Below are 115,343 nucleotides of genomic sequence, written 5' to 3' on the forward strand. Positions count from 1 at the left end.
GTCGGTACCCCGGTATCGGGTACCTGCTCCACCTCCTACTGCCACAGCGACGGCAAAGGGACCATGAAGAGCGTAACCTGGACCGGTTCCACCGCGCTCGACTGTAAGTCCTGCCACGGCTCCGACGCCGCTCCGGCGTTTGCTTCCATCGCCGGCGAGCCGAACTACTCCAACGCCGGTGCCGACCAGCCGCGCGCCAACAGCCACGAGAACCACGTAGCTGCGGCCGCAGACTGCGCCAGCTGCCACGCCGACACCACCGTGAACGGCACCACCATCAAGGCGGGCGGCTTCCACACCAACAACACCCGCGACCTGAAAGCCGGCAACGGCAAGAGCTTCACCCTGGTCGGCAACTCCTGCTCCGCGGTATCCTGCCACAGCGGCAACGGTATCGTGGCCAACGTGCCCGACGTGAAATGGGGCGCGTCGCTTGGCTGCAACGGCTGCCACGGCGACTCCGAGACCCTGACCACCAACGCCCACGCCAAGCACGTGAACACCAAGGGCTATGCCTGCGACACCTGCCACGCTTCCACCGTTTCGGGCAGCTCCAGCTTCGCCAACAAGGCGCTGCACGGCGACGCGACCGTCGAGGTTGCCGGCGCCCAGGTCGTCACCTGGACCACCAACAACAAGACCTGCGCCACCTCCTGCCACCTCTCGGCAACCCCGCAGTGGAACAACACGGCATCCGGCGCCTGCGGTACCTGCCATACCGCGCTCTCCAACACCACCGGCGGCCTGATCAGCTCCAACGCGCACGCGCAGCACTTCAGCGCGGCGTACGGCCCGAAATTCAACTCGACCCTGGCCACCTCCTGCTCGAACTGCCACACCTCGAACACTGCGGTGACCCACGTCGACGGCACGCTGAACCTGGCTGCCGGCATGAACAAGATCGGCACCTGCTCCACCTGCCACAAGCAGAGCACCAACTGGACCACCGGGCGCGTCACCTGCGAAAGCTGCCATAGCACCGCGGGGGGCCAGCTCTCCGTCATCGGCGGCATCACCGCTCCTGACAAGACCAGCGCGGCCACCACGGGCCACGGCAAGGCCGGCATCGCCCAGGCCTGCGCCGCCTGCCACGACAACAGCTCCGCTCACATCAGCGGCGTCCTTGGCGACAACAAGCGTCTGCTCCCCGCCCTGGTCGGCGCCACCAACCTTGAGTGCGACTACTGCCACACCAACGCCGCCAAGGTCACCGGCAACAAGCTCAACGTGAAGGCCCACCAGGCTACCGGCCTGGGCGCCAAGTGCGCGGACTGCCACAACGCGCACGGTACCGCCAACAGCATGATGGTTAACACCACCATCAACGGCACCGCCGTCAGCTTCACCGGCAACAACACCTTCGCCAACGGCGCGCAGACCGGCGTCTGCCAGGTCTGCCACACCAGCACCAAGTACTTCACCAAGGCCGGCCAGCCGGCACAGGACCACGTAGCTTCCACCACGGACTGCACCACCTGCCACAAGCACAACCCGGCCACCGGTCTCGCGTTCGTGCCCAACGGCGGTTGCGACGCCTGCCACGGCTACCCGCCGGCACCGCGTCAGACCATCAGTGCCCTCAGCTTCGGCGTGCAGGGTAACTGGTCCTCGGCCCGTTTCGAAGACTACTCCGGCGGCGGCGGTGCCCACCTCCTCGTGGCGCACATCAAGAAAGACGCCAAGCCGTCCGAGGGTTGGGCTAACTGCCTCCCCTGCCACAAAGGGAGCGACGCTTCCCATGCCCGTGCCCTGCCCATCAGGACCCACGTGGAAAGCGTGACCGTCGAAATCGACCCGCAGTACCGCTTCTCCGACCAGGCCCTCGCCACCTACACCAGCGCTACGCTGGTTTCCGGCGGGACCAACAAGACCGGCAGCTGCTTCAACGTGAGCTGCCACTTCAGGCCGAGTCCGAAGTGGAGTATCGAAAGGTAGGTTGATCCAGACAGTTGAGCTGTAAAAGAAGCTTTACCAAGTAACAAGAAGCATGTTAAAAGTCCGGCGGGGGGTCTCCCCCCCCCGCCGGCAATTCGCTGTTTCAGGTATCGATCAGGGGTTATAGAAGGAGCTTAAAATGAAGAGCTACCGCAGACCTGGATATGGCAATCTCCGAGCCCTCCTCCCGCTTCTGTTGTTCGGAATTGTGATGTTCGCTGCTTCGCAGGCGCCGGCCGCGCCGCAATACAATCTGAAATGCGACGACTGCCACACCATGCCTCCGCTCGATTCCGCGACGGGAGAGCGTGAGCCGGTCAGCGGCGCGTTCCGCGGCAACCACCAGACGCATGCGGTGGCCTCGGCGACGAGCTGCACCAAGTGCCACGGTGCCCAGGTGACCACCACCGGACACCGCGACGGGATCATCCAGGTGCAGCAGAACTTGAACGGTGTCGCGGGCGCCAGCTACAGCAGGGGCTTCTTCAACCAGACCTCGGTTCCTCCCGCGGTCCTCGGTACCTGCTCCAACGTGAACTGCCATTTCGAGGCGACCACGCCCGAATGGGGGATCACGGCCCTCGATGTACCCAGTGCGACTACCTGCGGGGTCTGCCACTTGGCGGCACCCGACAGCTACGCCCATTCTAAGCACCTGGCGCTGTACGGCAGCGATCTCTCCGTCTGCGCCAAGTGTCATAGCGACCATACCCAGGAAGCGAAGCCGTTCCAGCACGCCACCAGCGCCGGGCGGAACATAGCCGTGACCGTCGGCTCCTACGCCGGGTCCAACTTCGCCTACCTGCCGAGCCAGAGCGCCTCGCGGGTACTTGGTAGCTGCTCCAACCTGTACTGCCACAGCTCCGGCCAGAGCGCGACCGGCGGCCCGCTGGGCGCCGGCGACTACGCCACGCCGAACTGGGGCAACCCCGCCTCCGGCGCCTGCGGCACCTGCCACAGGACCAGCACCCTCGCCTCGGGGAGCCACAGCCGTCACCTCTCCTCCAACGGCGACTGCAGCAACTGCCACGTGAACGCCCTGGTCACCTCGTACGTTGCCGACACCCATGTCAACGGCAGCATCGACGTCGGCCTCGGGAGCTACGACAAGGCGGGCGCACCCGGCAACGGCTACGGCCGCTGCTCGACCGCTTCCTGCCACGCGAGCCCCTACTCGACGGCATCCACCACCTCACCGGTCTGGGGCACCTCGGCCGGCTGCGCCGCCTGCCATAACGGCATCGGCCAGTTCGCCGGCAACGGCGCTCCCGCCACCGGCAGCCACGACTCGCACATGGCGCTGTCCGGCTCCAGCTGCGACAAGTGCCACGACGGCGCCGTCAAGAACGTAAGCGGCGGCCTGTCGCACGCCAACGGCACCGTCGAGGTCGCCAACGACTACACCGCGACGCCGGTTCAGAAGCATGCCCCCGGCACCTACACCGGGACCTGTCTGACTGCATCCTGCCATGCCGACCCGTACAGCCAGGGCGCTCTTGAATCCCCGGTCTGGGGGAGCGGCACCGGCTGCGCCTCCTGCCACAAGGGGACCGGCGCCTTCGCCGCCAACGGCGCGCCGGCCACCGGCAGCCACGCAAAACACCTGGCCCAGCCGGGTACCGGCTGCGACAAGTGCCACAACGGCGCGGCAAGCGGTGTATCGGGCGGCCTGACCCATGCCAACGGCACCGTCGAGGCGATCAACTACAGCGCCTCCCCGGTCACGAAGCACCCGATCGGCACCTACAACGGCACCTGCTACAACTCCTGCCACTCAAACGGCAACGGTGTACAGGCGCAGACCCCGACCTGGGGCGGCAACATGCCGGCCAACTGCTCCGGCTGCCACGGCGGCGCCGCAGGGCTTGATACCCCGGCAATGGCTACCGGCAAGCACCAGGCGCACATGAACAACTACACCACCATGGGGCGCGGCAACAACCTGATGTGCGCCGAGTGCCACGCGCTGACCGTTTCCCTGGCCAGCAACACCCTGGTGACCGGCACCGGCCACCTGGACAACTTCAAGGACTACTCCGGCGTCAAGGCGGGCGGCAGGTCGAGCTACAGCACGTCGACCGGCATCTGCTCCAACGCCTACTGCCACAGCTCCGGCCAGCAGGTTCCGGTCTTCGTCAGCATGACCGGTTCCAAAACCTGGGGCGGCAACGCGAAGCTCTCCTGCAACGGCTGCCACGGCCGCGCGGCAGGGGCTACCTGGCAGAGCGCCGCCGGCGCTCCGAACTACCCGAACAAGTACGACGGCACGCTGAAAACCGCCAACAGCCACGAAAAGCACACCGGCTCCATGGCTGACTCCCGCGGCTGCGCCAACTGCCACAGCACCACCGTGGACCAGGGGGTCGCCTTCAAGATGCGCGATTACTCCTCCAACCACGTGAACCGCGTCCGCGACGTCGACTTCGCCATGGGCGGCAGCTACGCACAGGACACCAAGACCTGCACCAACTACTGCCACAGCAACGTCCAGGCACCCGGCGGCAACGGCACCGCCACCACCTTCGGCAACCCGAGCTGGGGCGCCGCTTCCATGACCTGCGCTTCCTGCCACAAGGACATGGCGGCCCTGCAGGAAAACGCCAACGACCTGAACCTTGGCAGCCACAAGCGCCACACCGTCGATTCTGCCTACAGCTGCTCCATGTGCCACGGCACCGGCTACTCGGCGAGCACCACCGGTGCGCCGCATGCCGACGGGACCATCAACCTCGCCTTCACCGGCAAGGCTGACGGCACCACTTACTCGCAGCAGGTGGACAACACCCCCGGCGACGGCTACGGCACCTGCTCCACCAGCTCCTGCCACGGCCGCGCCACCCGCAACTGGGGCGTCTCGACCACGCTGCCGACCTGTGAGAAGTGCCACGGTTCGGCCAACACCGCCCAGACCTCCGGCACCTTCAAGGACACCGCGGGGAGCCCGGCGAGCCCCTACACCGGCACCCACGTCTCGCACCTGGCGGGGAGCCACAACTACTCCAACCCGATCACCTGCGACCAGTGCCACTCGGTACCGGCCACGGTTGACGCAGCGGGGCACATGGACGGCCTGCCGGCAACCCTCACCTGGGGGAGCCTGGCCACCCACCCGAGCATCGCGGGCGGGGTTGAGGGTGCCGCCATGGCGCCGAGCTACACCGCTTCCGGGCGGATCTGCAACAACACTTACTGCCACGCCGGCCTCAGAAAGGGTGACGGTTCCGCTCAGGGGAGCGGCTCGGCTCCGTCCTGGAACGACCCGGCCTACCTCGGCGGCACCGGCTGTGGCAAGTGCCACATGAACCCGCCGGCGTACCCGCACACGACGAGCACCAACTGCAGCGCCTGTCACAACCACGTCGCGCAGTCGAACGTCGCCTTCGTGGACAAGAGCAAGCACATGAACGGCTCCATCGAGGTGACCGTCGACGACTGCCTGGGCTGCCACTCCTCGGTCAACGCCTGCGCCCAGAACGATCCGACCTGCGTCAACAAGGAGCTGATCGGCGCGCACAAGGTGCATACCGACGCGGAACTGTTCCTCGCCGGGAAGAAGCTTTCCAATGGCGACTTCATCGACACCTCCTGGATCTACTCCATCGAGTACAAGGACGGCTTCCCGAAATACGGTTGCGGCTTCTGCCACCCGATGGATTCCGGCACGCATAAGAACTCCACCGTCGAGCTCGACCTCGACCCGAGCCACAGCCTGGCCGGCACCGTCAAGACCAAGAACAAGGCGGGCGGCCCATGGATCATCAGCTACACCATGGGTAGCAACGTAGTCTGCTCCAACGTGTACTGCCACTCCAACGGCTTCGTCTCCGAGACCACCAACCAGTACACGTTCCAGACCACCCCGAACTGGTACGCAACCGACCCGTGGGGCAGCGTCGACAAGTGCGCCCAGTGCCACGGCAACTCGCCGAACTCCGGCGGCAAGGAAGGCTCCGCAGCCCACGGCCGTCACGTGATCGGCAACCACTACGCCGACATCTTCGACGGTTACAGCGCGAGGATCCCGGTGGCCGGCGGGGTAGGCTCCGGCGCCGCACACGGCGACCCGAACACCTCGACCACCTTCAACTGCAACCTGTGCCACAACGCCACCGTCACCGTGTCGTACAACGACAAGGGTAACGCCTGCTCCAGCTGCCACGGCAGCTCCGCACCGCTCAAAGGTAGCCTGCAGGTACTGGCCACCAACCAGACCCACATCAACGGCGACGTCGACGTGGTATTCATGAGTCCGTTCAACATCAAGTCCAAGGCGCAGCTCAGGCCGGGTGTCGATGCCGTCCAGTCGGTCTACACCTCCTGGACTCGCGTGAACGGTTACAAAACCGCCGCTTCCTACGACCAGGCCCGGACTACCCCGAGCTACGTCGGCGGTACCTGCTCCACCGTCGCCTGCCACAACGGCACGCAGATGGAGTGGCGCACCAAGGGGCCGTTGGCCTGCGCAGCCTGCCACGTCGGGCTGCCGCAATAGGGGGGCATGAATGTGTATAACCAAGAAGTACGCAACCACGACACATCGAGTGCAAAGGCAGGTGAACTGACATGGGAAAAGTGATCGTTAAAAATATCAGGGGTATGGGGTGGGGCGCGAAAGCCTGCCTGATCGCCATGTTCACCATGTTGGCGACCGTGCTCCTCTTGCAGATGAAGCAGGCGAAGGACGCCCAGGCCGCGGTAGCGGTGCAGACCCAGTGGAGTATCCTCGGCACCGGCAGCACCTCGACATTCGGGACCATGTCCCTGGCCAAGGGCGCCGGTAGTAACCGCCTGCTGGTGGTCAAGGTGGTGGCAGAGTATGGCACTGCCATCACCACCTTTACCCCGACGGTCACCTACGGCGGGCAGACGCTGACCAAGATCGTGGCGACCGACACCAGCAGCCGTCAGAAGGTCTGGTTCGGCTACCTCAAGGAGTCAGGCATCGTAGCCGCGACCGGGACCACCCCGGCCATCACGGTCTCCTGGAACTCGACCCCGTCGGCTGGCGTCGGGCTTTCCGCTGCCTTCTACTCCAACGTGGACCAGACTACCCCGACCACCGGTTCGCGCGCCGTTGCGAGCGATACGTCCGCCACCACACCGACCTCGGGTACCTTCAACGTGACCAACGGCGGTACCGCCATCTACGGCACCAACGTTAACAGCACCTACACTTCGACATTTGCCTCGGGGTATACCGAGCATTTCGATACCGCGAACAGCACGCTGTACGTGGACGCAGTCGCCTCCAAGCCGATTACTGCGACCGGCACGGAAAACCCGCTGCCGACCTGGGGTACCGCCACGAGGTATGGCTTCGCTGCCATCGGCCTGAATCCTGCGGTAACGACCCTGGGTAACGGCACCATTGGCACCACGGCCAACGTGGCGCCGGGCGCTGCCAGCCAGAAAATCGACGGCTTCTCGCTGGTGACCGGTTCCGCCGGGACCACCGACTCGGTGACCGGGCTCACCGTAACCACGACCAACAACGCGGCCATCGCCTCCATGCAGATCTGGAACGAGGCCGGCACTACTCAGTATTTCAGCACCGTGAACAACCCGGGCTCCGATACATGGGCCTTCTCGGGTGGTACCGCGATCCCGGTGACCAACACCTCGGCAAGCTACAAGATCCTGGTCACCTACAAGACCCGTGCGGCCGGGGCCCCCTCCGGCAACACCGCCACCACGGCGCGCGTGACCGCACTGACCAGCGGCAACGTGATGGCCGGCAGCGACACCGCCGACACCACGCTGACGCTCATCAACACCCACAACGCCTCCACCTGGGGGACCAATACGGCGACGAGCACTACCATCACGCTCAACTGGACCTACGGTACCCCCGGGCAGAACGTGATCATCATCCGTTACGCTGGCGCCAAGACCGACACCACGAAGCCTGTGGACGGCACGACCTATGGCCTCGGCACGGCATTCGGCAGCGGCGGCACCGTTCGCTACGTGGGCAACGCCTCTACCGTCCCCGACAGCCTGGGACTGGTGGCCGGCACCACCTACTACTACAAGATTTTCGAATACGACAGCTACACCAACTACTACAACGCTACCGATGTCTGGACCGCGGGGCTCACGCCCTTGAGCTCCGACGCCGTGGCGCCGACCGTCAACGCTGGCTTCGCCGCCACCACCCCGGTGAATACCCTCACGGTGCCGATCACCTCCTTCGGCGCCACCGACAACGTCGGCGGCAGCGGCGTCTCCGGGTACATGATCACCACCAGCTCGACCGCTCCGCTTGCCACCGACGCGGCGTGGACCTCTACCGCGCCCACCAGCTACACGGTGGCCGCGGCCGGCACCTATACCCTCTATCCGTGGGCCAAGGACGGCGGCGGCAACGTCTCCCCGCTGTACGCCACCCCGGTCACGGTGGTGGTCGATATGACCGCTCCGACCGTCGCCACCTTTACCGTCAACACCCCGTCGGGCAGCCGCAACATCCCCATCGCGGCACTGACCGGCACCGATGTGGGCACCTCGGTGTCCCGCTACCTGATCACTACCACCAGCACCCAGCCCGCCGCCGGTGCGGCAGGGTGGAGCGCCACCGCACCGACCACCTACACCGTGGCCGCCGATGGCACCTATACTCTGTACCCCTGGGTGAAGGACGCTGCCGGGAACGTCTCCGCGCTCTCCGGGCTCACCCGCACGGTCCTGGTCGACGCCACTGCGCCGACCGGCCTCACCGCGGTATCGCCGGTGGACACCTCCACCGACCAGCCGCTCAACGTGGCGCTGCAGGCATCGACCGCAACCGATGCCGGCGTGGGTGGCGTCACCTACTACTTCACCATCACCGACGGCGTCGGCTTCAACTCCAACTCGGGGTGGATCGCCGCCAATAACTGGGCGCCCGCCGGCCTCGGCTACGGCACCACCTACACCTGGCAGGTCAGGGCCAAGGACAGCCTGGGCAACCAGACCGCGCTGACCACGCCGATGACCTTCACCACCGGTGCGGCCTGCGTGCGCAACGACCCGACGCTGACCCTGCTGACCCCGACCGGCGGCATCGCCTCCACCATTTCCACTGACGGTGGCACCTCGGTCTACAATCTGAAGGTGATCAACAACGACTACGGCGGGTGCGGCACCACGACCTTCAACCTCGGCGTTTCTGACACCGACGCACTCGACGTCTTCGATCCGCCGACCCTGGGCAACTCGGCCCTGACCCTGCCGCCGGGCGGCCAGGTCACCACCACCGTTACCGTCAAGGCGACCGTTGACCACGTGGGCGGCATGAGCAAGACCCGCGCCTTCACCGTGGCCGACGCGAACCACGCCGCGGTCACGACGGGCGACGTGCAGACCACCCTGAACGTGGTGGCGTGTACGCCGAAGACTCCGCTGCTGATCGTCGGTCCCGACTCCGGCTACCTGAACCGCGGCGGCACCATGAAGTACACCGTCACCGTGAAGAACACCGACTCCGGCGCCGGCTGCGGCGCGGTCACCTACAACCTGGCCATTCCGTCGGAGACCAACTCCACCGACTTCAACGCGTCGACCTTCAGCGCACCGAGCCTCTCGCTCGGTTCCGGCCAGCTCGGCTCGGTGACCCTCACCGTTTCAGCCAAGGCCACCGCTGCTAAGAACGTCATCAACAAGACGACGGTAGGCGTTTCCGCGGTATCGCACACGGCGCCGGCCAACAAGGTGGTCACCTCCACCGTGAACAACCCGATGCTGCACAACTCCGATAGCACCAGCTCCACCAAGTGGGCTGCCAACGGCGGCTGGGGTATCCCGGGCGCCCGCTACGGCGAGTTTGACTGCACCACCTGCCACGTGCAGGGCGGCGCCGCGACCCGCAACGCGAACCGCATCCGCGAGACCGTCACCGCACCCGACACCAGCAAGGGGCAGCTCCCGGGCGCCGGGCAGCCGATCAACTACAGAAGGACCGCCGGCACCAGCAAAACCCAGCCGGTTCCGGGCTGGGACGGCGGCGCGACGCCGCGGGCCAGCTCCGACAAGATCTGCGAGATCTGCCATACCTACGATGCAGCCGGCGCCAGCGGCACCAAGGCGCATCCGTACTCCACCGCAGCCACCCTGGGCAACCACTTCGGTACCGACGGCCGTGACTGCATCGACTGCCACAAGCACGGCAAGGGCTTCGGCGTGGCAGGGCTTGGCTGCACCGGCTGCCACGGCACCGAGACGGCTACCATCACCCCGGACAACCGTTACGTGGTGGCGCCGCCCAGAAACGCCAACGGCCTCACCGGCACCCTGGCCGGCATCGGCCAGGTCAGCAACGATCCCAAGGTCGGTGCGCACCAGGCCCACCTGCAGAGGCTGAACGGCTTCAGCAACTACTCGACGGTCGATTACACCTGCCAGTCGTGCCACGGGCCGCTGCCGACCGACTTCAGCCACATCAACTCCAACTCCCTCCCCGTGTTCCAGGGGATGGCGACGAAGAACGGTGCTATGTCCGCAACCTACACCGGCACCAAGTGCAACAATACCTACTGCCACAACCCGGCAGCCACCGGCGGCACGTTGCTCGCCGCCAACGCCGGTACTGCTGTGTTCCCGTCCTGGACCAGCGCGGGCTACGTGGTGAGCGGCGCCAAGTCTGTCGCCAACTGCCAGGTCTGCCACAAGGTCCCGGGCAATGCCGGGTTCGAACCGGCCGGCACCCACAACGGCATGAATACCGACACCACCGACTGCTCCGGCTGCCACGGCCATAACGGCGACGGCAGCGGAACCGTCGTCGGCCGCCGCCACATGGACGGTATCAAGTTCGGGGCCGGCAACTGCGACACCTGCCACGGCTACGACGTAGGCACCTGGTCCGCGTTCCCCGAGCGCTCCGGCGTCGTCACCGGCAAAGGCGCTCACGAGAAGCACATCGCGTACCTGAAGACCCGCTACGGCGTGACCCTCGCCGCCGGCACCGACGCCTTCGGCGCAGGTTCCTCGTGGACACAGGTCTGCGGCGTATGCCATAATGGCGCGGCCCACAACATGGGCGAAGCCATCCCTGGCACCGGGCGCACCATTTCCATCACTCCGGCCCGCCAGTTCGGCGGTTCGCTGCCGGTCTACAACGGTACCGTCGGGGTAGCGTCCTCGATCAAGCCGAAGACCTGTTCCAACGTCGATTGCCACTACAAAGAGACGCCGTCCTGGTAGTATCCAGCGGGGGGAGGCAGATATAATGCTGAACGTTTTTAGAGAGAAATTCGGAAAGATACTGCTGGTCGCAGGCGCCATCACGGCCTGCGCCGGCATCCCCGGCACGGCCCTCGCGCTCACCTGCGTGGACTGCCACGGCAACCCGCCGGTCGACAACGCGAGCCGCGTCGGTGGGACCACCGGCCAGTTCCCGGGTTCCCACGGCACCCACAGTGGCTCGGGCGCCGGGCAGTACGGCTACGCATGCACAAAGTGCCACGTGAACAACGCGGCGGCGAACCACGCCAACGGCAACATCGACATGGCAGTGCCCATCAACGGCAACACCGGCGCCTCCTACGGCAAGGGGACCAGCTTCCCGGTCAGCAACAGCGCCCTGGTAGGCAACGCCTGTTCCGCCACCTACTGCCACTCCGACGGCACCTCGGTGGCCACCGCAAAGGCTGCCACCGGCGCCTCGCCGAACTGGGGCGGGAGCACCACCTGCACCAGCTGCCATGGCAGCGGCGGCACCACCGGCGCACCGACATACGTGAACGTCAGGGCTTATCCGTCGGCGGCTCCCACTAGCACCGGCTGGACCACCCCGACCAACGCCTACGCCGATGACAACGTCTATGCGGTGTACAACACCACAACGCAGCAGCCGCTGGTGCTGACCACCTTCAACACGACCGCTGCTGGGCTCACCGCCGGTGACACCGTAACCGGCATCTCGGTCACCGTGCATGGTCTCGCCGCTTCAGGTCTCATCAACGTGGCCCTGACCAAGACCGGCAACACCACCGTCGCGGGTACCGCGAAGACCGCCACGCTCCCCACCACCGACGGCTCGGTCACGCTCAACACGACCCCGACCGACCTGTGGGGGACCACCTGGACCGTTGCCGAGCTTCAGTCGGCAAACTTCGGTGTAATCATCAAAGACAATGACACCACGGCCTCCAACATCCAGATCGACTCGGTCACCGTTGTGATTTACACTGCAGCCGAGCCCAAGATGAACAGCCACGCGTCGCACGCCTCCAAGACCTGCGATGTTTGTCACAACGCGACCACAACCGACGGCACCACCATCGCCACCACGGCGAATCATGCTGCCGGGAGCTATAGCGTGGTTGCCAAGACCGGTACTACCTTTACCTACGCCTACAACTCCGCTGGCAGTACCTGCTCGACTGTTTCCTGCCATGGTAACGCCATCTGGGGTGTGTCGGTCTTCAACTGCGTCACCTGCCATAACGGCGTCCTGAACACCTCTGCAGCCACCCAGGCACTGGGCGGACCGACCACCCGCAGGAACGTCGTCGCCGAGATGAAGAGCACCTGGAGCCACAAACGCTCCTCCAGCGGTGGAACCCCGGCCAATACTGTCGTCAAAGCAGCCGACTGCATCGTCTGCCACATGGAAGGCGACAAGACCACCGGCAAGACCACCGCAGTGCACGGCAACGGCTACATCAACCTGCGTGACCCGGATACCGGCAACAACATCAAGAACGTCACCTGGAACGGCGCGACCCCGGGAGCGTACGTGGAGGGGACCACAGACCTCCAATTCACCCAGTTCAGTCGCAATCTCGGCGTGCTTCTTGAGAACGATCCCAACTGGTTGGTCATTGCCGCCATCCAGCAGAATCACTGCCTGAAGTGCCACGATGCTAACGGGGCCCAGAGCGCCAACGCCCAGGTTACCAATAACGCGCTGCAACCTTTCGGCATAGCGATAACCGGCCATGTTGCTCCCTTCAACAGCAACGGTTCGGGTAACGTCGTCAACGTCGTGGCAGGCTTCACGACCACCAACGCGTCCTACCATCCGGTCATCGGCAAGCAGAACAACAGCTACGTGCAGGGCGCCCAGATGGTGGCCCCCTACAACGGTGTCACCAAGACCAACGGCAACAACACCCAGTACGGGCCGCTTATTTCCTGCTGGGACTGCCACGCGACCTTGGGCCAGACCGGCGTGCAGACGGCTACCGTCACCGCGCACGGCGGAGCGGTCACCATACGTGGTCCGATCAGGGCCGCAGGCACCACGGCGACCACCAACCTGTGCGTGAACTGCCATGCGACCAAGTACGCGACCACAGGTACGCAGCACGGTTCCGGTTCCGCCTTTACCGTCGGCAAGAGCAACATGGGCACCACGACCTTCAACAACTGCTCCTACTGCCACGGCTACGGCGTAGCCGGCGCAACGTACTCGGCTACCAGCGTCGCGCGTCCGGCGCGCATGGAAGAAGCACACGGCTTCAACGACAGGGTGAACGGTACAGTCGGTTCCAAGTGGACAAGCGGCTCCAGGCCCTACGCGTTCATCCGGAACACGTTGAGCAACTGGGCGCCCGCCTCGGCTGTCGGCGATACCATCACCAACCCGCATACCTGCTCCGGCAGCGGCGGCACCTGTGACAACAACATGAGCAACAGCTCCTTTGGTTTGGGGGGCGTGTACTAGCGGTACTTACGGCCCGGATATGTAAACCGGCACCCCGCCCGAAAGGGCGGGGTTTTTTCTTGAGGATCTTCCGGGTCATCGAGGCTGGACTTATTAACGGGAGTCGTGGCAGCACGTAACAAAACGGCAAGTTTCGCGCCGCCGGCAGAATTTTTTGCCAGTGGCAGATCGACAAGGATATCGGCATGAGCGGACGTACAAAGGCATTGTGTCTTGCGGGGGCAATCGCCATCTGCCTCTGGGGATGCAGTAAGGAAAAGGAAAAACCCAGGGAGCTAGGTTTGATTACTACCACTACGGTGGTGGGAGAAATCACGGGGCAGCAGGGACGTGGCGGCGCGTGGAACCCTGACCCGGTGCGGAACGTCACTCAAGTCAACTTCAATGCCACCGGCAGGGGAGCCTTTTACCTCGCTGAACAAGGTGGGAAGTTCCACGTGGTCCACAACGGCAAGGCCGGTTCCTCGTATACCAATATACTCACTCCCACCCTGAGTCCGGACGGGCAGCGCCTGGCCTACCAGGCGTACGTCGATGATAAAGTGCGCATGGTGGTCGACGGCAAGGAAGGGGATATCGCCGAGGAACTCGAGGTTCCCTATTTCAGTCCCGACAGCAAGCACGTCGTCTATCAGGCTAAATCCGGAGGCGCCTGGCACTTCGTGGTCGACGGCCGGAGCTTTCCCACAGGCAAGACCCAGCACAGCGAATTCGGCTTCAACGCCGACTCTTCCCGCATCGCCTATGTCGATAGCGTCGATGAAGGAGCGAAGCCGCGCCTGGTAGTCACCGATCTAAGCTTCAAGAAACAGACGGTCCGGGAAGGAACCGGGTCATTGATGGTCATCAGCGACGACAAGACAAGGATCGCCGCGGTCAGCGATGCAGGCGGCAAACAGAGGGTGGTCGAACTGAGTTTTGCCAAGCCCGATGCCGTCAAGGAAGGACCCCTGTATGACCGCATCAAAGACCTCGTCATCAGCCCCGACGGATCCTCGGTCGCCTACGTCGCACAGAAGGGAGGCACCCGTGTGCTGGTGTGGAACGACCAGGAAAAGCCGTTCCCCGCGGGCGAACTGGTAGGCTCCATCGCCATTCGCCCCGGCAACAAGGGGGTGGGTGTCCTGGTTGCACTTAACGGGAGCTGTGTCTTCCATGAGCCCTTCTCCGGCGCAGCGCCGCAGAAGCGGCCCTATGACGAGGTTGGAGAACTGGCTTACAGCAAGGACGGCAGCGGCTACGTTTACCTGGGGCGCAAAGTGACCCCCGGCGTAACAGGCAAAAGCATCTTCCTGGTGGTCAACGGCAAGGAAGGACCCAGGTACGACAAGATCATTCAGCCGACCTTCAGCCCCGACGGGCGAAGGGTCGTCTACCGGGCACGCCAGGACGGCAAGCGCTTCATGGTGGTGTCCGACCTCGACGGAAAGGTTGTCAGGCAGGATCCGGTGTACGAGATGGTGTTCCCTCCGGCCTTTTCTGCTGACGGTCAACTTCTGGCCTACGGAGTGAAGGACGGCGCCAAGCTGGTATGGAAGGTGGAGAAGCTGTAATGCCCGATGTGAAAAATGCCGATGTGAAAAATGCCGGCGCCTACAACGACGACGAGGATCTCCCGCTCGAACCGCAGTATCATCCCGTGAACAAGACGCTGCGCAAGATTTATGACTTCTTGGCCTCCGCCAAGCTGGCCATGGCGTTGCTGGTCGCCATTCTCGCCTGCTGTCTTATCGGCGTGACCTTGTTCCGTGGACCGCGCTCCGGCGAGATGATTTTCGACACCATGTGGTTCAACGGCCTCCTGGTTCTCCTGATCGTGAACGTCGCCTGCTGTTTCTTCGGCAGGATCTGGGGGCGCAGGGTCACTCTCATCTCGTTCGGGATGATCCTGTTCCACCTCAGCTTCGTGGCGATGTTCATCGGCATCATCTACAACAGCCTGTTCTTCTTTCGCGGTTCCATGAGGCTGACCGAAGGGGAGACGGTGCAAAACGGGGAGCGCAGCAGCTACGACGGCGTTGCGATGGGGCGCTTCTTCAACGTGATGTGGCTTAAGGGGGAGACCACCCTGAACGCGATGCACCTGGGCTATAAGCTCGACGGCGTCGATAAGAAAAAGGCCTACGACATCACGGTCGGTGAAGGGGAAGCGAAGAAGCAGGAAGTCATTTACCTCACCAAGAACCTCAATTACCGGGGATTCAAGTTTTTCCCGGACCAGGAAGGCTTCAGTATCCTGACGGTCCTCTATGACAAGCAAGATAAGGAACTGTACGGAGCCTACCTCCCGCTGCAGAGTCTCCAGCACGCGGACAAATCCTCATTTTTCACCACCGGCACCAGGAACGGCCCCGGCAGCATCGCATTCCCGTACGCACCGGAGAAGCCGCTTTTCGATCTCCAGGTCGCCTACCGCCCGGACCCGGCGCAGCCGAAGTCGGGTACGGCCCTGTTCCTGGTCAAGCCTCTTGGCACTCCCCTCAGCATGCCGGATCAGCAGACCTTCGAGAAGAGTCAGACCCCGATCGGGGCGATGTACGACGCGGGCGAATACCGCCTCTCTCCGCGGGAGGTCCGTTACTGGGTCAGCATGAGGGTGAGCTACGAACCGGGCCAGATCATCGTCCTCAGCAGCCTCTGGGTCGGACTGTTCGGCATGATCCTCACCACCCTGGGGCGGATTATGAAAGGGCGGCGGGATCGCCTGAAGGCATGACCGGACGCGGGACCCGGACCAGTGCGGCGGCCTCGATCTACTGCCGGAACAGTTTCGCGTCGGATTCGTCGAGCAGGTAGCGGTAGGGCGCGACAGGCACGTTCTTCGCGGTTGCCAGCGGATACAGGTACAGGTTCCAGGCCAGCATCGTCACCAGGACCAGGTGGTAAAGGCGGGCATTGACCCTTCCGGTCACCTCCGTGACCATGCAGCCGATGGCGGTGAAGGCGAACGGGAGCAGCGGCGCCGCCGAGTAGATGAAGGTGGGACGCTTGACCCCGATGAAGAGGGAGTAGGTACCGAAAAAGAGCAGCACCGGCAGGCCGAGTTCGACTGATTTTCGGCGCTGCGCCAGGACCGCCAGCATGACCATGGCCGGCAGGGTGGCGATCCAGACCGGCAGGCTGTTCATGTAGAGGATGAACTCGCCGCGGTCGGCACCGATGAAGGTTCCCTGGCCGACGGTGATGGAACGGATGAACCACTCCAGCGCGGAGCTGTGACTTAAGAAGACCATCTCCGGGTTGTAGTTCTCCGGCCGGTAAGTCTGCAGCGAAAAGTAGGCGTCCTGTATGAACTGGAGGAACTCGGGGAAGGCGTAACCGCGCATGAACCAGAAGTAGTAGGAGCCGATGAACACGCTGGCCGGAATGAAGAGGTAGGTCGCCGTGATGAAGAACGCGGTTCCGAGACTACGATAGTTGCGGTTCTCTCTCAGAAGCAACAGGTAGATCAGCAGCCAACAGGGGACGTAGTACCACTTGGTGGCCAGGGCGCATCCCATGAAAAAGGCGCTCGCCGCGATGAGCCAGCTTCGCCCGGCGTGTCTTTGATAGAGCACGATCGCCGCCAGGAAAAAGGCCCCGCCGTAGATCTCCTCGAAGGTGTAGCGGGACATGACGATGTGCAGGGGATCGGTGGCCAGCAAGACCCCCGCCAGCAGCGCGGCTTTTCTCCCCCCGCTCACGTTGCGCGCGAAGAGGTAGGTGAGCACGCAGGCGGCCGCTCCGAACAGGATGTTCCTCATGCGCCACCCGTACGGGTTGTCGCCGAAAAGCTGCAGGAAACCGTACATGAGGATGTGGCGTAGCGGCGGGTGCTCCCAGTTGTCGGGCTCGAACTGGCCGTTCAGCCAGTAGTTGGTTCCGGCGGGGACGTGGGCCATCTCATCGCCCCATTTGAAGTCGGGGTAGGAGATCTCGTAGAACCTCAGGCCGAAGGCGAGCAGGAACAGCAGGCAGATAATGATTATCTCGTTTCTCTTCATTGGCGGCTGCCCTGGTAGATGACGGTGATGTCGCTGGAGATGCCTTTGCGGGTGAGCAGATCCTGTGCCTGTTTGGCGTCGAACACGTCGCTGTTGATGTAGACCAGCACCTGTTCGGGGAGATGCGGCAGCGACGAGGGCGTGATCCCGATCATCGGCAGGCCGTTCAGGTCATACAGCGAGACCCCCCTCTCCAGCCCCGCAATGGGCTTTATGACCTTGGTCGTTGGTTGTTGCAGGAAGTCCTTCCAGTTTTCATCCGGGACGATGAAATAAAGCTTGCGGATGACATTCTGGAATATGGAGTACTCGACCAGGTTGGACCGTTCCAGTCGCGGTTCGCCCTGGTAATTGAAGCGCCCGTGCATGTGCGGGTAGCGGTCGAAAAGAACCAGTGTCCTCCCCTTGACCCCCTTGCGCCGCCATACATCGTAGGCCTTCTCGGGGGAGTCGACGGTTACCGTTTCTCTTCCCGGCGAGAAGCGCCTGTGACGGGTGCCGTGATCGTTTCCGACTGCGATGACTGCGATAAGCAAGGCGGTAGCCGCCAGTGACCAGGCTGTTTTGTGTCGGTACATGGTTGCGATCCCGGGAGTGGTTTGAGGTGGCATAGAAACGGCAGTCAGGTCCGGTCGAACAGGTTGTATTTGATGATGCAGCGCAGAGCCGAGATGCCATCCTTCCAGTTGATCTTCTTGCCCTCGGCATATTTCCTGCCGGAGTAGGAAACGCCGACCTCGTAGATGCGCAGGTCCATGCGGGCAACGCGTGCGGTGAATTCGGGCTCGAAGCCGAAACGGTTCTCCTTGAGGACCAGCCTTCGCGCCACCTCAGCGGTGAAGACCTTGTAGCCGGTCTCCATGTCGGTCAGGTTCAGGTTGGTCAGCATGTTGGAGAAAAAGGTGAGCAGCGTGTTGCCCAGCATGTGCCAGAAGAAGAGGACGCGATGCGGGCCTCCCCCGGCGAAGCGGGAGCCGTAGACCACGTCGGCCTTCCCCTCCAGGATCGGTTGCAGAAGCTCCCGGTAATCGCGCGGGTCATATTCGAGGTCGGCGTCCTGGATCAGGACCACGTCGCCCTGGACCTTCGGGAGGGCGGTGCGAATGGCGGCTCCCTTGCCCCGGTTCCGGTCATGCCTGAGGATAGTGATGCCTTCCACGGCAAGGAGCTTGTCTGCGGTAGCGTCGGTTGAGCCGTCGTCGACCACGATGATCTGGCAGGGATAGCCGCACTGCTTCACGTGCTCCAGCACCCGGGCGATGTACGCCGCCTCGTTGTACACGGGAACGATGACGGAGAGCGTCCGCATGGGTGCGATGTCATTGCCGGGCATGGAATTGGACCTGTCCTTGGTCGGAAGTTGATTTTTTTACTGAAGATGACTCACCACAGGCAAAAACGCCTCGTGGAGCGTTGCCACAATATGAATGAACACAACTATTTCGTCAAGGCGCAGGATGTCGTTACGTTCAGATATTGTGTGACGCAGGACCTGCTTCTCTCAGGTCTGCTTATGGCCACTAGCAGCCGGAGCGCACTGTGTGAGAAAGCTGGAACAGTGCGGGACGTATAAGGTTTGACAGGGCGGGACTGTGCATGTTTTAATGGGTGGTCCGGCGCTGCAGCCTGAGGGGCAGCCCTGTCGGAAACCTACTTCTGGAGGTGAATGGATGAAAGCCGAACTCTTGTTTTTCTGGACTGCGGTTGGACTGTATGGCTTGAGCACATTCTGTTACATCTTCGGTTTCATCGCGAACTACGACAAGCTGTTCCGCGCCGGCCTCTTCAGCGCGCTGGCCGGCTTCATCCCTCACGTGGTGGCGATCGCGATGCGCTGGGCGGCCTCCGGGGCGGGTGTTACTCCGTTCATCTCCATCTCCGAGTCCCTCAGCCTGGGCGTCTTCATGACCGTCCTCATTTTCCTCATTGCCGAGTTCAGCATCAAGAAGGTGCTCCCGCTGGGCGCGCTGGTCATGCCGGTGGCGTTCGTTCTTCTGGGGTGGGCCGGTACGCTGCTTAAGGAGGTTGCCGCCACCATCGCCCCCGCCCTGCAAAGCGGCTGGATCTGGGTGCACATCACCGGGGCCACCATCGGCTTCGCGTCGGTGCTCCTCGCGGCCGGCATGGGCTTTTTGTACCTCTTCAAGGAGAGAAACGACGCAGGGCTCGCGGCGAAGCTGCCGGAGCTGGCAACCATCGACCGGCTCTCCTACCGCTTCGTGGCCGGCGGCTTCATCATGTACGGCCTCATGATCATCTCCGGCGCCTACTGGTCCAACACCGTCAAGGGGAACTACTGGAACTGGGACCCCGTCGAGGTCTGGTCGCTCATCTCCTGGCTCATTTACGGGATCTATCTCCACCTGCGGGTCACCTTCGGCTGGCGCGGCACCAGGCTCGCTTGGTACTCGCTGATCGCCGTCGTGGTGATGATCGTCAGCTATTGGGGTATTCCCTTCGGCGTGGAAACCTTCCACGCGGGTTTCAGGATCCAGCACTGATTTCAAGTTCTTTCGTAGGAGATTCACCGTATGCGCATCATGCTTGTTCTCGCTTTACTGGCAGTCGTTTCCTTTTCGGGCGCCTACGCGTCGCCGTCCCCGGAAGTGATGATGAACCGGCCGTCCATGATCAGCCCGCACGGTGGCGGCACGGGCGGCCTCGGGCCCGCCAGGCCTATGGCCGACGTCATCAAGGATGCCACCCTACCGGGTTACCCCAACAAGAAGATCGGGGACGCCTTCGAGAAGTACGGTTACTTCAAGGAGAAGCACTGGTACGAGACCCGGGGCGCGGCCGGCAACTTCTACGTCGATTTCCGCGGCTCCAGCCCGACCGGGTGGTTCGATTTCAAGGGGCGCCGGGCCGGCATCGCCGAGAAGGGGGTGGTGCTGAAATTCGTCATCTACCCCAGCGGCGAATACGGCATCGTCATGGCGTCGAAGACCGTGCAGACCAAGGACGGCAAGACCACGGCCTATCCCATCCCCGACATCAAGGGCGTGGTGGACGCCATCTACGCCAACAAGAAGCTCGACCTGTAATCCCGGCGGGGCAACGCAAGCCAAGGTAATACATGAAACTTTGCATCATCTTTCCGCCGCTTCCCTTCGGTTGGACACCGGTCGCACCTCCCATCCTGGAATACCTGGCGGCGCTGACCCGCCAGGCGGACCCCTCCATCGAGATCCAGCTGATCAGCGGCAGCGCCACACCCGAGGCTTACAAGAGCGTCGAGTGCGACCTGGCCGCCATCAGCATCCTGACCCCGACCGCGGTGTCGGGCTACAACATCGCGGATTCCCTGCGCGCGCGCGGCATCAAGGTGGTCTTCGGCGGCATGCACGCCTCGGCCATGCCCGAGGAGGCCAAGGGGCACGGCGACGCCGTGGTGATAGGCGAGGCCGAGAGCTGCTGGCCGCAGGTCCTGAAGGACTTCCGCGCCGGGACGCTCCAGTCCTTCTACAAGGGGGAGCAACTGGAGTTGACCGGCATGCCCACGCCGCTCTACGGCATGCTCAAGAACAACCACCAGTTCCGCATCGTCAACACATCCCGCGGCTGCCCCTTCAACTGCACCTTCTGCTCGGTGAAACCCTTCTTCGGCGCCAAGATCCGCTTCCGTCCCATCGAGGACGTGGTGCGCGACGTGGCGGCCATCCCCGAGAAGATGTACGAGATCGGCGACGAGAACATCTGGTGGAGCAGCGAGACCAAGCGCGCGATCGAGCTCTTCACCGCCTTGAAGGGGAGCCCGAAGAAGTACATGGCCTTCGGGAGCCTCGGGCCCGTGCTGGCGCCGGAAGGTTCGCGCATGCTGAACGCGGCGCGCGAGAGCGGCCTGTTGTCGGTGTGGGTCGGGTGGGACGCCATCTCGGAAAAGAGCCTCAAGGCGTACAAGGCCAACGGCAAGATCGGCGTGGACCGCGAGCGCGCCGTGCGGACTTTGAAGGACCACGGCATCGACGTGTCGCTCTTCTACATGCTGGGGTCGCGCGAGGACACCTTCGACGACTTCAAGCGCGCCATCGAGGTGGCGGACCGGCTGGGCGTTTCCATGCACCCGTCGCTGGTGGTCCCCTACCCGGGTACGGTGCTCTCCCGCGAGTACGAGCCCTACATCTATCCCGAGCTGGGGTGGGAGTACTACAACGGCTCGTACGCGCTCTTCGATCATCCCGATCCGATGATGACCCCGGAGCTCCGCGAGGAGCATTTCTACATCAGCCTCCTGGAGCAGTTGAGCCTGCCGCGCGTACTCAGGCACATGATGAAGGTCCCCATGGCCGGCTTCCCGTACGCGCACATCCTGTCGCTCATGTCGCAGCTGCCGGTCAGAAAGGGCGTCAAGATCGCCTTCGAACAGTGGAAGGCGAATAGGGAGTCGGTGCGGGCCAAGAGGCAGAGGTAGAGAGGTAGAGGCAAGGAGGGAGAAACCTTCCCCCCTCCCAACCTCCCCCCTCCAGGGGGAGGAGAGTGGACAGCGGCCCCTGCGTCCCCCCCGGACAGGATCAGAGTTAGACGGTTGCTCTTGCGTCCCCGCCCCCGGAGGGGGAGGGACAGGGAGGGGGAAGCCTTCATGCCGTGGCGCCCCCCAAGATACAAAAAAAGCCCCCGCTGTACCTTTTGGTGCCTGCGGGGGCTCATGTTGCTCTCTTAAAATCAACCTACTTCGTCTTCTGCTCCGGCGCCGGCTTTTCCGACTTCAACCCGGCGGGGTGATCGACCAGCTTCTGCTTTTCGGCTTCGGCCACGAACCAGTCCAGCGGGCGCTCGGTCTGGTCCTTGAAGGCACCGAGCGACCGGTCACGCAGCTCGGCGGCTTCCTTGTCCGCCTGCGAAACGAGGATCTCGTCCACCACCTGCGGGCAGGAGGCGACCGAACCGGGACGCGCCTCGATCTCCTCGCGCACGCTCGGGGCGACCTTGGGGTCCTTGGCGAGCCGCATCTTCAGGTCGATGGAGAAGTTGGTGTAGGTCTCCAGCATGCGGAAGATGGCGGAGTCGCCCATGGGACCCATGGTGCGCTCCTCGTCGGGAAGCGGCGAAACCTTGCCGTTCTCGATCTTGGCGCGGCCGACCATCTCGCAGCTCCTGCCGTTGTCGGTGGTGTAGCCGAGATTGTCGGTGATGACCGCGAGGACGGTGGGGACGTTGGCCAGGTCCCAGTGGGCCAGAAGGCCCACCTCGCCGTCGGGAAGCGGCGAGAGGTCGTCGATGTCCATGGCCAGCACGCGGGACCAGGGCGGCACCGGGCGGGCCAGCTTCTTCTCGGGAAGCCCCTTGACGTGGCGGCGCAGCGCGTCGTCGAAGAGGTTGGTCGCAGTCTCCGCCTCACCCAGGACGTTGACGCAGTAGTGGCGCGGCACGTCGAGGATCTCCTGCACCATGTCGTAGTAGTCGTCGCGGGTCACCACGCCGAAGCGGCCGCGGTAGCCGCCGCCATCACAGACGCGGCTCCCGGCGGGAAGCTTGAAGGTGATCTTCTTGCGGCGGCAGGCCTGGAAGAAGTAGACGTAGGCGGCGGTAGCACCGATGAGCGCCACCGGGACGCCGCTCGCCTCGGACTCGCGCAGCGCCTTCAAAAGGTTCTTCACGTCGATGCCGGTCTTGCCGAGAAGAAACATGCTGTCCGGCGTGCCGAAGGCCTGGCGGGTCTGGTCCATGCCGATCGCCATCCCCATGGAGGGGGCCATCTCGGGGCTCGGGGCCAGGATCAGGATGCGGCAGCGCTTCCCTTCTTCGAAGTCCGGGAACAGGAAGGAGTTGGTCATCATCTTGTTGGCGCCGAAGACGAGCCTTTTCCCGTCCTCGTCGCGGAAGATGCGGCCGCGCTGGGTGAGGCTCGTGGTGCCGCCGGTCAGGCAGGCCATCACCGACTGCTCCAGCGGGAACGAAGCGACCAGGTGGGTCTTGAACACGTCGTTGTAGACCATGGGGACGTCCTGCCAGCGGCTGATGTCGCCGGGGCGGACCTTCTTCAGGTCGCAGAACTCGCGGAAGATGGCGTTGCTGTTGTACTGAAGCTCGAAGAGCTGCATGCAGTAGTCGTTGAACCTCTCCTCGCTGAGCTCGGCGTCCACCCCGGCTTCGATGATGGCGACGATCTCGTCCGTGAGACGATGGCTCAGGCTCTGTGTGTCGGACATGAATAACTCCTTCAAAAGAAGACTTTTGCGACTTAACTATACTAGCTATTGGTTGTATAGCAGTCAAGACTATTATTGTGACTATTAGTTAAGCAAATTTCCTTTTTGGAACTGGATTTTTGCGCACTTTTTAAGCATAACCACGTTCAGGTACTGTATCACCCAGGCCGGTTTGGTTGTGGCTGGTTCCGATTCAGTAACAGATATATTAAAGACATACGAGTTAGCCCTTTTCGTTTTGATTTTTTGATCACCTATGGCATATTGTAATTAAATAATAAGCAGAATTGGTTGTTGAATTATAGTTTTCACATAAACAAGGAACAGGTTATGAGCATAAAAAGAGTAGCCCTGGTCACGCCGCCGTACCATTCCGGTGTCGTGGAGTCGGCCGGGACCTGGCTCAACGTCGGTTTCGTCTATATCGCCGGCTCGCTGCGCGCGGCGGGGTACGAGGTCGACTACTACGACGCCATGAGCCTGTGGCACAAATGGCCGGAAATAGAGGAGCGGCTGCGCGCCTTCGCCCCCGACGTGGTCGCCACCACCTCCTTCACCGCTTCCATCGCGCACGCGCTGGAGTTGACCGCGCTGGCCAAGAAGATCAACCCGCAGGTGGTCACCGTGCACGGCAACGTACACGCCACCTTCTGCTACGACGAGATCCTCAAGGCCGAGCACGACACGGTCGATTTCGTGGTGCGCGGCGAGGGGGAGGTGACCCTGGTCAAGCTCCTCGACTGCCTGAATGCCGGCGGCGATCCCGCCACCGTGCCGGGGCTCTCCTTCTGGCGCGACGGCGCCGTGGTCGCGACCCCGAAGGCGGCGCCGATCGCCGACCTCGACGCGCTCCCCATGGCGTGGGACCTGGTCGAGTGGCCCATTTACCGCTACCGCGCCAAGAACAACGCGCGGCTCGCCATCGTCTCCTCCTCGCGCGGCTGCATGGAGAAGTGCTCGTTTTGTTCGCAGCAGCTCTTCTGGGAGCGCTCCTGGCGCGCGCGAAGCGCCGAGAACTTCGTGGCCGAGCTGGAGCTTCTGCGCGACAGCTACGGTGTCGAGGTCGCCATGCTCTCCGACGAGATCCCGACCTTCGATCGCGATCGCTGGGTGCGCATCCTGGACCTGATGATCGAAAGAAAGGTGGGCGTCAAGCTCCTCATGGAGACCCGGGTGGACGACATCCTGCGCGACGCGGACATCATGGACAAGTACCGCGAGGCGGGGGTCGAGCACATCTACGTCGGCGTCGAGGCGGGAGACCAGGAGACCCTGGACCTCTTCAACAAGAACACCAAGGTGGAGCAGTCCAAGGCCGCCATCGACATCATCAACAACGCGGACATCGTCTCGGAGACCTCGTTCGTCCTGGGGATGCCGGACGACACCCCGGAAAGCATCGCGAAGACCATCGAGCTCGCCAAGCATTACAACCCGGACATGGCCTTCTTCCTCGCCATCGCGCCCTGGCCGTACGCCGAACTCTACCCGGAGCTGGAGCCGTACGTGGCCACCCTGGACTACCGCAAGTACAACCTGGTCGAGCCGGTGATCAAGCCCAAGAACATGACCCTCGAGGAGCTCGAGCGCGAACTGGGGCGGGCCAGCCAGAAGTTCTTCATGCACAAGTTCCAGAACCTGCGCGAGCTTTCCCCCTGGAAGCAGGAGTTCATGCTGGCGGTGTTCGACATCCTGATCAACAACTCGTACCTTGCCGGCCAGATGCGGGCCATGATGAAAGAGGGGAAGCAGATGCCGCCCGAGGTGCAGGCGCTGGTCAAGACCGTGAAAGGGATGCAGCACGGCCACGATGACGGCCCGGCGCACCCGCACACCTTCGCGCCGATTCCCTGACGCGGCCGGAGGAATGAATGGATAGAGTGAAAAAGATCGCCGTGGTGCTAAACGGCTTCGTCCACGACTTCATGACCGGGTACTGGCTCTCCGCCCTCATCGCCGTCCGGCTCCTGCACGGTTTTCGGCTGGAGCAGCCGCTGGTCGCCGGTACGCTGGCGACCATCGAGCGCTTCTTCTTCTGGAACAGCGTGGCGGCGGCGGTGATCATCTTCGCCACCGGCGGGGTGCGCAGCTTCACCTACGTGGACAACTTCTACGGCACCGAGACCGAGGCGACCAGGCGCAAGATGCTGGTGATCAAGCACGTGCTGCTCTTCGTCGTGATAGGCGGGGGCATTTATTGGGGATACCGCACGGCGTTCTGTTGAGGGACGCGTCGGGCGAAAGCCTGGGAAAGGGCCTGGTATGAACTTCCTTATCATAGAGGATTCTGACAAAACAGCGGAACAGCTGCGCAAGGGGTTGGCGGAGGTCAGCATCAACGCCGACATCGCCGGTGACGGCCTGAAAGGGCTCGCCATGGCCAAGGAGAAGCAGTATGAGCTGATCATCCTCGACCTGATGCTCCCCGGCATTGACGGCTTCGAGGTGGTGAAGAGGCTGCGCCAGGCTGGGAAAAGCACGCCGGTGATCATGCTTACCGCGCGGGACGAGGTGCACGACCGGATCTGCGGGCTGCAGTCCGGCGCCGACGACTACCTGGTCAAGCCCTTCTCCTTCGGCGAGCTCTGTGCCCGGATCCAGGCGCTGTTGCGCCGGGGGCAGGTGCTGCAGCAGGACGAGGTGCAGGTGGCCGATCTCACCGTCAACTTTTTCGCCCGCAAGGCGACCCGCGCCGGCAAGCACCTGGAGCTCACCCCCAAGGAGTTCGCGCTTCTCTCCATGCTGATTCGCCGCGCCGGCGAGGTGCAGTCGCGCCTGCGCATCGCGGAGGCGGTCTGGAACCTCGGTTTCGACGCCAACCTGAAGATCGTGGACGTGAAGCTGGCCGGGCTGCGGGCCAAGGTGGACGGGCCGTTCGACAGGAAGCTGATCCACACGGTGCGCGGCGTCGGTTACGTGCTCGAGGATCGCGATGAGTGAGCCCGATTCCCGGGAAAGTGAAGGCCGGCGGCAGGTCCGCTCCATGGCCCACAACCTGGCCGTGCTGTACATCGTTTCCATCGTGATCGGCTTCGCCTTGTGCGCCCTGCTCCTGTACTTCAAGCTGGTGCAGCACATCCACGATTCCGGCACCGAGCAGTTGCAGGGGGAAATCAGCTCCGTGCGCGCCCTGCTGAGCACCCCCTCCGGCCTCCACGCCATCAGGCAGGTGATGCAGGCGGAAGCGCAGGGGGAAGACGCGACCAACTGCATACTGATGCGCATCGTGGACCGCGATGGGAACGTGATCGTCGATTGCCCCAACATGCGCGGCGTGCTACCCCCCGCCGCCTTTCCGCCGCCCGGAGACACCCGGTCGAAAAAGTACCACGCCCGCGGCGCCAACTACCTGCTGAGGACCGCGCGGCTCACCGATCCCGTCTCCGAGTCCCGTGACTGGCGCCTGCAGATAGGTCTCGACCTGACCGAGCACGATCAGCTGGTGGGGGTGTACCGTACCTACCTCCTGCTCTTTGGTCTGGGCGCCTTCTTCTTCGCCATTCCCAGCTCGTATATCGTCGTCAAGCGGGGCTTGCGGCCTCTGGACGAGTTCAGCGGCTCCATCAGGACCATCACCGGCAGCCGGCTCAACACCCGGCTCGAGCCGGCGCGCTTCCCGAGCGAGATGCACTCCGTGGTCGAGTCGGTGAACGCCATGATGGCCAGGCTGGAGAGCTCCTTCCAGAGGCTTTCGCACTACTCGGGGAACCTCGCCCACGAGCTGCGCACCCCGATCAACAACCTGATGCTGGAGGCCGAGATCGCCCTCTCGCAGCAGAGAAGCCCGCAGGAGTACCAGGAGATCATCTCCTCGAGCCTCACCGAGTACGAGCGGCTGGCCGCGGTGATCGACAAGCTGCTCTTTCTGGCCCGTGCCGACAACGAGAAGAACGACCTGATGTTCGAGAAGCTCGACGCCGGGACCGAGGTCGAGGAAGTGGTCGACTACTTCTCCGACGAGGCCGCCACGGCGGGGATTGCCCTGGTTTCGCGCGTCGACGCCTCGTTTTGGGGGGACCGGACCCTCTTTCGCCGGGCCCTCAGCAACCTGATCAGCAACGCCCTCGCCTACACCCCCGCCGGAGGGGAAGTGACCATCTCCTCGTCCAAGGGGAGTAACGGCGAGGTCGAGATAATCGTGGCCGACACCGGCTGCGGCATCTACTCAGAACACCTCCCCTTTCTTTTCGACCGGTTCTACCGGGCCAAGTCCGGCTCGCACCACAGCGGCACCGGCCTTGGGCTCGCCATCGTGAAGGCGATCATGGAAATGCACAACGGCGACGTCTCCGCCTGGAGTCGCCCCGGACACGGAACCACCATCACGCTTCAATTCCCGAAACATCCCTCCCTAAAAACCGGCGGCAAAGCCGAGTCGTGATGCGCCCGCAGCCATGCCGCCATCGCGCCTTTCCCCGTCTCGGGAAGGCGAGTCCGGCGCCGCGGTCGCTAATCAATTCGTTGCCATATCGTTACCTTTTTACGGTGATATCGCCGAAAAACGCCGCCCTTTCGCCGGGCGGCTGTGCCGCGTCGCCTTTAGTGTATACGTAAAGCCCGCCAACTCATTGAATTTAGTGTTTTTGGAGAGAGGTTTGCAACGCAGCGGCAACTTTTATTCGTCCGCTGGGCCTCCGCCCTCGCCCGTCTCTCCCCCCGCCTCCAGCCGACCTTTTAATGTAAATTCCCTATGTTGATTGACGCCTGTGGCGGCGCAGCCGTGTTTTTTTTCACTCCTGCGGCCGGAGGCGTTCGCGCAGATTTATCTTTGACATTGAATGTGTGGTTTGAGGAGGGGCAATGGCCGGAAAGATGAGAGGTGTCTGGGGGGCGGTTCTCCTGGTGGTGTCGCTGTTGCTGGCGGCGCCGGCGTTCGCCGGGATGTTGTGGCAGCAGACGGCGGGACCGGACGGCGGTTACGTGGACGTGCTGGCGGTGGACCCCACCGATGCCAATACCGTGTACGTCGGGCTGCAGGGGGGTGGCGTCTACAAGTCGACGGACGGCGGGGGCTTTTGGACCCCGGTGAACCGGGGACTCGGCAGCTTGTTTGTGCGCGCCCTGGCCATCGACCCGGGTAACCGGCAGGTCGTCTACGCCGCCACCAGTAGCGCACTCTACAAGTCGGTCAACGGCGGGTCGAGTTGGCAGCTGAACAGCAGCATGTATCCCCGCTCCATCGTCTTCGACAGGGCTGACTCCCGTAACATCTACGTGATCGACGGCGGCTACTTTCGGAAAAGTTCCGATTCCGGTGCGACCTGGAGCAGCAGTAACGCCGGCCTCCTCCCCGGTCTCCTCAACGCCCTAGCCGTTGATCCGCGTAACGGCGGGACCCTCTACGCCGGGCTGGATACCGGCGTCTACAAGTCCGTTGATGGCGGCGGCTCCTGGACGGTCGCGGGGAGCGGCATGGAAGGAAGGGAAGTCCTCTCGGTCGTAGTCGACCCGGTCAGCGGCGGAACCATCTATGCCGAGACGCGTAAGAGCGACGTGTTCAAGTCGAGCGACGGCGGCGCGACCTGGAGCCAGGTCCTTGATGCTCCCGATTTCTACGCGCAGACCGGCCTCTCCATCGATCCCACCCGCGGCGGTACGTTATATTCCTCGGCGGAGGATTACGGCACCGTGCGCAGGTCCGCTGATGGAGGCGCGACCTGGACCAAGGTGCCCATCTCCGGTCACAACACCTGGGTCTACTCGGTCGCCATCGCCCCGACGGACGGCAATATCGTCTACGCGGCAACCTATCGCGGCCTCTACAAGAGCACCGACGCGGGAGCCTCCTGGAACGCGGCCGACAAAGGGCTCACCGCGTCTACCTCGGACCGCGTCGTCATCGACCCGCACAACGGTAACAACGTGTTCACCATATCGAAAAACGGAACCTTCCGTTCGACCGATGCCGGCCGCAGTTGGAAGCCCTTCGCCGCCAACCTGTACGAACCCAGCGCCATCTTCTCCTTCACCGTGGATCCCGACAATAGCGCCACCGTCTTCGCAGGCACCTTCTGGGGCCTGTACAAGACCACCGACCTCGGCCAGACCTGGAGCGCGGAAATGAGCGGGCCGCAAGGAGGCGGTGTCTCGAGGTACGTCACCTCCGTGGTCGTGGACCCCGCGGACAGCCGAGTGCTCTATGAGGCGACCGCGAACGGCGTCTTCAAATCCAGCGACGGCGGCGTTTCCTGGACTTCGGGGAACAGCGGGCTGCCGGGCCTCAGCGTGTATCGCATCTATCTCGATCCGTTCAACAACCTGACCCTCTTCGCCATCGCCTCGACCAACGCGGGGTACGCCGTGTACAAGTCGACCGACGGGGCCGCCTCCTGGTCGGCCGTGGGTGCGGGGATTCCCGAGACCCAGCACGTCAGCTACCTCTCCATGGATCGTCGTAACCCGGGGGTTCTCTTCGCCGCCACCGGCTCGGGGCTCTACAAATCCGTCGATGGCGGCGCTTCCTGGAGCACCACTCCCGCGACCCCGGCCGCCGTCATCGTGGAAGTGGACCCCGCCGACGGACGCACCGTCTACGCCTTCGGCTACGGCGGCCTCTTCCGCTCCACCGACGGCGGTGACTCTTGGAGCCTCTTCGCCGAAGGTCTCCCGCCGCAGGCGTCCGTTACCTCCCTGGCCATAGACCAGGGGGGCAGGCACACGGTGTACGCGGGGATCGCGTCCGGCGGGATCTACAAGACGGTGGCGCCGCAGATCGCCGAGGGAGCGGGCTTCAGCGCCGTCTTGAAGAGCGACGGCAGCGTCTGGGCCTGGGGGAGAAACGACTACGGCCAGCTGGGGGATGGGACCAGGACCGACAAGGCCCTGCCGGTGCGGGTCAAGGGACTCGCCGAGGTGGTGTCAATCACCGCTCACTCCAACCACGCCCTCGCCCTCAAAAAGGACGGCACCGTCTGGGGATGGGGGGAGAGCGTCAATGGCGTCTTCGGCCCCGGGACCGTGGACGGCACCGTGTACTCGACGCCGATCATGATCGGAGGGATCACGGACGTCACCGCCGTCGCCACCGGCATGCGTCACAGCCTCGCGCTCAAACGGGACGGGACGGTCTGGTCCTGGGGGGATAACAGCCTGGGGCAGCTCGGTACCGGTGACAGCGCCGACTCCAACCCGCAGCCCGCGCAGGTCACCGGTGGCACTGGGGCCATCGGAGTCGCCGCCGGCAACTACTACGGCGCCTTCTTGAACGGGGACGGAACGGTCTGGGCGGCCGGATCCAACATTTCCGGCGAGCTCGGCAACGGCAGGTGGGACTTTGACCGGCACCCGGTCCCAGCCTTGGTCCCGGGCCTGAGCGGGGTCGCCGCGCTGTCCGGGGCGGAAAACCAGGTGCTGGCGGTAACGAGCGGCGGGTGGGCCTACCAGTGGGGCAACGTCACCTCCGCCCAGGGGAGCTCCGGGTCCTATTCGGGTGGCATCTACGCGAGCCCGTACCGCAGGCCGGAGTTCTCCGGCGCGGCGGCGATAGTCGCGGACAACCTGCACAACCTCGCCCTGACCAGCAGCGGCGCGGTTTGGTCCTGGGGCGCGAACTTGTTCGGTCAGCTCGGTCTGGGCACCGCGGACACCAACACCCATGCGGACGCCATGCTCATCCCCGGGTTCGGCGACGTCACCACGGTTGCCGCCGGTGGGGGGGCGAGCCTCGCCCTCAAGGGAGACGGCAGCATCTGGGGATGGGGATCCAACCGTTACGGCCAACTGGGAGCCGGCAACAACATCGGCGGCGATGTGGCCAACCCGGTGCCGTTCCGGATCGGGGAGTTCAACACCTATTCCGACTCGCCCCCCCTCTATGCCATCCCCGGCGCGCCGACCGACGTGACCGCGCAGCCGGGCTGCGGCAAGGCGCTCATCAGCTTCACCGCTCCGGCCGACGACGGCGGAAGCCCGGTCAGCCTCTACACCGTCACCGCGAATCCGGGCGGGCTCACCGCGACCGGCACGGCGAGCGGCATCGCGATCTACGGGCTCACCCCGGGCGTGGGCTACACCTTCACCGTCACCGCGACCAACGCCGCGGGTACCGGCCCGGCCTCGGCCCCCTCCGCCGCCGTCATCGCGGCGGACTTCCCCGGCGCCCCCACCGCCGTCAGCGCGGTGGCCGGCAACGGCCAAGCCACGGTAAGCTTCACCCCCCCGTCCTACGACGGTTACAGCCCCATCGTTTCCTACCAGGTCGTCTCCTACCCCGGGTTCGTCACGGCCGGAGGCACCGGCAGCCCCATCACCGTGACCGGGCTCACCAACGGCACCAGCTATGCCTTCTCCGTGGTCGCCGTGAACCAGGCCGGGGGAGCCGGCGTGACGTCGCAGGCCTCCAACGCGGTCACCCCGGGCGAGGGGGCGGGCACCCTCCCCGGTACCGTCAATGTCTGGGAGCGGACCGCCGGGATTGGCGGGCCCATCAGCGCCATAGCCGTGGATCGCAACGACAGCCGGACCCTGTACGCCGTCACCGACACCGGGGGCGGGGTCTTCAAGTCCGTCAACGGTGGCGATTCCTGGCAGCAATCCGGTCTTTGGGGATCGGCCCTCGCCTTCGTCGAAGTCGCTCGCAGTGACAGCCGGATCGTCTACGCCGGCGGGCATGGCAACGGCGTGAGCAGGTCGACCGATGGTGGCGCCACCTGGAGCAAGGTCTATTCCGGTTGGATCCGTCCCGTCTTCGCGGTCGACCCGACCAATGCCGAGGTCGCCTACATGGTGGCGGGCGATGGCGGTAACGGGATACTGAAGACCGTGAATGGCGGTGTGACCTGGAGCCCCGCCGGCGCCGGAGTCGCCAGTGCCAACGTGACGGCGCTGGCGGTCGACACGCGGGACGCGCAGACCGTGTACGCGGGGACCGACAACGGCGTATTCAAGTCCAGTGACGGGGGCGCGAGCTGGAACGCCGCCAACGGCGGTCTTACCTATCTCAACGTCTACCGTCTCGCCATCGACCCGGCGGACAGCCGCGTTCTTTACGCGCAGAGCAGCGCCAGCATCTACAAGTCCGTCGACGCGGGGGGGAACTGGACCCCGCTGCACAGCTTCAATTCCAGCTCCTCGTTCCTCACCATAGACCCGACCAACAGCCAGGTGCTGTACATCTGGACCTACCAGGGACTCCAGAAATCAACCGATGGCGGCGTGACCTGGCAAAACAGCGGCAGCGGGGTCAGCTACCAGTACTCGGTGCAGTGCCTCGCGGTCGACCCCGCCAACGGCCAGAACCTCTACGCCGGCACCGACACCGCGTTCTTCAAGTCCCAGGACGGCGGCGCGGTGTGGAACAAGTCGGTTGCCGGCCTCACCAGCAGCGTGATCGGCGCACTGGCCGTGAGCCCGACCGACAGCTCCAGGGTGTTCGTGGGTACGCACGGCGCCGGGCTGTTGCGCTCCGACGACGCCGGCACGACCTGGCAGCGTCTCTACAACGGGGTGAACGACACCACCTTCATGTCGTTGGCCATCGATCCCCAGAACAGCGCCACCATCTACGCGGGAACCTACTCGGGCGGACCGCTGAAGTCGGAGGATGGCGGCCTCACCTGGAACAAGATCGACAACGGCTTCCCGAACACCTTCGTCGGATCCCTGGTGGTCGATCCCCATGCCACTCAGAGGGTCTACGCCCTGTCCAACGGCATCTACCGCACCGACAACGGCGGCTATTCCTGGCAGATGAACTCGATGGCCGGGCTTCCCTCCAACAACGTGTTCGCCCTCGCCGTCGATGCCAGGAGTGCCGGCACCCTCTATGCCGGGACCGATAACGGCGTCTATAAGTCGACAGACGGCGGCTCGACCTGGTTCAGCATCACCCAGGGCCTCGCGGCCGGGATGAGCGTCGGCATGCTCGCCGTGGATCCGGTACTCAACGACACGGTCTACTTCGCCCCCTACGGCTACGGTTTCTACAAGAGCAACAACGGCGGGCAGACCTGGAGCGTCATCGACGCCGGTATCCCCGGGCTCAGCGTCCGCGCCTTCGCTCTCGATCCGACCGGCAACGGCACCCTCTACGCCGCTTTTGTCGGGACCAACGGCGTGAGCGGGGTTTTCCGCTCGCAAGACGCCGGAAGCACCTGGAACAGCTTCGACAGCGGCTTGGGGGGCGAGAAGGGCAACGTTTCCCGGCTCACCGTCGCTCCGGGCAACCACGAGCGGGTCTACGCCGGCACCACCCAGGGCGCTGGCCTCTTCCGCGTCGTCAGCACGCAGGCCTCGCCCATTGCACCTCCCTCCGCCCCCACCAACGTCACCGCGGTGGCAGGTAATGGCCTGGCCATCGTCAGCTTCGGCGCTCCCGCGGACAACGGTGGCAGCCCCATCGATCTGTACAAGGTCGACGTGATGAAGGATGGCGTCATCGTGCCGGAACTGTGCATCTCCGGCACCGCCAGCCCGATCACCGTAACCGGCCTCAGTAACGGGACAAGCTATGGCGTGCAGGTCCGGGCGCTGAACGCGGCGGGTTCTGGACCCGCCTCCCAGCCGGTCACCGTCACCCCGCAGGCTCCCTACGAGACCGTGACCCTGACCCAGACCGTGGTCGGCACCAACGGACGCGGCATCGCCGGCGCGATGGTGCAGGTGGTGGGGGAGCCGTCCCTGTTCGCGGTCACCGACGTGAACGGTACCTACGTCCTCAACGTCCCCAAGGGGACCACCTTCTTCACCGTGATCAGCATGCCGGGGTACCGCAGCTACTACTCGCGCGACATGTTCTTCACCTCGCCCGCCGTTCTCTCCTCGCGCACCATCTTCACCGACGCCCAGGTCGCCTCGTGGGGCGGTTCGCCCGATTACGGGGTCATCCACGGCAAGGCGGTCGACAGCGCCGACGGCAGCGCGATCGACAACATCTCCGTCCTGGCGGAGAGCCTGTACCAGCCCGGCCTGCAGTACGGCGTCGCCTACGCCGCCGCCTGCGGCACCGGGACCGGGGTCTGCTCCTACACCGTCCTCAACGTGATCCCCTACGACGCGGTGCGCGTCACCGTCTCGGCGCCGGGGTACCTCCCGGCCGAATTCAAGTCCCCGGTGGTTCCTCCCGGCGGCGTGGCGCAGGGCGGGGTGACGCTGAAGCGGGCCGATGACGGCTCCAGCGCCTACGACTGGACGCCCCGCAACATCCCCGGGCGCGGGGGCGCGGTGAGCGCGGTCGCCTACGGCAATGGCCTCTACGTCGCCGTGGCCGAGCCGGGCACCATCTTCACCTCGACCGACACCAACACCTGGATCCAGGTCGCTTCCGGCACCAGCGCCGCCCTCTACGGCGTCGCCTTCGGCAACAACAGCTTCATCGCCGTCGGGGCCGGCGGGGTGATGCTGCGCTCGACGGACGGCTTCACCTGGAACCGCGTCGCCACCGGCACCGGCTTCCCGCTCTACAGCGTCATCTACAGCGGCGACAAGTTCGTCGTGGTCGGCGGGGGCGGCACCGCCCTGCACTCCGGCGACGGCGAGTACTGGTTCCAGGGGAACACCGGCGTGACCAGCGACCTCACCTCGGTATCCTACGGCGACGGCTCCTACGTCGCGGTCGGCGAATCCGGCACCGTGCTCCGCTCGGATTACGGCAAGTCCTGGTACCGCGTCGAATCCTGGACCCAAAGCACCCTGCGCGGGGTCTCCTACGGCAACGGGAGGTTCGTCGCGGTGGGGAGCGGCGCCATCCTCTCCTCCGCCGACGGCGGCAACAGCTGGTGGCAGTCCATGAGCTCGGCCGGCAGCTTCTACGGCATCGCCTACGGCAACGGCTACTTCCTCGCCGGCGGTCTTTCCGTGGGGCGCGCCTACATGTCCTATGACGGCGTCTCCTGGAGCCCGGTCACCTTTACCACCGTCAGCGCCGGCGCGTACAGCTTCAGAAGTCTTGGCTGCATCAACGGCACCTTCTTCGCCGGCACCCGCGGAGGGCTGAACATCTCGACCACCCCGGCCGCCACCGCCTGGCGCTCCGCGGCGCTCAACCTGCAAACCGGTAACTACTGGGGCGTCGGCTACGGCAATGGCGTCTACTGCGCGGTGGGTCCTAACGGCAATCTGAGCGTCTCCCCCGACGGCATCAATTGGGAGCGCGTGACGCAGCCGACCACCGCCAGCATGAGAAACGTCAGCTACGTTCAGGGCAAGCTGTTCGCCGTCGGCAACTCCGGGACGATGCTCACCTCCCTGGATGGCCACAACTGGGACATGACCACGTTCGGCACCCCCTATTCGCTGCGCGGCGTGGCCTACGGCAACGGCAGGTACGTACTGGTGGGGACCGGCGGCGTGCTCAGGGTATCCGACGACGGTGTCAACTGGATGCCGGTATCCTTCGGCATGGGGAGTTTCGGCGCCGTCACCTTCGCCAACAACCGCTTTGTCGCCTCGTACGGCAGCGGCATCGTCACCTCCCCCGACGGCGTCTCCTGGTCCTACAGCACGGTCCCCTGGACCGGCGGCGGGATGCTCTACAGCATCGCCTACGGCAACGGGACCTTCGTCGCCGTGGGGATGAAGGGAACCATCCTCACCTCCGTTGACGGCAACTACTGGAGCCTGGCCCACTCGGGGACCGACAGCATCCTCAACGGGGTGAGCTTCGGCAACGGCGCCTTCGTGGCGGTCGGGGAGGGGGGGACCATCCTCACCTCGCCGGACGGTTTCACCTGGAGCCGCGTCAATACCGGCATCACCACCAACACGTTCAACGCGGTGACCTACGGCGCGGGAAGTTTCGTCGCCGTCGGCTTCAACCAACTGATCCTGCAGTCGGGGCAGGCGGGAGCCAGGAGCTACATCGTGGACGCGGCCGCGGCCCCCGGGGGCGCCATCTACCCCTCGGGCTTCAGCGTCGTCGCCGAGGGGGGACAGCAGGCGTACCAGATCGTCCCCGCCCCCGGCTATCACATCGACCAAGTCTATGTCGACAACGTCGCGATCGGCCCCGTGGAAAGCTACGTCTTCTCCGACGTGCGGCAAAACCACGTGATCAAGGTGGTATTCATGGAGAGCGCCTACCAGGTCACCGCCTCGGTGCTGGACGGCAAGGGCAAGATCGACCCGGCAGGGGTGACCTTCGTCCCCGTCGGCGGGAGCCAGGAATACCACATGTACATGGAGGACGGCTACGAGATCAAGGACGTCTTCGTGGACGGGGTCTCGGTCGGCAACGCCGACTACTACCTCTTCGAGCAGGTCACCGCGCCGCACAACATCCAGGTGCTGTTCCAGCTCGATCCTGACATGGCCACCGTGACCCAGAAGGTGGTGGACTCCGCCGGACGGCCGGTGGAAGGGGCGGTGGTCGAGGTACTGGAAAGCCTCTCCTCCCCGGCGGTCACCGGGCCCGACGGCAGCTTCGTGCTGCTGATCCCGAGGTACATACCGTTCTCCTACCGGATCAGCAAGCCGGGTTACCGGGACTGGTACTCAAAGACCCAGACCTACAGCGCGCCGGTGGTGCTCGAGCCGCGCACCATCTACAGCGACGCCGAGGTCACCGAGTGGGGCGGCGATCCCAACACCGCCGCGATACGGGGGAGGGTCTCCGACTTCGTCACCGGTTACACCATCCCGACCGCGACGGTCACCGCCGTCAGCACCCTGCAGCCGGGAACCCTGTACCCGGTCCAGATGTCGGCGGGATGCGCGGCCGGCGGAGACTGCTACTACACCATCACCGGCATCGCCGACAGCGACGCCGTGGTCATCTCGGCCAGCGCGCCGGGCTACGTCTCCGGGCAGCTGCAACTGAACCCGCTGCCGGCCGGTTCGCTGGGGCAGGGGGGCATCAAGCTGATCACCGAGCCCCCGGCTCCCTACCAGGCGGTCCTCAACACCCGGGTGGTCAATTCGGCGGGTCTCGCCGTGCCGGGCGCCTACGTCCAGATCGCCTACGACACCGTTCCGATCGCCGGCTACACCGATCCCGGCGGGAACTTCCGCGCCAACGTCACTGCCGGGCAAATGCTGCAGCTGAAGATCGACGTGCCGGGCTACGTCACCACCTATTCCAGGGAGCTCAGCATCGTCGCCAGCCAGGGGATCACCATGACCCTCTACACCCCGGCCGAAGTCGCGGCGATGGGGATCGACACCAGCATGGGCGCCATCATCGGCAACCTCTACGACAAGGTCGCCCGCCAGTCCATTTCCGGGGCGACCGTCAGCGCCGACAACGGCTACCAGCCTGAGTACTTCGACGGCTCGGCCCTGGGCGGGGACAGCACCGCCGCCAACGGCATCTTCGTCGTGCGCAGCAAGCCGGGGACCTTCGTCACCGTGCAGCCGACCCTCACCGGCTACGGCCTCAACAATACCCAGATGAGGTGCGCGTCCGTGCCGGGGACGGTCTGCTTCGGCCGCATCGCGCTCGATCCCATCTCGACGGCGGTTCCCGTGGGGAGGAACGTCACCGTGGTCCCGGCCGGCGAGGTCTCGCTGAAGTTCACCAGCGTGCAGACCAGCGACGGGAGCACCGGCACCGTATCGGCCACCCCGGCCACGCCGGCCGATCCCCCCAACTTCAAGGTGCTGGGCGGGGCCGCCTTCGACATCCACCCCGACAGCAACGTGAACTACAGCGGCGCCCCGGTCACCGTCTGCATCACCTACGACCCGAGCGCGTTGCGCTTCGCGGAGAACTCGCCGTATCTGCGCCTCATGCACCTCAACGGCAGCACCGGCCGCTGGGAAGACATCACCACGGTGGTCGACACCACCAACAACAAGGTGTGCGGCGTCACGACCTCCTTCTCCGACTTCACCGTGGCCGAACCGGCCACCTCCTACAGCATCACGGCCAGCTCGACCGGCCCCGGCTCGCTGACCCCGGTCGGCCAGATGGTGGTCACCCCCGGTGGTGGCGCGCTCTACACCATCACACCGAACCAGGGATACCGCATCCTGGAGGTCCTGGTGGACGGCGCCTCGGTAGGGGCGGTGACGAGCTACAGCTTCGCCAACGTGAGCGCCAGCCACACCATCTCGGTACGCTTCGGCTCCAACATCTGCACCGCCCCGGCGCAGATCACCGTACCGACCGGTAGCGGCACGGGCGCGGTCTCCATAAGCTGGACCGCGGTCCCCGGCGCGAGCTACCTCATGCAGGTCAGCACCGACGGCGGGGTCACCTGGAACGACGCCTACAGCGGCGCCGGCGCCGACACCGCCCTCAGTGGGCTCGGAAACGGCAGCTACCTGTTCCGGGTCAAGGCGATGAAGGATGGCTTCTCCGACAGCAGCTGGACGGTGTCGCACGCCCTCACCGTGACGCTCGCCTGCTGGGCCCCGGCATCGATCTACCTCCCCTCCACCAGCAGCACCGGGACGATCTCGGTGAGCTGGAGCCCCAGCGCCAGCGGTTCCACCTACACCCTGCAGAGAAGTACCGATGGCGGCACCACCTGGGTCAACGCATACGGCGGCACCTCGACCGCCACCACGCTGACCTTGCCGGGCGGCAGCTACCTGTTCCGGGTCAAGGCGTCCAAGAACGGCTACCTCGACAGCGACTGGACCACCTCCACCACGGTGACCGTGGCGCTGGCCTGCACCATGCCGGCGCAGATCAACGTCCCCACCAGCAGCACCACGGGGAGCATCTCGGTGAGCTGGAGCTCCAGCGGCACCGGCGCCAACTACACCGTTCAGAAGAGCACCGACGGCGGGATCACCTGGGTCCAGGTCTACAGCGGCACCGCGACCGCCACCAGCCTGACCGGCCTGGGCAACGGCAGCTACCTGTTCCGTGTCAAGGCGGCGAAAACCGGCTATGTCGACAGCGACTGGAAGACCTCGGCGACATTGACCGTCACCTTGACCTGCTGGGCTCCCGCGAGCATCACCGTGCCCTCCACCAACACCACCGGCACGGTTTCGGTCAGCTGGAGCAGCAGCGTCAGCGGCTCGACCTACACGCTGCAGCGAAGCTCCAACGGCGGGGCCACCTGGAGCCAGGTCTACAGCGGGACCTCCACCGCCACCACCATGAGCGGCCTCACCACGGGGAGCTACCTGTTCCGGGTCAAGGCGACCAAGGCAGGTTACGTCGAGAGCGACTGGAAGACCTCGAGCACCCTGACCGTGACGAGATAAAACAGGCGCTCCTGGCAAAACGAAAAGGGGAGGCTGCTTCTGGTAAGCAGCCTCCCCTTTTTCTTTTCGATGAAAGTGATGATCTCGCTCCGGCACCATCTCCCGGCGATCGCGGCGTCACAGCGGTAGGCGGATTTCCACCTCCAGCCCCCCTTCGGGGAGGTTCCGCGCGGCGATGCTGCCGCCATGCAGGGCGACCGTCTTCTCCGCGATGGCCAGCCCGATGCCGGTGCCGCCGCTCTTGCGGTCGCGGGACTCGGCAACCCGGTAGAAGGGGCGGAAGATGTCGGTGAGCTGGTCCTCGGGGACACCCGGGCCGTGGTCCCGCACCCTGATCACCGCCTCTTCCCGCCCCCGCTCCAGCGTGATCTCCACGCCGGTTTCCTCCGCGGTGTACTTCACCGCGTTTCGCACCACGTTCTCCAGGGTGCGGCTCAAAAGCTCGCGGTTCCCGTGAAGTTTAAGCTCCGCAGTCGAGGTGACGTGGACGTGGCGGTTGGCCGCGCAGGCCTCGAAGTCCGCGTCGCGCGTCACCTCCTCCACCAGTTGCGCCAGGTCGATCTCGCCCCTGGCGACCTCACCACCCTCCTCGAGCTTGCTCAGGGTGAGCAGTTCGGTGATCAACAGGTTCAGCCGGTCGCTCTCGTACTCGATCCGGTCCAGGGCTCCGGCCGCGGAACCGGCCGTCTCCTTGCGGGCGATCCCCAGCGCCACGTTGAGGCGCGCCAGCGGGGAGCGGAGCTCGTGCGACGCGTCCCGTACCAACTGCTTGTGGGCCAGCACCAGTTTCTCGATGCGCGCCGCCATCAGATTGAAATCCTGTCCCAGGTCGTTCAACTCGTACCCCGTCTCCCGCTGACTCACCTTGACCCTGCTGCCGAGGTCGCCGGCGGCCAGCCCCTGTGCGGCGGCACGCAGACGGCGCACCGGCGCGGTCAGGCGCCAGGAGAGACCATAGCAACCGGCGCCGCTGATCACGAAGGTGATCGCCACCTGCAGCCAGAAAAGCGGCGGCAGGTGCAGGGGAGGGGGCTGCCCAAGGGTGGGCGGACCCGGGTGCGGCTCGACTGCCGCGAGGTACTGCCTCCCCGATGGCCCCTGCACCCTCACCATCACGATCCGGCCCTCGGGGCGGTCGGCGCCGGTCCCCGCGAGGCGGCTTCGTACCGCCGCGGCGAGAGCGGGGGGGGGTGCCTGGGAGATCGGCGTGCCGTCGGCCGCGAACAGGTACACTTTGGGACCGCGCTCGCGCCGCTGCAGCACGTCGACGGACAACGGGCTCCCCTCCTTCTCGGTCAGGGCAGCCGCCGTGCTTCCGTAGATGGTCAGCGCCTGCCCGAGTACCTCCTGCTGCTGTGACTCGATGTGCCGCCTGTGCTCGTCGCGCAGGGGGGAGAGCCGCAGGTTGAAGGCGATCAGGAAGAACACCGCGCCGGAGACGATGGTGGAGAGCCAGAACCACATGAAGAGTTTGACGAAGATGGTGCGCATAGAGGCCTTGGCGCAATTGACAATGGGCGATTGACAATTGACGATGAAAGGCCCGCCGGGGAGGGCCGTTGCTTTCGGGGCCACCTCGGTGGTGGGAGGGGCGGTTACGGGCTGTCAGTAGGGGCGGTTGGCGGAGGAGAAGGCGTAGATGTAGCCGACGCCGCGCACGGACTTGATGCGCTCTTCGCCACCGGCGGCGGGCCCCAGTTTCTTCCTCAGGCTGCTGACATGGACGTCGATGCTCCGGTCGAAGCTGCTGAACTCGCGCCCGAGTGCCTGCCTGGTCAGATCGTCCCGGCTCATCACGTTGCCCGCCTGGCGCACCAGCGCCTCCAGCACCGAGAACTCGAGGGAGGTGAGCTCGATAGGGGTTCCGGCACAACTCACCGTCCTGGCGCCGAGGTCGAGGCTGACGTCCCCCACCTGCAACAGGTCGGGCCTGGGCTCGGCTCCGGCGGGAAAGGCGTCGTTGCGCCGCTGGATCGCCCGCAGCCTGGCCACCAGCTCCCGCGGGTTGAAGGGCTTGGGAAGGTAATCGTCCGCCCCCATCTCCAACCCCACGATCCGGTCGATCTCGTCGCCGCGCGCGGTCAGCATCAGCACCGGGACCTGCGAACTCTGCCGGATCCGGCGCAGCACGTCGAACCCGTTCAGGGTCGGCAGCATCACGTCCAGGACGATGAAGGCGTAGTCGCGGCATATCGCCTTGTCCGCACCTTCCGCTCCGTCATGAACCGCATCGACGGCGTACCCCTCGCTGGCCAGGTAACTTCCCAGCAGCTCGCACAGCCCCGTGTCATCATCAATGATGAGTATTCTCTTAGCCATCTTTTCGATCTGACTCCATTTTTTAACGGCAAGTATAACGGAAAACGCAGAGCGGGTGCTGTTAAGAAATGTAAAGATCCGCCTCCTTTCGCAAACCCTCTTCTGACAAATTCGCACATCTCTTGACCCAACTTAACGCGGACCTGGCGTAGCATTCAGAGGCACCTGAGGTTCTACGTTCTACGTCGCCTCGGGTTCCGCCGCCCTCACCCCGTCCCCTCTCCCGGTGGGCGAGGGGTGACGAACGAAGAACTGTAGAACAGTTTCAAGATTTCGAGGAGCAGACCGGTTTCCTACTTCACTCAAAGGAGAAAGATGATGAGAAAGAACATGATTGTTCTCGTGGCGGTGGTCACGCTCTTCGGGGCGGCTTTCGCCTGCCATGCGATGCCGGGTGGCCCGGATGCGCCTCTTCCGCCGGAACGGCACGCTTCCGACGCCCCGGACGGATTCCCGGCGCACCTGGCGCGGGTGCTGGATTTAACCGAGGCCCAGAAGAAGCAGATCGGCTCCATCCTCAGCGAGCAGCGGGATAAAGGGCGGGCGAAGATGGAGAAGGAATTCGAACTGCGCGAGCAGTTGCATCGCCTCGAACTGGCCCCGGAGTTCAACGAGCAGGCGGTGCGCGGAGCGGCGACCGCTTTGGCTTCCCTGGAAACGGAGCGCCTGGTGGCGCGAGCGAAGGTCCAGGCGCGGATTAACGCGGTGCTCACCCCCGAGCAGCGCTCCCTGGCCGAGAAGCTCCGCCCGAAGAAGGGAGAGCTCCCCCCGCCTCCCGGCGGCTGCGGCCCGGAAGGGCGGGGTGGACACGGCCCGGCCGGTTCTCCCGAGTGGAGGTGAGGACCATGAAACCATCTCTGGGGATGCAACAGCAGGCACCCGTAACGGGGCCGGACAGGCGGGATACCAGGCTCCGCTACGATGACCAGAAAACCACGCTGAGCCTCCTGGGCATGACGCTGACCGAGGTCGAGCTGGACGAGGAGCGGCGCAAAAAACTCGGGTCCAAGCAGGGAGTCGTGGTGCAGGTGGTCGACCGTGAACGCGATGCCTACCTGGCTGGGGTGAGAAACGGAGACGTGGTCGCCGAGGTCAACAGCACCAGGATCACCAAACTGCAAGACCTGAGAAAGGTGCTGCGCGAACAAGACCCGCACGAGCCGATCTTCATGTTCCTCTGGGACGGCAGGGGATGGCGATTCGTCAACCTCTCCTTTGTCCGTTCGGTGACGTAATGTCCGATGGGCCAGGCGCACTTTCACATTTGTTCCACATTTTTTCCTTATTCCCGGCGTACCTTTGCGTCGCTCCGCCCCGAGGCGGAGCCGTGCGGATAAAGGACAACGACATGAGCAGATATGTCAATAACATCCTAAAAGCCCTGGGGACCGTCGCGGTGCTGGTTCCCGTGTCGGCTGTGGCTAGCTTCGGCCCGCAGGAGGGCCGCACACCTCCCGCCGCCCCAGACGCAGGCGCGGCGGAAACCGGCGCGAACTAAGTTGCAGGGTGCCCCTCTACCTCCTCTTCGGGGCGCCCTTTCCGGGGGGCGGCGGGCGCGAAACACCGGCCGCCCTCCATTTTTTACCAGCGGAGAAAACAATGGAGACACAAACGAGATCGGTCCTGTTTGTTGACGACGATGAGAAGTATCGCCAGTTGGTGAGCTGCATCGCGGGCGATTTGGGATTCGAGATCTGCCAGGCCGGCAGCTCGGAGGAGGCCCTGGTCGTTTTGAGTGGCAAGCGGTTCAGCTTGATGGTGACCGACCTGCAGATGCCGGGGCTGGACGGCCTGGAGCTTGCCGCGCTGGCGAAACTGCATGATCCGTCCATGGAAATAGTCCTGGTGAGCGGTGCCGTTTCGGCGGAGGTGCTGAGGCGGGCATGCGCTGTCGGCGTCTCGACCGTGCTCGCCAAGCCATGCCGGGTCGAGGAGATCATGGCGGTGGTCCGGGGGGAGAGGCTTTCGCCTGCCACGGCGTCGGCGGGAATGGAGTTCCGGTTGACCAGGCGCCTGGCGCTGGGGGGGTAAACCCTCAACGCAAAGGCGCGGAGCCGCAGAGGCGCAAAGAAAACCGGGAACATTGTTGAAGCCTTCGCGTTCCTGCAGTTCCTTGTATTCGTGCAGTGTCGGCGCCTCCGCGCCTTTGAGTGAAAAGCAAAAGACAAATTGGAACGCAAAGCCGCAAGGACGCAAAGGAACAGAAAAATTAGGGTCAAAGTCTTGGTTTCCCCTAAAAGGTTTTCTCTGCGGCTTTGCGGCTTTGCGTTAATAATCGGTTTTAAAAGCCTTAACGCAAAGGCGCAGGGGCGCAGAGGCGCTAAGGAAAAGCAGGAATATTGTCCCCCCCCACATGCATGTCGGTTCCTGATTGACTTTGCGCCTCCGCGTCTTGGCGCCTTTGCGTTGAAGGTTTGAAAAAACAAAAGCCGCTGTCCCTTGGAGGGGCAGCGGCTTTGTCGTGTTATGGAGGGGGCGAATGATTATTCGCCCCTACAGGTGTTTCGACAACCTTGGCGTTACTAGGCGCAGGCGGCGTTGGCGCGCTCGCGCTCGGTGGCGTCGTCCATCACCTTGTAGGCGCAGAACTCGCCACACATGGTGCAGGCCCCGTGGTCGGCCACGCCGGACTCTTCCCTCAGGCGGCGCGCCTTGACCGGGTCGATGGCCAGCGCGAACTGACCTTCCCAGTCGAGCTTCTTGCGGCAGCGCGCCATCTGGTTGTCCTTCTCGATGGCCCCCTTGACCCCCTTGACGATGTCGGCGGCATGGGCGGCGATGCGCGATGCCATCACCCCTTCACGCACGTCCTCGACGCTCGGAAGCTTCAGGTGCTCGGACGGCGTCACGTAGCAGAGGAAGTCCGCGCCAGCAGCGGCGGCGATGGTCCCGCCGATGGCGGAGGTGATGTGGTCGTAGCCCGGCGCGATGTCGGTGACCAGCGGCCCCAGGACATAGAAGGGGGCGCCGTGGCACAGCCGCTTCTGCAGCAGGATGTTGGCCTCGATCTGGTTCAGCGGCATGTGCCCCGGCCCCTCGATCATCACCTGCACGCCGTACTCCTGGGCGCGCTGGGTGAGTTCGCCCAGGATGATCAGCTCGTGGATCTGGGCGCGGTCGGTGGCGTCGGCCAGGCAGCCGGGACGGAAGCCGTCGCCCAGCGACAGGGTCATGTCGTAGGCCTTGGTGATCTCGAGCAGGCGGTCGAAGTGCTCGTAGAGCGGGTTCTCTGCGTTGTTGTGCGCCATCCACTCGATGGTGAAGGCGCCGCCGCGGGAAACCACGTCCATGATGCGCCCTTCCTTGCGCATGCGCTCAACGGTGGAACGGGTCACGCCGCAGTGCACGGTGATGAAGTCGACGCCGTCCTCGGCATGCTTGATGACGCCCTGGAAGATGTCCTCCACGGTCATCTCGACGATCGCCTTCTTGTGCTTTCGCACCGCGTCCAGCGCCGCCTGGTACAGCGGCACGGTGCCGATGCAGGCGGACGTCTCGGCGATGACGGCGCGGCGGATCTCGTCAACCGGGCCGCCGGTGGAGAGGTCCATGATAGCGTCGGCGCCGCTGGCTACCGCCACGCGTACCTTCTCCAGCTCTTTCTCGAAATTGAGATCGTCGGCCGAACTGCCGATGTTGGCGTTAACCTTGGTCCTGAGGCCCTTGCCTACGGCGAGGGGGGTGCCGTTCACGTGCTTGTTGTTATGGCAGATGATGATGTTCCCGGCGGCGATCCCGGCGCGGATGAACTCGGCGTCAACGCCCTCGGCGAGGGCTGCCGTCTTCATCTTGTCGGTGATGATCCCCTTGCGGGCGTATTCCAGCTGGGTCATGGTTGCTCCTTTATGTTCGTGAATCTACTCTTGTTCTTTCTACGAGCACGGGGACCATCCGCGTCCACTGTAGGGGCGGATAATCATTCGCCCCCTTGTCGGCCGGGCGGAAAAACGGCGTGCCCTACTCCCCCTGGTCCCGTGCCGCCAGGAAATGGTTCACCGGCCCGTGCCCTTTGCCCATCGGCTGGGAATACTTGATGGCGCGGGTTACGAACAGCTTCGCCCGCAGCACGGCACTGGGCAGCGGCTCTCCCTGGGCCAGGTTGGTCGCGATGGCGGAGGCCAGGGTGCAGCCGGTGCCGTGGGTGTTGCGGGTGAGCACGCGCGGCGCGCTGAAACGGGTGAAACCGCTGCCGTCGAAGAGGATGTCGGTCACCACCCCTTCGGTCAGGTGTCCCCCCTTTACCAGCACGTGTTTGGCGCCCATGAGGTGCAGCGCGCGGGCGGCCAGTTCCATGCCGGCGCTGTCGGTGATGGTGAGACCGGTGAGGGCCTCGGCCTCCGGGATATTGGGGGTGACCAGGTAGCTCAGCGGCACCAGCCTTTTTTTCAGCACCGAGAGCGCCTCGTCCTCGAGGAGCGCGACGCCCCCCTTGGCGCTCATCACCGGATCGAGCACCACCATCCTCATCTCGTAGGCGGTCAGCTTGTCGGCGACAATCTCGGCGTTCTCGGGCGAGGAGAGCATGCCGATTTTCACCACGTCGATGGGGATGTCGGAGAGCACCGCGTCGATCTGTTCCGCCAGGAAGGCCGGTGGGGATGAGTGGATGCCGGTGACGCCCCGGGTGTTCTGGGCGGTGAGGGCCGTGATCGCCGAGGCGCCGTAGCTTCCGAGAAGCGTGATTGTTTTGAGGTCCGCCTGGATGCCGGCGCCGCCGCCGGAGTCGCTGCCGGCGATGGTGAGCACGGCGCCGCGCGGCTGGGTCAGGGTGCGGTTGAAGAGCAGGGACAATTCGGTTGCGGCGAGGCCGGGCGAGCGTGCCGAAAGGACGGCCGAGATCACCGCGATGGAATCCGCGCCGGCATCGATGACCGCGCAGGCGTTGTCGCGGGTGATGCCGCCGATGGCCACGATGGGGATCTGCACCTTTTCCCTCAACTGGGCCAGCTCTTCCGGACTCTGCAGGTGCTCGACGTCCTTGGTCTGGGTGGGGTAGAGGGAGCCGAAGCCGATGTAGTCGGCACCGGCCTCCTGGGCGGCGAGCGCCTCCTCGACCGAGTGGGTGGAGATGCCGATCAGCTTCTTGGGGCCCAGGGCGGCGCGGGCCGCGGCCGGGTCGCCGTCCTCCTGGCCCAGGTGCAGGCCGTCGGCGTCCAGGGCCTGCGCGAGCTCGAGGTCGTCGTTGACGATGAACTGCGCTTGGAACTCCGCACACAGGTGTTTCAGGTCGCTCCCGAGCGCCAGGCGTTCCTCGTAGCTGCGCAGCTTGTCGCGGTACTGCAGCAGGGCGACGCCGCCGCTCCCGAGCGCCTCGCGCACCCGCGGCACCAGTCGTTCCCCCTGGTCCGTGATCAGGTACAGTCCCGCTACACGCCGCTCCTTACCGCTATGGTCCACCACCAGTCTTAACAAGGCACACCTCTAAAAGATTTAACGCAAAGGCGCAGAGCCGCGAAGGCGCAAAGGAAAAGCGGGAAAACCTTGACGTTCCCCGATAAGCCTTTCTTGGCGGCTTTGCGCCTTCGCGGCTTTGCGTTAGAGCTTCTGGGTACTAAAACAAAAAGCCGCGACGGGGGTCACGGCTCCTGGATAAAAAAGGTCGGAGTACGCGCCGCTTCCCTACGCCGGTGCTATCCGGATCAGGTTCAAAGGGTTCAGGATCGGCCTGTCTCAGTTCTGGCGAACTCCCCTAGCTGGCTTTTGCTGAGGCCGTAAACATAATGGAATCCTCTTGCAAAGTCAATCGCTTTCGGGTTTTTGCCTTTACACTCCTGGGCTAAAGTGGTAGAAAAATCTCTGGCCGGGAATGTCCCGGCCTGATTTCATTCAGATATACCGATACGGGATTTCGCGATGGACAGTCGTCCTACGGTAGTTGAGATAGATCTCGCCGCGCTCAGGCACAACTTCGGCCTGGTCCAGAAGAAGGTGCCCGAAGGGTGCGGCATCCTTGCCGTGGTCAAAGCCGACGCCTACGGCCACGGTTTCCAGTACGTCTCCGAAGAACTGGAAAAGCTCGGAGTCGACGCCTTCGCGGTCGCCTTCCTCGCGGAGGGGGTGCAACTGCGCATGAGTGGCATCTACCGGCCGGTGCTGATCCTGGGCGGCATTTACCCCGGCGAGGAGCGGCGCTGCATCGGCCTCAACATCTCCACCGCCCTCTATTCACTGGAGCAGGCGGCGGCGCTGGACCGGGCGGCCTTGGAAATCAAGTGCTACCGCAAGGCCAAGATCCACCTCAAAGTCGATACCGGCATGGGGCGCCTCGGCGTCACCTGGGACAAGGTGCCGGAATTTCTCGAGCAATTGAAACAGTTCAAGAACCTGGAGATGGAAGGGATCTTCTCCCACTTCGCCAGCGCCGACGAACGCGACCCGGACGGCCTCGCCTTCACCAAACTGCAGGCCGAGCGCTTCAACGCCGCCGTCATCGAGGCCCGCCGCCAGGGATTCAACCCCGCCTACGTCCATGTCGCCAACAGCGCCGCCATCCTCGCGGCCGAGCTTCCCTACTGCAACCTGGTGCGGCCGGGGATCATCCTCTACGGCGCCGCCCCTTCCCGCGATTTCGTCGACGAGATGGCCTCTTTGCCCGTGATGAAGCTGAAGAGCCGGGTGGCGATGCTCAAGTGGGTGGAGCCCGGGACCAGCATCAGCTACGGCAGGCGCTACATTGCCGACAAACGCGCCCTCATCGCCAGCGTTCCCGTGGGGTACGCCGACGGTTATTGCCGCAGCCTCACCAACAAGGGTGAGGCGCTCATCCGTGGCAAGCGTGCGCGCGTCGCCGGCACCGTATGCATGGACTGGATCATGCTGGACGTGACCGACGTCGAGGGGGTCGCGGTGGGGGACGATGTCACCCTGTTGGGTCCCGATCCGATGGGCGATCGGATCACTGCCGAGGAGTTGGCCGAGAAAGCCGGCACCATTCCCTACGAGATCATGTGCGGCATAGCCACCCGCCGCGTGCGCAGGGTGTATATCGGGTAAAAGCCAAGAACAAAGACAAAACCATTGGCCACGGAGAAAATCTGAGAACATCTGAGAAAACCGGCAAGCTTTAGGTTTGCCCCCAAAGCCTTTAGGGTTTGAAGTTCTCAGAGACCTCAGATTGTTTCCTTGTGGAAGGTTTCTAGTTTTTGCACTCGGTTTTGCCTTTCTCAGATTTCCTCAGATTTTCTCCGTGGCTAAAGGTTTTCGAATTTCAGGTTTTAGGGGTCTTTATGACTGACAACGTACGTCTCACGACGATGGTGCAGGCGGCGGGTTGAGCTGCCAAACTGGGCCCGGCGGGCCTGGAAGATGCCATCCGCGACATAACCCGCTCGGACGACCCGAACCTCATCGTGGGCGTTGAGGGCGCCGAGGATGCGGGAATCTACCGCATCGGGGAGAGCCTCGCCCTGGTGGAGACCACGGACATCATTACGCCGCTGGTGGATGATCCCTTCACCTTCGGCCGCATCGCCGCGGCCAACGCGCTCTCCGACGTCTACGCCATGGGGGGCAAACCGGTGACGGCGATGAACCTCGCCTTCTTCCCCGCCTGCTCGCTCCCCACCGCGGTGCTGGCCGCCATCCTGGCCGGCGGCGCCGACGCCTTGAAGGAGGCGGGCGCCTGCCTGGTCGGCGGCCACACGGTGGAAGACAACGAACTGAAGTTCGGCATGGCGGTGACCGGTCTCATCGATCCCGCCCGCATCGTCAGAAACTGCACCGCCCGCCCCGGCGATATCCTGATCCTCACCAAGCCGCTCGGGACCGGCATCGTCTCGACCGCCATCAAGGCAGAGATGATCGACGATGCCCTGGCGACGGAAGCAACCGGCTGGATGACGACCCTCAACGCCAAGGCAGGCGAGCTGATGGTCGCCTGCAACGCCACTGCCGCCACCGACGTGACCGGCTTTGGTTTCATCGGCCACGCCTGCGAGATGGCGCTTGGCGCCAAGGTCACCTTCCGCATCGAGCTTGCCCGCGTTCCGGTCATGGCCGGCGTCCCCGCGCTCATCCACGACGGCATGGTCCCGGCCGGCTGCTACCGCAACCGCCACCATTACGAATCCCACGTGACCGGCTCGGGTGGCGACGCGTTGCTGCCGCTCTTCGACCCGCAGACCTCCGGCGGACTCCTCATCTCTTTCGCCCCCGACAACGCCCGTGAATTCCTTGCCAGCGCCGGGGAGTCCGGCCTCTTCGCCGTAGCGATCGGCGAGGTCCAACACGTTGGGGGAAGCGCCATTGTCTTTGTCTAAGGGGCTCGCCGCCGCTTTCGACCTCGGTACCACCACCATAGCCGCGTCGCTCGTCGATCCGGCCACCGGAACACGCCTCGCCGTCACCGGTGCCATGAACCCCCAACGCCGTTGGGGAGCCGACGTCCTGGCCCGCCTCACCGCCGGGGGGGATCCGGCAACCCTGCGCGCCATGCAGGCCGCCCTGGCCGCCGAGATGGAACGGATGACCGACGCGCTGCTCGAGCAGGCAGGGGCGTCGCCTGCGGATCTCGCGCAGGTGGGCATCGCCGGCAACCCGTCGATGGAGACCATCGCGCTGGCCCTGCCGGTGGAGTCGCTGGCCCATCCCCCGTTTCGTCCCCTCTTTTCCACCGGGAAATCCGTCACCACCCTCGATCTCGGCTGGCACCGCGACTACCCGTGCTATCTCCTGCCGCTTCCGGGCGGCTTCGTCGGCGGCGACCTGCTCGCCTTTCTCTTCGGCATGACGGAGACGCCCACGGCCGGGACCCTGTTCCTGGACGTCGGCACCAACGCCGAGATCGCCCTGTTCGACGGCGAACGCTACCTCGCCACCTCGGCCGCCGCCGGCCCCGCCTTCGAAGGCGGCAACCTGAAGTGCGGCATGGCGGCGCTCCCCGGTGCCGTCAGCGGCGTCCAGGTAAAAGGGGACAGGCTACTTTTAACTACCATCGCCGGCGCCGCGCCGTGCGGCATCTGCGGCACAGGCGTGCTGGACACCGTGGCTGCCCTCCTCGAAGCGGGAATCGTGGCAGCAACCGGCCGCCTCCTTCCCCCCGCCGAGATCGATTCCAACCTGGGCAACCGGGTGCAGGAGGTGAACGGGGTGCCGGCCTTCGTGCTGCACCGGGACGCGAAAAGTTTCGTCTACCTCGACCAGGAGGACATCCGCGCGCTGCAACTCGCCAAGGGGGCGATGCGCGGCGGCATGGAGATCCTGCTGGAGAAGGCGAACCTCACGCAGGACGATGTTGCACGGGTGGTGCTGACCGGTTCCTTCGGGGCCGTGCTGTCGCCGGATGTGCTAAAAAAGGTTGGAATTTTCAACGAAAAAATGGTAAGAATCACCGGATTTATCAAGGAGGGGGCGTTGGCCGGCGTGGAGCGTGTACTGCTCACCGAGGACGGCCGCGAACAGATGGAGGCCCTGGCCCATCAGGTCCGTGTCATCCCCCTTTCCGGCACACCGCTCTTCGAAAAGCACTTCCTGGCGCATATAGATTTCCCGAAACCCTAACACTTTAGCCACGGAGAAAATCTGAGGACATCGAGCAAGCCTGAACCGCTTCTGAAGGTTTACTCGGACTTCCTCCGATTTTCTCCGTGGCAATTTTGGTTCTAAAAAAGGAGCGAGCAATGGCAAAGATTGGGCGCGCGCTGGTAAGCGTGTCGGAGAAGACTGGAGTGGTGGAATTTTCCCGGGCGTTGGCCGGCTACGGCGTGGAGATCCTCTCCACCGGCGGCACCGCGAAGCTTTTGCGTGAGGCAGGCATCCCGGTGAAGGACGTTTCCGAGTTCACCGGTTTCCCCGAGATGCTGGACGGCAGGGTCAAGACGCTGCACCCGAAGGTGCACGGCGGCATCCTCGGCATGAGGGAAAACCCGGCGCACGTGGCCAAGATGCAGGAGCACGGCATCGAGCCGATCGACATGGTGGTGGTCAACCTCTACCCGTTCGAGGCGACCGTGGCCAAGGAAGACTGCACCATGGAAGACGCCATCGAGAACATCGACATCGGCGGCCCGACCATGCTCCGCTCCGCGGCCAAGAACAACCGCGACGTCACCGTCATCGTCGACCACGCCGACTACCAGTTGGTGCTCGACGAGATGAAAGCCAGCGCCGGCAGCGTCTCCCGTGAGACCAACTTCCGCCTCGCCGTCAAGGTGTACCAGCACACCGCCGCCTACGACGGCGCCATCTCCAACTGGCTTGGTGCCCGCACCGGCGAAGGCGTCGCCAAGTACCCGGACACCCTGACCATGCAGTACCAGCTGGCCCAGGGGATGCGCTACGGCGAGAACCCGCACCAGTCCGGCGCCTTCTACGTCGAGAAAGGGGCCAGGGAGGCTTCCATCTCCACCGCCCGCCAGATCCAGGGCAAGGAACTCTCCTACAACAACATCGGCGACACCGATGCGGCGCTCGAGTGCGTGAAGCAGTTCGACCAGCCCGCCTGCGTCATCGTGAAGCACGCCAACCCCTGCGGCGTCGCGGTTGCCGGCAACATCATGGAAGCCTACGACCTCGCCTACAAGACCGACCCCGAGTCCGCCTTCGGCGGCATCATCGCCTTCAACCGCGAGCTCGACGAGACCACCGCGCGCGCCATCGTGGAGCGCCAGTTCGTCGAGGTGATCATCGCCCCCAAGGTCACGGAGGCCGCCAGCGAGATCGTCGCCGCCAAGAAGAACGTCCGCCTCATGGAGTGCGGCTTCTGGCCGGAGCAGCCCGCTGCCCGCTACGACTTCAAACGCGTCAACGGCGGCATGCTGGTACAGGACGCCGACCTCGAACTCTTCAGCGAGCTCAAGGTGGTGACCAAGCGCGCACCGACCGACCAGGAAATGGAGGACCTCCTCTTCACCTGGCGCGTCGCCAAGTTCGTCAAGTCCAACGCCATCGTCTACGGCCGCAGCAACGCCACCGTCGGCGTGGGCGCGGGGCAGATGAGCCGCGTCAACTCCGCCCGCATCGCGGCCATCAAGGCCGAGCACGCCGGGATCCCGGTCCAGGGCGCGGTCATGGCTTCCGACGCCTTCTTCCCGTTCCGTGACGGTCTGGACAACGCCGCCAGCGTCGGCGTCACCGCCGTGATCCAGCCGGGCGGCTCCATGCGCGACGCCGAAGTCATCGCCGCCGCCGACGAGCACAACATCGCCATGGTCTTCACCGGCATGAGGCACTTCAGGCACTAAAAAACGAACCGTTAGCCACGGAGCAAATCGGAGCACGTCTGAGAGAACCAAAGCTTTAGGTTTAAAACCAAAAGAAGTGGTTTCCTCAGATTTTCTCAGAAGTTCTCCGTGGCTAATGGTTTTTAAGGAGATTTTGTATGAAGGTTTTAGTTGTAGGCAGCGGCGGGAGGGAGCACGCGCTGGTCTGGAAGATCGCCCAGTCCCCGCTGGTGGAGAAGGTGTTCTGCGCACCGGGCAACCCGGGCACCGCGACGCTGGCTGAAAACGTGGATATCGCGGTCGACAACCTCCAGGGGCTGCTCGACTTCGCCAAGAAGGAAGGGGTGCAACTGACCGTGGTCGGTCCGGAGCTGCCGCTTTCCCTGGGCCTGGTCGACCTCTTCGAGGAGAACGGCCTGAAGGCCTTCGGCGCCCGCAAGAACGCCGCCATCATCGAGGCGTCGAAAGCGTTCTCCAAGGACCTGATGCAGAAGTACAACGTTCCGACGGCGGCGTACGGCGTCTTCACCGAGATCCCCGCCGCCATTGACTTCATCGATAAGACCGGGATCCCCATCGTGATCAAGGCCGACGGCCTGGCAGCGGGCAAAGGGGTGATCATCGCCCAGACCCGCGACGAGGCGGTGGCCGCAGTCACCGACATGCTCTCCGGCAACGCCTTCGGCGCCGCCGGCTCCCGCGTGGTCATCGAGGAGTTCCTGAAAGGGGAGGAGGCGTCCTTCCTCGCCTTCACCGACGGCGAGCGCATCATCCCGCTCGCTTCCGCACAGGACCACAAGGCGGTCTACGACGGCGACAAGGGCCCCAATACCGGCGGCATGGGCGCCTACTCCCCGGCCCCGGTGGTGACCCCCCCCATTCACGAGAAGGCCATGGCCGAAGTCATGCGCCGCACCGTGGACGGCATGAAGGCGGAAGGGCGTCGTTACCAGGGCGTTCTCTACGCCGGTCTCATGATCGACGGCGATTCCGTCAAGACCCTCGAGTTCAACGCCCGTTTCGGCGACCCCGAGTGCCAGCCGCTTCTGATGCGCATGAAGTCCGACATCGTTCCCATCCTGATGGCGGTTGCCTCCGGCAGCCTGGAAGGCGTCGAGATCGAGTGGCACGACAAGGCCGCGGTCTGCGTGGTGCTGGCGGCGGAAGGGTATCCCGCCGACTACCGCAAGGGAGACGTCATAGAGGGGTTAGCTGAGGCCGGCAAGGTTGAGGACCTGGTCGTGTTCCACGCCGGCACCAAGGCCAGCGGCGAGAAGATCGTCACCAACGGCGGCCGTGTGCTCGGCGTCACCGCCCTCGGCTCCACCGTGAAGGAAGCCATCGACCGCGCCTACAGCGGCGTCAAGCTGATCACCTGGCCCGGCATGCACCACAGAAAAGACATCGGCGCCAAGGCCATGAACCGTTAAACCCCAAAACCGTTGGCCACGGAGAAAATCTGAGAACTTCGGAGAAAACCTAAAGCAATTGCCACCGAGAAAATCCAAGCAGGTCCGAGAGACCCAAAGCCTTTGGGCTTAAAACCAAAACCAGTGGTTTCTCAGATTTCCTCAGATGTGCTCCGTGGCTAATTGGTTCGTTTTTGTCGTTCTCGGATTTCCTCAGATTTTCTCCGTGGCTAATGGTTTTATCTTTTTCGTTTTTAGGAGATTTTATGTCCAATCCGACCGTTTTGATTCTGATGGGAAGCGACTCCGACCTGACCACCATGGAGGAGACGGCCAGGGTTCTTACCGAATTCGGCGTCCCCTACGAGATGCACGTTTCCTCGGCGCACCGCTCCCCCGCCAAGACCTCCAAGCTCACCCGCGAGGCCGAAGGGCGCGGCATCCAGGTCATCATCGCCGCCGCCGGCATGGCGGCCCACCTGGCCGGCGTCGTCGCCGCCGAAACGCCGCTGCCGGTCATCGCCGTCCCCATGCCGGGCGGCGCCTTGAACGGCGTGGACGCCCTCTACGCCATGGTGCAGATGCCCGGCGGCATGCCGGTCGCGACCATGGCCATCGGCAAGGCCGGCGCCAAGAACGCGGGACTCCTCGCGGTGCAGATGCTCTCCCTGTCCAACCCCGATTTGCGCGCCAAGTTCGTCGCCTACAAGACGCGCATGGCCGAAGAGGTGGAAGAGAAGGACCAGGCGCTGCAGGCCGCGCTGCGGAAGTGATGCCGTTTGCAATTGATTTTGCTTGACAATGAGCCCCGGGTTGTATACCTTCGGGCCGTTTTCAGATCCAAAAATAATGGAGGGAACACTCATGAAAAAGATTTTCGCTGCAGTAGCTCTGACCCTCGCCTTTGCTGTTACCGCAATGGCTGCTGACTCCGTCGTTTACCCGGCCAAGAACGGCAACGTCACCTTCAACCACAAGGCTCACCAGGGCAAAAACGAGTGCAAAGTCTGCCACGGCGACGGCGCTCCGGCTAAGATCGCCATCAACAAGGAAGCTGCTCACGGCAAGGCTTGCAAAGAGTGCCACGCTGCCAAGGGCGGCCCGACCAAGTGTGGCGACTGCCACAAGAAGTAATCTCCCTTTGGGGAAGTCAAATTGCAGTCTTAGGGGTAACAGGTCAGCCTGTTACCCCTTTTTTTTGATCACTAGTGTATTCGTAATTTTTGTTTTGCGCTTATTGACAATTTGTCTATAATGGCAAACCTGCTACGACAGCTGTACATAACCTTACCGGGAGACGGCCTTGACTACGACGAACAAACGAGGATTTGCACAAGAGGTTTGGGATTTTTTCTGCTCCTTAAAACTTTCCATTTTCCTGCTCATCGGGCTGGCGCTGGTATCGATCATCGGCACCGTCATTCAGCAGGGGCCGCAGCGTGAATACCTGGCGACTCTCTCCGAGACCAAAATCCGCCTGTATAGCGCCCTCGGCTTCTTCGACATGTACCACTCCTGGTGGTTCATCCTCCTTCTTTACCTGCTCACCCTGAATCTGATCTGCTGCTCCATCAAGAGGCTGCCGCGCGTCTGGAAGGTGGTTTCCGAGCCGGTGCTGGTGATGGACGACAATTTCGAGAAGTCGCTGGCCAACGTAAAGGACCTCAAGCTCAAGGGCTCCAAGGAAGAACTCAAGGAGCGCATGGCCGCCTTCCTGAGGACCGAGTTCGCCGCGCCGGTGATCACCGAGAGCAACGGCGAGTACCACCTCTTCGCACAGAAGAGCCCCTGGTGCCGCCTCGGCGTCTACGTGGTGCACCTCTCCATCATCGTCATCTTCATCGGAGCGCTGATCGGCTCCTTCGCCGGTTACAAGGCGTACACCAACATCCCCGAGGGGGGCTCGGTCTCCCAGGTGCAGACCCAGAGCGGCAAGATGATCCCGCTGGGCTTCGATGTGCGCTGCGAGAAGTTCTCCGTTTCCTTCTACGACACCGGCGCTCCCAAGGAGTTCAGGAGCGTCCTGACCGTGTTGGAGAACGGGCAGCCGGTGCCGGGCTTCCAGAACCGCCCCATCATCGTCAACGACCCGCTCACCTACAAGGGGATCACCTTCTACCAGTCCAGCTATGGTCAGTCCGACGAGGGGTCGCTCTACCACATCACCGTGCGTGACCGCAAGGGGGGCGCCCCGGTCAAGCTGAACGCCCGCCAGGGCGAGCGCGTGGCACTTCCCGGCGGTGCCTTCCTCTCCGTCATGGAGGCGACCATGGACGTGCGTCCCTTCATGAGGGGCTTCGACGGTCCCGGCGCCCAGGTCGAGTTCACCCCGGCCGGCGGCAACCCGCAGCCGTTCGTGATCCTATCCGACAAGTACGAGTCCTTCAACGCCCAGCACGGCGGCGACCTCTTGATCACCTTCGACGGCATGGACCAGAAGTTCTACACCGGTCTGCAGGTGGCCCACGACCCGGGTGTCTGGGTGGTCTGGTTCGGTTGCTTCCTGATGGTGGTGGGTATCTGCATGGCGTTCTTCATGTCCCACAAGCGGGTGTGGGCGCGCGTCACCGATTCCGGGGTCACCCTGGGCGGTTCCGCCAGCAAGAACCCGGCAGGCTTTGAGATCTGTTTTGATGACCTGGTCGAGAAACTCGGCAAGGCTTAACAGGATAAAAACCATAACGGGGCTTGCCCCATGCCGCTCTAACTGAACGTCCGGAGGGTAATATTCATATGTCCAGTTCCATGCTTTTCAATGTGACTATGGTCATCTACATGGTCTCCACCTGCATATTCTTCGCATTCCTCGCCTCGCGCACCAAGGCTGTGGGGCTTGCCGGTACCTATGCCGCGCTTTTCGGTTTCCTGGTTCAGACCGCCGCCATCGGGCTGCGCTGGAAGGAGTCCTATGACCAGGGGCACGGCCATGCGCCGCTGTCCAACCTGTTCGAGTCCGTGGTCTTCTTCTCCTGGACCATCGTCCTGATCTTCCTGATCATCGACTTCAAGTACAAGTATCGCGCCATCGGCTTCTTCGTCATCCCGTTCGCGCTGTTCGGCATGGCCTGGGCACAGCTCGGCCTGGACAGCGGCATCGAGCCGCTGGTTCCCGCGCTGCAGAGTAACTGGCTCATGTACCACGTCATCACCTGCTTCCTGGGCTACGCCGCCTTCGCGGTCGCCTGCGGCATCTCCATCATGTACCTGATCCGCGAGTCCATGGAAAAGGGTGGCGGCAACGCCCAGGCCGGCGGCCTGCTCTCCATGTTCCCGTCCATCAGGATCCTGGATGACCTGAACTACAAAGCGATCATGATCGGCTTCCCGCTCCTCTCCCTCGGCATCATCACCGGCGCAGCCTGGGCCAACTATGCCTGGGGCACCTACTGGAGCTGGGACCCGAAGGAGACCTGGTCCCTGATCGTCTGGTTCGTCTACGCGGCGTTCCTCCATGCCCGCATCACCCGCGGCTGGGTCGGTCGTCGTGCGGCCATCCTTTCCGTGATCGGCTTCGCTGCCACCATCTTCTGCTACCTGGGGGTCAACCTCTTCCTTTCCGGTCTGCACAGCTACGGGAAGTAGTCGTCCAAGAAGGTAACTCGATCAATGCGACACTCCCTCGTGATCTTTCCTTTGGCAGTAGCGCTGTATCTGCTCTGCGTCGGCGTCACCCTCACTCCGGGTGACGCCCTCGCCGAGCCGTTCAAGTGCAGCATCTGCCACAAGGATCTGACCCGAGGGAGTGTTCCGCATAAGCCGGTGGCCTCGGGGCGGTGCCTGGACTGCCACCAGCAATTCAACGACAACCACCCGATGGGCAAGGACAGCATGGGGTTCAAGGTCCCCAAGGACAAACTCTGCGCGACCTGCCACGGCCACCTGGTCCAGAAGCCGGTGCTGCACAAGCCGGTGGGGCTTGGGCAGTGCACCAACTGTCACATGGCGCACAGCGCCGAGGTGAAGTCCCTTTTGAAGGATCCTTCCCCCGCGCTCTGTTTCCGCTGTCATCCCCAGGATCACTTTACCGGTGCCTTCACCCACAAGCCGGTGGCCGACGGCGACTGCCTCGCCTGCCACGACGCGCACCAGTCGGAAAGCAAGTCCCTGCTGAGAAAGCCGGGCTCCGAGCTCTGCTTCATGTGCCATGACCGGAGCATCGCCATGGGCAAGTCGGTGCACCAGCCGGTGCGCAACGGCGATTGCGTCAACTGCCACCAGATTCACGGCGGCCCCTACCGCAAGCTCCTCAAGGACGACTACCCGACCGCCCTGTACAAGCCTTTCAGCTACGACGCTTTCCCGATCTGCTTCCGCTGTCACGATCCCAAGCTCGCCTCGGCGGAGACCACCGACAGGTTCACCAAGTTCAGAAACGGCCAGCGCAACCTGCACGCGGTCCACGTCAACAAGGTGGCCAAGGCCCGCTCCTGCAGGATGTGCCATAACCCGCATGCCGAGCAGCAGGAGCGCCTGATCTATCCCAAGGCGGAAGGGTTCGGAACCTGGGATATCCCGATTCGTTTCGATGCCACCGCCACCGGCGGCGGCTGTTCCGTGGGCTGCCACAGGACCTTGCGCTACGACAGGGTGAAAGCCATTGAACAGCAGTAGCCAACCTCCGACGCCTCCCCACGCTGCCTCCCCTGCCGACGTACAGGTTCACTGATGCTGCCTAAATTCTCCGTCATAATACCGGTCAAGCCCGGCGGCGAGGTACGCGCGCTCGCGGGAATCGCGCAGGCGACCTACCCCCCGGAGCTCTTCGAGGTGCTGGTCGCCTACGGCTGCCAGCCCAGCGTGCAGAGGAATACGGCGGCGCGTGAGGCCGGTGGCGACATCCTCTATTTCCTGGATGACGATTCCGGCGTCGCGGCGGGCTTTCTCGACAGGGCGGCCGCGCACTACCGCGAGCAGAACGTCGCCGCCGTGGGTGGCCCGTCGCTTACCCCGGCAAGTGATTCTCCCCTGCAGCGCGCCATCGGCATCGCCTTCGCCTCGGCGGTCGGCGGCGGCGGGGTGCGCAACCGCTACCGCAAGTTCGGCTCGGCCCGCTACAGCAGCGACAGCGAGTTGATCCTGTGCAACCTGAGCTTTCGGCGCGAGATCTTTCTCACCCACGAGGGGCTGGACGAGCGGCTCTATCCCAACGAGGAAAACGAGCTGATGGACCGGTTGCAGCAGGAAGGGCACCTGCTGGTGCACGACCCGGAACTGGCCGTGCAGCGCAGCCAGCGCCGCACCTACCGAGCCTACGTCCGGCAGATGTACGGCTACGGGCGAGGGCGTGGCGAGCAGACCCTGATCGCGGGGAAGCTGAAGCCGATCACGCTGGCTCCTTCGCTCTTCCTGCTCTATGCGCTGCTGGTCCCCTTCCTCGGGGTGCCGCTTTTGAACCTGCCGCTCTGGGGTTACCTGGCCGTCGTGCTGCTGGCGTCGTTGCAGGGAAGCTTCGCCGGCAAGGACGCCGCGCTCTTTCCCCGGCTTGTGCTGGTGTACCCGACGCTGCACCTGGTCTATGGCGCCGGCGTCATCCGCGGCCTGATCAGCCCCCGTTACCGTGCCGGCAAGCAGACCCACTGGGAGGTCGAGGTGCGGCGGGTGAAAGCGTTCGGGGAATCAGTTCTAGCGACTAAATGAAATGTATTGACCTTTCAACGAAAGTAGAGCGTTGAAGAGCTTTTGAGGGAGATGAACGTGGACCTGAGCATAGTAGTTCCCATTTACAACGAGGAAGACAATATCCCGATCCTGCACGAGCGGATCAGCGAGGCGCTGATCGATGCCGGGCTGGAGTACGAACTGATCCTGGTCGATGACGGTTCCTCCGATAACTCTTATCCTGCTTTGAAGCGCCTGTCCTCGAAGGACGACCGGGTCAAGGTGATCCGCCTGCGTCGCAACTTCGGGCAGACCGCCGCCATGGCCGCCGGGTTCGATTCCGCCAGCGGACGAGTCGTGGTCCCCATGGACGGCGACTTGCAGAACGACCCGCTCGACATTCCGCTGCTTTTGAAACGCATCGACGAGGGATACGACGTCGTGTCCGGGTGGCGCAAGGACCGCAAGGACACCTTCGTGAACAGGAAACTCCCCTCCATCCTGGCCAACTCGATTATCTCCAAGATGACCGGCGTACACCTGCACGACTACGGCTGCACCTTGAAAGCCTACCGGCGCGAGGTCCTCGACGACGTCAACCTGTACGGCGAGATGCACCGTTTCGTCCCGGCACTTGCCCACCAGGTTGGCGCGCGGGTCACCGAGATGCCGGTCCGTCATCACGAGAGGCTGCACGGCAAGAGCAAGTACGGCATCTCCCGGACCACGAAGGTGATCCTCGACCTGATGACGGTGAAGTTCCTGCTGAGCTACTCGACCAAGCCGATCCAGCTTTTCGGCCGCTGGGGGATCTACACCCTGTGCGCGGGTTGCCTGAGCGGCGCGGTCACCGTGTACATGAAGTTTTTCGAGAACACCAGCATGAACAGGAACCCCCTGTTGATCCTGACCGCGTTTCTGCTCTTCATGGGGGTCCAGTTCATCGTACTGGGGCTTCTGGCGGAACTGAGCGCCCGCACCTACTACGAGGCGCAAGGGAAGCCGATCTACAACATCAAGGAAAAGATCAACTTTGTCTGAAACTCCGCTGCGCGTACTGGTGCTGGCGCCCACCCCGTTCTTCGCGGATCGCGGCTGCCACGTCCGCATCCTTGAGGAAGCCCGGGCCGCAATCGCCTGCGGGGCGGATGTCCGTCTGGTCACCTACCACATCGGGCGCGACGTCCCGGGTGTACCCACGGAAAGGATCGCCGGGTTCTCCTGGTACAAGAAGCTCGAGGCCGGCCCTTCCTGGGTGAAGCCCTTCCTCGATCTGCAGCTCCTTTACAAGGCCTTTAAGGTCGCCCGCCAGTTTAAGCCGCACCTCATCCACGCCCACCTCCACGAGGGCGCCTTCTTCGGTGCCTTCCTGAAGATGCTGATCCGCGTACCCATGCTCTTCGACTGCCAGGGGAGTCTCACCGCCGAGATCACGGACCACGGTTTCGTAAAGCCCGGATCCCTGCTGCAGCGTTTCTTCGCCACGTTGGAGCGCTGGATCAACCGCAGCTCCGACTTCATCGTCACCAGTGCCAGCCCGACTGTCGACCTATTATTGAAAGATGGTGTCCCGAAGGATCGGGTGTGTGCCCTCATCGATGGCGTTGACACCGACGAGTTCGCGCCGCACCCAAAGGAAGCGATTCGCGCGAAGCTCGGGCTCCCCGAGAAGCGTCCCGTAGTCGCCTATCTTGGATTGATGAACAGCTACCAGGGCGTTGACCTGCTTTTGGAAGCCGCCGCGTATCTGAAGGGGCAGGGGGCGAAGATCCACTATCTGATCATGGGTTTCCCCGATGCGCCGTACCGCGAGAAAGCCGAGGCGATGGGGATAGCCGACATTATCACCTTCACCGGCAGGATCCCGTACGACGAGGCCCCGCTTTACTTGAGTGCCGGCGATCTTGCCGTCTCCCCGAAAGTTTCCCTCACCGAAGCCAACGGCAAGCTCTTCAACTACATCGCCTGCGGTCTCCCCACCGTCGTCTTCGACACCCCGGTCAACCGGGAGATTTTGGGCGATGCCGCCCTGTATGCCAAGTTCGGCGATGCCGTAGATCTCGCCGGAGCCATCGCCCGTCTTGCCGGCGACCGCGAACTGCGCGAAGAACTCGGCGCCGAAGGACGCGAGCGCGCGGTCAAGCTGCACTCCTGGCAAGCCCGCGGAAAAGAGCTCGCCGGAATCTACCGGCGACTGCTGAAAACCTAAACCGTTAGCCACGGAGAAAATCTGAGGACATCTGAGGACTGCCCTAGTGTAACGCTTACATCGCCCCTTGTAATCGTTACATTGCCCTTTGTAATGGTTACATGCCCTACTTTGACGGCTGTATTGCCCCCAGTGATGACTGCATAGCCCTTCCCACCACTTTTTTTTGATTTTTGCCGTTTCATTTCTCGTTTCAACCGTGACCTTACCCCATGAAACCGGAACATTCGGTCCATTTCAGACCTCATTGTCTCCTGGAGCGACGGCTGGAGTGAATGTAACGGTTACATAGCCTCGTGTAAGGGTTACAAACCAAGAAGCAAACCAATAGCCACGGAGAAAATCTGAGAAAATCGGAGAGAAACCTTGTGAAGCGTTAGCGGGGCAGTAAACTTCCCCAGTCCGGGGAGGTGCTGACATGGTTTACGAGGGACTTACCGAAAGGATCATCGCATGTGCTATCGAGGTGCACCGGGAGCTTGGGCCCGGTCTTCTGGAGAGTGTCTATGAGTCATCCCTCGCGGTGGAGTTGTTTCAGCAAGGCATCCGTTTCGCGCGTCAGAAACAACTACCGGTAACGTACAAAGGCGAGAGTGTCGGTGATTTCAGGATCGACCTGCTGGTAGAAGACCAAGTCGTTATCGAGTTGAAAAGCGTGGAGCGCCATGCCCCGGTATTCGAAGCGCAGCTTTTGAGTTACATGAAGCTCGGCAGGTCCAACGTAGGGTTGTTGATCAACTTCAATTCCGTCCTACTCACCAAGGGCATCAAACGTTTCGTCTTGTAGCCAAAGAGAAGGTTTTGCCTTTCTCAGAAGTTCTCAGATTTTCTCCGTGGCTAACGGTTTTGGTTTTATGGTTGAAAATTCCGTGAGTTTATACTACTGTTCAGCACATGAACGGTGACGATGAAAAGGTATTAGATACTTATCGCTCTTTTCTCCTCCTCTCGGAGATCTCCGGTGACCAGCAACTCTCGCAACGCGAGCTGGCGAAACGTCTCGGCATCGCGCTGGGGCTGGTCAACTCGTACCTGAAGAACCTGGTGGCCAAAGGGTTCGTCCGGGTCAACAACTTCCCCAAAAACCGCTACGCCTACCTCCTCACACCCAAAGGCTTCGCCGAAAAAAGCCGTCTCGCCTACCAGCACCTAAGCTACTTCTCCGGGCTCTACACTGTCGCCCGGCAGGACTACCTGAAGCTTTTCAAGTCCATGTCGGCCCACGGCGTCAAGCAGGTGGCCTTTTGCGGCATCGACGAAGTCGCGGAGATCGCTTTCCTCTCGTTGAAGGAAGCGGGAATGGAATTGACGGTAGCGATGGACGCCGAGGCGGCGGGACGCAAGTTCTTCGACAAGGCAGTGGTCACCCCGGCGATCGGGCTTCTCTCCGGCAACCACAACATAGTGATCACCTCCATGAAGCGAGGCGAAGCCCTGCGCGACGAACTGCTGCGCATGGGAGTGGAGCCGGCACGAATCTACCAGGCAGGGCAGAACTGATATGGCTGATGTCAGCACCAAAACTATAAAGGTTTTTTTTCGGGCCGACTCCTCGGTCGACATCGGGGCCGGTCACGTCATGCGTTGTCTCACCCTTGCAGCCGCGCTGCGCGAGGGAGGCTGTGCCGTCTCTTTCATCAGCCGTGACCTCCCGGGGAATATCGGCGCCAATGTCGAAGCGGCCGGTTACAGGATCTTCCGACTTCCCGCTGGTGCGACACCGAGCCATGAGGTGCCGTTTGTCCTGGATGTCCAAGCTGACATCGAGCAGAGCGCCGAGATCCTGCGCCAGGCGGGAGGTGCCGACTGGCTGGTCATCGACCATTACGGCGTCGATGCCACTTGGGAGACAGCGTTGCGCCCACTGGTCGGCCACATCATGGTGATCGACGATGTCGCCAACCGAAGCCATGACTGCGATCTGCTCCTCGACCAGAACCTCTACGAGGACATGGAGACGCGCTACGACGGCCTTGTGCCGGAGCAGTGTGCGAAGTTCCTTGGGCCGCGCTACGCACTGCTTCGTGACGAATTCGTGCAGGCGCGTCGCTCCTTGCGGGAGCGCGACGGCTCCGTCAAGCGCATACTGATCACCTTTGGCGGTGGTGATGCCAGCAACGAGACGGCCAAGGCGCTGGAGGCGTGGCGCATGGTAGGGCGCGACGACGTCGCGGTGGATGTTGTTGTCGGAGGGGCAAACCCGCACCGGGAGCAGCTGAAGGCGTTGTGTGCAGAACTTCCCAATATCTCATTTCACTGCAACGTGAACAACATGGCCCAGATGATGTCCGAAGCAGATCTCGCCATCGGCGCCGGAGGCAGCACCACCTGGGAGAGGTGCTTTCTCGGTCTCCCCTCCATCACCCTCATCGTCGCCGACAACCAGGCCGCAACCACAAAAGCGGTAGCGGCTAAAGGTGCGACTCTTAACGTGGGCTGGTATGAGGACGTCGATGCGGCCACGTTGGCTGCAACGATAACGGGGATGCTCGATGACCCGAAGGCGATGCAGGACATGACCGCCCAAGGCTTCGCGCTTATGGGGGACGCCGCATCGACAGGGGCTGTTCTGCTTGCTGATGCACTTCTTGGCACCAGTTACAGCAATGCAGGCTTGTAAGATAAATACGGCAGAGACTCACAACGACGATTAAACTACCGCAAAGGAGACCGTGGTGACGGGAAAGATCTTAGTTACAGGAGCTGACGGCTTTATCGGCTCTCACCTGACAGAAGAGTTAGTGCGCAGGGGATATGATGTCCGTGCTTTCGTTCTCTACAATTCCTTCAATTCGTGGGGATGGCTGGAACAGGCGCCGGCAGATGTGAAGAAAAGCCTCGATGTGTTTTCCGGAGATGTACGGGATCCGCATGGAGTCAAGCAGGCGATGAAAGGATGCGACGCGGTGCTGCATTTGGCTGCATTAATTGCCATCCCGTATTCCTATCACTCGCCTGACACTTACGTTGATACCAATATCAAGGGAACGCTCAACATCTTGCAGGCCGGACGCGAACTCGGTGTGAAAAAGATCGTTCAAACGTCCACGAGTGAAGTGTACGGCACGGCTCGTTTTGTCCCAATTACGGAGGACCACCCGTTACAAGGGCAGTCTCCGTACTCCGCTTCAAAAATCGGGTCGGACCAGATGGCCCTCGCCTTCCAGTCCTCCTTCGACATGCCTGTGGCTGTTATCCGTCCTTTTAATACCTATGGACCACGCCAGTCTGCCCGAGCCATTATTCCTACCGTTATTACCCAGATTGCCTCAGGTAAACGTCGCATCAAACTTGGAGCTCTTCACCCCACCCGTGATTTCAACTTTGTTTCCGATACAGTGCGTGGGTTTATTGCCGAGTTGGAGACGGACCGGGGCATTGGGGAGGTCATTAACATCGGCAGCAACTACGAGATCTCCATTGGAGATACCGTTAAACTGATCGCGGAAGTCATGGGTGTTGATATCGAGATTGAGACTGAGGAGGCGCGCTTGCGCCCCGACAACAGCGAGGTGGAGCGGCTTTGGGCGTCGAACGCGAAGGCAAAAGAATTGATCGGTTGGGAGCCTGAATTCGCCGGGAAAGGCGGGTTAAAGCGAGGGCTCGCCGAGACGGTGGCCTGGTTCCAAAATCCAGACAATCTCAAAGGGTATAAAAGCGACATCTACAACATATGAGTGGTGCAATGGACATAGACAAGGTCGTTAGCGCAATACAGTCAGTGCTTCCGGAGCGTGCTTTCATCGGTTTGCACGAGCCCTGCTTCGCCGGGAATGAATGGGGGTATGTCAAGGAGTGCCTGGATACCGGGTGGGTCTCTTCAGTAGGAAAATTCGTAGATCGGTTCGAAGAGCAACTTGCCGCGTACACTGGTGCCCGAAAAGCCGTCGCGGTGGTTAACGGTACTGCCGCTCTTCACGTATGTCTCTTGCTCGTAGGCGTTGAGCGGGGAGACGAGGTGCTGATGCCGGCTTTGACTTTCATAGCGACGGCAAACGCCGTCAGCTACTGTGGTGCCGTGCCCCACTTTGTCGATAGCGAAGAGGCCACGCTGGGTCTTGACCCGGTACGCCTCGAGGCCTACCTGGAAGGTATAGCCGAGATACGGTCGGGGCAGTGTTTTAACAAAAACACCGGACGCCGCATCAAGGCCGTGGTTCCGATGCATGCGTTTGGACATCCTGTAGATCTCGACCCGCTCCTGGAGGTTTGTCGCCGGTTCCAACTGGAACTGATCGAGGATGCCGCGGAGTCGTTGGGCTCATTCTACAAGGGCCGTCACACCGGCAATTGGGGCCGTTTCGCCGCGGTCAGTTTCAATGGCAATAAGCTGGTCACAACCGGCGGTGGCGGGGCCATTCTGACTAACGATGAGGAGCTTGGGCGGCTTGCCAAGCACCTGACGACCACGGCGAAAGTCCCGCACCGTTGGAATTTTTGCCACGACATGATCGGGTTTAACTATCGCATGCCGAACATCAATGCTGCACTCGGTTGCGCTCAGCTGGAACAACTGGAGGGCTTTCTTGAGAAAAAACGCATACTGGCCGAACGTTACCGGGATGCGCTGGCAGGTCTGGAAGGTGTGCGTTTCTTCCAGGAACAGGCGTTCGCTCGCAGCAACTACTGGTTGAACGTCCTGCTGTTGGATGAGGAAAGCGCCGACCAGAGGGATGCTCTTTTGGCGCAGACCAACGATGTCGGCGTGATGACGCGGCCGGCTTGGATGCTGATGCACAAACTGGCGATGTTCGAACAGTGTCCACGTATGGACCTCCCCGTGGCGGAGAGTCTGGAACGAAGGATCGTCAATATTCCGAGCAGCGCGTTTTTAGGAGACGGCGATGGCAAAGCGTAGGGTATGCGTGGTCACTGGCAGCCGTGCGGAATACGGCCTTCTGTCGGTGGTGATGCGCGCAATCCAGCAGGACGCGGATCTCGAACTGCAAGTGGTCGCGACAGGCATGCACCTCTCTCCCGAGTTCGGGCTTACCTGGCGCGTCCTCGAGGATGATGGGTTTCCAATCGATGCCAAGGTCGAAATGCTGCTTTCCAGCGATTCTCCCGTCGGTATCGCCAAGTCCATCGGTCTCGGGACCATGGGATGCGCCGACGCATTTGACCGTCTGAAGCCCGACATCCTTCTTCTGCTCGGGGACCGCTTCGAAATCCTGGCAGCGGCCCAAGCTGCGCTCGTTGCACGTATCCCGATCGCTCACATAGCAGGCGGTGATACGACGGAAGGAGCCTTTGACGAGGCGATCCGTCACAGCATCACGAAGATGGCGCATCTGCACTTCGTCACCAATGAGGGGGCAGCCAAAAGGGTGAGACAGCTTGGCGAAAACCCTGAGCAGATTCATGTGGTAGGTAGTCCTGGCATCGACCAGATAAGGTCTCTGAAGTTGCTGACGCGTCAAGAGCTGGCACAGGAACTGTGCTTCGACTTCAAGGAGAAAAACCTGCTGGTTACGTTTCATCCGGTGACCCTTGAAGACATACCCGCGAAACAGCAGTTCCAGGAGCTGCTGGATGCGCTGGACCAGCTTGGAAACGGTACGGGGCTGATTTTCACGAAGCCCAATGCTGACACGGACGGTAGGGAGATCATAGCGATGATCGATGCCTATGTCGCGACCCGCCCCCACACCCGGGCCTACACCTCCCTCGGACAACTCCGTTATCTGAGCGCGATGGCGCAGGTGGATGCGGTAGTCGGCAATTCTTCGAGCGGTCTTTACGAAGCGCCGTCGTTTGGAAAGCCGACGGTCAATATCGGCGACCGGCAGAAAGGACGCCTGCAGGCCTCGTCGGTGGTCAATTGCGGGGCAGACGCCGGCGAAATCCTGGCTGCTATAGGTGAGGCATTACACCGTGACTGTTCAGGCGCCGTCAATCCCTATGGTGATGGCCACGGTGCCGAGCGCATCGTCTCCCTCCTAAAGCAACTGGGCGACCCGAAGGCGCTCCTTAAAAAGCATTTCCACGAGGTGGCCCTGTGAACACGACAGCTACGAAACGGGTCTATGTCATTGCCGAGGCGGGGGTGAACCACAACGGTTCTTTGGATATGGCCAAGGAACTGGTGCAGGTGGCTGCCCAGGCTGGTGCCGATGCTGTTAAATTTCAGACCTTCCGCGCAGAGCGGTTGGTGAGTGGCACAGCCCCAAAGGCCGATTACCAGAAAAAAGCTTCCGATGCCAACGAGTCGCAGTACGCGATGCTGAAAAGGTTGGAGCTGGGGGAAGAGGCGCATGGCGAACTGATTCGTCATTGCCAGCTGCACGGTATCCAGTTCCTGTCGACACCCTTTGATGCCGAGAGCGTGGACCTCCTGGGGAGAACCCTCGATCTGCCGACGCTCAAGATTCCTTCGGGGGAGGTGACTAACGCGCCGCTGCTGCTGAAGATCGCGTCTCTCCAGAAGCCCGTGATCATGTCCACCGGCATGTGCACCTTGGCCGATGTGGAAGCGGCGCTTGGTGTCCTTGCCTTTGGCTATACCTGCCCGCAAAACGATCCTGGCATCACCAGCTTCCAGGAGGCTTATGCATCCGACGCAGGACAGCAGGCGCTGCGCGAGAAGGTGACTTTGCTGCACTGTACGACGGAGTACCCGGCTCCCTTTGCCGAGGTGAACCTGCGTGCCATGGATACGCTGGCGTCGGCATTCGGGCTCCCGGTCGGGTTCTCAGATCATACAGAGGGCATTGCCATGCCTGTGGCAGCCGTCGCCCGGGGAGCTGTGATTATCGAGAAGCACTTCACTCTCGATCGCGCCTTGCCCGGTCCTGATCACAAGGCATCGCTGGAGCCAGAGGAGTTGTCCCAGATGGTGCAGGCGATTCGTCAGGTCGAGGTGGCCCTGGGCTCCGGCACGAAGGTCCCGGCACCCTCTGAGGTCAAGAATGCAGCAATCGCGAGAAAGAGCATCGTGGCGGCAGCCGATATCCCGGCAGGAGAGCCGTTTTCCGTCGACAACCTCTGCATCAAACGACCGGGGGGAGGGCTTTCCCCTTTGCGCTACTGGGAAGTGGTGGGGCGACGGGCCGACAGGAATTACGTCAAGGATGAGGTGATTGAGCTATGAGTGCCCCGGTCCTTATCCTCGGTGCGGGAGGACACGCCAAGGTTCTGGTCGAAGCGCTGTTAGCCGACGGTGCCCTGATGGCAGGCGTGGTCGATGCCGACCCCGGTCGCCTGGGGCAGAGCGTGCTCGGGGTGCCGGTTATCGGAGATGACCGCGTGGTTGAAGATTTCCCGTGTGACACCGTGCGGCTGGTCAACGGCATCGGATCCGTTGGCTTGCCGAATCTGCGCACGTCGATCTTCGAACGGTTCTCAGAGTGCGGCTACCGGTTCGCAACCGTGGTTCACCCTTCCGCCGTGGTAGCCTCGGACGTCGAACTGGGCGAAGGGGTGCAGGTCATGGCAGGAGTAGTACTCCAGCCAAGCTGCCGTATCGGGAGAAACGCCATAATCAACACGCGTGCTTCTGTAGATCACGACTGTACCATCGGTGACCATACCCATATAGCGCCCGGTGTAACTGTCTCCGGGGGGGTCACCATTGGATCGGGGTGCCATGTGGGAACGGGTGCGACTTTGATTCAGGGGGTGCGCGTTGGTGACGGGAGTGTGATTGGGGCCGGCGCGGTTGTTACTAAGGACGTTGCGGCCGGGGTGACCGTGGTCGGCGTTCCGGCTAAGGTGGTGATGCGATGAAAGATTGGAGAAAGACTCTCATAAATGCGGATACGACCCTGCGCGAAACCATTCGCGTTATCGACAGCGGCGCTCTCAGGATTGCCCTCGTGGTCGATGCCGATCAGAAGCTGCTTGGCACGGTGAGTGATGGCGATATCCGCCGCGGCATCCTGCGGGGTTGCTCACTCGAAGACAGCGTGCAGCAGGTCCTGAATCGGACCCCGACTGTTGCGGCTCAAAATGAGGCGAAGGATCAGATCCTGGCGCTCATGCGATTGAAGCAGGTCTACCAGATACCGGTCATAGACGGTGAGGGGCGGGTGGTTGGGCTTGAAATAGTCGAGCGGATACTGGAAACCCCTCAGTATGACAACTGTGTGGTCCTGATGGCCGGAGGGTTGGGGTCTCGTCTCAAGCCCCTTACCGACGATACGCCCAAGCCACTGCTCAAGGTGGGTGGCAAGCCGATACTGGAGACGATCCTCGAAAACTTCACCCATTACGGCTTCACCAATTTCAAAATTTCGGTGAATTACAAGGGGGAATTGATCGAGGACTACTTCGGGGACGGTTCCCGCTGGGGAGCGCGCATCGAGTACCTCCGCGAGAGCAAGAAACTCGGCACTGCCGGGGCGCTTGGATTGTTGCCCGAACGTCCCAACCTCCCTGTACTGGTCATGAACGGTGACGTGCTGACCAAGGTGAATTTCCAGCAGTTGTTGGAGTTCCATCGGGAGCATCAGGCTCTGGCGACTATGTGCGTCCGTGAGTATGACTTCCAGGTCCCTTATGGCGTTGTCACGGTGGACAAGCACAGGATCTTGAACATTGAGGAGAAGCCGGTGCAACGCTTCTTCGTGAACGCCGGAATTTATGTGCTGGAGCCTGAGGCCCTGGACCTGATTCCAAGGGACACCTTCTTCGATATGCCGACGCTGTTTGAAAAGGTGGTTAGCCTGAAGAAGGAGACCGCGGTTTTCCCTGTTCGGGAATATTGGGTCGACATCGGGAGGATGGATGACTTCCAGCGGGCAGAAGGCGAATTCGGACAGGTTTTCGAATGAAGGCGCTGATCGTTGGTTATGGGTCGATAGGTAGCCGACATGCGCGGATTCTTGCTGAACTCGGTTGCGATGTCTCCGTCATCAGCTCGCGCCTCATTGCTGATTATCGCAGGTTCAGCACCATTTTCGAATCCATCTCCGGGTTTGATCCGGACTACGTGGTAGTAGCGAACGAGACCGCGAAACATCATCTTGCCCTTTGCGAACTGGCAGAGGCCGGGTTTGTGGGAAAAGTGCTGGTTGAAAAACCACTGTTCCACGAACAGAAACAGATGCCGCAGCACCGTTTTGCAAATGTGTACGTCGCCTACAACCTCCGCTTTCACCCTTTGCTACAGAAGTTGCGCCTCCTGTTGGAGGGCGAAACGGTCATCTCCGTCCAAGCCTACGTCGGTCAATATTTGCCAGGGTGGCGTCCTGACAGGGACTACCGGGATGGGTACTCGGCCAGCGGCAGCGCCGGTGGTGGGGTGTTGCGTGATTTGAGCCACGAACTCGATTACCTTAACTGGCTTTTGGGAGGGTGGCAGCAACTCACGGCGCTCGGAGGACACTACAGCGAGTTGGAGATCGATAGCGATGACGTATTCGCGGTAATGCTGACGACAGCACGCTGCCCGGTAGTCACGGTGCAGCTGAACTACCTGGACCGGCTCACCCGGCGCGAAATGGTCATCAACACGCGGCAGCACACTATTGGTATCGACTTCATAAAGGGCGAACTCGTGGTTGACGACGTGCGCCAGCAGTTTTCCGCGGAGAGGGACCACACCTACCGTGAGATGCACCGCTCTGTCCTGGAAGGACCGACTGATTTCCTCTGCACACTCGAGGAGGGACTGGATGTGGTACGAATGGTGACTGCCGCAGAGCGGGCCGTTACTGAAAGGAGATGGATATGGAAGTGAACCGGCTCTGTACGATCTGCGCGCGAGGTGGGTCGAAGGGCGTCAAAAACAAGAACATCCGCGAACTACTCGGCAAGCCCCTCATAGCGTATAGCCTTCAGCAGGCGATCGAATCCAGTTTGTTCCGCACCATAGCTGTCAGCAGCGACTCCGATGAAATTCTCGAGATCGCTGGTAAATGGGGTGCCCAGCACCTTATCAAGCGTCCCGACGAACTCGCCACCGACCAGGCGGCAAAGATTCCAGCCATCAGGCACTGTGTACGGGAGGTCGAGCGAATCACCGGTACTGCCTTCACGACTCTGGTTGATCTTGACGCGACCTCGCCCCTGCGAGTTGCGGACGATATCATCGGGGCGGTAAGGCTTCTGGAGGAACGAGGGGTTTCCAACGTCATCACCGGAATGAACGCGAGGCGCTCCCCTTACTTTAACCTTGTGGAAGCTGATGCGAACGGCTTCGTCCGCCTTGCGAAGAAACTGGAAAGGCCCGTGGTGCGTCGGCAGGACGGCCCAAAGTGCTATGACATGAATGCCTCTGTCTATGTCTGGCGCCGTGACTGCATGTTCGAGAGTGATTCCGTCTTTAACGGTGACACCCTCCTCTATGAAATGCCAGAGGACCGCTCTATTGATATCGACTCGGAACTGGACTTTCAGTTCGTCGAGTTCCTTATGAAGGCACGGAGGGGATAGTCGATGTTTCTTTCTGAGTTGCTGCAACGAATCCGCTTTTGGAAAGATGCCGACCGCATCGGCCCCGACATTCCGTACACCCACTGGCGTCTGCACTTCAAGTCGACAATGCTGCGCCTTTGCAAAGAGAAGTTCCTCCTGTTCGATGACAGTGCCGACTTCAGGCCCGGCGCCTACGCCATCTGCTGTTCCAAGATCTCTATCGGCAAGCGGGTTGTTGTTCGTCCCACCACGATGTTCTTTGCCGATCCCCGTCCGGGAGGGGCCGGCATCACCATTGAGGATGACGTTATGATGGGATCCGGGGTTCATCTGTACGTGAACAACCACCGGTTCGACAGTCCCGATATACCGATCATTGACCAGGGGCACTACGTCTCCGAGCAGGTCGTACTTAAAAAGGGGTGTTGGCTCGGCGCGAATGTCATTGTCCTTCCCGGCGTCACCATCGGAGAGAACTCCGTGGTTGGTGCCGGCAGCCTGGTGACGAAGTCTGTCCCGGCAGGGGTTCTTGCCGCTGGCAACCCCGCCAGGATTATCAGAAATATCGGAGACCAACTGCCATGAGATACACAGCAGCCCTTGATGGCATTCGCGGCATTGCCATCGTCACCGTGTGTCTTGCCCACTACGGGCTCCCCATCCTCCAACGAGGTGGATTCGGGGTTGATGTTTTCTTTACCTTAAGCGGGTTCTTAATTACTTCTATTCTTCTGGGGGAGTATTCCCGTAGTGGCGATATTGGTTTCCGCAACTTCTATGTTCGCCGGCTACTGCGATTATTTCCTGCTCTTTTCTGCCTGCTGATCGTGTATGCGACCCTGGTCACCCTCTTCGGGAAAAACCTCAGTCGCCACTATGGTGACATCGCACTGGTGTTCTTTTATGTAGCGAACTGGGCTGGTGCGGCTGGCTTGAATCGTCCGGGCGAACTTGGGCACACGTGGTCTCTCTCGGTAGAGGAACAGTTCTATTTCCTTTGGCCGATCATTCTTTATGCCGTGGTGAAGAGGTGGGGTGGGAAAGGGCTTTTGGTTGCAAGCTTGACTCTGATGCTGCTTTCCATGTCAGAGACTTTTTATATGTCAACGTCAGCGCCTTGGTGGCGACTCTATTACGGTTTTGACACTCGCGCTTTCACCCTTCTCTTCGGGTGCTGTCTTGCCACAGCGTTTCACTTCTGGAATGATCGTGTAGTTTTGCCCAAGCCTTTGGAGAAGATTCTTCCCTTGTTGTCGTTCGGAGGAATCGCTTTGTTCATGCTGAGAAGGGATGCTTTTACCGCTGATCCCACCTTTTTCAGCGGACCAATCTTCATTATCCCGGTACTAACCTGCGGCCTGATATACCTCGCTGTGAAGCCTGGATTCAAGTTCAGCAAATCGATCCTTTCCACGAAGCCGCTGGTGTACTTCGGGAAAAGATCATACGGCCTTTATCTTTGGCATTACTGGATATTGAACGTGATAAACCCTAAGAACATAACTGTATTGTTGGCATGCGCGGCAGCTTCACTGGTCGTAACAGAGCTCTCGTTCCGTTTCATCGAGATGCCCTTCTTGTCCTTTAAGCATCGGTTCGCAAAAGATGAAGCCCCTGCGCCGGCTGAGTCATTAACGGAACCGGCTGCAGCCTGATCACGATTTGCAGAGGGGGAGGCAGAATTGAAAGGTGTAGATATCGACAATAATGTGGTGGTCATCACCGGTGCAGCCGGACGCATAGGCAGCGAGTATACCCGCGCCGTCGCGGCGGCCGGAGCGGTTGCGATCATTGCAGATACGTCTGAAGAAAACGGCACGAGACTCGCCGAGGAGATCAGGGCAAACTCGGGCAAGGCTGATTTCGAGTTGCTGGACATAACCTGCAAGGAATCAGTGCAGCGGCTGATAACTGTGCTGACGGAGCGCTATGGCAGGGTAGATGCTTTGGTTAATAATGCTTATCCTCGCAACAAGCGCTACGGTGCCCGGCTGGAGGATGTGACTTACGACGACTTCTGCGACAATGTCGGCACCCATTTGGGGGGGTATTTCCTGACGTCGCAGCAGTTCGGGCTGCACTTTCAAAAGCAGGGCTACGGGAACATCATCAACATGGCGTCGATCTATGGGGTCGTTGCCCCACGGTTTGAGGTTTACGAGGGGACCCGGATGACCATGCCGGTGGAGTACGCGGCTATAAAGTCGGCGGTCATTCACTTGACCAAGTATCTGGCCAAGTACTTCAAGGGTTCAAACATCAGGGTCAACTGCATCAGCCCCGGCGGAATTCTCGATGCGCAGCCCGCCGAGTTTCTGGAGAAGTACCGTGCGTTCTCGCTCTCGAAGGGGATGCTGGACCCGCAGGACCTCACGGGCACACTGCTGTACCTGTTGAGCGACATGTCCAGATTCGTGAACGGTCAGAACATCATAGTCGATGACGGATGGGCACTGTGAAAAAGGTTGTCTACATCTCCTGGATGCCGCTCAGTGAGAAGGTGGAGCGGGACTGGTACATTTCCTATCTTCAGGAGCATGGAGTTCCTGTAGAGTATTGGGATGTCACCTCGCTTTTGTTCAGCGAGGTTAGGTTTCAGCCTTCTTTGAATCGCGATTATCTCGTCGCAGTTACCAGCTACAAGCAGTTGCAATCCCTTCTGATTGGCTGCCAAGGGGGTGACGCCAACTTTGTAATGCTTGTCAATTATGAGAGTAGATTCAATCGGCTCTACCGGATGTTGTCCACCTACGGCTGCCGGCTCTTTTTCTTCGAATGGGGAAACTTCCCCATCAAAGCTCGCAGCAGGACAGGAAAATATGCGACGTTGCTCCGTCATCCTTCAAAATTTATTCGAGAAGTCTGGGGGAAATTGTCGACACTGGTTGGCTCGAAGCTCATGCCAGTGAAGCCGTTCGACGTCGTTTTTACAGCGGGATACGCTTCATTTGCCATGCACCCGAGGGCTGGAAAGAAGGTACCGGTAAACCTGTGCGATTTTGATAACTATGTGAGGACAAAGGATGTCGATCAAAGGCTCATTCCGGGGCGTTACTGTGTCTTTCTTGATATCAACTTGGCATACCATTCAGATCTAAAGCTTGTCGGATGGGATTTTGTCACTCCGTCCGAGTACGTAGCTTCGTTGGAGCGATTTTTCGGGATGCTCGAAGAGCGTTACCACGTACAGGTAGTGATAGCTGCTCATCCAAACGCGAATTACGGTGATTTGTACTTTGGCCGTAAAGCTTTTAAGGGGGCGACACCTGAACTCGTACGCGATGCGGAGTTTGTGATTTCACATCATAGCACGGCTATAAGCTATGCCGTACTCAACAGAAAGTCGCTGCTTTTCATCTACACGACGGAGATGGAGCGAATCTACCGTGACACCATAGTGGGATGGATGGGAGACTTTGCGGAATACCTAAATCAACCGCTCTACAACATTGATAAGGTGCAAAGGGCTGAGACCATTGAACTACGGGAGCCTGATCCAGAGCGGTATGACCTCTACAAATACAACTACCTGACCACTCCTGAGTCAGAGCATAGTTTCACTCGTGATATTTTCCTTGCCGAAATGAAGGCCTGATTGAGGATATGTTTTGACTAAGGTGGCTTCTTTACAAAAGCGGTTCGCGTTCAAACTCGGAGCCAATGTTTTCGGGATCCTTTTGGGTTTGGTAACCATGTCTTTCGTTCCGCGGGTACTTGGCCCGGAGCAGTTCGGGAAGTTTGAGTTCATCACCAACAACTTCAAACTCGTCTTTGATACGCTGGCACTGCAAGTACCCGTAGCTTACTTCAACTGGGTATCTCGGAAAGGGCATAAGGAAGACACTGATCTCGCTACGGGAGCAACTTTTTATTTTTCACTGGCCATAGCCACACTGTTTGCTCTCTTGCTTGCCGTCTCGCACGCGTTCGGACTCCATGCATGGCTGTGGCCCGATATCGCACCGGAGTATCTGTGGGCAGCTTTGGCTTTCACCCTGGTGACCTTTTTGTACCAGTTTTTGGTCTATCTCTCAGATGGGAAATCGCTGACAGTAGGGTTGGAGCAGATACGGCTGGTACAGAACACTCTAAAGTTCGCTGTGCTGGCATTACTGGCAGGGGGAGGCCTGCTCACTTTGGGGTCGTATTTGTGGGCACAGGTGGCTGTGGTGGCAGCGACGGTGGCACTATCGGTGAGGTGGCTCTACCGGCAAGATGCATGGCGATTGGCCGCAATCAGGCCATGGAGGTTTCCTAAGGAAGAGATACAGAACTATGGTGCTTTCGTGTGGGATTACGCGCGTCCGCTTACGCTCCTAATGCTCGGCGGTTTTCTCTTTCTCTATTTCGACCGGTGGTTTCTGCAACTGATCGGTGGTTCCATGCAGCAAGGTTTCTTCGGGCTATCGGACCGCTTGGGGCAAATTGCTTTTCTTTTTACCAGCGCCATGACGCCGTTGTTGACTCGGGAGTTTGCGTTGGCCCATGAGGAAAAGGACCATGCAAGGCTGCTAATACTCTTTGAGCGAATAAAGCTCTTTCTCTTCATAGCAACAGTGGCGAGTTGTTTCCTGTCTGTCCAAAGTGGCAACATAGTAGCTTTGATCGGTGGAGAAAAGTATAAAGGAGCGATCATACCTATCGCGCTGATGGCACTGTACCCGATTCACCAGACATTCGGCCAGCTCAGCGGTGCGTTGATGGTTGCCACTGGGCAGACTGCACTGTATGCCAGACTCGGCATCATCATGATGGTGGTAAGCCTGCCAATCACATATTTCTGCATAGCCCCGGTTTCTTTTGCCGTCCCCGGCCTCGCCCTCGGAGCCACAGGCCTCGCGCTGAAAATGCTGACCTGGCAGTTTGTCGGCACCAACGTCCAGTTGTTCTGCAATACACGGTATCTGCGTACTCCTTTCGCGAAATGGCTTGGGCTCCAGGTCATGATGGTTGCAGTAATCTATGGGATTGCATATACCTCCCATTTGGTTTCTGGCTACTTCAAACTTACGTGGCTGCTCCCGCTGTTGCAGTATCCAGCTGTTAGTGAAAACCTCATCCTGCATTCTTATCGGCTGATTTCCGCCGGGCTTGTTTACCTCATAGCCATCGCAGGACTGATCTGGATGGTACCTAGCATCGCGGGGATCACGCGGAAGGACATTATGGTGAATCCTTTGTCATTGCTTAGGAAATAAGACAGGTGACAAGCCCATGAAAATAATGCTGTACACCGAAACCTATAACCGCGGCGGGATCGACACGTTCATCGCGACGCTCATGAACCACTGGCCGGAGGCCGGGGACGAGTTCGTGCTGGTCTGTAACGAGGACTACCCGGGGCTGGAGGTGATCCGGCAGCGGCTCGAACGCCCCTGCAAGGTGGTGACGCACCGGATCCCGACCTACGCGCGCTGGGCCGAGAAGACCCGCGGCAACAAACTCATGGACACCTTCCGGGTCTGCTCGTCGCCTTTGTCGCGCTACCTGTTCATTGCCTCGGCCACGCGGATGCTCGGCAAGATCCTGCTTGGCGAGAACTGCGACCGGCTCATGGTGGTAAACGGCGGCTTTCCGGGGGCGGATACCTGCCGCGCCGCGGGCATCGCCTGGGGACTCTACTCCGGTAAACCGAAGAGCATCCACAACTTTCACAACCTCGGTACCGCGGCCTCCCGCTGCGCCAGACTCCAGGAGGATCGGCTCGACAGTCTGCTGGCCCGGCACAGCAAGGCCTTCGTCACCGTGTCGCGCGCGGCGGCGGAATCCCTCTCGGTTCGGCCGAAGATCTACGCGGACCGCGCCAAGGTCCGCTTCGTCTACAACGGGCTCGACTTCTCCCACGAACCGCCTCCTGCCACCGACATCCGGGCGGAACTCTCCCTTGCTCCGGATACGCCGCTATGCCTGATGCTCGGCACCTACGAGCCTCGTAAGGGGCACCGTTTCCTGCTCCAGGTGTTCCAAAAGACGCTGCGGCGGGTGCCTCAGGCGCGGTTCGTCATCTGCGGGCACGGCAGCGCCGAAGAAATCGCGGCGGTGCAGGGGATGGCCCAGGAATTCAACATCGGCGCCAACGTTCACGTCCTCGACTTCCGCTCCGATGCGATGCAGATCCTGAGGCAGGCTGATCTCCTCCTCGTGGGGTCGCAGGAATTCGAGTCCTTCGGTCTCACCTGTGTCGAGGCCATGGCCAACCGCGTTCCGGTGCTGGCGACCAGGGTAGGGGGGCTTCCCGAGGTGGTGCAGGATGGCGACGGCGGCTTCACCTTCGCCAAGGATGACGTCGACGGCTACGCGGAACAGATGGTGCGCCTGCTCCTCGACCGGGAACTGCACGCCGAGCAGGGGCGCAAAGGGTATGAACGCTACCGCAGACTTTTCACGGCCCAAAGGATGACAGAGGAATATGCAAAGCTCATCAGGTAACGAGGCGACGCGGCAAGACGTCTTCTTCAGCGTCGTCATTCCCGCCTACAACTCGGCGCCCTTCATTGCCAAGGCCCTCGATTCCGTGCGCGCCCAGACCCTGGCCGACTACGAGGTCGTGATCACCAACGACGGCTCCAAGGACGACACGGTTCAGGTGATCGAGGATTACGCCCGCTGCCACCCCGGGTTCCCGCTGCGGCTCGCCAGCCAGAACAACAAGGGGATCGGCGGCGCGCGCAATAACGGGATCTTCCGCGCCACCGGCCGTTTCATCGCTTTTCTGGACGCCGACGACTTATGGCATCCGACCAAGCTGGAGCGCATGGCGGCCCTGCTTGTCGAAAAGCCCCAGGTCGACGTCGCCTACCACGACGAGATCGAGGTCGCCGGGGACGGGACCAGGCGCCCGCTCTCCTACGAGGAAGTGCGGGAGCCGGCCTACCAGGACCTGCTTTTCCGCGGCAATCGCCTGTCGACCTCGGCTACCGTCGTGCGCCGGGAACTGGCGCAAGGGATCGGCGGCTTCTCGGAAAACCTCGACTTCAACAGCGCGGAGGACTACGAGTTCTGGTTGCGGCTGGCCCGCGCCGGCGCCCGCTTCGCCCATCTCCCGGAAGTGCTGGGCGAGTACCACCGCGTCGAGGGGAGCATCACCCAGAAGATCGAGTACCATCACCGCAACATCTTCAACGTGGTGACCCACCACCTGGAATTGCTGCGCGGCGACGGCACCTGCTCCGCGTCTCTTCTGGACCGGATGTACCGCCGCAAGAAGGCGGAGCACCTGGCGACGCTGGGGCGCGCATTGGGCGGGGCCGGCGCAAAGGCACAGGCGCTGCGGATGCACTGGGAGGCGCTGCGGACCGACCCCCTCTGCCTGAAGGCCTACACGAAGCTGGCGAGAACGCTTTTGTCATGACGGTAAAACTGCTGGTGGACATGGTGCACGGCAGCGGCCTGCACCGGCTCTTCGCCCCCTTCTACGGCGGCCACACCTCGGTGCTGCTCCTGCACCGGGTACTGCCCGGCCCCGCGCGGGGGCTTCCCTCGGACAACCTGAAGGTGACGCCGGAATTCCTGGACCGCTTCATCGCCGGCCGGAAAAAGGCGGGCTGGCGCTTCATCTCGCTTGACCACCTGGTGCATGACTTCGACGACTGCGTGGCGCACGGCCGCAACATGGTGCTCACCCTGGATGACGGCTACCGCGACAATTTCGACCATGCCTGGCCCGTCTTCGCCAGTCACCGGGTCCCCTTCACCGTCTATGTCGCCAACTCGTTTCCCGGGGGGAGGGCAGACTTCTGGTGGTACACCCTGGAGGAGATGCTCCTGGCGTACCGCCGTATTGAGCTTGAGCACGCTGATCGGCGCGTCACGCTGGATATCGCCGATTCCAGGGCTGCCTTCGTCGCTTTCAAGTCGGCCTACCAGCCGCTTTCCTCGCAGGACCAGGCGGAGCTCATGGGGCGGCTGCGGGAGCGCTATCCGCTTGCCACGGCGCAGGAACGACTCGCCATGACCTGGGACGAGGTGAGGGAGATGGCGGCGGACGAGCTCTGTCGCATCGGCTGCCACACGCTGAGCCACCGCAGCCTCGCGCCCCTGCCGAGGGACGAGGCGCACCGGGAGCTGGCCGCGTCGCGCGCTGAGATCGAGCGGGAGATCGGCCGGCCGGTGCGCCACCTCGCCTACCCTTACGGCAAGGCGGTGGACGCCGGCGAGCGCGAAGAGGAACTGGCCAAAGAAGCGGGTTTCGAGAGCGCGGTCACCACGCGGGTCGGCAATCTTCATTCCGGGCACCGGGATCATCTGCTCATGCTTCCCCGCATTCCGCTCTACGAGGGGGGGAAGAACGGCAAGCTGAGCGAGATCTTCCTCTCCGGGATGTACAGCGCCGTCACTAACGGGTTCAAAAAGGTCGTCACCTATTGATCAAGCGCGCTCCTGAAATAAGACTGCCTGCGCTCATGCGGCTCTCGCTGCCCGGCACGGCACCAAGCGGCGACGACCGGACCAGTTACACCGGGTATGCCCGCTTCGCCCTTTTGAACGTGCTGAAGGTGCTGGGCTTGGGGCGCGGCGACCGCGTCCTCATCCCCGCCTACATCTGCGACGTGGTGCTGCTCCCGCTCGCGGAGCTCGGCATCGAGCCGGTGTATTACCGGGTGACGCCGGATTTCCAGGTGGACTGGGAGAGCGTCGAGGCGAAACCCGGCAGCCGCGCCTTCATCTCGGTGAACTATTTCGGCGTGAGCCAGGATTTCGGCGCCATCGCCGACTTTTGCGTCGCGCACAATCTGGTCTGGCTCAACGACAACGCCCACGGTTTCGCCAGCCGCGCCGGCGAGCGCAGCCTTGAGGAATTTGGCGACTTCTCCTTCACGTCGTTCAGAAAGGTGATCGGCTCGCTGAACGGCGGGCGGGTCAGGATCAACAGCGACCGATTCCTGCCGTTGAAGGAAGAAGTGGACCGGCTCAACGCGGGCGCACCGGAATCGCGGCAGCGTTACGTCGCCGCAGCCACGCTGCGCACCGCCGGGATCCGGTTGCGCGCGCTCCCGGATTTCTCTGATCCGCGGGGCTTTAGCGAGGACGACATCAAGGGGTACCGAGTCGATCCGCTCGCTTTGCGCCAACTCGCCGCCTGTGACGAGGCCTCCATCCGCCGGAGCAGGCGAGGGCTGTACCAGACGCTGGAACTCTACCTGCTGGCCCGTGGCCGCGCCGAAATGCTCCCGATCCCCAGGCTGCTACGGGAGGGGAATTCGCCGCTGGTTCTCCCGGTCGTCACCCCGAACCGTCCCACCTGGCTGGAACTTCTGCGCAGCGCCCGGCGGCGCGGCCTGGACCTGCACACGTGGCCGTCGCTGCCTGCTCCGGTGCTGGACGACGGCACCTGGGGCGCCGCTGATCTCTGGGGAAGGATGCTTTACCTCCCGCTGCACCAGGACCTGGAGGCGGAGAGTTATCTGCCGTTGCTGCAAAAGGTGCTCGATGCTGTTTGAACTGATCGACAACGAGAACGGGCTCCTGGACCTGGGGCCGGAATGGGAGAAGCTGGAGCGGAAGTCCCCGGCGCACCTGTTCCAGAATCACTGCCTGCTGGCGGACTGGTACCTTTCTGCGGGCAAGGCGGGCGGTGCGGTCCCGGCCGTCGTGGTCGGCCGCGAGGCGGGGGTGCTACGGGCGGTGTTCCCGGCCTGCGTCATCGTCAAGGCAGGGGTGCGCATCCTGACCTGGCTGGGCGGTTTCTTCATCGTCGATTACGGCGACGTGCTCTTCGACCCGGCCTCCTCGATACCTGTCGATGATTTCGTGCGCGAGGCGCTGCGGCTGCTCAAGAAGGAGATGGGCTATCACGTCGGCTACTTCCAGAACATGCGCCACGATGCGCTCGCCTATCCGTTCTTCAGCCGGGAATGCAGGTTCTTCCGGGGGGATGTCGCTCCTTTCATCGACCTGGAAGGGGGCTTCGAGCCGTACCTCGATTCGCTGAAGCGGTTCCGCAAGAAGCAGAAGTCCGACACGCTGCGCCAGATCAAGAGGCTGCAGGAGCAGGGCGAGCTCGTTTTCAGCGTGGTGACGGGCGATACGCCCCGGGCGGGGGAGGTGCTGGAGGCGTTTTTCGAGCAGAAGCGCTGGCGTTTCCAGGTCTCGGGCGTGCACGGGGTGCTCTTCAAGCCGGGGTACGAGGATTTCTATCGTCAGGAGGCGCGGCGTAACCCCAGTCTCCACCTCTGCTGCCTGACGCTGAACGGCGAGATCATCGCGACCCACCTGGGCTATCTCTACAAGAACAGGCTCTACTTCGTGATGCCCACCTATGACCATCGCTACGGCAAATTCTCGCCGGGGCGGGTGCTGACCTACTACCTGGTCCGGCACTGTTTCGAGCAGGAGGTGGAGCTGTTCGATTTCTGCATCGGCCCCGAGGAGTACAAGTACGAGTGGACCGACCGCGACGTCCCCATCAGCAGCTTCGTGAGCGACGACGTCGCCGGCAGGCTATTGCTGGGAATCAAGAAGGCGAAGATCCGGCTGGATGAACTGCTGAATCGTATCAAGGGAGTCAAGGGATGACCCAAAGGCACGCCGCCACGGTTTCCGTGATCATCGCGGCCTACAACGCGGAGCGCTACATCGCCCAGGCCATCGACAGCGTCCTCGCGCAAAGCTATCCCGGCGTCGAGTGCATCGTGGTCGATGACGGCTCCAGCGACCGCACCGCCGACATCGTCAAGGGGTACGGCAGCCGGGTACGCTATCTGTACCAGCAAAACGCCGAGCGCTCCGCGGCGCGCAACAACGGCATGAGCCAGGCAGGCGGGGAGTTCATCTCGTTTCTGGACGCCGATGACCTGCTGGCGCCGGAGAAGCTGGCCGAACAGGTGGCCTTTCTGGGCGAGCATCCCGAGTACGACGTGGCCTACTCCCGGGTCAGCTATTTCAACGACGAGGACGGCTCCAGCTTCACGCCGCAACGCAGATCTCCCAGCGGGGACATCGTGTTGGAGCTTCTGTACGGCAACTTCATCACCATCCACTCGCCGCTGATCCGGCGCCAGGCGGCGGCCAGGACCGCCGGTTTCGATCCCGCGCGCAACCGTTACGAGGACTGGGATTTCCTGCTGCGCCTGGCCCTAGCCGGAGCGAAGTTCGGCTTCCAGGATCGCCTGCATGCAAAGGTCAGGCTGCACCCGGGCAACACCATCGGCGACCAGGTGAAAATGTTCGAGGCGAAGCTGCGGGTCGCGGAGCGGATTGTCGCGGTGTACGGCGCGGAACTGGCCCGGCGCTCCGTCGATGCCCAGGGGCTGGTGGCGTTTCACAGGGCCGATTACGGCCGGGTCCTGGTGCTGGCGGGGCGGGGGGCGGAAGGGCGGGCGCTGATCCGCGAGGCGGCGCGCTTTCCGTTCCGGCACCGCAAGATTTTCGTCGCCTTCGCCGTCGCCGCCGGGATCTTCGGTTCCGGCATGCTCGTCGCCGCCCAGCAGTTCTACGACCGGGTCGTCAAGGGAAAGCGGGCCGGCAAGGGAGGGAGCGCGTGAAAATTGTCTTTATCGCTCCGTTTGGCATCCGCCCCAAAGGGACGGTGATCGCCCGCATGGTGCCGCTCGCCGTGGAACTGCAGAAGCGGGGCCACGAAGTGGTCATCGTTGCACCTCCCTACACCAACCCGGAAAGTTCGGGCACCGTCGAGGTGGTGCGCGGCGTGCCGGTGAAGAACATCGTCCTGGGGCCGAAGCACAAGGCCGTGGCGGCTCCCTTCCTCGCCTGGCGCCTGTTCCGTGCCGCGCTGGCGGAGACGCCGGACCTGGTGCACCTCTTCAAGCCCAAGGGGTACGGCGGCCTGAGCGCCATGTTGCAGCTTTGTTGCGAGCGGCTCGGCATCCGCATGCCGCCTCTTTTTCTCGATACCGACGATTGGGAAGGGAAGGGGGGGATGAACGACCAGGTGCGATACTCGGCGGCCGAGCGGCAGCTGTACGCGTTTCAGGAACAGTGGCTGCCGCAGCGCGTGCGCGGCGTCACCGTGGCGAGCCGCATGCTGGAGGAGTTGCACCTGCAAATGGGGATTGCGCGGGAGCGGTTATTGTATCTTCCCAACTGCGTCGACGACCAGCCCGCCGGCGACGGCGCGAAGATCCGGCAGCGGCTCGGGATCGCCGCGGATGCATCGGTACTTCTTCTCTACACGCGCTTTTTCGAGTTCAGCCAGGAGAAGCTGCACCTCATCTTCGCCGAGGCCCGGCGCCGGGTGCCCGGCGTCAGATTCCTGGTGGTGGGCAAGGGGCGGCAGGGGGAGGAAGCGCAACTTGTCGCCGCCGCCCGCACCGACGGCTTCGAGGACGCGCTGGTCATGGCCGGCTGGGTGGAACCCGCCGAGCTACCCGACTACCTGGCCGCCGCCGACCTCGCCATCTACCCGTTCGCCGACACCCTGTTGAACCGCTGCAAATGTCCGGCAAAGCTGACGGAACTCCTGCGCGCGGGCGTGCCCGTGGTGGCCGACGCGGTAGGTCAGATCAAGGAGTACATCGTGCCGGAGCGTGGCGGCGTGCTCTGCGACCCGGACGATTGGCGGGGCATGGCGGAACGGACCGTGGAGCTTCTTGACGACCCGGTCCGGCGGGAGGCCATCGGGCGGGAGGGACGACGCTACCTGCTGGAGCAGTTCCGGTGGAATATGTTTGCCGAGAAACTTGAATTGTTTTATAAATATCCGATTGGCCGCTAGGTCCCGTTGGTTTTCCCGCTGTCAAGGCCGCTGTTGGAATCCCCGAAGGTGCCCACCCATCGGCTTCATCTCAGTTCGACCAAAATGAAATCACGCTGCAGCCGTGTGGAGTCTTTTCCGGAGAGCATGTATGACCGATCGTAAGAAGGAATTGCTGTTTCAGGGCGCACTGCTGGCGCTGCTCGTTGTCCTATTTTCCAAGATCCTTTTCACCGACAAGATCATCCGCGCCCCGGACATCATCAACGAGTTCTACTGGGGAGTGAAAAGCCTCGGCTCGCTGCCGTTTTGGAAGCTCTTCGACATCAACCTCTCCAGCGCCGGTTGGGACATGTACATCAACTCCGGCTTCACCAACGAGGGGGGCGGCGCCGCCGGCCAGTTCCTGTTCACCCAGAAGCTGATCTTCTGGCTGTTTCCGTCTCCGGCCAACGTGGCGTGGTACATCGTTTTCCACCTTTTCGTCGGCGCCGCAGGCACCTACTGGTTCTGCCGTACCATCGGCTGCGGCCAGATCGGCTCGTTGTTAGCCGGACTGGTGTTCGCCATAGCTCCGGAAAACGCCTCCCTGATCAACGCGGGGCACGTCATGAAGATCGCCACCATCTCCATCACCCCCTGGGCCTTCTTCTTCCTGGAGAAAGGGTTCCGGTCGCGGCGGGTCATTTTCTTCCTGAGCACGGCCTTCATCCTCGCGGTGCAGTTTTTTCACGGGCACTGGCAGGTCGCCTACTACACCTGTCTCGCCATCGGCGTCTACGGCGTCGCGCGCTCCTTGTGCATCGTCTTCGCGGACGAGGGGGGCAAGAAGGAGTTCGGGCGTCTGCTCGCCTTGAACCTGACCCTGCTGGTCTTCTTTCTCACCACCGTCGCGATGTCGCTGGTTCCCCTGGCCAACTGGTCCAAGGAGACCAACCGCGGGGTGAACAGCGGGGCGAACGTCACCGCCGCCGCGGGGCAGAACGAAGCCAAGGGGGGGCTCGCGCGCGAGGAGGCGATGTCCTGGTCGCTGCCTCCCGAGGAGACGGCGGCCTTCATCATCCCGGGCATGTTCGGGTTTTCCCGCCAGGAGGCGGGACCGAATCCCTCCAACATCGATGCTTACTACTGGGGGCGGATGAACTTCACCCAGACGGTGAGCTACATGGGCTTGCTTCCCTGGCTGCTGCTCCCCCTGCCGCTCATCTTCCGTAGGGACCGCTACACCTGGCTGGCTCTCTCGGCGGTCGTGGTGGGGATCCTGTTCTCGATGGGGAAATACACCCCCTTCTACAACCTGCTCTTCGACTACTTCCCCGGCATCAACCGGTTCCGGGTGCCCAAGATGATCATGTTCATCCCGGTGCTGGGGCTTGGCGTGCTGTCGGCCATCGCCGTGGATCTGCTGCTCGATCCGGCGACCCGCGCCAGCCGCGCCTTCAAACGCTACATGATCGGCGTGGTGGCGCTTCCGGTGCTTTTGCTGGTGCTCGCCGGGGTGGAGGTCACCACCGGCAACTTCTGGGTGAACAAGTTCATCGACATCATCGCCCAGCCCACCCGCTACGAGCCGCAAAGCGAGAAACTCGTGCTGCAGCGCTGGACCAACCTGGTTAACGAAACCTGGATCGCCGCGGGTTTCGCCGCCGTCTTTGCCGTGGTCTTCGCCCTGTACCAGCGGGGCAAGCTGGCGGCGAAGCTGCTCCCCTTCGTGCTCATCGGGCTGTTCCTGGTCGATACCGGGCGGGTCAACTCGAAGTTCCTGTTCCTGGTGGATGAGCCGCACAAGGCTGTCGCGACCCAGTCGCCCGATATCGCGTTCCTGGCCAAGCAGTCCAAGGAGTTCCGGACCCTGCCGTTGAACGGCGACCCGATGCCCTACGCGGCGGCCGGTATCCCGGTCATGTTCACCTCCAACGCGGTGCAGCAGCGGCGCTGGCAGGAGTTTTTGGACAACTTCAATCTCGCCTCAACCATGCCCGACATGCTCAACGTGCGGTACGTGGTGGCGACCAAGGAACAGTACGAGCAGGATAAGGCGGGTCTCTCCGGCAAATACATCCCCGTCTTCACTTCCCCCGGCGGTGCCATGATCATCCTGGAGAACAAGACCGTGCTGCCTAAGGCATGGCTCGCTCCGGTCGCGGTGCAGGTCGCCAACACGGCGGACGTCCTGGGTGCGCTGCAGAACCCGCAGTTCAGCCCCGGGGTGATCGCCATCGTCGAGTCGCCGCCGCCGATCCCGATGTTGGGCCCCGGCGCCCCGCTGCCCAATACCGGTCCCGGGCAGGTGCGCGTCAGCAAATACGAGGCGGAAAAGATAGATCTCGACGCCGCGGTGACCATGAACTCGATGCTCGTGATGGGGGAGAAGTACTACAAGGGGTGGAAGGCGACGGTGGACGGCAAGTTGACCGAGATCTATCCGGTGAACCACGTGCTGCGCGGCATCTATCTGACGCCGGGGATGCACAAGGTCGAGTTTGTCTTTGATCCGACGCCGTTCAAGATCGGCAAGGCCCTGACCCTGGCCTCCTTCGCCATCTTCGCGCTGTTCCTTGGGCGCGAAATATGGCTCGCCCGCCGTTCGAAAGGGGCGGGGGCTTAAAACAAAGAACCTGATATTTAACGCAAAGCCGCAAAGGCGCTAAGAAAAACTTTTAGGGCAAAACCGAGACTTGATTCCTAGCTTTTGGTTCCCTCGCGTCTCTGCGGCTTTGCGTTACATCGCTTTTGATTAAATTCCTTTTCCAGTTATGCTCCTCTTTTGCGCTTTGGCGGCGTGTTGCCGGGCGTTAAGGCCTTACGTTCGGAGGTGCACGATGACGGAAAATGAATTGAGCGCCCATGTCGTGGATTGTGCCGTAGAGGTTCACAGAAATTTGGGTGGACCTGGTCTTCTCGAATGCGTGTACGAGGAGGCTTTGGCTTGGGAGTTAAAGCAACGCGGATTCCCGGTCGGGCGACAGTTGGAGGTGCCACTAACCTACAAGGGGCATCAATTGGGAGTCCCGCTCCGGCTGGATCTTTTGGTAGGGAAATTGGTGGTGGTCGAAGTGAAAGCCGTGAGCCAGTACAACACCATCTTTGAATCACAGGCGCTGACCTACCTGCGCATGCTGAATTTGAAGTTGGGAATGGTCATTAATTTCGGTGAAAAGCTCGTGAAGGATGGGATCCATAGAGTAGTAAATGGTCTGTAACTACCAAAAGGCAAACCGTTTATTAACGCAAAGGCGCAAAGGCGCTAAGAAATCTTTTTGGGAGAAGCACAAGGCCCAAATCGATTTTAGCTTCCTTTGCGTCTCTGCGGCTTTGCGTTAAATATAGGGTTCTTATGGTCGTTTCTGCTGAGTGTGAAACTTTAGACGAGTTGTCGGGGTATGACTTGCGCATCATACAGCCGCGGCACGGGTACCGGTTTTCGGTGGACCCGCTGCTTTTGGCGGACTTCGCCAAGGTGCGCGACGGCGAGTCCTGCGCGGACCTCGGCACAGGCTGCGGCGTGATCGCTCTGCTCCTGGCACGCCTGGCACAAAACTCCTCGGTCACGGCTATCGAGTTCCAACAGGTCATGGCGGATATCGCGAGCCGCAACGTCGCCTTGAACGGCCTCGCGGATCGGGTCCGGATCGTCGAGGACGACGTCATCTCGCTGAAGTCGCACTTCCCGGTGGACAGCTTCGATCTCGTGGTCTCCAACCCGCCGTACCGCCGCCCGGGGACCGGAAAGATCAGCCCGCGCGCCGGGCGCGACGAGGCCCGCCACGAAACGAGCGCCACCCTGGCGGATTTCCTGGCGGCGGCCAAGTACCTCGTGAAGCCTTCGGGCCGCATCTGCCTCATCTACCACACCTGCCGCCTGGCGGAGCTGATGGCGCAGGCGGCCGTGCAGAAGCTGGCGCCGCTGAGACTGCGCATGGTGCACGGCAACAGCTCCATGGATGCCAGGATGTTCATGATCGAGTTGGCGAAGGGTAGAACCGGAGAACTGAAGGTCGAGCCGCCCCTGATGGTCAGAGGTGAGGGGAGTGGTTATTCGGATGAAAAGCTGAGAATCTACAGGCTTCAACGCAAAGACGCGGAGCCGCAAAGTCGCCAAGACGAAACAGTGTAACACCTTAAGCTTTTGGGAGCTTTGCAGCTACCCCCAAATCTTAGCGTCTCCGCGCCTTGGCGCCTTTGCGTTAATGCTTTTGGCTTCTGCCCTTTTACTCTTTTTTCTGGTGTTCTCTGTCTCTGCGGATCAGGCTCTCGAAGATGGCGCGCAGTTCCGGATCGGCGGCGGACTCGGCCTGCTCCTTGGCCCACGCTTGCTCCTCTGCACTTAGTTCGCGCCTAACGGGTTTCTTGATGATGGTGGTGGAGGGTTTTCTGACTCTGCCAACTTTGAGCTGGATCTCTTTGACGAGCTCCTGGTCCAGGGCCTCGTTCACCTTGGTGATCAACTCTTTCTTCAGGTAGTTGAGCTGCTGCAACCAGGGGGAGCTGTCGACGTGGAGGGTGAGGGTGCCTTCGCGGAAGGAGGCGGGCTGGGCATGCACGGCGATCTTGTCGCCCACGGCCTCGTCCCAGACTTCCCAGATGCGCCCCTCCTTGAGTCTCAGTTCGGCGGGGGTGCCGCGCAAGAGGGCGGTGAGGAGGTCGGTGACCGGCGCCGGCCTTTTCATCTTGGGACGTTTATTCCTCGTCAACCGGGTGTCTCTTGCGGTACATCCTGCCGCCGATGATCTGGCCCAACACGGCGCTGGATATGCTGAAGGGGATAAATCCCCAGCCCAGCCCGGTCTTGATCCTGAAGTAGATGATGGCGGGGATGGAGATGTGGACGTAGAAGTACCAGCCGAAGGAGAACTTCGGGTAGGACTGCCGCTGGTATCCCAGGGGGATGTTGATCAACGTGGCCACGACTACGAGTGCCGCCGCGTAAAGCACTGTTTCCATGTTTACCTCTCGGGTCGGTAATACTATGGGTTTGACCTCCCTTTGTCAATGTGCTTCTATTACTTTGCTTTTCAACCAGGATAAGGAGTTGCCGTGATAAAAGACGGAGATTTCGTGGCCATCTTCAATTCCATCCACCGCGTGATGGAGGCGGAGCGGCTCTTGAAGGATAAGCAGCTCAAAATACTCCTCATTCCCGCGCCGCGCGCCCTCGCGGCCGACTGCGGCCTGGCCATCAGGTACGCCGAGGACGTGCGGAGCGAGGTGGAAGGGGCGCTCGCCGCGGCGGGGCTCCTGCCGCGCGAGCTGTACAGAAAAAACGGAGAGACCTTCGTGAAGATAGGAGACCAAAATGAACAAGCTTGACGTGAGGGGAATGGCCTGTCCGCTGCCGGTAGTGCAGGTGAAGCGGGCGCTCGAGTCCGCGCAGGGTGAGTTGCACGTGCTTCTTGACGACGGCGCGCCGCGCGAGAACGTGAAGCGATTCGCGCAGGGGCGCGGTTACCAGGTGCACGAGGAACAGCTCGAAGACGGCTTCGCATTCACCATCACCGGCCCGGGCGTCACGGCCGCGCGCGAAGCGGCACCCGCACCCGCCGCTGCCGCCGGACCCACCGTGATGCTGATCGGTTCCGATCGCATGGGTGACGGCCCGGAGGAGTTGGGGCGCCTCTTGATGAAGAACTTCATCATGACCCTTATGGACCTGAGCGAGCTGCCGGACCGGATCTTCTTCGTCAATACCGGCGTCCTCCTTGCCGCCGAAGGTTCCGAGGTGGTCGAGACCCTGAACGAGCTCGGCAACCGCGGCGTCGAGGTGCTCTCCTGCGGCATCTGCCTCGACTTCTTCAAGAAGAAGGAGACGCTGGCGGCGGGAGGGGTGACCAACATGTTCACCATCGCCGAAACCATGCTTGCGGCACGTTCGGTGGTGCGGCTGTAAAAAACCATTGGCCGGGGAGGAAAGCTGAGACAGCCAAAAGGTTTTTGGGGGTAATCCTCAAAGTCTTTTGCTTCTGGTTTGGGTTTTCTCCGAAGTCCTCAGATTTTCTCAGTGGCGAATGGTTTGCGTTTTTCGTTGTTGCTAAAGGTTTTAGCTTGACAATTTGCGACTATATCCACTAAAGTGACTCTCTTGCCGCGGGATACCTGTGCGCTTTTGCCGGCCCGTGTCATTTTTTCTGAAAAATAAACACGTCATTTCGGTGACTTATAGGTTCATAGATGTTTGCAACTCTTTCCGATAAACTCGACCTGGTCTTCAAGAAGCTCCGCGGCCAGGGGGTGATGACCGAGGACAACGTCAAGGACGCGCTGCGCGAGGTCCGTCTCGCGCTGCTGGAAGCCGACGTTAATTTCAAGGTCGTCAAGGATTTTGTCGAAAAGGTCCGCACCCGTGCCGTCGGCACCGAGGTGCTGCAGAGCCTCGCCCCTGGGCAGCAGGTGATCAAGATCGTCCACGACGAGCTGGTGCTCCTCATGGGCGGCAGCGAGGACAACTCGCTCGACCTGGCGGCCAAGCCGCCGGTGGCGATCATGCTGGTCGGTCTGCAGGGCGCCGGTAAGACGACTTCGTGCGGCAAGCTGGCCAAGCACCTGAAGGCGCAGCGGAAGAAGCCGCTCCTCGTCCCGGCCGACGTGTACCGCCCGGCCGCGATCGAGCAGTTGAAGGTGCTCGGCCGCCAGCTCGACATCGAGGTGTTCGGCTCGCTGGCGACCCAGAAGCCGTTGGACATCTGCCGCGAGGCGCACCGCTACGCGACCCTGAACGGCTTCGACGTCGTCATTTTCGATACCGCCGGCCGCCACCAGATCGACGACTACCTGATGGAGGAGCTGGAGGGTATCCGCGACGAGCTGGCCCCGCGCGAGATCCTGTTCGTGGCCGACGCCATGACCGGCCAGGAAGCGGTCAACGTGGCCCAGGGCTTCAACGACCGCCTCGGCATCACCGGCGTCATCCTGACCAAGCTCGATGGCGACGCTAAGGGGGGCGCGGCGCTTTCCATCAAGGCGGTCACCGGGAAGCCCGTTAAATTTGTCGGCTTGGGCGAAAAGCTGGACGCGCTGGACGTGTTCCACGCCGACCGCCTGGTCTCCCGCATCCTCGGCATGGGTGACGTGCTCACCCTGATCGAGAAGGCGCAGGCCACCTTCGACGAGAAGGAAGCCGAGCGTCTGCAGCAGAAGATGAAGAAGAGCGGGCAGTTCGACCTCGAGGACTTCAGAAATCAGCTGCAGCAGATCAAGAAGATGGGTTCGCTGGAATCGATCATGAACCTGATCCCCGGCATGGGCAAGGCGATGAAGCAGATGCAGGGTGCCCAGCCTTCCGAGAAGGAACTGAAAAGGATCGAGGCGATCATCGACTCGATGACACCGAAGGAGCGCGCCAACCACACCATCATCAACGGCAGCCGCCGTTTGAGGATCGCCAAGGGTAGCGGCACCAGCATCCAGGAAGTGAACCAACTCCTGAAGCGTTTCACCGAAGCTCAGAAGGTGGTCAAGCAGTTGCAGAAGATGGGCCCCAAGGGGCTTATGAAAGGGATGAAAGGCATGGGTAAAGGGATGCTCCCCTTTTAAACCGCTTGCCTTTGACTATTGCACCAACTCAGATACAGTTACCAGAATCGTAAACACAATACACGCAATGGCGGATCTCAAGGATCCGAGAATACCAGGAGGAAGAAATGGCAATAAAGATCAGACTTGCACGTGCGGGCGCTAAGAAGAAACCCTTTTACCAGGTAGTAGTTGCTGACTGCCGTAGCCGCAGGGACGGGCGCTTCATCGAGAACGTCGGTACCTACGACCCGAACAAAAACCCGGCGGTGTACAACCTGGAAGAAGGGAAGACTCTGGAGTGGCTCGGCAAAGGCGCTCAGCCGACCGACACGGTCAAGCAGATCCTGAAGAAGACCGGCATCTGGGAGAAGTTCGTCGCCCCTGCCGCTTAATATCTCTTAGTACCGGCCAGCCGGCATCCCACACTACAGAGGATAGCGACATGAAAGAGCTTGTTGAGACCATCGCCAGGGCACTCGTAGACGATCCCACCCAGGTGAAAGCAACCGAGGAGTTGGAAGAAGAGACCAACGTAATCAAGCTGACCGTCGCAAAAGAGGACATGGGGCGTATCATCGGCAAGGAGGGTCGCACGGCAAAAGCGATCCGTACTTTGCTCAACGCTGTCTCAACAAAGGATAACAAGAAAGCCATCCTTAAAATCGTAGAGTGATAGATGTCCGGTAGTAACAAAGTATTGATTGGCAAGATCCAGGGACCACACGGGATCAGGGGACAGTTGCGGGTCATTCCCTTTGCGGGGGATGCCTCGAGCATCTCGCAGCTGAAGAGCGTTTTTCTGAAGTCTCCGAAAGGAGCCACGGAGGAGTTTTCCGTGGTCTCCGCCAAAATGAACGGCAAACGGGTCATCCTGACCCTGAAGCCGTTCGACAACATCAACCAGGTGCTGCACCTGGTCGGCAGCGAGATTTACGCCGACCGGGTGGCGCTCCCGGAACTCCCCGACGACGAGTTCTACTGGTCCGACCTCCTGGGGCTCCAGGTTGTTACGTCGGATGGGGAAGAGCTGGGAGAGCTGGTCGATATCATTGAAACCGGCAGTAACGACGTCTACGTGGTCAAGCACCACGGGCGCGAGGTGCTCATCCCCGCGCTCGAGGACGTCGTATTGTCTGTCGACCTGGCAGCAGGTCGCATGACGGTCTCTCTTCCCGAGGGGCTGCTCGATCTATGAAATTCGACATTCTGACCCTGTTTCCGGCCATGTTCGAGGGTCCCATGACCGAGAGCATCCTGAAGCGCGCGAGCGACAAGGGACTCATCGAGGTCGGCCTGCACAACATCCGCGACTGGGCCTTCGACAAGCACGCCACGGCCGACGACTCACCCTACGGTGGGGGCGCCGGGATGGTGATGAAGGTCGAGCCGCTCGCGGGCGCCATCGAGGCGGTCAAGGAACAGCGGCCCGGCTCGAAGGTGATCCTGACCACGCCGGGGGGGCGCCCTTTCACCCACCAGGTGGCGCAGGAGCTCTCCCGCGAGGAAGGGCTCATCATCATTTGCGGCCGCTACGAAGGGGTCGACGAGCGGGTCCGCACCCTGTTCGTGGATGACGAGATCTCGCTGGGCGACTTCGTGTTGACCGGCGGGGAAATCGCCGCCATGGTCATCGTCGACGCGGTATCCCGGCTGGTGCCGGGGGTACTGGGGCACGAAGAGTCGGCCCAGTACGATTCGTTTGCAGACGGGCTTTTGGAGTACCCGCAGTACACCAGGCCCCCTGAATTCAGGGGCGAGAAGGTTCCCGACATCCTCCTTTCCGGCAACCATGCCGAGATCGCCAAGTGGCGCAGGAAGGAGCAGATCAGGAGAACGCTCGCCTCCCGTCCCGAGCTCCTCGACGGAATCGAGTGGAGCAAGCAGGACAAGAAACTTCTGAAAGAGCTGGGGCTGGATCCCCATCTGGCTAAGGGGACGGCATGACCTCGGCGGCGAATTTCAGCATGGCGCTGATCCACTTCCCGGTGTACGACAAGCACAAGGACGTGGTGGCGACCTCGGTAACCAACCTGGACATCCACGACATGGCGCGGTTGACCCGGACCTTCGGTCTGGCCCGCTACTACATCGTGACCCCGGTTGAGGAGCAGGTAAAGCTCGTTGAGAAGGTGCGGGAGCACTGGCTCACCGGTTGGGGTTCCACCTACAACCCCAAGCGGAAGATGGCGCTGGAGACGCTGCAGTGCGAAGAGTCACTGGAGTCGACCATAGCCGACATCGAGAGCCGCACCGGACGCAGGCCCAAGGTGGTCGTCACCGGCGCCTCCGGCAGGCCCAACAGCGTGACCTTCGCCGAACTGAAGGAGCTCATCGACGCGGACCCCGAGCAGCCCTACCTGCTGCTTCTGGGAACCGGATGGGGGCTCATCGAGCAGGTGTTCAACAAGAGCGATCTGGTGCTGGAGCCGATCAAGGGGGCGGGTGAATACAACCACCTCTCGGTACGGTCCGCGGCATCGATCATGCTGGACAGGCTTTTCGGGCGCTAGGCGCCGGACGCATAGGTTGTAGTCGAGTAACGCAGGTTCACTGTCAGTATTAAGTCTTATGCTAGAGGTTCCAGATAAGGGAGGAAGTACCAAATGAACAAGATTGACATGATTGAAATGGCACAGATGAAGAAGAACATCCCGGTTTTCGTACCGGGCGACACCATCAAGGTGCAGGTGAAGATCGTCGAGGGTGACAAGAGCCGTATCCAGGCTTTCCAGGGCGTTTGCCTCGGCCGTCAGAACGGCGGTATCCGTGAGTCCTTCACCGTGAGGAAGATTTCCAACGGCGTCGGCGTGGAGAGGGTGTTCCCGTTGCACTCCCCGTCCATCGAGGCGATCGAAGTCGTGACCCGCGGCCAGGTACGTCGTGCGAAGCTGTACTACCTGCGCAAGCTGCGCGGCAAGGCTTCCAGGATCAAGGAAAGGAAGTACGTCGCCGGTCAGTAAATCGGCACGCAGCTCCAAAAAGCCCCGGTCCGGCGACCGGGGCTTTTTTTTTAATGCCAAAAGCAAAACCATTGGCCACGGAGAAAATCTGAGGAAATCTGAGAGAAGCACAAGACTTTTGGGGTAACCCAAAGCTTTTCTCCTGCTTTGGGTTTTCTCCGAAGTTCTCAGATTTTCTCCGTGGCCAATGGTTTGGGTTTAATATGACCGGTCTCTTCGACACTCCTGACTCCCCCATCGACATGCTTGCCCTGGAAGGGCAGGCGCTGCGGCGCGGTTATGCGCGCATTGCCGGCATCGACGAGGCCGGGCGCGGCCCCTTGGCGGGTCCGGTGGTGGCCGCGGCGGTCATCCTCCCCACGGGTATGATCCTCCCCGAGGTGAACGACTCCAAGCAGCTCACCGAGGAGAAGCGGGAAGAACTCTTCGACGTGATCCACCGGGAAGCACTGGCGGTGGGCGTCGGCATCGGCGACCACGCTCTCATCGATCGCATCAACATCCTCCAGGCCACGCTTACGGCGATGAGCGACGCGGTGCGCGGCCTCTGCATCACCCCCGATTTTCTCCTCATCGACGGCATCTCCAGCGTTCCCATGAACATCCCGCAGCGCACCGTGAAGAAGGGCGATTCCCTGAGCCTTTCCATCGCCGCTGCTTCCATCATCGCCAAGGTGACCCGCGACCGCATGATGGTTGAGTACGACGCGCAGTTTCCCGGCTACGGCTTCGCCAGCCACAAGGGATACGGCGCCGCCTCGCACCTGGCCGCCATCGCCGAACTCGGCCCCTGCCCGATCCACCGCAGAAGCTTCAGCGGCGTCAAGCAACACTGCCCCGCCGTGCCCGGCGGCGCCTCCGACGCATCCAGCGGCCTTTTCTCCTTCTAACACCACTAATTTTCCCATTCTCAGCTATCCGCTCACTGGACTTGCTGTTACACTGTTGTCTTGTTCACGGGACGGCACTATCTCTGCGAGGACGGCTATGCCAGTCAGCAACAGCAACGGCTCTGTCGGCGGCACCGGGGAATCCATCGCCGCCACCTACCTGAAAGGTCAGGGCTTCAAGATAGTCGAGTGCAACTTCCGTTGTACCTGCGGCGAGATCGACATCGTCGCCAGGGACGGGCGCACCATCGTCTTTGTCGAGGTGAAATGCCGCAAGAACGACAACTACGGTCCGCCGCAGCTTGCCGTGACGCCCTTCAAGCAGCGCCAGATATCGAAGGCGGCGCTGGTCTGGCTCTCCAGGAAGAAGCTCTACGACGCCGAGGCGCGCTTCGATGTGGTCGCCATCGTGCTGCACGAGCACGACCTGCCGGACATCGACCATATCCGCAACGCCTTCGACCTTGCCTACTAGGGGCGTAGCCGAACCAGCAGACACTGTAGGGGCGAATAATCATTCGCCCTTTCTTTCAATGAAACACCCAAAGGAGGATACGTAATGCAGGTTGTCGCAGCAATCTACCGTCTGGCCATCTCCCTCTGGCTGGGAGGCGCCGCACTCTTCACCTTCGTCCTTACCCCGATCCTGTTCCGCTCAGAAAGCCGTGACGTCGCGGGCCGCATCGTCGGGCTCTTCTTCCCCGGCTACTTCCGCTGGGGCGTCGCCTGCGGTCTGATCGCGATCATCTGCCGCGTGATCATGGCCGGCAAGGGGACTGTTCTCGCAGCCGTCATCATCGCCGTAATGCTCACTCTCTCGTCGATCCAGGCCTTCTACATCGAGCCCAAGGCCGCCGAGATCAAGAAGCAGATCCCGTCTTTCGAGACGACCCCCAAGGAAGACCCAATGCGCCGGCAGTTCTCCAAGCTGCACGGCGTCTCCGCGGTGTGCAACCTCTCGGTCATCGCCGGCGGCGTGGTGCTGGTCATACTCCTCTAGCTGTAAGCTAGTGCTCCCTCCCCCGGAGGGGGAGGGCAGGGGAGGGGGAATCAGCCGCAAGCCCCCCTCCCGGCCTCCCCCCTCCAGGGGGAGGAGGAGAGCCCCGCTACCTTTCCAGAGCATTGAGGTTTACAAAGGCTCTTTCGCTGTGCTAGTAATGAGAAAAAAATTGCGGAGAAGCTCATGGATTTTACCGTTGCCCTGGCCCAGATAAAGCCTAAGCTGGGCTGCCTGGACGACAACATGGCGCTGGCCGAGGCCGCCATCGAGAAGGGTATCGCCGCCGGCGCCGACTTGGTCGTATTTCCCGAGTTGGCCCTCACCGGTTACTTCTTGAAGGACCTGGTGCCCGAAGTCGCGCTGCGCCTGGACTCCCCCCAGATGGAGAAGCTGAAGAAACTTTCCGAGCGGATCTCGATCGCCATCGGCTTCGTCGAAGTGTCGGCCGATTACCGTTTCTTCAATTCCGCGGTCTACCTCGAGGCCGGCGAGATCCGCCACGTACACCGAAAGGTCTATCTGCCTACCTACGGTCTTTTCGACGAGCAGCGTTACATGGCCCGCGGCGAGCGCTTCCGCGCCTTCGACACCCGCTTCGGTCGGATCGGTATGCTGATCTGCGAGGACATGTGGCACCTCTCGGCACCCTACATCCTCGCCATGGACGGCGCCATGACGCTCATCTGCCTCTCCTCCAGCCCGGGGCGTGGTGTCACGGAATCGGAGGGGTTGGGCTCCGCGGCGGCCTGGCAGAAGCTCACCACCACGACGGCGATGTTCCTCAACTGCCGGGTCTTCTATTGCAACCGGGTCGGCTACGAGGACGGCATCAACTTCTGGGGCGGCTCGGAGGCGATCTCACCCTCCGGCGAGATGACTGACCGCGGCGCCATCCTCGAAGAGGATTTCGTGCTGGCCAAGGTGGACGGCGGCGCGCTCAGGCGCGAGCGGATCTTCTCGCCGATGATGCGGGACGAGAACCTGGCCATCACGGTGAAAGAGCTAAAACGCATCGACAGGGAGAAAGACTGCTAATGGGCGGGTTGACGGTTAATACGAAGCTGTTGCGCCAGATCCTGGTCGGGTTCGTGCGTGACGAGGTCTACAAGGTCGGCGTCCGGAAGGGGGTGCTCGGGCTTTCCGGCGGCATCGACTCCGCGCTGGTCGCCTATATCGCCGCAGAGGCGCTCGGGCCGGAGAACGTCCATGCCTACTGCATGCCGTACCGGACCAGCAACCCCGAGAGCGAGGCGCATGCCCGGCTGGTCGCCGAGAGCCTGGGGATCAAATTCAAAGTCATCGAGATCACCCCGATGATCGACGCTTACTTCACGCTGACCCCGGATGCCGACAACATGCGGCGCGGCAACAAGATGGCGCGCGAGCGCATGACCATCCTGTACGACCATTCCGCAGCCGTCGGCGGTCTGGTGCTCGGCACCAGCAACAAGACCGAGCTCCTTTTGGGCTACGGAACGCTGCATGGCGACATGGCGAGCGCGCTGAACCCGATCGGCGACATCTACAAGAGCCAGGTATGGGCCCTTTCCGAGGCGATGGGGGTGCCGAGCGAGGTGATCGAGAAGAAGCCCTCCGCCGATCTCTGGGCCGGGCAGACCGACGAGCAGGAGCTTGGCTTCACCTATCGCGAGGCCGACGAACTTTTGTACCGCATGGTGGACCAGCGCATGAGCCGCGAGGAACTGGTCGCCGCCGGCTTCGACGCCGCCTTCATCGACAACGTCGCACGGAAGGTGCAGGGGTCCCACTTCAAGCGCCGCCTGCCCATCATTGCCAAGGTCTCCAACCGCACCATCGACCGCGACTTCCGCTACGCGCGGGATTGGGGCAAATAGAACCCATAAATCTTTTAGAATCAAAACCGTTGGCCACGGAGAACATCTGAGAACTTCGGAGAAAACAAAAAAATCTTTTGGGTTAAACCAAAGTCTCGCTCTTGCCTTTCTCAGATTTCCTCAGATTTTCTCCGTGGCCAGTGGTTTGCTTTTTAACCAGCACGAACTTTAACCAAAGGCAACTCTGCTGTTATGCCCGGAACTCTCTACATAGTCGCCACCCCGATCGGGAACCTCGAGGACATCACGCTGCGCGCCCTGCGCATCCTCAAGGAGGTGGACCTGGTCGCCGCCGAGGACACGCGCCACTCGCGCAAGCTCCTCACCCACTTCGGCATCTCCAAACCGCTCACCTCCTACTTCGACCACAACAAGGAACTCAAGGGAGACCAGATCCTCGACCGTCTGCGCGAGGGGCAGAGCGTCGCCCTCATCACCGACGCGGGCACCCCCTGCATCTCGGACCCCGGCTATCAGCTGGTGCGCGATGCGGTGGCCGACGGCATCTCCGTGGTCCCCATTCCCGGCGCCTGCGCCGCCGTCACCGCGCTCTCCGCTTCCGGGCTCCCCACAGACTACTTCAGCTTCGCGGGGTTCCTCCCCAACAAACAGGGTAAACGCCGGGAAAGGCTGCAGACGCTTGCTGCGGAACGGGCCGTGCTGATCTTCTATGAGTCCCCCAAGCGCCTCTTGGCGACGCTGGAGGATATGCTGGAAACGCTCGGGGACCGCGAGGTCGTGGTGGCGCGGGAACTGACCAAGATGTTCGAGGAGTTTCTGCGCGGGCGGCTTTCGACGCTGGTTGAAGAGGTGCGCGGGCGGGAGGTCCGGGGCGAGGTGGCCATCCTGGTGAGCCCGGCGCAGGAGCCGGAGTCGGATGCCGGGCCGGGGATGGAAGAGCTGCTGCAGAAATACCTTGCGGGCGGCGAGATGTCACTGAAGGACGCCGTGAAGCGGGTGACCCAGGAGACGGGTCTGCAAAAAAGCGCGGTCTATGCGGAGGCCTTGAAAATCAAGGGGGAGTAGACCATCTCCGCCCTCGCCCTATGGGAGAGGGGATGGGGAGAGGGGATGGGGAGAGGCGGGCGAATGATTATTCGCCCCTACAGGTGTTGTCGCACACTCTGAAGGGATGCGGAGGGGTCAACAAAGCCTGCTGCCGTTGGGAACTTTCCGCTCGGGGGCAGCGAGGACGATGTCGCCGTTTTCGTCGGCGAATCCGGTGATGAGCACCTCGGAAAAGAAACGCCCGATCTGCTTCCTGGGAAAGTTGCACACCCCGATCACCTGTCTCCCCACCAGTTCCTCACGCGTATAGTGCTTGGTGATCTGAGCGCTCGACCTTCTCACCCCGGCCTCGCCGAAATCCACCACCAGCTTGTAGGCGGGCTTTCTCGCCTCGGGAAATTCCTCCACCTCCAGCACAGTCCCCACCCTGATCTCCACCTGCTCGAAATCGTTCCAGGTTATCTCGGCCACGTTACTTCCCCCGGTTCGCGAAGAAGCGCTTGAAGGCGGTCACGGTGCGCTCGACACCGGCGCCGTCCACGTCCAGGTGGGTGACCAGGCGGATCACGTCGCCTCCCCCGATCAGGATCCCTTCGGCGGCGAGCGCTTCGCGTAGTCTCGGCGCGGTCCCCGCCGGCGGGGTGACGAAGAGGATGTTGGTGCGGGCCGGGCTCACCAGGAGCTCGTCGATGTGGCCGAGACCGCTGGAGAGAAGCTCGGCGTTCTCGTGGTCCTCGGCAAGACGCTCCACGTTGTGCTCGAGTGCGTGGATCCCGGCAGCCGCCAGGATGCCCGCCTGTCGCATGCCGCCGCCGGCCACCTTGCGCCAGCGGTGCGCGCGGTTGATCAGATCGGCGCTGCCGCAAAGGACTGAGCCGACCGGCGCGCCGAGCCCCTTGGAGAGGCAGACCGACACGGAATCGAAATGCCGGGCGATTTCCCGTACCGGGACCCCGAGGTAGACCGCCGCGTTGAAGACGCGTGCGCCGTCGAGGTGCATGGCGAGGCCTAGTTCCCCGGCCACGCCCGCCGCTTCTTCCAGGTAGGGAAGGGGGAGCACCCGGCCCCCCTGGGTGTTCTCCAGGCAAAGCAGCCTGGTCACCGCATGGTGGTGGTCCGCCGGCTTCACGGCGCGGCGCACCTGGTCCAGGTTCAGCGTCCCGTCCTCGTCGACGTCAAGGGGCTGGGGCTGGATGCCGCCGAAGATGGCGCCGCCGCCCCCCTCCCAGCGGTAGATGTGCGCGTCCTGCCCGGCGATGTACTCGTCGCCGCGCCCGCAATGGGAAAGGAGCGCGGTCAGGTTGCTCATGGTGCCGCTGGGGACGAAGATCGCCTTCTCCTTGCCCAGCAGTTCCGCCGCCATGGCCTCCAGCCTGTTTACCGTCGGGTCCTCGCCATAAACGTCGTCACCTACCTCGGCGGCGGCCATCACCCTGCGCATCGCCTCAGACGGGCGTGTTACCGTGTCGCTTCTCAGGTCTACTGTCTTCATCTGCTCCTCGTGCTCCAAAAAGTCTCTGTTTCTTTCGCGTCACCGCGCGCCTTGGAAGACTTAACGCAAAGGCGCAGAGTCGCAAAGGCGCAAAGGGTAAACAGAGCGTTTTAAACTCTACGCCTCAAGCTGTTCTTTAGCTTTGCGGCTTGGCGCCTTTGCGCCTTTGCGTTAAGGATTGTGATTTCATCCGGCGGCGTGGAACCTGTTCTCCCAGACCTTGTCGCCGGGGGTGACGCTCACCCCGTGGCTCGGGTTGGCGGCCAGGTGCCGCAGGATCATGAACACCGTCTCCACCTCTTCGGGACGCGCCAGGGTCATGGCCATGTCCTCGCAGGTGAAGTCGCGGTCGGGCTGATGCCGCAGCATCTCCAGGATTTCCCCCTGGAGTTTGAGCACGGTTCCGGCGGCCTTCTTGCCCGCCTCGACCCCGGGCTGGTGGTACGCGTTCACGTTGATGAGCGAGGCGTACAGCCCGACCGCCCGCTCGTAGAGGGCGATCAGGGCGCCGATGCTGGCGGGCGAGATTTCGCGGATGGTGATAGTAACCGATTCCCGTTCCTTTTCATAGAGGGCGGACCTGGTCCCCTGGAAAAAGCCGGACAGGTAGTCTCCGGAGGTCGCTCCCGGCTCGACCAGCAGGGATGCCCCCTCCCGGTCCTTGAGTACTTCGATGAAGGTGACGAAGAAGTTGGCAACCCCTTCGCGCAGCTGTTGCACGTAGGCGTGCTGATCGGTAGACCCCTTGTTGCCGAAGACGGTGATCCCCTGCAGGACCTTCTTGCCGTTGCGGTCCAGTTCCTTGCCCAGCGACTCCATGATGAGCTGCTGCAGGTAGCGGGAAAACAGCAACAGCCGGTCCTTGTAGGGGAGGAGCACCATGTCGCGCTCCCCCTTGCCGCCGGTGGCGTGAAACCAGGAGAGGGCGAGCAGGGCGGCGGGGTTTTCCCTGGTGCTCCGGCTGCGGGTGGCCTGGTCGCAGATCCTCGCGCCGGCCAGGAGCCGGTCGATGTCGATCCCCTGCAGCGCGGCGGGGAGAAGGCCCACGGCGGAGGTGACCGAGGTGCGGCCGCCGACCCAATCCCACATGGGAAGTGTCCCCAGCCATCCTTCCTGCGAGGCGGTCCGGTCAAGTTCGCTGTCGCTGCCGGTCACGGCGACCGCGTGGGCGGCGAAGTGGAGCCCCGCGTTCTCGAAGGCCTGGCGTGCCTCGAGCATGCCGTTGCGCGTTTCCTTGGTGCCGCCGCTTTTCGAGATCACCACGGTCAGCGTCCGCTTGAGGCCGGCGCCGATCTCGCACAGCACCTTGTCCATCCCGTCGGGGTCGGTGTTGTCGAAGAAGAAGACCTTCATCCGGTCCTGCGCCCCCCCCAGGCTGTCGGCCACGAACTGGGGACCAAGGGCGGAGCCGCCGATGCCGACGATGAGCAGGTTCTCGAAGCGGTGCCCGTCGGGAGCCGCGATGTTCCCCTGGTGCACGGACAACGCGAAGGCCTTCACCGAGGCGAGCGTCGCCTTGATCTCTTCGGTCAGTTCCGCTGTTGGCGCGAGCTCCGGTGCCCTGAGCCAGTAGTGCCCGACCATGCGCTCCTCGTCGGGGTTCGCTGTCGCTCCCGCCTCCAGTTCGGCCATTTCCTCGAACGCCTTCTGCAGACGCGGTTCCATCTCGTCGAAGTAGGAGTCGGGAAAGTTCATGCGGCTGGTGTCGACGCTCATATCCAGTTCGGCGTGGTGGTAGAGCCGGTTTTTGTAGCGCTCCCAAAGCTGCAGCTTTTGCATGGTGCCTCCTGCGTTGATTAGGGCGTTGCCCGCTTCATTCTCATGTGCGTCGGGGCATGATACCATGGATTAGATTTTATTCAAGTATGAGGCGGTGGTGGGATCGCCTTTCGCGCGCTGTGCCGTGGGTGCCGCGAAGGGGACGAGGGGGCTCCCGCTAGGCGCGGATTGCACAGCCGGACGCTCACTGTGCAACTTGTGAACATGAGTGCGGGGCGTGAAGTGGACGCAGTCGCGACGCTCTCGCGGTAAAAACCACGTTGAAACAGGCGGTTGCCATGGAACGCCGTAGATCGCAGGAGTTGGTACGGCAGTTGAATCGGATAAGGTAGCCATCGAAAAAGAACAGGGAGCGCGAAGCCGGCTCCGGTTCGGTACCGCAACTGGGAGGTGGGGCATGGTGAGCAATCATAGAGGGGCCTGTACGGCGGGAGACGGGTTCGGCGCGATGGAGGTGGTGCTGGTCAAGCGGCAACAGCCTCCTGATGCGGAACGCATCGCCGTGGTGTTGACCGTGGCCTACGATCCGGATGTCTGGCGGTTGTTGAACGAGGATATGGACAAGATCGCATCCAACTTGATGAGGGTGAGAAAGATGAACAGTGACCGCAAGATCCACGTCGACGAAAGCGCGCAGCTCTTCCAGAGAAGCCTGGAACCTTTTTTCACCCTGATCTCCGCGACCTCCAAGGAGCACGTCATGGACAAGCTCTCGGTATCGCTCAGAAAGGCGCTGCTGCTCATGGCCATGGAGCGCTACGACTGCAACCGCGAGAAGATGTGCCGTGCCCTGGGGCTTACCAAGGCGAAGCTTGAAAAGGAACTGAGGCTCTGCGGCCTGGTCAACCGCGAGCAACAGGCGGCGTGACGCCGAAGGGCGGGGCTTTGCAGCCCCGCCCGCTCCTCATCCTGCACCGCCCCGCGCGGCTCCCGTCCTCCCCTTCCCACCCCGCTTCCCGAGACGAAATGCCTTGAATAATGAATACGGATTTGCTAGAGTGCTCCGTCGTTTCCCATTAAAATTCCAGCACCGGCTGGTGCGAAAAAACGGCGCGATTTCGTGCCGTTAATACTTTTAAATGTAAGACTGCCCTAGCGCGAGTCGCAGAACCGAGGCCTTGATATGGATGCAGCGCTTGCCCTGATCGGGGAAGATCTGAAAAACGTGGAACTGCAGTTCAAGAAGGATCTGCAGTCTGATGTCCCGCTGATTCGCAAGGTGGGCGAGTACGTGCTCTCGAGCGGTGGCAAGAGGATCCGCCCGGCCCTGGTGCTGCTGGCGGCCAGGCTGTGCGGTTACGAGGGTAGCCGCAGCGTACCGCTGGCCAGCGTGGTGGAGTTCATCCATACCGCGACCCTGCTCCATGACGACGTCGTCGACAACGCCAACCTGCGCCGCGGCCTCGCCTCCGCCAACACCCTCTGGGGCAACGAGGCCTCCGTCCTCGTGGGCGACTTCCTCTTTTCCAAATCCTTCTCGCTCATGGTCGCCGACGGTGACCTCGGCATCCTCAAGGTTCTCGCCGACGCCACCACCATGATCGCCGAAGGGGAGGTGCTGCAACTCGTCTGCACCAGCGACCTGGAGATCACGGTGGAGCGCTACATCGAGGTGGTGCGTAGCAAGACCGCCATCCTGCTGTCGGCGGCCTGCGAGGTGGGCGCCATCCTGGGCGGCGCGCAGCCGGAGTTGAGGCAGGCGGTCGCGGACTACGGCATGGATCTCGGCATCGCTTTCCAGCTCATGGATGATACCCTGGACTACACCGCCAGCGAGGAGCAGTTCGGCAAGAGCATCGGCCACGACCTGGAGGAGGGAAAGATCACGTTGCCGCTGATCCATACCCTGAAAAAGTGCAGCGACGAGGAGCGCGACTTCATCGCCTCGGTCGTCGAGAAGGACCTCCTGTCGGACGAGGACTTCGGCCAGGTGCTGGCACTGGTGCAACGCTACGGCGGCATCGAGCACACGGTCGCCTCCGCCGGCGAGCACGTCGCCCTCTGCAAGAAGCACCTGGAGAAATTCCCCCCCTCCGCCGCCCGTGACGCCCTCGCGGAACTCGCCGACTACGTGGTGACCAGGTCGAAGTAGCGGTCCCGCCATTTAACGGTTTTGACGTCAAAATTTCGGAAAAGGACAGGCTTCCGTCGTTTTCTCCGTTCCTTAATGAGCGCCGGTTATTCGGCGCTCATTTGTTTTCCTCAAGGGGAATTGCGGCTTTCCGCCGTTCACGGTTCCACCGATCTCGGTTCCCCCTTCCTTGGTGTAGTTCTTGCTATTTCATCCACGTCTTCATATTCAGTGTTATGGGATTCCGGGGGGAGATGTGGACGAAGAGATGCTGTTGCACTCGTCTGAATTGGAAGTGAACGGGGAGGTGTTTAGCATTAACATCTTCTGCAGCGCCGCCGGGCGCTTCTTCGCCAAGACCTGTCTGGGCGAGGACGACTTCATCATCACCGACGGCCCCTCGCTGCCGGAGACGCTGAAGCGGCACGAAGACCTGCTTCCTCTGGCCGTCGGCACCCGCGAACTGACCCAAAGTTACTTCGGCGGGCCTCGCAGGTCGCGGGGGCGTCGCCCCTAGCGCCCGCGCCCGTCGCGTCACTTCCCTCCCCGCGCCCACGGCGTCGGGGCGACCCGTGGCACCGCTCGTTTCCAGCGGCGCCAGCCGTCCCCCTTTTCCCTCGCTTTCCCCGTCCGCCATTTTCACTCCCCTTCAAGGCCCCCTTTCTCTCATGTGAGCAGCACCCGCGTATCTTTCCTGGACGTCCCCCGCGTTTCGCGCCGTTGCTTGCTTCGCTGTGCCCGCCGACGGCGAGACCGGTGACGGGACATTAGGCTCATTATAAAAAGGGTTGCCCTTGCTGGGCAAATCGGTTAAAAATTGAGCTGTCTCCTTTACGACCCCTTTCGTCCTCATCCGGGAAACCATGCCCCCAAAGATACTGATCATAGACGACGACAGCTCGCTTAGGCGCGTGCTCGAGTACAACCTGCAGCAGGAAGGGTACGACGTCTACACGGCCGCCGACGGTACCGCGGGGTTGCAGCTTTTCGAGGAGAAGTCCCCCCAGCTCGTGATCACCGACTTGAAGATGCCGGGGATCACCGGGTTCGAGGTGCTCTCCACGGTCAAGGAGCGCGCCCCCTCCACCGTGGTCATCGTGCTGACCGCCTTCGGCGCCATCGACACCGCCGTCGAGGCGATGAAGCTGGGCGCCTTCCACTACCTCACCAAGCCTTTCAACCGCGAGGAGCTGAAGCTGACCGTGCTGAAGGGGCTCCAGTTGCAGGGGCTCTCCGAGGAGAACCGCCTGCTCAAGGAGGAGCTTTCCGGCCGCTCCGAGTTCAAGAGCATCGTGGGGACCTCCCGCGCCATGGAGGGGGTTTTCTCCGTGGTGCGCAAGGTGGCCGACACCGAGGCCACCGTGCTGATCACCGGCGAGTCGGGGACCGGCAAGGAGCTGGTCGCCCGCGCCATCCACTCCGGGAGCTCGCGCCGCGGCGCCCCCTTCGTCGCGGTCAACTGCGCCGCCATCCCCAAGGACCTCCTGGAGAGCGAGCTCTTCGGCCACGTCAAGGGGGCCTTCACCGGCGCCATCCGCGACAAGGAGGGGAAGTTCCAGCTGGCCGACGGCGGCACCATCTTTCTCGACGAAGTGGGGGACCTTCCCATCGAGCTGCAGCCGAAGCTTTTGCGGGTCTTGCAGGAACGGGTCGTCGAACCGGTCGGGGGAACCTCGCTGCAGAAGATCGACCTCAGGGTGGTGGCGGCCACCAACGCCGACCTCGAGCGCTGGATCGCCGAGGGAAAGTTCCGCGAGGACCTCTACTACCGGCTTTCGGTGATCCCGATCCAGCTCCCGCCGCTTAGGGAACGGGTGGAGGACGTGCCGCTTTTGATCCGCTACTTCTGCGGCAAGTTCCGCGCCGAAGGGGTGAGTTTCACCAAGGAGGCGCTGCAACGGCTCAAGGAGTACGCCTGGCCGGGCAACGTGCGGGAGCTGGAGAACACCGTCGAGCGCCTGCTCATCATGCGCGAGGGTGACCAGATCGGGGTGGACGAGCTCCCCGCCAAGATATCGGCCGCCGCCCCCGCTCCCGAGGGAGGGGTGCTCCGGCTGCCGGCGGGGGGGTACTCGCTGGAGCAGCTCGAGATGGAGGTGGTCCTGGAGGCGCTCAACCGCTGCGACTGGAACCAGACCGCCGCGGCGCGCTTCCTGCGCATCCCGCGCCACACGTTGATTTACCGGATGGAAAAATACAACATCACGCAACCGGGGAGGAAATGATGAAACGTTGGATCGCTGCCTTGCTGCTGATAGCGGCGCTGGCCCTGGCCGCGGCTGGGTGCGCAAAGAAAGAGGCGGACGTGCCGGCCCTGGAGGGAAACCCGGCCCCGGATTTCACGCTCAAGGACCTCTCCGGCAAGCCGGTGCAGCTTTCCTCACTGAAGGGGAAGCTGGTGCTGGTGAACTTCTGGGCCACCTGGTGCCCTCCCTGCCGGGAGGAGATCCCGTCCATGGTCAAGCTGAACCAGGCCATGCAGGGGAAGAACTTCCAGATGCTCGCCATCTCCATCGACGAGGGGGGCAAGAACGCCGTGGAGGACTTCTTCAAGCGCGGCGGTGTCACGCTTCCCGCCCTGTTGGACTCCGACGGGCAGGTCGCCCGGCGCTACGGCACCACCGGCGTCCCCGAGACCTTCGTGGTCGATCCCAAAGGGGTGATCAGGAAGAAGGTGGTCGGTGGACTGGACTGGAGCCACCCCGAGGTTATGCAGGCCTTGCGGCAACTGATGACCGACAAGTAATGCCGCACGCCAGCCCCTGATGGTCGCGGGGCGCAACCGCTAAACGCCAGGAGGAAAGGTATGGAAACGAACAACATCAGCATGATCGGCGCTTTCGTGGCGGGGTTGCTGTCGTTTCTCTCCCCTTGCGTGCTGCCGCTCATCCCGTCCTACATCACCTACATCACGGGTCTTTCCTTCGCCGACCTGAACGCCGAGCACCCAAGCCACAAGGTGCGCCAGCAGACCATCATCCACTCCCTGCTCTTTATCGCGGGGTTCACCTGCGTCTTCGTGCTGCTGGGCGCGTCGGCCACCCTGGTCGGCGACTTCCTGCACGAGCACAAGACCGCCATCCGGCGCATCGGCGGGGCCCTGATCGTCGTCTTCGGCATCCACGTCTCGGGGCTCTTCGACATCACCATGCTTCTGGGCGAGAAGAAGCTGACCCTGCACAGAAAGCCTGCCGGCTACCTCGGCAGCATCGTGGTCGGCATCGTCTTCGCCGCCGGCTGGACCCCCTGCATCGGACCGATCCTCGCCACCATCCTGGCCGTCGCCGCCACCGAAGGGCGCGGCGTCTGGCTGCTGCTCTCCTACTCGATGGGGCTCGCCATCCCGTTCTTCATCGCGGCGCTCGCGCTGCACCAGTTCCTGATCTTCTTCCGCCGCTTCAAGCGGCACATACGGCTCTTCGAGATCATCACCGGCGCGTTCATGGTCGTGGTGGGCATCCTGATCTTCACCAACTCGATGGTGCTGATCAGCAGGTACACCAGCTCCTGGTTCGGCGAGTGACCGCGGCCGTCACCATACAGCTGTGCGTCTCGGACCTCGGCACGACCGAGGCCTTCTACGCCGGGATCCTGGGGCTGCCGCTGCAGCGCCCGATCACGGCGCTGGGAGCGCCGGAGCACCTGGTCTTGGAGGGGGACGAATTCCAGTTCATCTTCGTGGAGGATCAGGCGGTGGCGCAGCTGCACCCCATCCTGCAGGCGCGCCTGGAGGGGTTCCCGCGCGGGGTGGGGATGACGCTGCACCTGGTGGTGGAGGGGATCGAGGATATCTACCAGGAGCTCCTGGAGGAGGACCTCGAGATCCTCTATCCCCTGGAGCGCAAGCCGTACGGGACCTACGAATTGTGGTGCTTCGATCCCGACGGCTACCTGGTGGTACTGGAGGAACCGGTCGACTGACCGGTCAGGGGGCGTTGATGGTGAACAGGCCGCTCTCTTCGCCGTTCTGGTTCACCACCTGCAGGGTGATCTGCTTCGGGGTCGGGTCGTACGGGAACCTCTGGTAGGTCATCTGGTTGCACCCGCCGTACACGAGCTGCTCCCTCTCGCCCACCAGCTGTCTCCCGGTGGCGAGTCTCTTGCCGTCCACGACCAACACCGAGTTCTGGTGGAAATTCTTTCCGGTCACGACCAATTCATAGTAGTTCACGAAGTCCCTTCCCACCGAGACGTTGGCGATCTCCGGCTTGGCGTCGATGAAGAGCGCCAGTACGCTCGACGAGGCGTCGGTCGGGTTCTTCACCTGGACCTGGTGCACCCCCGCGGGGAGCGTCGGGGCGGTGAAGGCGAGCATGACCGGGGAGATGAAGCGGGTGGTGACCACGGCGCCGTCCAGGAGGACGCGGGTGCCGTTGCGGAAGTTGGCCCCGTTGACCAGAACCTCGCGCTCCCTGCCGGTGGCGCAGCTGGTGACCGTGTCCGGGATGAGGGAGGTGACCACCGGTTTCTGGGCCTGCAGCACGAAGTTGAAGGGGCGGGTGGTGGCACCGTCCTCGCGCTTCAGGAACAGGGCGTAGGCGCCCGGGGGGAGTTCGGGAAGCTCGAAGGTCATGATGCGTCCCCCGACCACCTGGGCCGGGAGCTCGCGGCTGCCGAGCATGACGCTGGTGGCGGAGGTGAACCCGGTGCCGTTCAGGGTCACCGTGGTCCCCGGCTCGGCCTGGGCGGGGAGGATGCTGAGGACGCTCAAGGTCGCCAGCCGGCCCGCTTCAGCCGCCGGGGGTGTCTCCTGGGCCGGCGCCGTGGCGGCGCAAAACAGAAGAAGCAGCAGGATTATGGTGAAGTTGCGCATCATGAGTATCCCCTCCCGTGAACGATCGGTTCGATAACGATAGCAGCGACGCCGGGGGCCATTTTCGGCCTTGGCCGGTCAGTTGTCAATGGTAAGAGCGAGCCATCCCCCGGCGGCCAGGAAGATGAGGTTGGTGGCCCAGGCGGCCACCATGGGGGGGAGCAGGCCGACCTGTCCCACCGAGATGATCACCGAGTTGATGATCACGTAGAGAAAGCCCACGGCGATGGAAAGTCCCACCCCGAACGCGATGCCGCTCGACCTCCCGCCGCGCAGGGCGAAGGGAATCCCGAGAAAGGCCATGACGGCGCAGCCGAAGGGGAGCGAGATCCTGCTGTGGAACTGGGTGATGTACCGGGTGGCGTCATACCCTCCCGCCTGGATCTTCTTGCAGTAGCGGCTGAGCTGCCTGAGGGTCATGCTGTCCGAATACTTGCCCAGCACCTTCAGGTCTGCCGGCTTGAGTTTCAGGGGGAGCGCCAGGAGCGGATACTTCTTGGTCCCCACCACCTCGCCGTCCCGGAAATCCCGCACCGTCACATCCCTGAAAACCCATCCGCCGGTTCCCAACTCCCCGAGGACCGCGTCCGACCGCCTGAGCGGCAGGCCGGTCTTGGGCTGCATCTCCCACAGCGTCACCCCTTTGAGCTGGTTCTGACTCGGCTCGAACAGGCTCGCCCGCAGCACGGTCTCCCCCTCGCGGTACCAGATGTTGTGCTGCCGGAAGTACATGGACGGGCTCTTTTTCTGGATCAGCACCTCCTGGATGTAGAGGCGCTGGGCGTAGCTCTTCGGGATCACGAACTCTCCCAGCATCAGCACCACCACGCTCATCACCAGGGATATGGCCAGGATCGGGGCGCTGATGCGGACCAGGCTGACGCCGCAGCTGCGCATGGCGGTCAGCTCCGAGCTCAGCGAAAAGGCGCCCAGGGTGAGCAGGGTCGCCATGAGCACGGCCAGCGGCGCCGAATCGTTCACCATCTCCGGTATCTTGGTGATGAAGAAAAGGGCCAGGTGTTTCCATGAGGCGCCCGAGCGGGTGAAGCGGCCGATCTTCTCCATGAAGTCGACCACGAGGTAGATGGTGACGAAGGAGCCCAGGCAAAGGCCCAGCATCCTCAGGTACGCCTTGGCGACGTAGCGGGTCAGGATCCTCATGCCTTGGCCCCCTTCCGGCTGCGGGTCAGCACCGTTTGCTTCACGTGCTGGAACAGCGCGGTCAGCGGCAGCGGTTCCTCCGCCGCAGTCTTCATGAACAGGTATCCCCCGCCCAAAAGGAACAGCAGGTTAGGGCCCCAGCCGGAGAGAACCGGCGGCAGGATCCCTTTCTCGCCGAGCGTGTCGAAGCCGGAGAGGACAACGTAGTAGCAGAGGATCACGGCGATGCTGAGCGAGAAGCCGGACGCCTTGCCCGAACGGCGGTTCTGGATCCCCAGCGGTACCCCCACGAAGGCGAACACGATGCAGGAGAAGGGAAGCGCGAGCCTGCTGTGCAGCTCCTGGCGGCGCAACCGCAGCTCTTTCTTGGAGGTCCCGGCAGGCGGGTGCCGCAATTCCTCGATGGTCATCTCGCTGGTTTTCTTGGGCCCCTTGGGCGTCGGGTCGGTCAGGGCCACCCGCAGGATGTACTCCTGGAACTGGACCATGCGGTAGCCTGCGCCGGCCTCGTTACGGTGGATCGAGCCGTTTTTGAGCTGGAATTCCATGGAGTGGCTGCGCGGGTCGGAGAAGAGCGTGCCGGTGGCGGCGAAGACGGTGGTGGGGGTCTTCGGGTCGCGCTCGTCGTGGACGATCACCCCGGCCATGCTCTCCCCCTTGGGGGAGAGGGCGTCGGCGTAGATCACCATGTCGGGGAAGGCGTTGTTGAACACCTTCTCCTTGATGGAGACGCCGGCGCTGCTCTGGGCGATGTCCAGCATCAGCTTCCTGAAGGAACTGGTGCCCCACGGGACGGCGTACACCTGGACCCAGAGGCAGGCCAGGGTGGCCAGCACCGAGAAGAGCAGCGGCGGAGGGAACAGGCCGTACAGGCTGATGCCGCAGCTCTTCATGGCGGTCACCTCGCTGTCGCCGGAGAGGCGCCCGAAGGCGAGCAGTATGGAAAGGAGCAGGGCCATGGGGATGGTGAAGAGCCAGAAGGAGGGAAGCAGGTAGCTCACCATGCGCACGACGTCGGTAAAGGGTACCCCCTTCTCGACCACCATCTCGGCCAGCTTCAGGAAACGCCCCATGAGCAGGACGAAGGTGAAAGTCACCATGCCTACCAGGAACGGGGGTGGTATCTCGTTGAAAATGTAGCGGTACAGGGTCTTTTTCATGAACTGCCGATCTTACATGAGATGGCCGGGGAAGTAAAGGAGGGACACGGTGGAACTACTCCTTGACCTGGGTTTTCATTTTGGGTACAAAGGTGGCATGGAAAACAAGGACATCATCAGGAAAGCCCTGCTGTTCTCGGGCCTGGAAGACGAGTACCTGGTCGAACTCGCGGAGATCGCGGTGCGGCGCCCCTTCGCCAAGGGGGAGACGCTGTTCACCGAGGGGGAGAAGGCGGAAGGCTTCTACCTGCTCGCGTCGGGGGCGCTCAAGCTGTGCAAGATCTCGCCCGACGGGCGCGAGAAGGTGCTGCACATGGTGCACCCGGTGGAGACCTTCGCCGAGGCCGCCTTTTTCGGCGACGGCAAGTATCCCGCCGAGGCGCGCGGGGTGGAGCGGGGAGACGTGCTCTTCTTCCCGCGCGGCGCCTTCATGGGGCTTTTGGAGCGCAACCCGCGTTTCTCCATGAACCTGATCGCCTCGCTTTCCCTGTTGCTGCGCCGCTTCGCGCGGCAGATCGAGGAGCTCTCCTTCGCCGACGCCCCGTCCCGGCTCGCATCCTACCTCCTGGACCTGGCCGGCCGCAAGAGCACCAGCTACCAGGGGAAAACCTACCTCGAGCTGGACATGCGCAAGGGGGAGCTCGCCTCTCGCCTGGGCACGGTCAGCGAGACCCTCTCCCGCACCTTCAAGAAGATGAAGGACGAGGGGGTCATCGAACTGGACGGCAACAAGGTGACCATCATGCAGATGGAGAAGCTGAAGATGATCGCCGGCAAGTAGACGCCGGCGCGGAGTACGCAATAGCGATGGTACGGAAGGGCTCCCGGTTAGAACCGCGGGGCCCTTCGCGTTAATGTCACTTTATATCCTTTTTCCCGGGTCCCGTTTCCCTTTTTCCTCCCCCTTGCCGCACCACATCACGCCAAGCCTTGCGCCGTCTGCACCTTTGCGGGCCGTAGCCGGTCGCGCAACCGATTGAAACTAAATTATTAATTAATATTTTCATTCGATATGCCGATTTACACTTGCTATGGCGGAAGTGGCTGCTATACTTTGGCACGTTTCGTCCTGTCATATTCTGTGCCGTACCCCGGAGGGAGCTTGGATTGGGAATGTTGTTGGAGTCGGGAGCAGATCGAGCCCGAGAACTGCCCGTACATCGGCGAGGGGGAAGAGGACCTTCTGGTTTCCCAGCGCCGCAGGATCGTGGAGAAGTGCGTTGAGTGCCCCCGCTTCAAGAACGACCTGGCCCGGATGAAGGGGGCGGGTTACCCGCTTTCCGACGTACTCCCGTACATACTGACCGAGTTCCAGGAACAAAAGACGCAGATGGGCGCCATGCTGAGCTTCTTGAACAGCAAGACGCGCGAGATCAAGTTCCTGCGCGAGGTGGGCCTCGTGCTGCAGACCTCGCTCGATCTGGACGAGGTCCTCTCCATAGCCATGACCGCCATCACCGCCGGCAAGGGGTTCGGCATGAACCGCGCCTTCCTGCTGATGACGGACAAGGACCGGCGCCACATCCGCGGCTACCTCGGGGTGGGACCCCGGGACTACGAGGAGGCCTGGCGCACCTGGGAGGACATCAGCCGCTCCAACTTCACCCTGAGGCAGCTGGCGCGGGATTTCCAGAAGACCAAGCTGAGTTCCGAGAAGGTGAAGTTCCACGACATCCTGAACCAGCTCACGGTTCCCCTGGCCGACCAGGGGCATATCTTCAACCGGGCCCTCACCGGCAAGAAGCCGATCCTGGTGGAGAACGCGCTCAATAATCCCGACCTGGACCGGGGGCTCGCGCGCATCCTCGGGGTCGACACCTTCCTGGTCATGCCGCTCATCTCCAGGAACCGCCGCATCGGCGTCATCATCGCCGACAACTGCATCACCCACAAGCCGATCACCCTGCAGGACATGCAGTCGCTGGAGACCTTCGCCTTCCCGGTCGCCTTCGCCCTCGAGCGCGCCTCCCTGTACGAACGCCTGCAGGAGGAGGTGGCCAAGCAGAAGGCGGCCTACGTGAAGCTGCGCGAGCAGCAGGAACTGATCGTGAAAATGGAGAAGATGGCGCTGGTGGGCAAGATCACCTCCAGCATCGCCCACTCCATCAGGAACCCGCTCATGGTGATCGG

At 62.3% G+C, this 115,343-nt stretch carries 96 protein-coding genes and 1 riboswitch (1 of these 97 running past the window's edge); of the genes, 80 read left to right on the plus strand and 16 right to left on the minus strand.

Annotated elements, in window-relative coordinates:
- From KOL99_RS19850 to KOL99_RS19875, 6 genes are all read left to right on the plus strand, one after another.
- Positions 1 to 1,935: CxxxxCH/CxxCH domain c-type cytochrome (locus tag KOL99_RS19850; protein ID WP_216512200.1), on the plus strand; the 1,935-nt coding region annotated here is incomplete at its 5' end.
- A gap of 211 nt (positions 1,936 to 2,146) precedes the next feature.
- Positions 2,147 to 6,427 (plus strand): CxxxxCH/CxxCH domain c-type cytochrome, encoded by a 4,281-nt coding sequence (locus KOL99_RS19855; RefSeq protein WP_236026485.1) that lies wholly within the window; start codon positions 2,147 to 2,149, stop codon positions 6,425 to 6,427.
- Positions 6,428 to 6,498: 71 nt separating this feature from the next.
- Complete coding sequence (locus KOL99_RS19860; RefSeq protein ID WP_216512202.1) at positions 6,499 to 11,115, plus strand: CxxxxCH/CxxCH domain-containing protein; 4,617 nt, start codon at positions 6,499 to 6,501, stop codon at positions 11,113 to 11,115.
- Between the two features lie 25 nt (positions 11,116 to 11,140).
- Positions 11,141 to 13,582 carry a multiheme c-type cytochrome gene (locus tag KOL99_RS19865; protein ID WP_216512203.1) on the plus strand — a complete coding sequence of 814 codons (2,442 nt, stop codon included), beginning with the start codon at positions 11,141 to 11,143 and terminating at the stop codon, positions 13,580 to 13,582.
- Between the two features lie 281 nt (positions 13,583 to 13,863).
- On the plus strand, positions 13,864 to 15,135 hold the full coding sequence (locus KOL99_RS19870) for a TolB-like translocation protein (RefSeq protein ID WP_216512204.1): 1,272 nt from the start codon (positions 13,864 to 13,866) through the stop codon (positions 15,133 to 15,135).
- On the plus strand, positions 15,135 to 16,298 hold the full coding sequence (locus KOL99_RS19875; RefSeq protein WP_216512205.1) for a cytochrome c biogenesis protein ResB: 1,164 nt from the start codon (positions 15,135 to 15,137) through the stop codon (positions 16,296 to 16,298). The genes KOL99_RS19870 and KOL99_RS19875 overlap by 1 nt, the downstream gene beginning before the upstream one ends.
- A gap of 37 nt (positions 16,299 to 16,335) precedes the next feature.
- Here the strand turns inward: KOL99_RS19875 and KOL99_RS19880 are convergent, their stop codons facing one another.
- From KOL99_RS19880 to KOL99_RS19890, 3 genes are read right to left on the minus strand one after another with little or no spacing between them, the layout of a single operon-like run.
- A complete protein-coding gene (locus KOL99_RS19880; RefSeq protein WP_216512206.1) occupies positions 16,336 to 17,565 on the minus strand; it encodes a phospholipid carrier-dependent glycosyltransferase in 1,230 nt (409 codons plus the stop codon).
- Positions 17,562 to 18,143, minus strand: a complete 582-nt coding sequence (locus KOL99_RS19885; RefSeq protein WP_216512207.1) for a hypothetical protein — start codon at positions 18,141 to 18,143, stop codon at positions 17,562 to 17,564. The genes KOL99_RS19880 and KOL99_RS19885 overlap by 4 nt, the downstream gene beginning before the upstream one ends.
- 44 nt (positions 18,144 to 18,187) lie before the next feature.
- Entirely contained in the window at positions 18,188 to 18,898 is a 711-nt protein-coding gene (locus tag KOL99_RS19890) for a glycosyltransferase family 2 protein (protein WP_216512208.1), read from the minus strand.
- A 385-nt stretch (positions 18,899 to 19,283) separates the two neighbouring features.
- Here KOL99_RS19890 and ccsA point away from each other — a divergent pair, with 385 nt between their 5' ends.
- The 3 genes from ccsA to KOL99_RS19905 are packed head-to-tail and all read left to right on the plus strand — an operon-like array spanning position 19,284 to position 21,976.
- A complete protein-coding gene (ccsA, locus tag KOL99_RS19895; protein WP_236026486.1) occupies positions 19,284 to 20,066 on the plus strand; it encodes a cytochrome c biogenesis protein CcsA in 783 nt (260 codons plus the stop codon).
- Positions 20,067 to 20,096: 30 nt separating this feature from the next.
- Positions 20,097 to 20,609, plus strand: coding sequence for a hypothetical protein (locus tag KOL99_RS19900; protein ID WP_216512210.1), 513 nt, complete (start codon positions 20,097 to 20,099; stop codon positions 20,607 to 20,609).
- A gap of 32 nt (positions 20,610 to 20,641) precedes the next feature.
- Entirely contained in the window at positions 20,642 to 21,976 is a 1,335-nt protein-coding gene (locus KOL99_RS19905) for a B12-binding domain-containing radical SAM protein (protein ID WP_216512211.1), read from the plus strand.
- Between the two features lie 256 nt (positions 21,977 to 22,232).
- On the opposite strand, the gene KOL99_RS19910 is transcribed toward KOL99_RS19905, so the two are convergent.
- Positions 22,233 to 23,714: a LuxE/PaaK family acyltransferase gene (locus tag KOL99_RS19910; protein WP_216512212.1), complete on the minus strand. Its 1,482-nt coding sequence runs from the start codon at positions 23,712 to 23,714 to the stop codon at positions 22,233 to 22,235.
- A 330-nt stretch (positions 23,715 to 24,044) separates the two neighbouring features.
- Between KOL99_RS19910 and KOL99_RS19915 the strand changes: the two genes are divergently transcribed.
- The 5 genes from KOL99_RS19915 (at position 24,045) to KOL99_RS19935 (ending at position 39,809) form a co-directional block, all read left to right on the plus strand.
- Positions 24,045 to 25,568, plus strand: coding sequence for a B12-binding domain-containing radical SAM protein (locus KOL99_RS19915; RefSeq protein ID WP_216512213.1), 1,524 nt, complete (start codon positions 24,045 to 24,047; stop codon positions 25,566 to 25,568).
- Between the two features lie 17 nt (positions 25,569 to 25,585).
- Complete coding sequence (locus KOL99_RS19920; RefSeq protein WP_216512214.1) at positions 25,586 to 25,939, plus strand: hypothetical protein; 354 nt, start codon at positions 25,586 to 25,588, stop codon at positions 25,937 to 25,939.
- Between the two features lie 37 nt (positions 25,940 to 25,976).
- Positions 25,977 to 26,654, plus strand: a complete 678-nt coding sequence (locus KOL99_RS19925; RefSeq protein WP_216512215.1) for a heavy metal response regulator transcription factor — start codon at positions 25,977 to 25,979, stop codon at positions 26,652 to 26,654.
- On the plus strand, positions 26,647 to 28,095 hold the full coding sequence (locus tag KOL99_RS19930) for a heavy metal sensor histidine kinase (protein WP_216512216.1): 1,449 nt from the start codon (positions 26,647 to 26,649) through the stop codon (positions 28,093 to 28,095). The genes KOL99_RS19925 and KOL99_RS19930 overlap by 8 nt, the downstream gene beginning before the upstream one ends.
- A gap of 419 nt (positions 28,096 to 28,514) precedes the next feature.
- Positions 28,515 to 39,809 (plus strand): RCC1 domain-containing protein, encoded by an 11,295-nt coding sequence (locus KOL99_RS19935; RefSeq protein WP_216512217.1) that lies wholly within the window; start codon positions 28,515 to 28,517, stop codon positions 39,807 to 39,809.
- Between the two features lie 117 nt (positions 39,810 to 39,926).
- Here the strand turns inward: KOL99_RS19935 and KOL99_RS19940 are convergent, their stop codons facing one another.
- Together KOL99_RS19940 and KOL99_RS19945 are read right to left on the minus strand one after the other, a co-directional pair.
- Positions 39,927 to 41,300: an ATP-binding protein gene (locus KOL99_RS19940; protein WP_216512218.1), complete on the minus strand. Its 1,374-nt coding sequence runs from the start codon at positions 41,298 to 41,300 to the stop codon at positions 39,927 to 39,929.
- Positions 41,301 to 41,414: 114 nt separating this feature from the next.
- The gene (locus KOL99_RS19945) at positions 41,415 to 42,128 is read right to left on the minus strand and encodes a response regulator (protein WP_216512219.1); all 714 of its coding nucleotides are present in this window, start codon (positions 42,126 to 42,128) and stop codon (positions 41,415 to 41,417) included.
- Between the two features lie 318 nt (positions 42,129 to 42,446).
- Here KOL99_RS19945 and KOL99_RS19950 point away from each other — a divergent pair, with 318 nt between their 5' ends.
- From KOL99_RS19950 to KOL99_RS19960, 3 genes are all read left to right on the plus strand, one after another.
- Positions 42,447 to 42,968: a Spy/CpxP family protein refolding chaperone gene (locus KOL99_RS19950; protein WP_216512220.1), complete on the plus strand. Its 522-nt coding sequence runs from the start codon at positions 42,447 to 42,449 to the stop codon at positions 42,966 to 42,968.
- A 5-nt stretch (positions 42,969 to 42,973) separates the two neighbouring features.
- Complete coding sequence (locus tag KOL99_RS19955) at positions 42,974 to 43,363, plus strand: PDZ domain-containing protein (RefSeq protein ID WP_216512221.1); 390 nt, start codon at positions 42,974 to 42,976, stop codon at positions 43,361 to 43,363.
- 364 nt (positions 43,364 to 43,727) lie between these two features.
- Complete coding sequence (locus KOL99_RS19960; protein WP_216512222.1) at positions 43,728 to 44,159, plus strand: response regulator; 432 nt, start codon at positions 43,728 to 43,730, stop codon at positions 44,157 to 44,159.
- Between the two features lie 491 nt (positions 44,160 to 44,650).
- Here KOL99_RS19960 and thiC read toward each other — a convergent pair whose 3' ends face one another.
- Together thiC and thiD are read right to left on the minus strand one after the other, a co-directional pair.
- Positions 44,651 to 45,961: a phosphomethylpyrimidine synthase ThiC gene (gene thiC, locus KOL99_RS19965; protein ID WP_199390632.1), complete on the minus strand. Its 1,311-nt coding sequence runs from the start codon at positions 45,959 to 45,961 to the stop codon at positions 44,651 to 44,653.
- A gap of 124 nt (positions 45,962 to 46,085) precedes the next feature.
- Positions 46,086 to 47,540, minus strand: coding sequence for a bifunctional hydroxymethylpyrimidine kinase/phosphomethylpyrimidine kinase (gene thiD, locus KOL99_RS19970; RefSeq protein WP_216512223.1), 1,455 nt, complete (start codon positions 47,538 to 47,540; stop codon positions 46,086 to 46,088).
- Positions 47,541 to 47,727: 187 nt separating this feature from the next.
- Positions 47,728 to 47,829: riboswitch (TPP riboswitch) on the minus strand.
- A gap of 152 nt (positions 47,830 to 47,981) precedes the next feature.
- Between thiD and alr the strand changes: the two genes are divergently transcribed.
- The 39 genes from alr (at position 47,982) to KOL99_RS20165 (ending at position 89,628) form a co-directional block, all read left to right on the plus strand.
- Complete coding sequence (alr, locus tag KOL99_RS19975) at positions 47,982 to 49,121, plus strand: alanine racemase (RefSeq protein WP_216512224.1); 1,140 nt, start codon at positions 47,982 to 47,984, stop codon at positions 49,119 to 49,121.
- 233 nt (positions 49,122 to 49,354) lie between these two features.
- Entirely contained in the window at positions 49,355 to 50,386 is a 1,032-nt protein-coding gene (selD, locus tag KOL99_RS19980) for a selenide, water dikinase SelD (protein WP_216512225.1), read from the plus strand.
- The gene (locus tag KOL99_RS19985; protein ID WP_216512226.1) at positions 50,373 to 51,626 is read left to right on the plus strand and encodes an ASKHA domain-containing protein; all 1,254 of its coding nucleotides are present in this window, start codon (positions 50,373 to 50,375) and stop codon (positions 51,624 to 51,626) included. Before selD ends, KOL99_RS19985 begins: the two co-directional genes overlap by 14 nt.
- A 119-nt stretch (positions 51,627 to 51,745) precedes the next feature.
- Positions 51,746 to 53,308, plus strand: coding sequence for a bifunctional phosphoribosylaminoimidazolecarboxamide formyltransferase/IMP cyclohydrolase (gene purH / locus KOL99_RS19990; protein WP_216512227.1), 1,563 nt, complete (start codon positions 51,746 to 51,748; stop codon positions 53,306 to 53,308).
- A 137-nt stretch (positions 53,309 to 53,445) separates the two neighbouring features.
- Positions 53,446 to 54,717 carry a phosphoribosylamine--glycine ligase gene (gene purD, locus KOL99_RS19995; RefSeq protein WP_216512228.1) on the plus strand — a complete coding sequence of 424 codons (1,272 nt, stop codon included), beginning with the start codon at positions 53,446 to 53,448 and terminating at the stop codon, positions 54,715 to 54,717.
- 245 nt (positions 54,718 to 54,962) lie between these two features.
- On the plus strand, positions 54,963 to 55,469 hold the full coding sequence (gene purE, locus KOL99_RS20000; RefSeq protein ID WP_216512229.1) for a 5-(carboxyamino)imidazole ribonucleotide mutase: 507 nt from the start codon (positions 54,963 to 54,965) through the stop codon (positions 55,467 to 55,469).
- A gap of 91 nt (positions 55,470 to 55,560) precedes the next feature.
- Positions 55,561 to 55,830: a cytochrome c3 family protein gene (locus KOL99_RS20005; protein ID WP_216512230.1), complete on the plus strand. Its 270-nt coding sequence runs from the start codon at positions 55,561 to 55,563 to the stop codon at positions 55,828 to 55,830.
- 169 nt (positions 55,831 to 55,999) lie between these two features.
- A complete protein-coding gene (gene resB / locus KOL99_RS20010; protein WP_216512231.1) occupies positions 56,000 to 57,361 on the plus strand; it encodes a cytochrome c biogenesis protein ResB in 1,362 nt (453 codons plus the stop codon).
- Positions 57,362 to 57,429: 68 nt separating this feature from the next.
- Positions 57,430 to 58,278 (plus strand): c-type cytochrome biogenesis protein CcsB, encoded by an 849-nt coding sequence (gene ccsB / locus KOL99_RS20015; RefSeq protein WP_216512232.1) that lies wholly within the window; start codon positions 57,430 to 57,432, stop codon positions 58,276 to 58,278.
- Positions 58,279 to 58,302: 24 nt separating this feature from the next.
- Positions 58,303 to 59,307 carry a cytochrome c3 family protein gene (locus KOL99_RS20020; RefSeq protein ID WP_216512233.1) on the plus strand — a complete coding sequence of 335 codons (1,005 nt, stop codon included), beginning with the start codon at positions 58,303 to 58,305 and terminating at the stop codon, positions 59,305 to 59,307.
- 54 nt (positions 59,308 to 59,361) lie between these two features.
- Positions 59,362 to 60,333, plus strand: a complete 972-nt coding sequence (locus tag KOL99_RS20025; RefSeq protein WP_216512234.1) for a glycosyltransferase family 2 protein — start codon at positions 59,362 to 59,364, stop codon at positions 60,331 to 60,333.
- 57 nt (positions 60,334 to 60,390) lie between these two features.
- The gene (locus tag KOL99_RS20030) at positions 60,391 to 61,335 is read left to right on the plus strand and encodes a glycosyltransferase family 2 protein (protein ID WP_216512235.1); all 945 of its coding nucleotides are present in this window, start codon (positions 60,391 to 60,393) and stop codon (positions 61,333 to 61,335) included.
- On the plus strand, positions 61,328 to 62,503 hold the full coding sequence (locus KOL99_RS20035; RefSeq protein ID WP_216512236.1) for a glycosyltransferase family 4 protein: 1,176 nt from the start codon (positions 61,328 to 61,330) through the stop codon (positions 62,501 to 62,503). Before KOL99_RS20030 ends, KOL99_RS20035 begins: the two co-directional genes overlap by 8 nt.
- Before the next feature lie 418 nt (positions 62,504 to 62,921).
- The gene (locus KOL99_RS20040) at positions 62,922 to 63,290 is read left to right on the plus strand and encodes a GxxExxY protein (protein ID WP_216512237.1); all 369 of its coding nucleotides are present in this window, start codon (positions 62,922 to 62,924) and stop codon (positions 63,288 to 63,290) included.
- A 107-nt stretch (positions 63,291 to 63,397) separates the two neighbouring features.
- Positions 63,398 to 64,003, plus strand: coding sequence for a winged helix-turn-helix transcriptional regulator (locus KOL99_RS20045; protein ID WP_216512238.1), 606 nt, complete (start codon positions 63,398 to 63,400; stop codon positions 64,001 to 64,003).
- Between the two features lies 1 nt (position 64,004).
- Entirely contained in the window at positions 64,005 to 65,123 is a 1,119-nt protein-coding gene (gene pseG / locus KOL99_RS20050; protein ID WP_216512239.1) for a UDP-2,4-diacetamido-2,4,6-trideoxy-beta-L-altropyranose hydrolase, read from the plus strand.
- 55 nt (positions 65,124 to 65,178) lie between these two features.
- Entirely contained in the window at positions 65,179 to 66,180 is a 1,002-nt protein-coding gene (locus KOL99_RS20055) for an NAD-dependent 4,6-dehydratase LegB (RefSeq protein ID WP_216512240.1), read from the plus strand.
- An 8-nt stretch (positions 66,181 to 66,188) separates the two neighbouring features.
- Entirely contained in the window at positions 66,189 to 67,361 is a 1,173-nt protein-coding gene (locus tag KOL99_RS20060; RefSeq protein WP_236026489.1) for a LegC family aminotransferase, read from the plus strand.
- Positions 67,348 to 68,505 (plus strand): UDP-N-acetylglucosamine 2-epimerase, encoded by a 1,158-nt coding sequence (gene neuC, locus KOL99_RS20065; RefSeq protein WP_216512242.1) that lies wholly within the window; start codon positions 67,348 to 67,350, stop codon positions 68,503 to 68,505. The genes KOL99_RS20060 and neuC overlap by 14 nt, the downstream gene beginning before the upstream one ends.
- Positions 68,502 to 69,593: an N-acetylneuraminate synthase gene (gene neuB / locus KOL99_RS20070; protein ID WP_216512243.1), complete on the plus strand. Its 1,092-nt coding sequence runs from the start codon at positions 68,502 to 68,504 to the stop codon at positions 69,591 to 69,593. Before neuC ends, neuB begins: the two co-directional genes overlap by 4 nt.
- Positions 69,590 to 70,228 carry an acetyltransferase gene (locus KOL99_RS20075; RefSeq protein ID WP_216512244.1) on the plus strand — a complete coding sequence of 213 codons (639 nt, stop codon included), beginning with the start codon at positions 69,590 to 69,592 and terminating at the stop codon, positions 70,226 to 70,228. The genes neuB and KOL99_RS20075 overlap by 4 nt, the downstream gene beginning before the upstream one ends.
- Positions 70,225 to 71,274 (plus strand): nucleotidyltransferase family protein, encoded by a 1,050-nt coding sequence (locus tag KOL99_RS20080; RefSeq protein WP_216512245.1) that lies wholly within the window; start codon positions 70,225 to 70,227, stop codon positions 71,272 to 71,274. Before KOL99_RS20075 ends, KOL99_RS20080 begins: the two co-directional genes overlap by 4 nt.
- The gene (locus KOL99_RS20085) at positions 71,271 to 72,182 is read left to right on the plus strand and encodes a Gfo/Idh/MocA family protein (protein ID WP_216512246.1); all 912 of its coding nucleotides are present in this window, start codon (positions 71,271 to 71,273) and stop codon (positions 72,180 to 72,182) included. The genes KOL99_RS20080 and KOL99_RS20085 overlap by 4 nt, the downstream gene beginning before the upstream one ends.
- Positions 72,173 to 72,877 (plus strand): acylneuraminate cytidylyltransferase family protein, encoded by a 705-nt coding sequence (locus tag KOL99_RS20090; RefSeq protein WP_216512247.1) that lies wholly within the window; start codon positions 72,173 to 72,175, stop codon positions 72,875 to 72,877. Before KOL99_RS20085 ends, KOL99_RS20090 begins: the two co-directional genes overlap by 10 nt.
- 3 nt (positions 72,878 to 72,880) lie before the next feature.
- Positions 72,881 to 73,444 carry an acyltransferase gene (locus tag KOL99_RS20095; RefSeq protein ID WP_216512248.1) on the plus strand — a complete coding sequence of 188 codons (564 nt, stop codon included), beginning with the start codon at positions 72,881 to 72,883 and terminating at the stop codon, positions 73,442 to 73,444.
- Positions 73,441 to 74,514 carry an acyltransferase family protein gene (locus KOL99_RS20100; RefSeq protein WP_216512249.1) on the plus strand — a complete coding sequence of 358 codons (1,074 nt, stop codon included), beginning with the start codon at positions 73,441 to 73,443 and terminating at the stop codon, positions 74,512 to 74,514. The genes KOL99_RS20095 and KOL99_RS20100 overlap by 4 nt, the downstream gene beginning before the upstream one ends.
- A gap of 27 nt (positions 74,515 to 74,541) precedes the next feature.
- On the plus strand, positions 74,542 to 75,318 hold the full coding sequence (locus KOL99_RS20105) for an oxidoreductase (protein WP_216512250.1): 777 nt from the start codon (positions 74,542 to 74,544) through the stop codon (positions 75,316 to 75,318).
- Positions 75,315 to 76,454: a hypothetical protein gene (locus KOL99_RS20110; RefSeq protein WP_216512251.1), complete on the plus strand. Its 1,140-nt coding sequence runs from the start codon at positions 75,315 to 75,317 to the stop codon at positions 76,452 to 76,454. The genes KOL99_RS20105 and KOL99_RS20110 overlap by 4 nt, the downstream gene beginning before the upstream one ends.
- Before the next feature lie 22 nt (positions 76,455 to 76,476).
- Positions 76,477 to 78,057, plus strand: coding sequence for a lipopolysaccharide biosynthesis protein (locus tag KOL99_RS20115; protein ID WP_328760866.1), 1,581 nt, complete (start codon positions 76,477 to 76,479; stop codon positions 78,055 to 78,057).
- Positions 78,058 to 78,073: 16 nt separating this feature from the next.
- On the plus strand, positions 78,074 to 79,288 hold the full coding sequence (locus tag KOL99_RS20120; protein WP_216512253.1) for a glycosyltransferase family 4 protein: 1,215 nt from the start codon (positions 78,074 to 78,076) through the stop codon (positions 79,286 to 79,288).
- Entirely contained in the window at positions 79,269 to 80,210 is a 942-nt protein-coding gene (locus KOL99_RS20125) for a glycosyltransferase family 2 protein (RefSeq protein ID WP_216512254.1), read from the plus strand. The genes KOL99_RS20120 and KOL99_RS20125 overlap by 20 nt, the downstream gene beginning before the upstream one ends.
- Entirely contained in the window at positions 80,207 to 81,226 is a 1,020-nt protein-coding gene (locus KOL99_RS20130) for a polysaccharide deacetylase family protein (protein WP_216512255.1), read from the plus strand. The genes KOL99_RS20125 and KOL99_RS20130 overlap by 4 nt, the downstream gene beginning before the upstream one ends.
- Positions 81,227 to 81,261: 35 nt before the next feature.
- Positions 81,262 to 82,299: a DegT/DnrJ/EryC1/StrS family aminotransferase gene (locus tag KOL99_RS20135; protein ID WP_216512256.1), complete on the plus strand. Its 1,038-nt coding sequence runs from the start codon at positions 81,262 to 81,264 to the stop codon at positions 82,297 to 82,299.
- Positions 82,289 to 83,374, plus strand: coding sequence for a GNAT family N-acetyltransferase (locus tag KOL99_RS20140; RefSeq protein WP_216512257.1), 1,086 nt, complete (start codon positions 82,289 to 82,291; stop codon positions 83,372 to 83,374). The genes KOL99_RS20135 and KOL99_RS20140 overlap by 11 nt, the downstream gene beginning before the upstream one ends.
- Positions 83,371 to 84,342: a glycosyltransferase family 2 protein gene (locus KOL99_RS20145; RefSeq protein WP_216512258.1), complete on the plus strand. Its 972-nt coding sequence runs from the start codon at positions 83,371 to 83,373 to the stop codon at positions 84,340 to 84,342. The genes KOL99_RS20140 and KOL99_RS20145 overlap by 4 nt, the downstream gene beginning before the upstream one ends.
- Positions 84,339 to 85,532 carry a glycosyltransferase family 4 protein gene (locus KOL99_RS20150; protein WP_216512259.1) on the plus strand — a complete coding sequence of 398 codons (1,194 nt, stop codon included), beginning with the start codon at positions 84,339 to 84,341 and terminating at the stop codon, positions 85,530 to 85,532. The genes KOL99_RS20145 and KOL99_RS20150 overlap by 4 nt, the downstream gene beginning before the upstream one ends.
- A gap of 130 nt (positions 85,533 to 85,662) precedes the next feature.
- Entirely contained in the window at positions 85,663 to 88,119 is a 2,457-nt protein-coding gene (locus tag KOL99_RS20155) for a YfhO family protein (protein ID WP_216512260.1), read from the plus strand.
- Between the two features lie 214 nt (positions 88,120 to 88,333).
- Positions 88,334 to 88,714: a GxxExxY protein gene (locus tag KOL99_RS20160; RefSeq protein ID WP_216512261.1), complete on the plus strand. Its 381-nt coding sequence runs from the start codon at positions 88,334 to 88,336 to the stop codon at positions 88,712 to 88,714.
- A 134-nt stretch (positions 88,715 to 88,848) separates the two neighbouring features.
- Positions 88,849 to 89,628 (plus strand): tRNA1(Val) (adenine(37)-N6)-methyltransferase, encoded by a 780-nt coding sequence (locus tag KOL99_RS20165; RefSeq protein ID WP_216512262.1) that lies wholly within the window; start codon positions 88,849 to 88,851, stop codon positions 89,626 to 89,628.
- 94 nt (positions 89,629 to 89,722) lie between these two features.
- On the opposite strand, the gene KOL99_RS20170 is transcribed toward KOL99_RS20165, so the two are convergent.
- Together KOL99_RS20170 and KOL99_RS20175 are read right to left on the minus strand one after the other, a co-directional pair.
- Positions 89,723 to 90,205, minus strand: coding sequence for a DUF721 domain-containing protein (locus KOL99_RS20170; protein ID WP_236026491.1), 483 nt, complete (start codon positions 90,203 to 90,205; stop codon positions 89,723 to 89,725).
- Positions 90,192 to 90,455: a hypothetical protein gene (locus KOL99_RS20175; RefSeq protein ID WP_216512263.1), complete on the minus strand. Its 264-nt coding sequence runs from the start codon at positions 90,453 to 90,455 to the stop codon at positions 90,192 to 90,194. Before KOL99_RS20175 ends, KOL99_RS20170 begins: the two co-directional genes overlap by 14 nt.
- Before the next feature lie 93 nt (positions 90,456 to 90,548).
- Between KOL99_RS20175 and KOL99_RS20180 the strand changes: the two genes are divergently transcribed.
- The 15 genes from KOL99_RS20180 to rsmI all read left to right on the plus strand — a co-directional run bounded on the left by KOL99_RS20180 (position 90,549) and on the right by rsmI (position 100,755).
- On the plus strand, positions 90,549 to 90,821 hold the full coding sequence (locus KOL99_RS20180; RefSeq protein ID WP_216512264.1) for a DUF3343 domain-containing protein: 273 nt from the start codon (positions 90,549 to 90,551) through the stop codon (positions 90,819 to 90,821).
- The gene (gene yedF / locus KOL99_RS20185; RefSeq protein ID WP_216512265.1) at positions 90,808 to 91,398 is read left to right on the plus strand and encodes a sulfurtransferase-like selenium metabolism protein YedF; all 591 of its coding nucleotides are present in this window, start codon (positions 90,808 to 90,810) and stop codon (positions 91,396 to 91,398) included. Before KOL99_RS20180 ends, yedF begins: the two co-directional genes overlap by 14 nt.
- A gap of 281 nt (positions 91,399 to 91,679) precedes the next feature.
- A complete protein-coding gene (gene ffh, locus KOL99_RS20190) occupies positions 91,680 to 93,041 on the plus strand; it encodes a signal recognition particle protein (protein ID WP_216512266.1) in 1,362 nt (453 codons plus the stop codon).
- Positions 93,042 to 93,148: 107 nt separating this feature from the next.
- Entirely contained in the window at positions 93,149 to 93,415 is a 267-nt protein-coding gene (gene rpsP, locus KOL99_RS20195; RefSeq protein WP_135869506.1) for a 30S ribosomal protein S16, read from the plus strand.
- A 50-nt stretch (positions 93,416 to 93,465) separates the two neighbouring features.
- Positions 93,466 to 93,696 (plus strand): KH domain-containing protein, encoded by a 231-nt coding sequence (locus KOL99_RS20200; protein ID WP_129124527.1) that lies wholly within the window; start codon positions 93,466 to 93,468, stop codon positions 93,694 to 93,696.
- Positions 93,697 to 93,699: 3 nt separating this feature from the next.
- Positions 93,700 to 94,218, plus strand: a complete 519-nt coding sequence (gene rimM / locus KOL99_RS20205; protein ID WP_216512267.1) for a ribosome maturation factor RimM — start codon at positions 93,700 to 93,702, stop codon at positions 94,216 to 94,218.
- On the plus strand, positions 94,215 to 94,967 hold the full coding sequence (trmD, locus tag KOL99_RS20210) for a tRNA (guanosine(37)-N1)-methyltransferase TrmD (RefSeq protein ID WP_216512268.1): 753 nt from the start codon (positions 94,215 to 94,217) through the stop codon (positions 94,965 to 94,967). Before rimM ends, trmD begins: the two co-directional genes overlap by 4 nt.
- Complete coding sequence (locus KOL99_RS20215) at positions 94,964 to 95,533, plus strand: RNA methyltransferase (RefSeq protein ID WP_216512269.1); 570 nt, start codon at positions 94,964 to 94,966, stop codon at positions 95,531 to 95,533. The genes trmD and KOL99_RS20215 overlap by 4 nt, the downstream gene beginning before the upstream one ends.
- A 93-nt stretch (positions 95,534 to 95,626) precedes the next feature.
- The gene (gene rplS / locus KOL99_RS20220) at positions 95,627 to 95,983 is read left to right on the plus strand and encodes a 50S ribosomal protein L19 (protein ID WP_129124523.1); all 357 of its coding nucleotides are present in this window, start codon (positions 95,627 to 95,629) and stop codon (positions 95,981 to 95,983) included.
- A gap of 203 nt (positions 95,984 to 96,186) precedes the next feature.
- Positions 96,187 to 96,873: a ribonuclease HII gene (locus KOL99_RS20225; protein ID WP_216512270.1), complete on the plus strand. Its 687-nt coding sequence runs from the start codon at positions 96,187 to 96,189 to the stop codon at positions 96,871 to 96,873.
- A gap of 97 nt (positions 96,874 to 96,970) precedes the next feature.
- On the plus strand, positions 96,971 to 97,348 hold the full coding sequence (locus KOL99_RS20230; protein ID WP_216512271.1) for a YraN family protein: 378 nt from the start codon (positions 96,971 to 96,973) through the stop codon (positions 97,346 to 97,348).
- An 84-nt stretch (positions 97,349 to 97,432) separates the two neighbouring features.
- Positions 97,433 to 97,873 (plus strand): DUF4149 domain-containing protein, encoded by a 441-nt coding sequence (locus KOL99_RS20235; RefSeq protein WP_216512272.1) that lies wholly within the window; start codon positions 97,433 to 97,435, stop codon positions 97,871 to 97,873.
- 183 nt (positions 97,874 to 98,056) lie between these two features.
- Positions 98,057 to 98,908, plus strand: coding sequence for a nitrilase-related carbon-nitrogen hydrolase (locus tag KOL99_RS20240; RefSeq protein ID WP_216512273.1), 852 nt, complete (start codon positions 98,057 to 98,059; stop codon positions 98,906 to 98,908).
- Positions 98,908 to 99,729: an NAD+ synthase gene (locus KOL99_RS20245; protein WP_216512274.1), complete on the plus strand. Its 822-nt coding sequence runs from the start codon at positions 98,908 to 98,910 to the stop codon at positions 99,727 to 99,729. Before KOL99_RS20240 ends, KOL99_RS20245 begins: the two co-directional genes overlap by 1 nt.
- Before the next feature lie 192 nt (positions 99,730 to 99,921).
- Entirely contained in the window at positions 99,922 to 100,755 is an 834-nt protein-coding gene (rsmI, locus tag KOL99_RS20250; protein ID WP_216512275.1) for a 16S rRNA (cytidine(1402)-2'-O)-methyltransferase, read from the plus strand.
- A gap of 117 nt (positions 100,756 to 100,872) precedes the next feature.
- Here the strand turns inward: rsmI and KOL99_RS20255 are convergent, their stop codons facing one another.
- The 3 genes from KOL99_RS20255 to KOL99_RS20265 all read right to left on the minus strand — a co-directional run bounded on the left by KOL99_RS20255 (position 100,873) and on the right by KOL99_RS20265 (position 104,008).
- A complete protein-coding gene (locus KOL99_RS20255) occupies positions 100,873 to 101,208 on the minus strand; it encodes a tRNA-binding protein (protein WP_216512276.1) in 336 nt (111 codons plus the stop codon).
- A 1-nt stretch (position 101,209) separates the two neighbouring features.
- Positions 101,210 to 102,229, minus strand: a complete 1,020-nt coding sequence (gene ltaE, locus KOL99_RS20260) for a low-specificity L-threonine aldolase (RefSeq protein WP_216512277.1) — start codon at positions 102,227 to 102,229, stop codon at positions 101,210 to 101,212.
- Between the two features lie 186 nt (positions 102,230 to 102,415).
- On the minus strand, positions 102,416 to 104,008 hold the full coding sequence (locus KOL99_RS20265; protein ID WP_216512278.1) for a glucose-6-phosphate isomerase: 1,593 nt from the start codon (positions 104,006 to 104,008) through the stop codon (positions 102,416 to 102,418).
- A 397-nt stretch (positions 104,009 to 104,405) separates the two neighbouring features.
- On the opposite strand from KOL99_RS20265, the gene KOL99_RS20270 reads away from it, so the two are divergent.
- From KOL99_RS20270 to KOL99_RS20300, 7 genes are all read left to right on the plus strand, one after another.
- Positions 104,406 to 104,876: a hypothetical protein gene (locus tag KOL99_RS20270; RefSeq protein WP_216512279.1), complete on the plus strand. Its 471-nt coding sequence runs from the start codon at positions 104,406 to 104,408 to the stop codon at positions 104,874 to 104,876.
- Between the two features lie 255 nt (positions 104,877 to 105,131).
- Positions 105,132 to 106,100, plus strand: coding sequence for a polyprenyl synthetase family protein (locus tag KOL99_RS20275; protein WP_216512280.1), 969 nt, complete (start codon positions 105,132 to 105,134; stop codon positions 106,098 to 106,100).
- Between the two features lie 235 nt (positions 106,101 to 106,335).
- Entirely contained in the window at positions 106,336 to 106,596 is a 261-nt protein-coding gene (locus KOL99_RS20280; protein ID WP_328760860.1) for a hypothetical protein, read from the plus strand.
- 346 nt (positions 106,597 to 106,942) lie between these two features.
- A complete protein-coding gene (locus KOL99_RS20285; protein ID WP_216512281.1) occupies positions 106,943 to 108,304 on the plus strand; it encodes a sigma-54-dependent transcriptional regulator in 1,362 nt (453 codons plus the stop codon).
- Positions 108,304 to 108,825, plus strand: a complete 522-nt coding sequence (locus KOL99_RS20290) for a TlpA disulfide reductase family protein (RefSeq protein ID WP_216512282.1) — start codon at positions 108,304 to 108,306, stop codon at positions 108,823 to 108,825. Before KOL99_RS20285 ends, KOL99_RS20290 begins: the two co-directional genes overlap by 1 nt.
- 60 nt (positions 108,826 to 108,885) lie before the next feature.
- A complete protein-coding gene (locus tag KOL99_RS20295) occupies positions 108,886 to 109,602 on the plus strand; it encodes a cytochrome c biogenesis CcdA family protein (protein ID WP_216512283.1) in 717 nt (238 codons plus the stop codon).
- Positions 109,599 to 110,000: a VOC family protein gene (locus KOL99_RS20300; protein WP_216512284.1), complete on the plus strand. Its 402-nt coding sequence runs from the start codon at positions 109,599 to 109,601 to the stop codon at positions 109,998 to 110,000. Before KOL99_RS20295 ends, KOL99_RS20300 begins: the two co-directional genes overlap by 4 nt.
- Positions 110,001 to 110,004: 4 nt before the next feature.
- Here KOL99_RS20300 and KOL99_RS20305 read toward each other — a convergent pair whose 3' ends face one another.
- The 3 genes from KOL99_RS20305 to lptF all read right to left on the minus strand — a co-directional run bounded on the left by KOL99_RS20305 (position 110,005) and on the right by lptF (position 113,213).
- Positions 110,005 to 110,895 carry an IPT/TIG domain-containing protein gene (locus tag KOL99_RS20305; RefSeq protein ID WP_216512285.1) on the minus strand — a complete coding sequence of 297 codons (891 nt, stop codon included), beginning with the start codon at positions 110,893 to 110,895 and terminating at the stop codon, positions 110,005 to 110,007.
- Positions 110,896 to 110,970: 75 nt separating this feature from the next.
- Positions 110,971 to 112,053 carry an LPS export ABC transporter permease LptG gene (gene lptG, locus KOL99_RS20310; protein WP_216512286.1) on the minus strand — a complete coding sequence of 361 codons (1,083 nt, stop codon included), beginning with the start codon at positions 112,051 to 112,053 and terminating at the stop codon, positions 110,971 to 110,973.
- Complete coding sequence (gene lptF / locus KOL99_RS20315) at positions 112,050 to 113,213, minus strand: LPS export ABC transporter permease LptF (protein ID WP_216512287.1); 1,164 nt, start codon at positions 113,211 to 113,213, stop codon at positions 112,050 to 112,052. Before lptF ends, lptG begins: the two co-directional genes overlap by 4 nt.
- Positions 113,214 to 113,310: 97 nt before the next feature.
- On the opposite strand from lptF, the gene KOL99_RS20320 reads away from it, so the two are divergent.
- Both KOL99_RS20320 and KOL99_RS20325 read left to right on the plus strand, forming a co-directional pair.
- Positions 113,311 to 113,994 (plus strand): Crp/Fnr family transcriptional regulator, encoded by a 684-nt coding sequence (locus KOL99_RS20320; protein WP_216512302.1) that lies wholly within the window; start codon positions 113,311 to 113,313, stop codon positions 113,992 to 113,994.
- A 321-nt stretch (positions 113,995 to 114,315) separates the two neighbouring features.
- Positions 114,316 to 115,343, plus strand: partial view of a GAF domain-containing sensor histidine kinase gene (locus tag KOL99_RS20325; protein ID WP_216512288.1) — the 5' portion only. It continues 595 nt past the right edge of the window; 1,028 of the gene's 1,623 nt are visible here — the first part of the coding sequence; it begins with the start codon at positions 114,316 to 114,318; the stop codon falls past the right edge of the window.

Origin of the sequence: Geomonas azotofigens (genome assembly GCF_018919395.1) — a bacterium.
In the GTDB taxonomy this organism is placed as follows: Bacteria; Desulfobacterota; Desulfuromonadia; order Geobacterales; family Geobacteraceae; genus Geomonas; species Geomonas azotofigens.

Coding starts and splice junctions, on each gene's coding strand:
- KOL99_RS20305 (WP_216512285.1), bottom strand. CDS start 110,895: ATGATGCGCAACTTCACCATAATCCTGCTGCTTCTTCTGTTTTGCGCC.
- KOL99_RS19900 (WP_216512210.1), top strand. CDS start 20,097: ATGCGCATCATGCTTGTTCTCGCTTTACTGGCAGTCGTTTCCTTTTCG.
- KOL99_RS19875 (WP_216512205.1), top strand. CDS start 15,135: ATGCCCGATGTGAAAAATGCCGATGTGAAAAATGCCGGCGCCTACAAC.
- KOL99_RS20320 (WP_216512302.1), top strand. CDS start 113,311: ATGGAAAACAAGGACATCATCAGGAAAGCCCTGCTGTTCTCGGGCCTG.
- KOL99_RS20235 (WP_216512272.1), top strand. CDS start 97,433: ATGCAGGTTGTCGCAGCAATCTACCGTCTGGCCATCTCCCTCTGGCTG.
- KOL99_RS20145 (WP_216512258.1), top strand. CDS start 83,371: ATGACCCAAAGGCACGCCGCCACGGTTTCCGTGATCATCGCGGCCTAC.
- KOL99_RS20200 (WP_129124527.1), top strand. CDS start 93,466: ATGAAAGAGCTTGTTGAGACCATCGCCAGGGCACTCGTAGACGATCCC.
- KOL99_RS19945 (WP_216512219.1), bottom strand. CDS start 42,128: ATGGCTAAGAGAATACTCATCATTGATGATGACACGGGGCTGTGCGAG.
- ffh (WP_216512266.1), top strand. CDS start 91,680: ATGTTTGCAACTCTTTCCGATAAACTCGACCTGGTCTTCAAGAAGCTC.
- KOL99_RS20140 (WP_216512257.1), top strand. CDS start 82,289: ATGCTGTTTGAACTGATCGACAACGAGAACGGGCTCCTGGACCTGGGG.
- KOL99_RS19925 (WP_216512215.1), top strand. CDS start 25,977: ATGAACTTCCTTATCATAGAGGATTCTGACAAAACAGCGGAACAGCTG.
- KOL99_RS19880 (WP_216512206.1), bottom strand. CDS start 17,565: ATGAAGAGAAACGAGATAATCATTATCTGCCTGCTGTTCCTGCTCGCC.
- KOL99_RS20120 (WP_216512253.1), top strand. CDS start 78,074: ATGAAAATAATGCTGTACACCGAAACCTATAACCGCGGCGGGATCGAC.
- rplS (WP_129124523.1), top strand. CDS start 95,627: ATGAACAAGATTGACATGATTGAAATGGCACAGATGAAGAAGAACATC.
- KOL99_RS20155 (WP_216512260.1), top strand. CDS start 85,663: ATGACCGATCGTAAGAAGGAATTGCTGTTTCAGGGCGCACTGCTGGCG.
- KOL99_RS20165 (WP_216512262.1), top strand. CDS start 88,849: ATGGTCGTTTCTGCTGAGTGTGAAACTTTAGACGAGTTGTCGGGGTAT.
- KOL99_RS19890 (WP_216512208.1), bottom strand. CDS start 18,898: ATGCCCGGCAATGACATCGCACCCATGCGGACGCTCTCCGTCATCGTT.
- KOL99_RS20290 (WP_216512282.1), top strand. CDS start 108,304: ATGAAACGTTGGATCGCTGCCTTGCTGCTGATAGCGGCGCTGGCCCTG.
- KOL99_RS20230 (WP_216512271.1), top strand. CDS start 96,971: ATGCCAGTCAGCAACAGCAACGGCTCTGTCGGCGGCACCGGGGAATCC.
- KOL99_RS19855 (WP_236026485.1), top strand. CDS start 2,147: ATGTTCGCTGCTTCGCAGGCGCCGGCCGCGCCGCAATACAATCTGAAA.
- KOL99_RS20245 (WP_216512274.1), top strand. CDS start 98,908: ATGGGCGGGTTGACGGTTAATACGAAGCTGTTGCGCCAGATCCTGGTC.
- KOL99_RS20090 (WP_216512247.1), top strand. CDS start 72,173: ATGGAAGTGAACCGGCTCTGTACGATCTGCGCGCGAGGTGGGTCGAAG.
- KOL99_RS19885 (WP_216512207.1), bottom strand. CDS start 18,143: ATGTACCGACACAAAACAGCCTGGTCACTGGCGGCTACCGCCTTGCTT.
- alr (WP_216512224.1), top strand. CDS start 47,982: ATGGACAGTCGTCCTACGGTAGTTGAGATAGATCTCGCCGCGCTCAGG.
- KOL99_RS20215 (WP_216512269.1), top strand. CDS start 94,964: ATGACCTCGGCGGCGAATTTCAGCATGGCGCTGATCCACTTCCCGGTG.
- pseG (WP_216512239.1), top strand. CDS start 64,005: ATGGCTGATGTCAGCACCAAAACTATAAAGGTTTTTTTTCGGGCCGAC.
- rsmI (WP_216512275.1), top strand. CDS start 99,922: ATGCCCGGAACTCTCTACATAGTCGCCACCCCGATCGGGAACCTCGAG.
- KOL99_RS20285 (WP_216512281.1), top strand. CDS start 106,943: ATGCCCCCAAAGATACTGATCATAGACGACGACAGCTCGCTTAGGCGC.
- KOL99_RS19930 (WP_216512216.1), top strand. CDS start 26,647: ATGAGTGAGCCCGATTCCCGGGAAAGTGAAGGCCGGCGGCAGGTCCGC.
- purE (WP_216512229.1), top strand. CDS start 54,963: ATGTCCAATCCGACCGTTTTGATTCTGATGGGAAGCGACTCCGACCTG.
- thiC (WP_199390632.1), bottom strand. CDS start 45,961: ATGACCCAGCTGGAATACGCCCGCAAGGGGATCATCACCGACAAGATG.
- KOL99_RS20240 (WP_216512273.1), top strand. CDS start 98,057: ATGGATTTTACCGTTGCCCTGGCCCAGATAAAGCCTAAGCTGGGCTGC.
- KOL99_RS20130 (WP_216512255.1), top strand. CDS start 80,207: ATGACGGTAAAACTGCTGGTGGACATGGTGCACGGCAGCGGCCTGCAC.
- yedF (WP_216512265.1), top strand. CDS start 90,808: ATGAACAAGCTTGACGTGAGGGGAATGGCCTGTCCGCTGCCGGTAGTG.
- KOL99_RS20270 (WP_216512279.1), top strand. CDS start 104,406: ATGGTGAGCAATCATAGAGGGGCCTGTACGGCGGGAGACGGGTTCGGC.
- KOL99_RS20100 (WP_216512249.1), top strand. CDS start 73,441: ATGAGATACACAGCAGCCCTTGATGGCATTCGCGGCATTGCCATCGTC.
- lptG (WP_216512286.1), bottom strand. CDS start 112,053: ATGAGGATCCTGACCCGCTACGTCGCCAAGGCGTACCTGAGGATGCTG.
- KOL99_RS19955 (WP_216512221.1), top strand. CDS start 42,974: ATGAAACCATCTCTGGGGATGCAACAGCAGGCACCCGTAACGGGGCCG.
- ltaE (WP_216512277.1), bottom strand. CDS start 102,229: ATGAAGACAGTAGACCTGAGAAGCGACACGGTAACACGCCCGTCTGAG.
- lptF (WP_216512287.1), bottom strand. CDS start 113,213: ATGAAAAAGACCCTGTACCGCTACATTTTCAACGAGATACCACCCCCG.
- KOL99_RS20075 (WP_216512244.1), top strand. CDS start 69,590: ATGAGTGCCCCGGTCCTTATCCTCGGTGCGGGAGGACACGCCAAGGTT.
- KOL99_RS20080 (WP_216512245.1), top strand. CDS start 70,225: ATGAAAGATTGGAGAAAGACTCTCATAAATGCGGATACGACCCTGCGC.
- KOL99_RS19950 (WP_216512220.1), top strand. CDS start 42,447: ATGAGAAAGAACATGATTGTTCTCGTGGCGGTGGTCACGCTCTTCGGG.
- KOL99_RS20265 (WP_216512278.1), bottom strand. CDS start 104,008: ATGCAAAAGCTGCAGCTTTGGGAGCGCTACAAAAACCGGCTCTACCAC.
- KOL99_RS20095 (WP_216512248.1), top strand. CDS start 72,881: ATGTTTCTTTCTGAGTTGCTGCAACGAATCCGCTTTTGGAAAGATGCC.
- KOL99_RS20125 (WP_216512254.1), top strand. CDS start 79,269: ATGCAAAGCTCATCAGGTAACGAGGCGACGCGGCAAGACGTCTTCTTC.
- rimM (WP_216512267.1), top strand. CDS start 93,700: ATGTCCGGTAGTAACAAAGTATTGATTGGCAAGATCCAGGGACCACAC.
- KOL99_RS19920 (WP_216512214.1), top strand. CDS start 25,586: ATGGATAGAGTGAAAAAGATCGCCGTGGTGCTAAACGGCTTCGTCCAC.
- ccsB (WP_216512232.1), top strand. CDS start 57,430: ATGTCCAGTTCCATGCTTTTCAATGTGACTATGGTCATCTACATGGTC.
- KOL99_RS20135 (WP_216512256.1), top strand. CDS start 81,262: ATGCGGCTCTCGCTGCCCGGCACGGCACCAAGCGGCGACGACCGGACC.
- KOL99_RS20160 (WP_216512261.1), top strand. CDS start 88,334: ATGACGGAAAATGAATTGAGCGCCCATGTCGTGGATTGTGCCGTAGAG.
- neuC (WP_216512242.1), top strand. CDS start 67,348: ATGGCAAAGCGTAGGGTATGCGTGGTCACTGGCAGCCGTGCGGAATAC.
- purD (WP_216512228.1), top strand. CDS start 53,446: ATGAAGGTTTTAGTTGTAGGCAGCGGCGGGAGGGAGCACGCGCTGGTC.
- KOL99_RS19865 (WP_216512203.1), top strand. CDS start 11,141: ATGCTGAACGTTTTTAGAGAGAAATTCGGAAAGATACTGCTGGTCGCA.
- KOL99_RS20225 (WP_216512270.1), top strand. CDS start 96,187: ATGACCGGTCTCTTCGACACTCCTGACTCCCCCATCGACATGCTTGCC.
- rpsP (WP_135869506.1), top strand. CDS start 93,149: ATGGCAATAAAGATCAGACTTGCACGTGCGGGCGCTAAGAAGAAACCC.
- KOL99_RS20175 (WP_216512263.1), bottom strand. CDS start 90,455: ATGGAAACAGTGCTTTACGCGGCGGCACTCGTAGTCGTGGCCACGTTG.
- KOL99_RS20040 (WP_216512237.1), top strand. CDS start 62,922: ATGGTTTACGAGGGACTTACCGAAAGGATCATCGCATGTGCTATCGAG.
- KOL99_RS20005 (WP_216512230.1), top strand. CDS start 55,561: ATGAAAAAGATTTTCGCTGCAGTAGCTCTGACCCTCGCCTTTGCTGTT.
- KOL99_RS20045 (WP_216512238.1), top strand. CDS start 63,398: ATGAACGGTGACGATGAAAAGGTATTAGATACTTATCGCTCTTTTCTC.
- KOL99_RS20295 (WP_216512283.1), top strand. CDS start 108,886: ATGGAAACGAACAACATCAGCATGATCGGCGCTTTCGTGGCGGGGTTG.
- KOL99_RS19940 (WP_216512218.1), bottom strand. CDS start 41,300: ATGCGCACCATCTTCGTCAAACTCTTCATGTGGTTCTGGCTCTCCACC.
- KOL99_RS20020 (WP_216512233.1), top strand. CDS start 58,303: ATGCGACACTCCCTCGTGATCTTTCCTTTGGCAGTAGCGCTGTATCTG.
- trmD (WP_216512268.1), top strand. CDS start 94,215: ATGAAATTCGACATTCTGACCCTGTTTCCGGCCATGTTCGAGGGTCCC.
- KOL99_RS20060 (WP_236026489.1), top strand. CDS start 66,189: ATGGACATAGACAAGGTCGTTAGCGCAATACAGTCAGTGCTTCCGGAG.
- KOL99_RS20025 (WP_216512234.1), top strand. CDS start 59,362: ATGCTGCCTAAATTCTCCGTCATAATACCGGTCAAGCCCGGCGGCGAG.
- KOL99_RS19935 (WP_216512217.1), top strand. CDS start 28,515: ATGGCCGGAAAGATGAGAGGTGTCTGGGGGGCGGTTCTCCTGGTGGTG.
- KOL99_RS19860 (WP_216512202.1), top strand. CDS start 6,499: ATGGGAAAAGTGATCGTTAAAAATATCAGGGGTATGGGGTGGGGCGCG.
- KOL99_RS19905 (WP_216512211.1), top strand. CDS start 20,642: ATGAAACTTTGCATCATCTTTCCGCCGCTTCCCTTCGGTTGGACACCG.
- KOL99_RS19910 (WP_216512212.1), bottom strand. CDS start 23,714: ATGTCCGACACACAGAGCCTGAGCCATCGTCTCACGGACGAGATCGTC.
- KOL99_RS19960 (WP_216512222.1), top strand. CDS start 43,728: ATGGAGACACAAACGAGATCGGTCCTGTTTGTTGACGACGATGAGAAG.
- KOL99_RS20275 (WP_216512280.1), top strand. CDS start 105,132: ATGGATGCAGCGCTTGCCCTGATCGGGGAAGATCTGAAAAACGTGGAA.
- KOL99_RS19915 (WP_216512213.1), top strand. CDS start 24,045: ATGAGCATAAAAAGAGTAGCCCTGGTCACGCCGCCGTACCATTCCGGT.
- KOL99_RS20085 (WP_216512246.1), top strand. CDS start 71,271: ATGAAGGCGCTGATCGTTGGTTATGGGTCGATAGGTAGCCGACATGCG.
- purH (WP_216512227.1), top strand. CDS start 51,746: ATGGCAAAGATTGGGCGCGCGCTGGTAAGCGTGTCGGAGAAGACTGGA.